Source organism: Hylemonella sp. GW821-FHT10B10 (assembly GCF_059415585.1).
On sequence record NZ_JBWKNN010000003.1, the window covers coordinates 110,676 to 221,355 of the forward strand.

107 protein-coding genes (2 of these 107 only partly in view) are annotated in these 110,680 nt (G+C 64.9%); 43 read left to right on the top strand and 64 right to left on the bottom strand.

Annotation, left to right across the window (positions count from 1 at the left end; genetic code table 11):
- Positions 1-169: the beginning of a CaiB/BaiF CoA transferase family protein gene (locus tag AC07NT_RS14090; protein WP_498599503.1), read on the bottom strand. It extends 1,079 nt beyond the left edge of the window; the window shows 169 of its 1,248 coding nt (coding positions 1-169); the start codon lies at positions 167-169; its stop codon lies off the left edge, out of view.
- A gap of 1 nt (position 170) precedes the next feature.
- On the bottom strand, positions 171-1,367 hold the full coding sequence (locus tag AC07NT_RS14095; protein WP_498599502.1) for an acyl-CoA dehydrogenase: 1,197 nt from the start codon (positions 1,365-1,367) through the stop codon (positions 171-173).
- A 158-nt stretch (positions 1,368-1,525) separates the two neighbouring features.
- On the opposite strand from AC07NT_RS14095, the gene AC07NT_RS14100 reads away from it, so the two are divergent.
- A complete protein-coding gene (locus AC07NT_RS14100; protein ID WP_498599500.1) occupies positions 1,526-2,425 on the top strand; it encodes a LysR substrate-binding domain-containing protein in 900 nt (299 codons plus the stop codon).
- 6 nt (positions 2,426-2,431) lie between these two features.
- Here AC07NT_RS14100 and AC07NT_RS14105 read toward each other — a convergent pair whose 3' ends face one another.
- Both AC07NT_RS14105 and AC07NT_RS14110 read right to left on the bottom strand, forming a co-directional pair.
- Positions 2,432-3,580: a GGDEF domain-containing protein gene (locus tag AC07NT_RS14105; RefSeq protein ID WP_498599498.1), complete on the bottom strand. Its 1,149-nt coding sequence runs from the start codon at positions 3,578-3,580 to the stop codon at positions 2,432-2,434.
- A 53-nt stretch (positions 3,581-3,633) separates the two neighbouring features.
- On the bottom strand, positions 3,634-5,727 hold the full coding sequence (locus AC07NT_RS14110) for an acetoacetate--CoA ligase (RefSeq protein WP_498599497.1): 2,094 nt from the start codon (positions 5,725-5,727) through the stop codon (positions 3,634-3,636).
- Between the two features lie 168 nt (positions 5,728-5,895).
- Here AC07NT_RS14110 and AC07NT_RS14115 point away from each other — a divergent pair, with 168 nt between their 5' ends.
- Positions 5,896-6,471 (top strand): TetR/AcrR family transcriptional regulator, encoded by a 576-nt coding sequence (locus AC07NT_RS14115; RefSeq protein WP_498599495.1) that lies wholly within the window; start codon positions 5,896-5,898, stop codon positions 6,469-6,471.
- A gap of 203 nt (positions 6,472-6,674) precedes the next feature.
- Positions 6,675-7,574, top strand: a complete 900-nt coding sequence (locus tag AC07NT_RS14120; protein WP_498599494.1) for an alpha/beta fold hydrolase — start codon at positions 6,675-6,677, stop codon at positions 7,572-7,574.
- On the opposite strand, the gene AC07NT_RS14125 is transcribed toward AC07NT_RS14120, so the two are convergent.
- The 5 genes from AC07NT_RS14125 to upp form a co-directional block, all read right to left on the bottom strand.
- Positions 7,561-10,296 (bottom strand): putative bifunctional diguanylate cyclase/phosphodiesterase, encoded by a 2,736-nt coding sequence (locus tag AC07NT_RS14125; protein WP_498599493.1) that lies wholly within the window; start codon positions 10,294-10,296, stop codon positions 7,561-7,563. The genes AC07NT_RS14120 and AC07NT_RS14125 overlap by 14 nt on opposite strands.
- Positions 10,297-10,327: 31 nt before the next feature.
- Entirely contained in the window at positions 10,328-11,383 is a 1,056-nt protein-coding gene (locus tag AC07NT_RS14130; RefSeq protein WP_498599492.1) for an ABC transporter substrate-binding protein, read from the bottom strand.
- Positions 11,380-12,405, bottom strand: coding sequence for an ABC transporter substrate-binding protein (locus tag AC07NT_RS14135; RefSeq protein ID WP_498599490.1), 1,026 nt, complete (start codon positions 12,403-12,405; stop codon positions 11,380-11,382). Before AC07NT_RS14135 ends, AC07NT_RS14130 begins: the two co-directional genes overlap by 4 nt.
- A gap of 108 nt (positions 12,406-12,513) precedes the next feature.
- Positions 12,514-12,993 carry an EVE domain-containing protein gene (locus tag AC07NT_RS14140; protein ID WP_498599488.1) on the bottom strand — a complete coding sequence of 160 codons (480 nt, stop codon included), beginning with the start codon at positions 12,991-12,993 and terminating at the stop codon, positions 12,514-12,516.
- Between the two features lie 18 nt (positions 12,994-13,011).
- Positions 13,012-13,665: a uracil phosphoribosyltransferase gene (gene upp, locus AC07NT_RS14145; protein ID WP_498599487.1), complete on the bottom strand. Its 654-nt coding sequence runs from the start codon at positions 13,663-13,665 to the stop codon at positions 13,012-13,014.
- 134 nt (positions 13,666-13,799) lie between these two features.
- Here upp and AC07NT_RS14150 point away from each other — a divergent pair, with 134 nt between their 5' ends.
- Positions 13,800-15,086, top strand: a complete 1,287-nt coding sequence (locus AC07NT_RS14150; protein ID WP_498599486.1) for a solute carrier family 23 protein — start codon at positions 13,800-13,802, stop codon at positions 15,084-15,086.
- A gap of 48 nt (positions 15,087-15,134) precedes the next feature.
- Here AC07NT_RS14150 and AC07NT_RS14155 read toward each other — a convergent pair whose 3' ends face one another.
- Complete coding sequence (locus AC07NT_RS14155) at positions 15,135-15,467, bottom strand: hypothetical protein (RefSeq protein WP_498599484.1); 333 nt, start codon at positions 15,465-15,467, stop codon at positions 15,135-15,137.
- Positions 15,451-16,017: a cob(I)yrinic acid a,c-diamide adenosyltransferase gene (locus tag AC07NT_RS14160; protein ID WP_498599482.1), complete on the bottom strand. Its 567-nt coding sequence runs from the start codon at positions 16,015-16,017 to the stop codon at positions 15,451-15,453. The genes AC07NT_RS14155 and AC07NT_RS14160 overlap by 17 nt, the downstream gene beginning before the upstream one ends.
- A gap of 117 nt (positions 16,018-16,134) precedes the next feature.
- On the opposite strand from AC07NT_RS14160, the gene AC07NT_RS14165 reads away from it, so the two are divergent.
- Both AC07NT_RS14165 and AC07NT_RS14170 read left to right on the top strand, forming a co-directional pair.
- Positions 16,135-17,562: an FAD-binding oxidoreductase gene (locus tag AC07NT_RS14165; RefSeq protein WP_498599481.1), complete on the top strand. Its 1,428-nt coding sequence runs from the start codon at positions 16,135-16,137 to the stop codon at positions 17,560-17,562.
- A 9-nt stretch (positions 17,563-17,571) separates the two neighbouring features.
- Complete coding sequence (locus AC07NT_RS14170) at positions 17,572-20,958, top strand: sensor domain-containing protein (protein WP_498599480.1); 3,387 nt, start codon at positions 17,572-17,574, stop codon at positions 20,956-20,958.
- Between the two features lie 11 nt (positions 20,959-20,969).
- Here the strand turns inward: AC07NT_RS14170 and AC07NT_RS14175 are convergent, their stop codons facing one another.
- The 13 genes from AC07NT_RS14175 to mnmG all read right to left on the bottom strand — a co-directional run bounded on the left by AC07NT_RS14175 (position 20,970) and on the right by mnmG (position 33,005).
- Positions 20,970-21,383 carry a hypothetical protein gene (locus AC07NT_RS14175; protein WP_498599479.1) on the bottom strand — a complete coding sequence of 138 codons (414 nt, stop codon included), beginning with the start codon at positions 21,381-21,383 and terminating at the stop codon, positions 20,970-20,972.
- Positions 21,376-21,903: a GAF domain-containing protein gene (locus AC07NT_RS14180; protein WP_498599478.1), complete on the bottom strand. Its 528-nt coding sequence runs from the start codon at positions 21,901-21,903 to the stop codon at positions 21,376-21,378. The genes AC07NT_RS14175 and AC07NT_RS14180 overlap by 8 nt, the downstream gene beginning before the upstream one ends.
- 57 nt (positions 21,904-21,960) lie before the next feature.
- Positions 21,961-22,362, bottom strand: coding sequence for a hypothetical protein (locus AC07NT_RS14185; RefSeq protein WP_498599477.1), 402 nt, complete (start codon positions 22,360-22,362; stop codon positions 21,961-21,963).
- A 64-nt stretch (positions 22,363-22,426) separates the two neighbouring features.
- On the bottom strand, positions 22,427-23,263 hold the full coding sequence (locus tag AC07NT_RS14190; protein WP_498599476.1) for a DMT family transporter: 837 nt from the start codon (positions 23,261-23,263) through the stop codon (positions 22,427-22,429).
- Positions 23,264-23,340: 77 nt separating this feature from the next.
- On the bottom strand, positions 23,341-24,687 hold the full coding sequence (locus tag AC07NT_RS14195) for an SIR2 family protein (RefSeq protein ID WP_498599475.1): 1,347 nt from the start codon (positions 24,685-24,687) through the stop codon (positions 23,341-23,343).
- Between the two features lie 17 nt (positions 24,688-24,704).
- Positions 24,705-25,448 (bottom strand): class I SAM-dependent methyltransferase, encoded by a 744-nt coding sequence (locus tag AC07NT_RS14200; RefSeq protein ID WP_498599474.1) that lies wholly within the window; start codon positions 25,446-25,448, stop codon positions 24,705-24,707.
- A gap of 16 nt (positions 25,449-25,464) precedes the next feature.
- Complete coding sequence (locus AC07NT_RS14205) at positions 25,465-26,412, bottom strand: ParB/RepB/Spo0J family partition protein (protein WP_498599473.1); 948 nt, start codon at positions 26,410-26,412, stop codon at positions 25,465-25,467.
- Positions 26,413-26,445: 33 nt separating this feature from the next.
- Positions 26,446-27,717: a serine hydrolase domain-containing protein gene (locus tag AC07NT_RS14210; protein ID WP_498599472.1), complete on the bottom strand. Its 1,272-nt coding sequence runs from the start codon at positions 27,715-27,717 to the stop codon at positions 26,446-26,448.
- Positions 27,714-28,274 (bottom strand): RBBP9/YdeN family alpha/beta hydrolase, encoded by a 561-nt coding sequence (locus tag AC07NT_RS14215; RefSeq protein ID WP_498599471.1) that lies wholly within the window; start codon positions 28,272-28,274, stop codon positions 27,714-27,716. The genes AC07NT_RS14210 and AC07NT_RS14215 overlap by 4 nt, the downstream gene beginning before the upstream one ends.
- 38 nt (positions 28,275-28,312) lie before the next feature.
- A complete protein-coding gene (locus AC07NT_RS14220; protein WP_498599470.1) occupies positions 28,313-29,101 on the bottom strand; it encodes a ParA family protein in 789 nt (262 codons plus the stop codon).
- Positions 29,102-29,131: 30 nt separating this feature from the next.
- The gene (locus tag AC07NT_RS14225; RefSeq protein ID WP_498599469.1) at positions 29,132-29,746 is read right to left on the bottom strand and encodes a LysE family translocator; all 615 of its coding nucleotides are present in this window, start codon (positions 29,744-29,746) and stop codon (positions 29,132-29,134) included.
- Positions 29,747-30,375: 629 nt separating this feature from the next.
- The gene (gene rsmG / locus AC07NT_RS14230) at positions 30,376-31,041 is read right to left on the bottom strand and encodes a 16S rRNA (guanine(527)-N(7))-methyltransferase RsmG (protein ID WP_498599468.1); all 666 of its coding nucleotides are present in this window, start codon (positions 31,039-31,041) and stop codon (positions 30,376-30,378) included.
- Positions 31,038-33,005: a tRNA uridine-5-carboxymethylaminomethyl(34) synthesis enzyme MnmG gene (mnmG, locus tag AC07NT_RS14235; protein WP_498599467.1), complete on the bottom strand. Its 1,968-nt coding sequence runs from the start codon at positions 33,003-33,005 to the stop codon at positions 31,038-31,040. Before mnmG ends, rsmG begins: the two co-directional genes overlap by 4 nt.
- A 128-nt stretch (positions 33,006-33,133) precedes the next feature.
- Between mnmG and AC07NT_RS14240 the strand changes: the two genes are divergently transcribed.
- Both AC07NT_RS14240 and AC07NT_RS14245 read left to right on the top strand, forming a co-directional pair.
- The gene (locus AC07NT_RS14240) at positions 33,134-33,712 is read left to right on the top strand and encodes an NADPH-dependent FMN reductase (RefSeq protein WP_498599466.1); all 579 of its coding nucleotides are present in this window, start codon (positions 33,134-33,136) and stop codon (positions 33,710-33,712) included.
- Between the two features lie 22 nt (positions 33,713-33,734).
- Positions 33,735-33,986, top strand: coding sequence for a YkgJ family cysteine cluster protein (locus AC07NT_RS14245; RefSeq protein WP_498599465.1), 252 nt, complete (start codon positions 33,735-33,737; stop codon positions 33,984-33,986).
- Between the two features lie 4 nt (positions 33,987-33,990).
- Here AC07NT_RS14245 and AC07NT_RS14250 read toward each other — a convergent pair whose 3' ends face one another.
- Positions 33,991-34,896 (bottom strand): LysR substrate-binding domain-containing protein, encoded by a 906-nt coding sequence (locus AC07NT_RS14250; protein ID WP_498599464.1) that lies wholly within the window; start codon positions 34,894-34,896, stop codon positions 33,991-33,993.
- Positions 34,897-35,012: 116 nt separating this feature from the next.
- Here AC07NT_RS14250 and AC07NT_RS14255 point away from each other — a divergent pair, with 116 nt between their 5' ends.
- The gene (locus AC07NT_RS14255) at positions 35,013-35,786 is read left to right on the top strand and encodes an SDR family NAD(P)-dependent oxidoreductase (protein ID WP_498599463.1); all 774 of its coding nucleotides are present in this window, start codon (positions 35,013-35,015) and stop codon (positions 35,784-35,786) included.
- An 81-nt stretch (positions 35,787-35,867) separates the two neighbouring features.
- On the opposite strand, the gene AC07NT_RS14260 is transcribed toward AC07NT_RS14255, so the two are convergent.
- The 6 genes from AC07NT_RS14260 to AC07NT_RS14285 all read right to left on the bottom strand — a co-directional run bounded on the left by AC07NT_RS14260 (position 35,868) and on the right by AC07NT_RS14285 (position 42,267).
- Positions 35,868-37,322 (bottom strand): aldehyde dehydrogenase, encoded by a 1,455-nt coding sequence (locus AC07NT_RS14260; RefSeq protein ID WP_498599462.1) that lies wholly within the window; start codon positions 37,320-37,322, stop codon positions 35,868-35,870.
- 27 nt (positions 37,323-37,349) lie between these two features.
- Complete coding sequence (locus tag AC07NT_RS14265; protein WP_498599461.1) at positions 37,350-38,156, bottom strand: ABC transporter ATP-binding protein; 807 nt, start codon at positions 38,154-38,156, stop codon at positions 37,350-37,352.
- Positions 38,153-38,959 (bottom strand): ABC transporter ATP-binding protein, encoded by an 807-nt coding sequence (locus AC07NT_RS14270; protein ID WP_498599460.1) that lies wholly within the window; start codon positions 38,957-38,959, stop codon positions 38,153-38,155. Before AC07NT_RS14270 ends, AC07NT_RS14265 begins: the two co-directional genes overlap by 4 nt.
- A complete protein-coding gene (locus tag AC07NT_RS14275) occupies positions 38,952-39,980 on the bottom strand; it encodes a branched-chain amino acid ABC transporter permease (RefSeq protein WP_498599459.1) in 1,029 nt (342 codons plus the stop codon). Before AC07NT_RS14275 ends, AC07NT_RS14270 begins: the two co-directional genes overlap by 8 nt.
- A gap of 82 nt (positions 39,981-40,062) precedes the next feature.
- Positions 40,063-40,953 (bottom strand): branched-chain amino acid ABC transporter permease, encoded by an 891-nt coding sequence (locus AC07NT_RS14280; protein WP_498599458.1) that lies wholly within the window; start codon positions 40,951-40,953, stop codon positions 40,063-40,065.
- A gap of 123 nt (positions 40,954-41,076) precedes the next feature.
- The gene (locus AC07NT_RS14285; RefSeq protein ID WP_498599457.1) at positions 41,077-42,267 is read right to left on the bottom strand and encodes an amino acid ABC transporter substrate-binding protein; all 1,191 of its coding nucleotides are present in this window, start codon (positions 42,265-42,267) and stop codon (positions 41,077-41,079) included.
- Between the two features lie 174 nt (positions 42,268-42,441).
- On the opposite strand from AC07NT_RS14285, the gene AC07NT_RS14290 reads away from it, so the two are divergent.
- Together AC07NT_RS14290 and AC07NT_RS14295 are read left to right on the top strand one after the other, a co-directional pair.
- Complete coding sequence (locus tag AC07NT_RS14290; protein WP_498599456.1) at positions 42,442-43,395, top strand: AraC-like ligand-binding domain-containing protein; 954 nt, start codon at positions 42,442-42,444, stop codon at positions 43,393-43,395.
- Positions 43,396-43,466: 71 nt separating this feature from the next.
- A complete protein-coding gene (locus tag AC07NT_RS14295) occupies positions 43,467-44,222 on the top strand; it encodes a class II aldolase/adducin family protein (RefSeq protein ID WP_498599455.1) in 756 nt (251 codons plus the stop codon).
- 15 nt (positions 44,223-44,237) lie between these two features.
- Here the strand turns inward: AC07NT_RS14295 and AC07NT_RS14300 are convergent, their stop codons facing one another.
- Entirely contained in the window at positions 44,238-44,657 is a 420-nt protein-coding gene (locus AC07NT_RS14300) for a c-type cytochrome (RefSeq protein WP_498599454.1), read from the bottom strand.
- 28 nt (positions 44,658-44,685) lie between these two features.
- Positions 44,686-45,378, bottom strand: a complete 693-nt coding sequence (locus tag AC07NT_RS14305) for a PA4824 family protein (protein ID WP_498599453.1) — start codon at positions 45,376-45,378, stop codon at positions 44,686-44,688.
- 23 nt (positions 45,379-45,401) lie between these two features.
- Between AC07NT_RS14305 and AC07NT_RS14310 the strand changes: the two genes are divergently transcribed.
- The gene (locus AC07NT_RS14310; protein WP_498599452.1) at positions 45,402-46,145 is read left to right on the top strand and encodes a hypothetical protein; all 744 of its coding nucleotides are present in this window, start codon (positions 45,402-45,404) and stop codon (positions 46,143-46,145) included.
- 7 nt (positions 46,146-46,152) lie between these two features.
- Here AC07NT_RS14310 and AC07NT_RS14315 read toward each other — a convergent pair whose 3' ends face one another.
- Both AC07NT_RS14315 and AC07NT_RS14320 read right to left on the bottom strand, forming a co-directional pair.
- Complete coding sequence (locus tag AC07NT_RS14315; RefSeq protein ID WP_498599451.1) at positions 46,153-47,565, bottom strand: sensor histidine kinase; 1,413 nt, start codon at positions 47,563-47,565, stop codon at positions 46,153-46,155.
- Positions 47,562-48,266: a response regulator transcription factor gene (locus tag AC07NT_RS14320; protein WP_498599450.1), complete on the bottom strand. Its 705-nt coding sequence runs from the start codon at positions 48,264-48,266 to the stop codon at positions 47,562-47,564. Before AC07NT_RS14320 ends, AC07NT_RS14315 begins: the two co-directional genes overlap by 4 nt.
- 108 nt (positions 48,267-48,374) lie before the next feature.
- Between AC07NT_RS14320 and AC07NT_RS14325 the strand changes: the two genes are divergently transcribed.
- From AC07NT_RS14325 to AC07NT_RS14335, 3 genes are read left to right on the top strand one after another with little or no spacing between them, the layout of a single operon-like run.
- Positions 48,375-49,655 (top strand): TolC family protein, encoded by a 1,281-nt coding sequence (locus AC07NT_RS14325; RefSeq protein ID WP_498599449.1) that lies wholly within the window; start codon positions 48,375-48,377, stop codon positions 49,653-49,655.
- 49 nt (positions 49,656-49,704) lie between these two features.
- On the top strand, positions 49,705-50,877 hold the full coding sequence (locus AC07NT_RS14330) for an efflux RND transporter periplasmic adaptor subunit (RefSeq protein ID WP_498599448.1): 1,173 nt from the start codon (positions 49,705-49,707) through the stop codon (positions 50,875-50,877).
- Positions 50,874-53,948 (top strand): efflux RND transporter permease subunit, encoded by a 3,075-nt coding sequence (locus tag AC07NT_RS14335; protein ID WP_498599447.1) that lies wholly within the window; start codon positions 50,874-50,876, stop codon positions 53,946-53,948. Before AC07NT_RS14330 ends, AC07NT_RS14335 begins: the two co-directional genes overlap by 4 nt.
- 9 nt (positions 53,949-53,957) lie before the next feature.
- On the opposite strand, the gene AC07NT_RS14340 is transcribed toward AC07NT_RS14335, so the two are convergent.
- From AC07NT_RS14340 to AC07NT_RS14350, 3 genes are all read right to left on the bottom strand, one after another.
- Positions 53,958-54,542 carry a hemerythrin domain-containing protein gene (locus AC07NT_RS14340; protein WP_498599446.1) on the bottom strand — a complete coding sequence of 195 codons (585 nt, stop codon included), beginning with the start codon at positions 54,540-54,542 and terminating at the stop codon, positions 53,958-53,960.
- Positions 54,543-54,626: 84 nt separating this feature from the next.
- The gene (locus AC07NT_RS14345) at positions 54,627-56,207 is read right to left on the bottom strand and encodes a methyl-accepting chemotaxis protein (RefSeq protein WP_498599445.1); all 1,581 of its coding nucleotides are present in this window, start codon (positions 56,205-56,207) and stop codon (positions 54,627-54,629) included.
- A gap of 134 nt (positions 56,208-56,341) precedes the next feature.
- Positions 56,342-58,567, bottom strand: a complete 2,226-nt coding sequence (locus AC07NT_RS14350; RefSeq protein WP_498599444.1) for a heavy metal translocating P-type ATPase — start codon at positions 58,565-58,567, stop codon at positions 56,342-56,344.
- A gap of 157 nt (positions 58,568-58,724) precedes the next feature.
- Between AC07NT_RS14350 and AC07NT_RS14355 the strand changes: the two genes are divergently transcribed.
- The 7 genes from AC07NT_RS14355 (at position 58,725) to AC07NT_RS14385 (ending at position 62,243) form a co-directional block, all read left to right on the top strand.
- A complete protein-coding gene (locus AC07NT_RS14355) occupies positions 58,725-58,922 on the top strand; it encodes a heavy-metal-associated domain-containing protein (RefSeq protein WP_498599443.1) in 198 nt (65 codons plus the stop codon).
- Positions 58,919-59,365, top strand: a complete 447-nt coding sequence (gene cueR / locus AC07NT_RS14360; RefSeq protein WP_498599442.1) for a Cu(I)-responsive transcriptional regulator — start codon at positions 58,919-58,921, stop codon at positions 59,363-59,365. Before AC07NT_RS14355 ends, cueR begins: the two co-directional genes overlap by 4 nt.
- 52 nt (positions 59,366-59,417) lie before the next feature.
- Positions 59,418-59,627, top strand: a complete 210-nt coding sequence (locus tag AC07NT_RS14365; RefSeq protein ID WP_498599441.1) for a YgaP family membrane protein — start codon at positions 59,418-59,420, stop codon at positions 59,625-59,627.
- Positions 59,628-59,712: 85 nt separating this feature from the next.
- Entirely contained in the window at positions 59,713-60,603 is an 891-nt protein-coding gene (locus tag AC07NT_RS14370; RefSeq protein WP_498599440.1) for a pirin family protein, read from the top strand.
- A 123-nt stretch (positions 60,604-60,726) separates the two neighbouring features.
- Complete coding sequence (locus tag AC07NT_RS14375; protein ID WP_498599439.1) at positions 60,727-61,197, top strand: Spy/CpxP family protein refolding chaperone; 471 nt, start codon at positions 60,727-60,729, stop codon at positions 61,195-61,197.
- 15 nt (positions 61,198-61,212) lie between these two features.
- Complete coding sequence (locus tag AC07NT_RS14380; RefSeq protein WP_498599438.1) at positions 61,213-62,034, top strand: DUF2189 domain-containing protein; 822 nt, start codon at positions 61,213-61,215, stop codon at positions 62,032-62,034.
- Positions 62,034-62,243, top strand: a complete 210-nt coding sequence (locus AC07NT_RS14385; protein ID WP_174253723.1) for a DUF2788 domain-containing protein — start codon at positions 62,034-62,036, stop codon at positions 62,241-62,243. Before AC07NT_RS14380 ends, AC07NT_RS14385 begins: the two co-directional genes overlap by 1 nt.
- A 3-nt stretch (positions 62,244-62,246) precedes the next feature.
- On the opposite strand, the gene AC07NT_RS14390 is transcribed toward AC07NT_RS14385, so the two are convergent.
- From AC07NT_RS14390 to dnaA, 6 genes are all read right to left on the bottom strand, one after another.
- Complete coding sequence (locus AC07NT_RS14390) at positions 62,247-62,825, bottom strand: NnrU family protein (protein WP_498599437.1); 579 nt, start codon at positions 62,823-62,825, stop codon at positions 62,247-62,249.
- A 23-nt stretch (positions 62,826-62,848) separates the two neighbouring features.
- Entirely contained in the window at positions 62,849-64,381 is a 1,533-nt protein-coding gene (locus tag AC07NT_RS14395) for a sensor domain-containing diguanylate cyclase (protein ID WP_498599436.1), read from the bottom strand.
- A gap of 50 nt (positions 64,382-64,431) precedes the next feature.
- Positions 64,432-65,043, bottom strand: coding sequence for a 3'-5' exonuclease (locus AC07NT_RS14400; RefSeq protein WP_498599435.1), 612 nt, complete (start codon positions 65,041-65,043; stop codon positions 64,432-64,434).
- A 16-nt stretch (positions 65,044-65,059) separates the two neighbouring features.
- Complete coding sequence (gyrB, locus tag AC07NT_RS14405; RefSeq protein ID WP_498599434.1) at positions 65,060-67,642, bottom strand: DNA topoisomerase (ATP-hydrolyzing) subunit B; 2,583 nt, start codon at positions 67,640-67,642, stop codon at positions 65,060-65,062.
- Between the two features lie 90 nt (positions 67,643-67,732).
- On the bottom strand, positions 67,733-68,839 hold the full coding sequence (gene dnaN / locus AC07NT_RS14410) for a DNA polymerase III subunit beta (RefSeq protein WP_498599433.1): 1,107 nt from the start codon (positions 68,837-68,839) through the stop codon (positions 67,733-67,735).
- A 259-nt stretch (positions 68,840-69,098) separates the two neighbouring features.
- Positions 69,099-70,511, bottom strand: coding sequence for a chromosomal replication initiator protein DnaA (gene dnaA / locus AC07NT_RS14415; protein ID WP_498599432.1), 1,413 nt, complete (start codon positions 70,509-70,511; stop codon positions 69,099-69,101).
- Between the two features lie 317 nt (positions 70,512-70,828).
- Here dnaA and rpmH point away from each other — a divergent pair, with 317 nt between their 5' ends.
- The 6 genes from rpmH to AC07NT_RS14445 all read left to right on the top strand — a co-directional run bounded on the left by rpmH (position 70,829) and on the right by AC07NT_RS14445 (position 75,783).
- A complete protein-coding gene (gene rpmH / locus AC07NT_RS14420) occupies positions 70,829-70,963 on the top strand; it encodes a 50S ribosomal protein L34 (protein ID WP_006299042.1) in 135 nt (44 codons plus the stop codon).
- 59 nt (positions 70,964-71,022) lie between these two features.
- Complete coding sequence (gene rnpA, locus AC07NT_RS14425; protein WP_498599431.1) at positions 71,023-71,433, top strand: ribonuclease P protein component; 411 nt, start codon at positions 71,023-71,025, stop codon at positions 71,431-71,433.
- Complete coding sequence (gene yidD, locus AC07NT_RS14430) at positions 71,430-71,702, top strand: membrane protein insertion efficiency factor YidD (RefSeq protein WP_498599430.1); 273 nt, start codon at positions 71,430-71,432, stop codon at positions 71,700-71,702. Before rnpA ends, yidD begins: the two co-directional genes overlap by 4 nt.
- On the top strand, positions 71,699-73,399 hold the full coding sequence (gene yidC, locus AC07NT_RS14435; protein WP_498599429.1) for a membrane protein insertase YidC: 1,701 nt from the start codon (positions 71,699-71,701) through the stop codon (positions 73,397-73,399). The genes yidD and yidC overlap by 4 nt, the downstream gene beginning before the upstream one ends.
- A gap of 69 nt (positions 73,400-73,468) precedes the next feature.
- Positions 73,469-74,869, top strand: a complete 1,401-nt coding sequence (gene mnmE / locus AC07NT_RS14440; protein ID WP_498599428.1) for a tRNA uridine-5-carboxymethylaminomethyl(34) synthesis GTPase MnmE — start codon at positions 73,469-73,471, stop codon at positions 74,867-74,869.
- Positions 74,870-75,063: 194 nt separating this feature from the next.
- Positions 75,064-75,783 (top strand): hypothetical protein, encoded by a 720-nt coding sequence (locus AC07NT_RS14445; RefSeq protein WP_498599427.1) that lies wholly within the window; start codon positions 75,064-75,066, stop codon positions 75,781-75,783.
- Positions 75,784-75,805: 22 nt separating this feature from the next.
- Here AC07NT_RS14445 and AC07NT_RS14450 read toward each other — a convergent pair whose 3' ends face one another.
- Positions 75,806-76,360, bottom strand: a complete 555-nt coding sequence (locus AC07NT_RS14450; RefSeq protein WP_498599426.1) for an adenine phosphoribosyltransferase — start codon at positions 76,358-76,360, stop codon at positions 75,806-75,808.
- Between the two features lie 37 nt (positions 76,361-76,397).
- Positions 76,398-78,383, bottom strand: coding sequence for a monovalent cation:proton antiporter family protein (locus AC07NT_RS14455; protein WP_498599425.1), 1,986 nt, complete (start codon positions 78,381-78,383; stop codon positions 76,398-76,400).
- Positions 78,384-78,427: 44 nt separating this feature from the next.
- On the opposite strand from AC07NT_RS14455, the gene AC07NT_RS14460 reads away from it, so the two are divergent.
- From AC07NT_RS14460 to AC07NT_RS14475, 4 genes are read left to right on the top strand one after another with little or no spacing between them, the layout of a single operon-like run.
- Positions 78,428-79,429 (top strand): KpsF/GutQ family sugar-phosphate isomerase, encoded by a 1,002-nt coding sequence (locus AC07NT_RS14460; RefSeq protein WP_498599424.1) that lies wholly within the window; start codon positions 78,428-78,430, stop codon positions 79,427-79,429.
- Positions 79,426-79,980, top strand: coding sequence for a KdsC family phosphatase (locus AC07NT_RS14465; protein ID WP_498599423.1), 555 nt, complete (start codon positions 79,426-79,428; stop codon positions 79,978-79,980). The genes AC07NT_RS14460 and AC07NT_RS14465 overlap by 4 nt, the downstream gene beginning before the upstream one ends.
- Entirely contained in the window at positions 79,977-80,594 is a 618-nt protein-coding gene (gene lptC / locus AC07NT_RS14470; protein ID WP_498599422.1) for an LPS export ABC transporter periplasmic protein LptC, read from the top strand. The genes AC07NT_RS14465 and lptC overlap by 4 nt, the downstream gene beginning before the upstream one ends.
- A gap of 2 nt (positions 80,595-80,596) precedes the next feature.
- The gene (locus AC07NT_RS14475; RefSeq protein ID WP_498599421.1) at positions 80,597-81,388 is read left to right on the top strand and encodes an SDR family oxidoreductase; all 792 of its coding nucleotides are present in this window, start codon (positions 80,597-80,599) and stop codon (positions 81,386-81,388) included.
- 53 nt (positions 81,389-81,441) lie between these two features.
- Here the strand turns inward: AC07NT_RS14475 and rbp (AC07NT_RS14480) are convergent, their stop codons facing one another.
- The 3 genes from rbp (AC07NT_RS14480) to AC07NT_RS14490 form a co-directional block, all read right to left on the bottom strand.
- Positions 81,442-81,858: an RNA-binding regulator gene (gene rbp / locus AC07NT_RS14480; protein WP_498599420.1), complete on the bottom strand. Its 417-nt coding sequence runs from the start codon at positions 81,856-81,858 to the stop codon at positions 81,442-81,444.
- Positions 81,859-82,085: 227 nt separating this feature from the next.
- Positions 82,086-82,490, bottom strand: coding sequence for an RNA-binding regulator (gene rbp, locus AC07NT_RS14485; RefSeq protein WP_498599419.1), 405 nt, complete (start codon positions 82,488-82,490; stop codon positions 82,086-82,088).
- A gap of 284 nt (positions 82,491-82,774) precedes the next feature.
- Positions 82,775-83,977 carry an ammonium transporter gene (locus tag AC07NT_RS14490; RefSeq protein ID WP_498599418.1) on the bottom strand — a complete coding sequence of 401 codons (1,203 nt, stop codon included), beginning with the start codon at positions 83,975-83,977 and terminating at the stop codon, positions 82,775-82,777.
- A 163-nt stretch (positions 83,978-84,140) separates the two neighbouring features.
- Between AC07NT_RS14490 and AC07NT_RS14495 the strand changes: the two genes are divergently transcribed.
- Positions 84,141-84,707 (top strand): TMEM165/GDT1 family protein, encoded by a 567-nt coding sequence (locus AC07NT_RS14495; RefSeq protein ID WP_498599417.1) that lies wholly within the window; start codon positions 84,141-84,143, stop codon positions 84,705-84,707.
- Here the strand turns inward: AC07NT_RS14495 and AC07NT_RS14500 are convergent.
- On the bottom strand, positions 84,704-85,522 hold the full coding sequence (locus tag AC07NT_RS14500; protein WP_498599416.1) for a formate/nitrite transporter family protein: 819 nt from the start codon (positions 85,520-85,522) through the stop codon (positions 84,704-84,706). The two genes, AC07NT_RS14495 and AC07NT_RS14500, sit on opposite strands and share 4 nt — an antisense overlap.
- Before the next feature lie 188 nt (positions 85,523-85,710).
- Here AC07NT_RS14500 and metX point away from each other — a divergent pair, with 188 nt between their 5' ends.
- From metX to AC07NT_RS14515, 3 genes are read left to right on the top strand one after another with little or no spacing between them, the layout of a single operon-like run.
- Positions 85,711-86,856, top strand: coding sequence for a homoserine O-succinyltransferase MetX (metX, locus tag AC07NT_RS14505; RefSeq protein WP_498599415.1), 1,146 nt, complete (start codon positions 85,711-85,713; stop codon positions 86,854-86,856).
- Complete coding sequence (gene metW, locus AC07NT_RS14510) at positions 86,853-87,434, top strand: methionine biosynthesis protein MetW (protein ID WP_498599414.1); 582 nt, start codon at positions 86,853-86,855, stop codon at positions 87,432-87,434. The genes metX and metW overlap by 4 nt, the downstream gene beginning before the upstream one ends.
- 14 nt (positions 87,435-87,448) lie before the next feature.
- Positions 87,449-88,033 carry a hypoxanthine-guanine phosphoribosyltransferase gene (locus AC07NT_RS14515; protein ID WP_498599413.1) on the top strand — a complete coding sequence of 195 codons (585 nt, stop codon included), beginning with the start codon at positions 87,449-87,451 and terminating at the stop codon, positions 88,031-88,033.
- 18 nt (positions 88,034-88,051) lie between these two features.
- Here the strand turns inward: AC07NT_RS14515 and AC07NT_RS14520 are convergent, their stop codons facing one another.
- Genes AC07NT_RS14520 through AC07NT_RS14530 form a run of 3 tightly spaced genes read right to left on the bottom strand, consistent with a single transcriptional unit; the run spans position 88,052 to position 90,849 of the window.
- On the bottom strand, positions 88,052-89,359 hold the full coding sequence (locus AC07NT_RS14520) for a TRAP transporter large permease (RefSeq protein ID WP_498599412.1): 1,308 nt from the start codon (positions 89,357-89,359) through the stop codon (positions 88,052-88,054).
- A complete protein-coding gene (locus AC07NT_RS14525) occupies positions 89,356-89,793 on the bottom strand; it encodes a TRAP transporter small permease (protein WP_498599411.1) in 438 nt (145 codons plus the stop codon). Before AC07NT_RS14525 ends, AC07NT_RS14520 begins: the two co-directional genes overlap by 4 nt.
- 45 nt (positions 89,794-89,838) lie before the next feature.
- Positions 89,839-90,849, bottom strand: a complete 1,011-nt coding sequence (locus AC07NT_RS14530; RefSeq protein ID WP_498599410.1) for a sialic acid TRAP transporter substrate-binding protein SiaP — start codon at positions 90,847-90,849, stop codon at positions 89,839-89,841.
- Positions 90,850-90,957: 108 nt separating this feature from the next.
- Between AC07NT_RS14530 and AC07NT_RS14535 the strand changes: the two genes are divergently transcribed.
- Both AC07NT_RS14535 and AC07NT_RS14540 read left to right on the top strand, forming a co-directional pair.
- The gene (locus AC07NT_RS14535) at positions 90,958-92,433 is read left to right on the top strand and encodes a M20 family metallopeptidase (RefSeq protein WP_498599409.1); all 1,476 of its coding nucleotides are present in this window, start codon (positions 90,958-90,960) and stop codon (positions 92,431-92,433) included.
- A gap of 10 nt (positions 92,434-92,443) precedes the next feature.
- Positions 92,444-93,301: an alpha/beta hydrolase gene (locus AC07NT_RS14540; RefSeq protein ID WP_498599408.1), complete on the top strand. Its 858-nt coding sequence runs from the start codon at positions 92,444-92,446 to the stop codon at positions 93,299-93,301.
- On the opposite strand, the gene AC07NT_RS14545 is transcribed toward AC07NT_RS14540, so the two are convergent.
- The 3 genes from AC07NT_RS14545 to AC07NT_RS14555 all read right to left on the bottom strand — a co-directional run bounded on the left by AC07NT_RS14545 (position 93,298) and on the right by AC07NT_RS14555 (position 96,394).
- Positions 93,298-94,470, bottom strand: a complete 1,173-nt coding sequence (locus AC07NT_RS14545) for an MFS transporter (RefSeq protein ID WP_498599407.1) — start codon at positions 94,468-94,470, stop codon at positions 93,298-93,300. The genes AC07NT_RS14540 and AC07NT_RS14545 overlap by 4 nt on opposite strands.
- Positions 94,467-95,186 (bottom strand): 16S rRNA (uracil(1498)-N(3))-methyltransferase, encoded by a 720-nt coding sequence (locus tag AC07NT_RS14550; protein ID WP_498599406.1) that lies wholly within the window; start codon positions 95,184-95,186, stop codon positions 94,467-94,469. Before AC07NT_RS14550 ends, AC07NT_RS14545 begins: the two co-directional genes overlap by 4 nt.
- Positions 95,187-95,287: 101 nt before the next feature.
- Positions 95,288-96,394 carry an aminoglycoside phosphotransferase family protein gene (locus AC07NT_RS14555; protein ID WP_498599405.1) on the bottom strand — a complete coding sequence of 369 codons (1,107 nt, stop codon included), beginning with the start codon at positions 96,392-96,394 and terminating at the stop codon, positions 95,288-95,290.
- Positions 96,395-96,559: 165 nt separating this feature from the next.
- Between AC07NT_RS14555 and AC07NT_RS14560 the strand changes: the two genes are divergently transcribed.
- The 3 genes from AC07NT_RS14560 to rsmA are packed head-to-tail and all read left to right on the top strand — an operon-like array spanning position 96,560 to position 100,915.
- Positions 96,560-98,797: an LPS-assembly protein LptD gene (locus AC07NT_RS14560; protein ID WP_498599404.1), complete on the top strand. Its 2,238-nt coding sequence runs from the start codon at positions 96,560-96,562 to the stop codon at positions 98,795-98,797.
- A gap of 4 nt (positions 98,798-98,801) precedes the next feature.
- Positions 98,802-100,160, top strand: coding sequence for a peptidylprolyl isomerase (locus AC07NT_RS14565; RefSeq protein WP_498599403.1), 1,359 nt, complete (start codon positions 98,802-98,804; stop codon positions 100,158-100,160).
- Positions 100,157-100,915, top strand: a complete 759-nt coding sequence (gene rsmA / locus AC07NT_RS14570; RefSeq protein ID WP_498599402.1) for a 16S rRNA (adenine(1518)-N(6)/adenine(1519)-N(6))-dimethyltransferase RsmA — start codon at positions 100,157-100,159, stop codon at positions 100,913-100,915. The genes AC07NT_RS14565 and rsmA overlap by 4 nt, the downstream gene beginning before the upstream one ends.
- A 61-nt stretch (positions 100,916-100,976) precedes the next feature.
- On the opposite strand, the gene AC07NT_RS14575 is transcribed toward rsmA, so the two are convergent.
- The 7 genes from AC07NT_RS14575 to AC07NT_RS14605 form a co-directional block, all read right to left on the bottom strand.
- Positions 100,977-101,135, bottom strand: coding sequence for a hypothetical protein (locus tag AC07NT_RS14575; protein ID WP_498599401.1), 159 nt, complete (start codon positions 101,133-101,135; stop codon positions 100,977-100,979).
- A 47-nt stretch (positions 101,136-101,182) separates the two neighbouring features.
- Entirely contained in the window at positions 101,183-101,584 is a 402-nt protein-coding gene (locus AC07NT_RS14580; RefSeq protein ID WP_498599400.1) for a barstar family protein, read from the bottom strand.
- Positions 101,585-101,619: 35 nt separating this feature from the next.
- Entirely contained in the window at positions 101,620-101,952 is a 333-nt protein-coding gene (locus AC07NT_RS14585) for a guanyl-specific ribonuclease (RefSeq protein ID WP_498599669.1), read from the bottom strand.
- Positions 101,953-102,165: 213 nt separating this feature from the next.
- Entirely contained in the window at positions 102,166-104,472 is a 2,307-nt protein-coding gene (locus tag AC07NT_RS14590; RefSeq protein WP_498599399.1) for an NADP-dependent malic enzyme, read from the bottom strand.
- A gap of 161 nt (positions 104,473-104,633) precedes the next feature.
- A complete protein-coding gene (locus AC07NT_RS14595; protein ID WP_498599398.1) occupies positions 104,634-104,909 on the bottom strand; it encodes a DUF2061 domain-containing protein in 276 nt (91 codons plus the stop codon).
- A 100-nt stretch (positions 104,910-105,009) separates the two neighbouring features.
- Complete coding sequence (locus AC07NT_RS14600; RefSeq protein ID WP_498599397.1) at positions 105,010-106,407, bottom strand: aminopeptidase P N-terminal domain-containing protein; 1,398 nt, start codon at positions 106,405-106,407, stop codon at positions 105,010-105,012.
- Positions 106,404-107,138 (bottom strand): nucleotidyltransferase family protein, encoded by a 735-nt coding sequence (locus tag AC07NT_RS14605; RefSeq protein ID WP_498599667.1) that lies wholly within the window; start codon positions 107,136-107,138, stop codon positions 106,404-106,406. The genes AC07NT_RS14600 and AC07NT_RS14605 overlap by 4 nt, the downstream gene beginning before the upstream one ends.
- 141 nt (positions 107,139-107,279) lie before the next feature.
- Between AC07NT_RS14605 and tkt the strand changes: the two genes are divergently transcribed.
- Together tkt and gap are read left to right on the top strand one after the other, a co-directional pair.
- Positions 107,280-109,295, top strand: a complete 2,016-nt coding sequence (tkt, locus tag AC07NT_RS14610) for a transketolase (RefSeq protein ID WP_498599396.1) — start codon at positions 107,280-107,282, stop codon at positions 109,293-109,295.
- A 40-nt stretch (positions 109,296-109,335) separates the two neighbouring features.
- Positions 109,336-110,334, top strand: a complete 999-nt coding sequence (gap, locus tag AC07NT_RS14615; protein ID WP_498599395.1) for a type I glyceraldehyde-3-phosphate dehydrogenase — start codon at positions 109,336-109,338, stop codon at positions 110,332-110,334.
- 61 nt (positions 110,335-110,395) lie between these two features.
- Here the strand turns inward: gap and AC07NT_RS14620 are convergent, their stop codons facing one another.
- Positions 110,396-110,680: the final stretch of a DNA topoisomerase III gene (locus tag AC07NT_RS14620; protein WP_498599394.1), read on the bottom strand. The gene runs 2,634 nt beyond the window's last position; only the last 285 of its 2,919 coding nucleotides appear in the window; its start codon lies off the right edge, out of view; its stop codon occupies positions 110,396-110,398.

Consider the following 110,680-nt stretch of genomic DNA (forward strand, 5'->3'; position numbering starts at 1 on the left):
CCTTCAAAAAGGGCGGCCCCCAGTGACGCGTGTCGTCGCCGCTGCCGGGGCGCTCGATCTTCACCACATCAGCACCCAGGTCCGCGAGGATCTGGGTGCACCAGGGCCCCGCGAGCACGCGGGACAGGTCCAGCACCTTGATGTGCGGCAGCGCGGCGGGTTTGCTCATCTCAGTTCGCGAAGGCCGCAATGCCGGTCTGCGCGCGACCCAGGATCAGCGCGTGGATGTCGTGTGTGCCCTCGTAGGTGTTGACCACCTCCAGGTTCACCAGGTGGCGCGCCACGCCGAACTCGTCGGAAATGCCGTTGCCGCCCATCATGTCGCGCGCCAGGCGGGCGATGTCCAGCGACTTGCCGCAGCTGTTGCGCTTGAGGATGGAGGTGATCTCCACCGCGGCCGTGCCCTCGTCCTTCATGCGCCCCAGGCGCAGGCAGCCCTGCAGGCCCAGCGCAATCTCGGTCTGCATGTCGGCCAGTTTTTTCTGGATCAGCTGGTTGGCCGCCAGCGGGCGGCCGAACTGCTTGCGGTCCAGCACGTACTGGCGGGCACGGAACCAGCAGTCCTCGGCCGCACCCAGCGCCCCCCAGGCAATGCCGTAACGCGCCGAGTTCAGGCAAGTGAAAGGACCTTTGAGACCCTGCACTTCGGGGAAGGCGTTTTCCTCAGGACAGAACACGTTGTCCATCACGATCTCGCCGGTGATGGAAGCGCGCAGGCCCACCTTGCCGTGCACGGCCGGGGCGGACAGGCCTTGCATGCCCTTTTCCAGGATGAAACCGCGTATCGGGCCGACGGCTCCGCTTTCGCTGACCTCCTTGGCCCAGACCACAAAAACGTCGGCGATCGGGCTGTTGGAGATCCACATCTTGGCGCCACTGAGCTTGTAGCCGCCTTTGGTCTTCTGTGCACGCGTGATCATGGAGTTCGGGTCCGACCCGTGGTCGGGCTCGGTCAGGCCAAAACAGCCTATCCACTGGCCGGTAGCGAGCTTGGGCAAGAACTTCTGTCTCTGGGCCTCGCTGCCGAATTCGAAGATCGGCACCATGACCAGGGAAGACTGCACACTCATCATGGAACGGTAGCCGGAATCCACGCGCTCGACCTCGCGCGCAATCAGGCCGTAGGCCACGTAGTTCAGGCCGGGGCCGCCATATTGCTCGGGGATGGTGGGGCCCAGCAGGCCGAGCGCCCCCATCTCCCGGAAGATGCCCGGGTCGGTTTTTTCCTGGCGAAAGGCCTCGGGCATGCGGCTGGCCAGCTGGTCCTGGCAATAGGCGGCCGCAGCGTCGCGCACCATGCGTTCGTCCTCACCGAGTTGCTGGTCGAGGAGAAAGGGGTCGTTCCATTGAAAGGTGGCGTTGGCCATGGGAATGCTCCTGAAGTCTGGCCCCATGGTACGTCCGGGCGCAGGGCGGGGCAAACGAAAAAATCGCACCCAGATATGAGGATTTCGCATCTCTTAACAGAAGCTTCCCAATAGCCGGGCCGGGCCTGACTGCGCCATTTGTGTATATTGAGCACACCATGCGCCGCAAGATCCCTTCGCTGCAAGCCCTGGCCTGCTTCGACGCCGCCGCCCGCCACGAGAGCTACACCCGCGCCGCGCAGGAGCTCGCGCTGACACAAAGCGCGGTATCCCGCCAGGTCGGTGCGCTGGAAGACTATCTGGGCATCGCCCTGTTCCGCCGCACCCGACACGGTGTGGCACTCACACCTGGCGGGGCCGACTACGCGCGCCAGATCGCCCCCCGCCTGCAGGCCCTGGAGCGCGACACGCTGGACGCCATGTCCCGCCAGGGCACGGCCGGCAGCATTGCACTGGCTGCGGTGCCAACCTTCGCTACCCGCTGGCTCATGCCCCGCCTGCCTGCGCTTGCCGCGCAACACCCCGAGCTGGTGGTGCACATCGAGACGCGCACCCGCCCCTTCCTCTTCGCCGACACCAGCTTCGACGCCGCGCTGTATTCGGGCACCGCCGAGCAGGTGGCCAACTGGGCCGGTACACGTGCCAGCGCCTTGATTGAAGAAGAGGTGGTCCCGGTCTGCGCCCCCGCCTTGCTCGGTGGGCGCAAGCGCCTGTTGCCCAAGGACCTCGCTGCGCTGCCTTTGCTGCAGCAGAGCACACGGCCCGAGGCCTGGCGTCAATGGTTCGAAGCCATGGGCGTGGATGCCCCGGCCGCCCTGTCGGGCCCGCGCTACGAGCTTTATTCGATGACGGCCGCCGCTGCCGCGCAGGGCCTGGGCCTGGCCCTGGTACCGCGCCTGCTGATCGAGCCAGAATTGGCCCGTGGCGAACTGGTGGTGGCGTGCCCGCGGCCACTCAAGAGCGGGCGTGCCTACTGGCTGGTTCTGCCAGACCGTGGCGAGCCGCGGCCCGCGTTGGCAGCCTTCGCTGCCTGGCTGCAACTCGTCAGCCGACGCTGAAGCCGCTCAAAGCTGCTCCACGCGGTTACGGCCTTTCTCCTTGGCCAGGTACAGGGCGCGATCGGCCGCGCCCAGCATGTCGTCGCGTTCATTGCCTGAGGACAACTCCAGCGCATGCAGGCCGATGCTGATGGTCAAGGCGATGGGCTGACCGTCAAGGCCGGCAAAACGGGCCTGCTCCGTGGCCGCCCGCAAGGCCTCGGCCAGGGCCAGCGCCCCGGCCTCATCCGTATCGGGCAGGATGGCGATGAATTCCTCGCCGCCCCAGCGGCCCACGATATCCTGTGCGCGCAGGCGCTCTTTCAGACAGATGGCGACGTTGCGCAGGGCCTGGTCACCTGAAAGATGGCCGTGGGTGTCGTTGATCTGCTTGAAGTGATCGATGTCGATGAGCAGCAAGGCCAGGGGCCGGTTGCTGCGCCGCGCCAGCGCGATCTGCTGGGTCAGGACCTGCTGAATGGAGCGCCGGTTGCTCAGACCGGTCAGGTCGTCCTGCATGGCCAGGGTGTGGTTGCGCACGTCGGCCTGCTCCTTGGTCATCAACACCAGACCCATGGCGATGAGTACGATGATCAGCGTGGACATCAGGACACTGAGCGCATGGGCTGGGTTGGAGGCGGTGACCTGGTTCAGATCCACCTGCCCGAACAGAGAGGCCACGAACCTGAGCAACAGTGCCAGCACGGTCAGCATCAGACCCGCCGCCACGAAATACTGCCCACGGCCGGGCGTCTTGTGCCGCCGGCTGATGATCAGCTGCAGCAACACAATGGACTGGAAACTCAGCAGCAGGGTGGCCAGCTGAGGGCGGATCTGCATGTGGTTCATGAGCAGTGTCACCAGCAGCAGCATCGCCACCACCGGCCCCCAGATCAGCCAGCGCCGCGCAGGCCGTTGCTGGAATTCGCACAGGCCCTCGGCAAACAGGGCAAAGGTCGTCACCAGCAGGGTGTTGGCCAGCACCACGGAGAGCCAGTCGCTGATCTCGCCGCGCAGGGCAAACAGCAGATAGGTGAGCGTCTGCGCTCCCATGCCCCAGGCCCACCAGACCAGGCCGTCACGACGCGAGCGGCGGGCCACGACGCCCATGCTGATGCCCAGGACCGCGGAGACGAGGACGTTGACCAGCAGCAGGGTGGGCGTATGCATCTGCATCGGGCCATTATTGCGAAAGTCTTTCCTTCGTGCCTTGACCGGGGCAACGAAGCTCAAGCGCGCGGATGCCGCCGGGCGAAATTCACGTACCAGTCCAGGCAGCCCGGATTGGCCATGGCATCCTTGTTGACGACCTTCTCCAGCGGCTGACCCAGCAGCAGTTTCTTGATCGGCAGCTCCTGCTTCTTGCCCGTCAATGTGCGCGGGATCTCGGCCACTTCCAGGATCTCGTTGGGTACGAAACGCGGCGACAGCGCCGTCTTGATCGCGTCGTTGATCTTCGCCTTCATGGCGCCGTCCAGCGCGTGGCCGGGGCGCAGCACCACGAACAGGGGCATGTAACTCTCACGACCAAGATACTCCAGGTCCACCACCATGGAGTCGAGCACCTCGGGCAGTGCCTCGACCGCGCTGTAAAGTTCGCTGGTGCCCATGCGCAGGCCGTGGCGGTTGATGGTGGCATCCGATCGCCCATAAATGATGCAACTGCCACGCGCTGTGATCTTCAGCCAGTCGCCGTGGCGCCAGACCGGGCCGGCGGCCGCCGCCGCGTCGCCGCCGCCGGGTCGGCGCCCGTGTCCGGCCGGGTACATGTCGAAGTAGCTGGCGAGGTAGCGCCGGTTGCCCTCGTCGTTCCAGAAATACAAAGGCATGCTGGGGATGGGCTGGCTGCAGACCAGCTCACCCACTGCGTCGACCACGGGCTCGCCCTGATCGTTCCAGGCCTCGACCGCACAGCCCAACATGCGGCACTGCATCTCGCCCGGGACCTGGGGCAGTTCGCGGTTGCCCGCGATGAAAGCGCCCGCAAAGTCGGTACCGCCCGAAACATTGCTCCACCAGATGCCTGCATTGCCCACGGCTTTCATCTGCGCATTGGCCCAGCGCTGCACCTCCTCGCTCAGCGGTGAGCCGGTCGAACCCAGCGCGCGCACCTGGCGCAGGGGGCCGCAGGTTTTCAGGTTGATGCCGGCCTTCATGCAGTTGGCGAAGAAGGCCGCACCCGCGCCGAAGAAGGTGGTTTTCGTGTCTGCCGCAAAACGCCACAAGGTGGTCCAGTCCGGGGCCTGCTTGTTGCCGGCCGTGTCCACCGTCGCACCACCCGGGCTGCCGTCGAAGATGCAGACCGTGGTGCCGGTCAGCAGCCCCGCGAGCTGGCAGTTCCACATGACCCAGCCCGTGGAGCTGTACCAGTGGAAACGCTCGCCCCAGCTGTTGGGCGCGTAACTGCAACCGATGTCCGTGTTCAACGTGAAGGCCAGGGCCACGATCAGGATGCCGCCGTGCCCGTGCACGATGGGCTTGGGCAGGCCGGTGGTGCCGCTGGAGTAGACCACCCACAAGGGGTGATCAAACGGCACGCTCAAAGGTTTGAAAGCCGCCGTTCGTGCATCGTCACGCGACACCGTCTGCGCCCAGGGCGTCACGCGCACGTCGGCCCGCACGTCCACTTCCGGCAGACCCCGTCTGGGCAACACGATCAGGTCTTGTACCGTGGGCAGGGTTGCACAAAGCTCGGCCACCACGGTGCGCCGGTCGGTGTCACGACCGCCATAGGTCACCGCCTCGCAGGCGATCAGCACCCTGGGCTCGATCTGCTTGAAGCGGTCGAGCACGGCGGCTGTGCCCATGTCGGGGGCACACAGGCTCCAGACCGCACCGATGCTGGCTGTGGCCAGAAAAGCCACCATGGTCTCGGGAATATTGGGCAGGTAGGCCACCACCCTGTCGCCTTTGCGGACCCCCTGCGCCTGCAGGTACAGGGCCAGGGAGGCCACCTGCCGCTGCAATTCAGGCCAGCTCATCTCGCGGGCGGGTAGGCCGGCGGCCAGGCTTTGCTCGTTGTGGCTGACGATGGCCGGAAGGCCTGCCGCGTGCGCCATCTGGGCATGCCGCAGCACCTGCTGCACATAGTTCACCTGGGCCCCGGGGAACCAGCGTGCGCCAGGCATGCGGTTCTCGGCCAGCACAGCGCTGTAGGGCGTGGGGGAGTAGACGCTGTAGCAATCCCAGATGCTTTGCCAGAAGGCATCGAGGTCGGTGACCGACCAGCGCCACAGGGCGTCGTAGCTGTCAAAAACCAGCCCGCGCCGGTCGCGCAGCCAGTCCTGGTACAGGCGGATTTGGGGTATGTAGGGCGCTTGCATGGTCTCCTGCCGTCGTTCTTATGGCCTTGCCAGGCACTCTAGCACCGGCCTTCGTCCGCAGGATTGCGTACCGCCCGGCGCAGATCGCTCAGTCGGGGCGCTTGACATTTCGCACAGTCGTGCTAAATTTGCGCCATGACGCCTGACGCCAAAACCGTGAAAAGCGAGATGACCCGCACCGCCATCATTGGTGCGGCGCTGGATCTCGCCTGCGAACAGGGTCTGGAGGCGATCTCGCTGCAGGTCGTGGCTGACCGCATCGGCCTGTCCAAGAGCGGCGTGTTCTCGCGGGTCGGCTCGCGCGAGGCGCTGCAGAAGGTCGTGATCGAGGAGTACGGCCGGCAGTTCCTGGCCGAGGTCTTTGTGCCCGCCATGCAGGCGCCCAAAGGCCTGCCGCGGCTCAAGGCGATTGTGGAGCGCTGGCTGGTGCGCATGCGCGAGGTTGAAGTGCAAAAGGGCTGTCTGTACACGGCCGGTGCCTTCGAGCTTGATGACCGCGATGGCGAACTGCGCGACTTCCTGCTGTTGCAGGTTGCTGCCTGGCGCAGCACACTGCGCCGCACCGTGCTGCAGGCGATCGACGCCGGCCATCTGCGGGCTGACACGGACCCCGAGCAGCTGGTCGGCGAACTTTCCAACATGGCCATCGGGTTGTTGCACGACGCCCGGTTCCTGCGTGACCCGCGCGCGGCCGAACGGGCCCAGGCCACCTGGCAGCGCCTGCTCCGAAGCTACCAAGCCTGAGTGAACAAAAGGTGACGTTGATCCGATGTCACGTGTTGTTTGCCCAAATTTCGCACGACCGTGCGAAGAAAGGAGCCATCATGTGGTTCATCCTCACCTGCCTGGGCCTGTACCTGCTGGTTCGCGGCGTCGTGGCCGCCTTCACGTCACTGCGCGGCATCCCGCGCAGCAATCGCGACTGGATCTTTTACTGAACGCCCACCATGTCCACCACCACCCCTGATACCGGTGCCAGCTACTACGGCAACTCGCCCCTCATTCGCCTGTTCCGTTTCGGTCTGTCCATCTCGCAGCATCTGTGGCCGGCGTTGGCCGTGCGTGCGGCCTACCGCCTGTTCGGCACGCCGCTGCCGCCGCGCTGGTTGCGCCGGCCCCGCAGCTGGCCCGCGCACTGGCAGATCGAGCGCTGGCCTTTTGAACGCGCCGGCCTCACCCTGTACCGCGACACGGCCGTGGCCGGCGATGCACCGCTCGTGCTGCTGATCCACGGCTGGGGCGGGCATGCCGGCCAGATGTTGCCGCTGGCCAAGGCCCTGGCCGAGCAGGGCTTGCAGCCTGTGCTGCTGGACTTGCCGGCGCACGGGCGCAGTGCCGGCAGCACCAGCAACCTGCCTCAATTCGCCCGCGCCGTGGAATACGTGGCGGCCCGGCTGCAGGAGCGCGGCCAGGCCTTGCACGCCGTGGTGGCGCACTCCCTGGGCGCCAATGCGGCGGCGCACGCGGCCAGCCGCGGCCTGTCTCTGCAACGCCTGGTGCTGCTGGCGCCGCCAGCCTCCCCTTTTGCGTACACGCAGCTGTTCGCGCGCATGTTCGGGCTGAGCGAGGCCACGCGCAGCGCCATGCAACGACGCATCGAAGCGCGTGAAGGCATCCTCATGCCGCAATTCGAACCGCCGGCCGTGGGTCCGCGCATCCGCGTGCCCACCCTGGTCGTGCATGACCGAGGCGATCGCATCAACCGTTTTGCCGATGGCCAGGCCTATGGCGAAGCCATCACAGGGGCCCGCTTGCACGCCACCGAGGCGCTGGGGCACATGAAGATCCTCAAGGATCCGACGGTGCTGGGCACCGTAGCCGACTTCGTGACGCTCAGGCCGCGCTGAGGTTTTCGCTGAGGTAAAGACCGAAGCTTTCGGCGCTCATGGGCTTGCCGAAGTGATAGCCCTGCAGCAGGGTCACGCCCTGCTGGGACAGCACGTCGGCGATGTCCTCGGTCTCGACACCTTCGGCCACGGTCTGCAAGCCGAAGGCCGAGGCGATCTTGACCACGGCCTGGATCAGCTGACTGCCCTGCTCGGTCCTGGCTCGTCGCACAAAGGAGATGTCGATCTTGATCTTGGAGGCCGGCATGTCGTGCAGCTGCGAGAGCGAGGAAAACCCGGTGCCGAAGTCATCGATGGCGATGCCGAAGCCCGCTTCGGTCAGCTCGGCCAGGCGCTTCTCGGTGTGTTCGGCGTCCTCCATGGCCACGCTCTCGGTGATTTCCAGGTCCACCACCGAAACGGGAATCGCCAGCCGGTCCAGGTCTTCCAGCAGGTCGGCGGTGAAGGTGGGCGTGAACAACTGGCGACGCGAGACGTTGACCGAGATGCGCATGTCCAGCCCCCGCTGGCGCCAGCGGTGCAGGCTCTCAATCGCCTGCCTCCAGACCTGCTGGCCCATCTCGCGGATCAGGCCCAGGTTCTCGGCCATGGGCACGAAGGTGGCCGGCGAGACCCAGCCGTAGGTTTCATCCTGCCAGCGCGCCAGCGCCTCGCAGCTCACCACACGACGGGTCTTCGCGTCCACGATGGGCTGGAACCAGGTCTGGATCTTGCCCTCGCGGATGGCCGTGGCCAGACGGTTCTGGATGTACAGGGCCTTGCGGTCTTCCTCGCGCTGCGCGATCTCGGCGAAGAAACGCACTGTGTTGCGGCCCTGCTGCTTGGCCGCGAACATGGCACGGTCGGCCTGCGAGAGCAGGGTCTCGACCGTCTTCGCATCGGTCGGGAACAGGGCCACGCCCATGCTGAACGTGGCGTTGAATTCCGCCTCGCCCAGGCGGATCGGCGTCTGGCAGACGGCCGCGAGTTTGCTGATGGCCTCCTCGGCATCGGCCTGGCCCCTCAGGTCGGTCAGCAGCACCACGAACTCGTCACCCCCCCAGCGCGCCAGTGTGTCGCCCGAGCGCAGGCAGTGCCGCATGGCCCCGGACAAGGCCACCAGCAGCTCGTCACCGGTCTTGTGGCCGAACTGGTCATTGACGTGCTTGAAATGGTCCAGGTCCAGGAAACCCAGGGCCAGCATCTGCCCGTTGCGCTCGGCGCTGCGCACCGCCATCTTGCAGCGGTCCTCCAGCAGCACGCGGTTGGGCAAGCTGGTCAGCGCGTCGTGCAGGGCCATGTGGGTCACGTGTTTCTCGAGCTGGTAACTCTGCGTGATGTCGCGCAGCACGCCGCGCACGCTGCCGCCGCGGCGTGTGCCGCAGATGAAGCGGTACTCGATCCACAGCTCCTTGGCGTCGGGGCGGCGCAGGCGCAAGCGTCCGCTCAGGCTGCTCTTCTCGGCATCGGCCAGCTGCAGGAACTGCTGCTGCAGGTTCTCCATGTCCTCCACATGGATGTGGTCGAAGATGCGCGCGCCGGGCTGCATCTCGATGCCGGCCAGGCGCACCCAACCCGGGCTGGCGCGCAGGTAACGCCCGTCGGCGGCCAGCTCGACCACCCCTTCTTCCAGCATGTCCAGGGTCTGCAGATGGGCAAAGTGCTCTTCGTCGTGCTGCAGCACGCTTTGCATCAAGGTGCGGCTGGCCTGGGCCACCTCGGCGATTTCGTCGGGGTCGGAACGCGCCTGTTCCAGCGCCAGCTCCACCGGGCGGCCCAGTGCGTGCTCGCGCGCGAACAGGGTGGTCGCCTTGGAAAGGTGGGCAATGCGCACCGCCAGGCCACTGGCCCAGCGACCCAGCACCAGCCAGAGCACGGCCGCCAGCAAGGCCATCAGCATGAAGCTGCCCAGCAGCACCAGCCCCGGGGACAGGACCTGTTGCACGTTCTGCCGCAGCACCAGCCGCGGTGCGCTGTCGTCGTCCAGCATGGGCAGCAGGCGTTGCTCTTGCAGCTGCTCGCCTTCAAGGATGGGGCCGCTGTAGTCACCCGAAATCTGCCGGCCATAGTCCTGCGAACCGCCGGAACTGGCCAGCACCTGCCCCTCATGCACCAGGTACAGCTTGGCGCCCGATGCGCTGAGCTGGCGCAGCACACCATGGTCCATCGGCTGCAGCAGCACCAGCCGGCCGGTGCCCAGGTCGCCTAGCCACAGCGGCACGCTCAGCACCTTGAAGACGGCGCGGTGCTCGGCGCTGTAGAACCAGCGCGGCTGCAGGCGCCCGATGGTGAAATGCCGGCTCAGCACCGCCCCCTCCGGTCCGTACTGGAAAACCGGGCGGCCGGCATCGTTGAGCACGACTCCCGAGGGGAAACGGTCCAGCTTGCCCTCGATCGCCGCGAAATAGGCACGCAGGCGCAGCCAGCCGGCGGCCTGCTGCCCCGGGGTGAACACACGCATGAAATCGATCTGCGCCTTCACCTCATCGGCATTGCGCAACCAGTTGTCCTGCAGCGATGTGTAGCTGCGACTCAGATGTTCCAGCGCCTCGTCGGCCCCACGGCGCTGAGCCTGCTGGGCCAGCATCTGGTAACCCAGCAGGGCCAGCAGGCTGCCGGTCAGCGTGACCAGCAGGAACACCAGGGCAAAACGTGCGACCAGCTGGCGCTGCAGACTGTGCCGTGCCGCATCCTGCCAGGTCGAGGGGCTGGCGGCGGTCGGTTCGAAAGAACTTTGCGGCATGGCTGGAACTGGAACGGGTGGCGCCTGCGGCTCAAGGCATGCGCCCGGCCCAGGTGGTGTTGACCATATCGCGCACGCGGAAGGCCCGGCCCCGCGGCGTGTCCTCGGTGGTCTGCATGAAACGCTCCACCGCATCCAGCTGCTCGTCGGAGAAACGCCCCTCGGGAGAGTAGATGTTCTTGCGCTTCGTGAGCACCTTCAGCAGCGCCACACGCTCGACCTCCGAGGCCGGCGCCATCTGTTCGACGATCTCGCGTGCCGAGTGCTTGTCGATCCAGACCAGCGTCTGGCGCAAGGATTTCACCAGCCGGTCCACCAGAGCCGGGCGGCGCGCCAGCAACTCCTCGCTGCATGCCACCACCCCGTTGAGGAACAGGCCCCCCAGGCGCTTGCGGGTCTCGGCCAGATCGTGGTAATCCTCCAGCACATAGGCCACACGCGACTCCACCAGACGGGAGGCGAAAGGTTCGTCGCTCATCATCGCGTCGACCGTACCGCTGGCCAGGGCCGCGTGCTGGTTCTCGTAGGCCAGGCTGACAGCCACGAAATTTACGCGCCCGGGGTTCACACCGGCCCGACGCAGGACGTATTCGGCCATGAGTTGCGAACTCGCCCGGCCGCCCGGCACATATCCCTTGACCCCGATCACCAGGCCTTTGAGATCGGCCACGGTTTTCACACGGTCGCGCAGGCGCTGACTCGCCACCAGGGTGTAGGCCGGCACATGCGTGATGGGCATCACGGCCACCACGGGCCTGCCCGCCAGTCGCTGGTCCGCCAGCGCCGGCATGCCGGCAGCGCCGAAATCGGCGTTGCCGATCAGCATGTCGCGGTAGGCCATAGGCCCCCCGCCCACGTAGTTGATCTGGAACTTCAGACCCTCCGCCTGGTCCGCGCCTATCCTGGCCGCCAGCGTGACGGGCAGCAGCAGCAGGTGCCCCGGACCGACGACGGAGAGCGTCACCGGCTCGGCCTTGACCGTCTTGACGGTCTGGGCGCGAGCCCCCAGCCCCTGCGCCAGCAGGGGCCAAGCCAAGGCCTGGCCCGCGGCCCGCACGCACAGGGTGCGACGGTCGATGGAGTTCACGGCGCGTTCCCCGCCCAGCGGGCTTCGACCAGGCTGCGCACACGCAGGTCCTTGGCCACAATCTCCGGCTCGGTGGCGCGCAGGAAACGGTCCACCGTGTCCAGCTGTTCACCGGACATGCGCCCGTCGGGTGAGTAGATGTTCTTGCGCAGACGCAGCACATCGAGCAGTGTCCTGCGTTCCTCGGGCTCGCCGGGATTGAGCGCCGCCACCATCTCTTCGGCCTTGTGCGTGGCGATCCAGACCAGGGTGCGCTTGATCGTGCGGACCATCTTCTCCACCAGCTCGGGCCGCTGGGTGATCATGTCCGTGCGCGTGGCAATCATGCCGTTGAGGAACAGGCCCCCCAGCTGTTTGCGTGTGGTGTTCAGGTCATGGTAATCGGCCAGCGCAAAAGCCACTTTCTGGCGTACCAGCCGGGTCACAAAGGGCTCATCGCCCACGATGGCATCGACCGAGCCGGAGCCCAGGGCCGCATGCTGGCTCTCGTAGGACTGCCCGGCCGACACATAGTTGACCTCGTCGGGCTTGAGCCCGGCCTGGGCCAACAGGTATTCGGCGAACAGCTGCGAGGTGGAACGCCCGCCGGGCACATGACCCTTGACCCCTACCACCCGACCCTTGAGGTCGGCCACCTGCCTGACCTTGCCGCGCAGGTCGGCGCGCACCAGCAGGGTATAGGCGGGCACCCGGGTCAGGGGCACGATGCAGGCCACGGGCTGGCCATTGAGCTTCTGCAGGGCCAGGGCCGACAGGCCGGCCGCCGAAAAATCGTTGTTGCGCTCCAGCATGGAGCGGATGGCCTGCGGGCCGCCACCGGTGTAGCGGATGTCCAGTTCCATGCCCTCGGCCAGGTCGGCCCCGATCTTCTGCGCCAGCGGAATGGGCAGGTACAGCAGGTTTCCGGGGCCGGGCACGGCGATGACCGCACGCTCCGGGCTCGCCGCAAGGGCCGGTCCGAACAGACCGCCGGCCAGGGCCAGCTGCCCGCTGCGTGCCAGAAAATGCCTGCGCTCGTTCACGACAACATCCTGCTTGTAGAGGTCCGTCTGCCAGATTACCCCAATTCAGCCCCTCCAGCCCTAGGGACAACGCCATGAGCGGGGTTTCGTGAAAAAAGTCGCCTCCCCTCAGGGGTCCCCAGCCGCCACCCCCAGGCGTTGCAGGATGGTCTGCCAGTGGCGCGGCTCCACCGGCGTGATCGACAGACGGTTGCCTCTCTTGAGCACCAGCAGCTCAGCCAGCTCGGCATCGGCCCGCAACTCGGGCAGGGTGAGGTTGCGCGTCTTGCGCAGCACCTGCACATCCACCAGCAACCAGCGCGGCGCCTCGGGCTTGGAGGCTTGGTCGTAATAGGGCGAGGCGGGGTCGAACTGCGTGGGGTCGGGGTAGGCCGTGGAAGCCACCTGCGCGATGCCCACGATGCCCGGTTCGGCGCAGCTCGAGTGATAGAACAGCACGCCGTCGCCCACGCGCATGGCATCGCGCATGAAGTTGCGCGCCTGGTAATTGCGCACCCCGGTCCAGGGCACCGTGGCGCGGGGCGCCGCCAGCGCATCGTCCACCGAGACTTCGCCGGGTTCGGACTTCATGAGCCAGTAGTGCTTCATGGCGCAACCCGTGGCGGCTTACTGGGTACCGAAGATGCGGTCGCCCGCGTCCCCCAGCCCGGGCAGGATGTAGCCGTGGTCGTTGAGCTCACGGTCGATGGCCGCCGTGTAGACCGGCACATCCGGGTGCTCCTTGTACAGGGTGTTGATGCCCTCGGGGCAGGTCAGCAGGCACAGGAACTTGATGGAGCGCGGCCTGCACTGCTTGAGCCTGGCCACGGCGGCGGCGGCCGAGTTGCCCGTGGCCAGCATGGGGTCGACGATCACCACGTCGCGTTCCTCCATGTGCTTGGGCATCTTGAAGTAGTACTCCACGGCCTGCAGGGTCTTGGGGTCGCGGTACAGGCCCACATGGCCCACGCGCGCGCCGGGCACCACCGAGAGCACGCCGTCCAGGATGCCGTTGCCCGCGCGCAGGATGCTGGCGAACACCAGTTTCTTGCCATCGATGACGCGGCCCGTCATGGTCTCCAGCGGGGTCTCGATCTGCACGTCCTGCAGCGGCATGTCGCGACAGACCTCGTAAATCATCAGACTGGCCAGCTCATTGAGCAGGCGGCGGAAGCTGCTGGTGCTCGCCTCCTTCTTGCGCATCAGGGTCAGCTTGTGCTGCACCAGGGGGTGGTCGATCAGGTGGACGTTGGCGCGGGCGGCGGGGTCGATCGGGATCATGGTCCTGTCATTCCTGCAAGAGATTGAAAAACAACGCGGATATTGCCGCATTTTGCGTCCGCCGCTCCATTTCCTGGGTGTTTTCAGGCAAATGGCCTAGCATCGCAAGCACCTCAACCCCAGGAGTTACAACGATGAGTCTGTTTCAATGGACCGAGAAAAGCGCCAGCGTGCTGCAACAGGGCGGTGTGATCGCCCCCGATGAACGCCTGCCCTGGCCGCAGACCGCCGTGATGGGCGTGCAACACGTGATCGCCATGTTCGGCGCCACCGTGCTGGCCCCCATCCTCATGGGTTTCGACCCCAATATCGCCATCCTCATGAGCGGCATCGGCACCCTGATCTTCTTTTTCATCACCGGTGGCAAGGTGCCCAGCTACCTGGGTTCGAGCTTCGCCTTCATCGGCGTGGTGATCGCGGCCACGGCCTATGCCGGCAAGGGCGCCAACGCCAACATCGGCCTGGCCCTGGGCGGCATCATCGCGTGCGGCGCGGTCTACACACTGATCGGTGTCGTCGTGCAGGCCATCGGCACGGGCTGGATCGAGCGCTTCATGCCCCCGGTGGTCACCGGCGCCGTGGTGGCCGTGATTGGCCTGAATCTGGCCGGCATCCCGGTCAAGAACATGGCGGCCAGCAACTTCGACTCCTGGATGCAGCTGGTCACCTTTGTCAGCGTGGGCCTGGTGGCCGTGCTGACCAAGGGCATGGTGCAGCGCCTGCTGATCCTGGTCGGCCTCATCGTCGCCAGCGTCATCTACGCCCTGCTCACCAACGGCATGGGCCTGGGCAAGCCCATGGACCTGTCGGGCGTGCTGAACGCCGCCTGGTTCGGCCTGCCCAACTTCGCCGCCCCTGTGTTCGAAGCCAACGCCATGCTGCTGATCGCCCCCGTGGCCATCATCCTGGTGGCCGAGAACCTGGGCCACATCAAGGCCGTCACGGCCATGACCGGCAAGAACCTGGACCAGTACATGGGCCGGGCCTTCGTGGGTGACGGCGTGGCCACCATGGTCAGCGGCGCCTCCGGCGGCACGGGTGTGACCACCTACGCAGAGAACATCGGCGTCATGGCCGCCACCAAGATCTACTCGACCGCCATCTTCTTCGTGGCCGCGCTGATCGCCATCCTGCTGGGCTTCAGCCCCAAGTTCGGCGCCGTGATCCAGGCCATTCCGCTGCCGGTGATGGGCGGCGTCTCCATCGTGGTCTTCGGCCTCATTGCGGTCGCCGGTGCCAAGATCTGGGTCGATAACCGGGTGGACTTCAGCGACAACAAGAACCTCATCGTGGCCGCCGTCACCCTGGTGCTGGGCACGGGCGACTTCACGCTGCGCTTCGGCCAGTTCGCCCTGGGCGGCATCGGCACCGCCACCTTCGGCGCCATCCTGCTGTACGCGCTGCTCAACCGCAAGCGCTGAGCGGACGACCCCAGCAAAAAGCCCGCCGGTGCGATTCGGCGGGCTTTTTCATTTCCGCTCGCAGCGTCCCTGGCCCTGGGTCAGGCCGCGAAGATCGCTGCGCCAGCTCAAGGCCCCGGTGTCGAACACGATGCGCTCGTTGTCCACCGCCGTGTGCACCGTGGTGCCGCCGACCGCAAAACGATGGACCGGAACCCCGTCGATGCTCACGGCGCGCAGCTGCCGGCCATCGTGCGTGAGTTCCACCGTACGCACCCAGGTGCTGCGTGCCGGCAGGTAGACCACCTCGCAGCGGTAAGACACTTTTGGGGCCGCCCCGGCCGCGAAGGCCAGCAGCAGGCCCGCGACCAGGACCGGAAGCCGCTCAGTCCGCGGCCTCACCCTGCATCCGTTCGCTTTTCCAGTAGACATCGTCGCCACCGTTCATCCGGTTGAGCACACGCGCCAGCACGAACATCAGGTCGGACAGGCGGTTCAGGTACTGGCGCGGGGCGTCCTTGATGGCTTCCTCCTGCCCCAGCGCCACCAGGGCGCGCTCGGCGCGGCGCGCCACGGTGCGGCAAACATGGGCCAGGGCCGCCGCCCGTGAACCTGCGGGCAGAATGAACTCCTGCAGCCGCGGCAGCTGCTCGTTGTACTTGGCCAACGCTTCGTCCAGGGCAAGCACGGCCTCGGCCTTGAGCAGCTCATAACCGGGAATGGACAGTTCACCGCCCAGGTTGAAGAGCTGGTGCTGGATCTCCACCAGCAAATCGCGCACATCGGTCGGCATCTGCTCGCAAAGCAGCACACCGATGTTCGAGTTGAGTTCGTCCACGTCGCCCATGGCATGCACGCGCAGGCTGTGCTTGGAGACGCGCTGGTTGTCGCCCAGGCCGGTGGTGCCCTGGTCGCCGGTGCGGGTGGCGATTTGCGTGAGACGATTTCCCATGATGGCCGCCTTGGATCAAAATATGGTTTTGCCGCGTTCCTCAGGGTTCGGGGCCGGTATCGTCACATTATTCCCCAGCCCCGCCGCGGGGCCCACCCTCACGGCACGGAGACCACCATGAACGCACCCGCCAACGCCAACCAGTTGCAGCCCGAAGTCCATCTGCGCGAGGTGCCGCCGGCCCTGGTCGAAGCCCTCAAGGCCCGTTTCGGCGAGCGCTGCTCCACCGCCCTGGTCGTGCGCGAACAGCATGGCCGTGACGAATCGGCCTACACCAGCGTGCCCCCGCCCTCGGCCGTGGTCTTTGCCGAAAGTACACAGGACGTGGCCGAGGCCGTGCGCCTGGCCAGCCAGTACGAGGTGCCCGTCATCCCCTTCGGCGTGGGCTCCTCGCTGGAAGGCCACCTGCTGGCCATCCAGGGCGGCATCAGCATCGACGTCAGTCGCATGAACAAGATCCTGTCCGTCAATGCCGAAGACCTCACGGTCACCGTGCAGCCTGGCGTGACGCGCAAGCAGCTCAACGAAGAGATCAAGAGCACCGGCCTGTTCTTCCCCATCGACCCGGGCGCCGACGCCAGCCTGGGCGGCATGTGTGCCACCCGCGCGTCCGGCACCAACGCCGTGCGCTACGGCACCATGCGCGAGAACGTGCTGGCGCTCGAGGTGGTCACCGCCGGCGGCGAAGTCATACGCACCGGTACCCGCGCCAAGAAAAGCAGCGCTGGCTACGACCTCACCCGCCTCATGGTGGGCAGCGAAGGCACGCTGGGCGTGATGACCGAGATCACCCTCAGGATCTACCCCCTGCCCGAAGCCGTCTCGGCCGCGATCTGCTCCTTCCCCAGCATCGAGGCCGCAGTGCGCACCACCATCCAAATCATCCAGATGGGCATCCCGATCGCCCGCGTGGAGCTGATCGACGCCAACACCGTTCGCATGGTCAACGCCTATGCCAAGCTGGGCCTGCGCGAGGAGCCCCTGCTGCTCATGGAGTTCCATGGCTCGCCCGCCAGCGTCAAGGAACAGGCCGAGACCGTGCAGGAGCTGGCCAGCGAACACGGTGGCAATGCCTTCGAATGGGCGGTCACCCCCGAAGAGCGCACCCGCCTGTGGACGGCACGGCACAACGCCTACTTTGCCGCCATCCAGAGCAAGCCCGGCTGCCGCGCCATCAGCACCGACACCTGCGTGCCCATCAGCCGGCTGGCCGACTGCCTGCTGGACAGCGTGGCCGAAGCCGACGCCAGCGGCCTGCCCTATTTCCTGGTCGGCCACGTAGGCGACGGCAACTTCCACTTCGGCTACCTGATCGACCCGGCCAAGCCCGACGAGTACAACACCGCCGAACAGCTCAACCATGCCCTGGTGCACCGTGCGCTCACGCTCGGCGGCACCTGCACCGGCGAACACGGCGTGGGCATGCACAAGATGGACTTCCTGCGCACCGAGGCCGGTGACGGGGCCATCGACATGATGCGCACCATCAAGCGCGCACTGGACCCCAAGAACATCATGAACCCGGGCAAGATCTTCGTCCTCTGACACGCCTGCATGCCCAGCCCTCCCGGCCCTGCCACCACCGTCCTGCGTCGCAGTGCGCTGGCTCCGGCGCTGCTGTATGCCAGTTTCGGAGCGTTGTGGATCCTGCTGTCCGACCGCGTCGTCACCTGGCTGTTCAAGGACCCCGACCTCATCCTGCTGGTCAGCACCTTCAAGGGCTGGTTTTTTGTCGCGGTCACTGCGGCCCTGCTGTACTGGCTGCTGCGTCTGCAGGCGGCGCCGCAACCGGCCCAGGCCCGCTCTGCCCCGCTGCGGCGCCTGCCACTGGCCCTGCTGACGCTGCTGTCGGTCACCATCGCCATCCTGGTCGCGCTGACCGTCTGGCAGGGTCTGCGCGAGGAAAAGGAAAAAGCCTCGGCCCAGCTGCTGGCCATCGCCGAATCCAAGGCCCGCGAAATCTGGACCTGGCACACGGAGCGTCTCAGCGACGCCGCCTGGGCCAGCAAGACGCCCCTGCTGCGCGAGCAATGGCTGCGCTGGCGCACCGGCGGTGATCTGCAGGCCGCGCGCGCCCTGCAGGCCTACCTCAACAGCTATGTCAGCGAGGCCGTCTTCCCGCGCATGGAGTTCGTCGACGCGCAGGGCCGCAAGGTGCTCGACAGCAGCCTGCCCGACCTGCTGCCCGCCCGCATGCAGGACGCTCCCTACGTCGATCCCACGCTGCACCTGGCCGTGCTGCGCTCGCTGACCCTGGGCCAGCCCATGCGCGCCGGCCCCTGGCGCGATGCCGGCGGCACGCTGCGCCTGGCTTTCGTGGCGCCCGTGGCGGGCGACAGCGCCCACCCGGCGGCCCTGGTGCTGCACATCGACCCGCCCGACTACCTGCACCCCGCGCTGACCGACTGGCCCCTGCCGCAGAAAAGCGCCGAAGCCTTCCTGTTCCGCCAGGACGGGGAGCAGATGACCTTCCTGAGCGACCTGCGTCACCGGCGCGATGCCGCGCTGAACTTCCAGCTGCCCCTGGCCGGCGGCGACCTGCTCAGCCTGCAGGCCCTGCGCGGCGACGTGCCCCCCGGCGTACTGATCGAAGGGCTGGACTACCGCAAGGTGCCCTCCTACGGCGTGGCGCAGCGCATCGGCGACACCGAATGGTGGCTGCTGGCCAAGCAGGACCGTGTCGAACTGCTGCACAGCGCCCTGGTGCGCAGCGCCTGGATGGTGCTGGCCGGTGCCCTGGCGCTGCTGGCCCTGGGCGGCGCGCTCTACCTGCACTACGAACGCCAGCGTCTGCTGGATTCGACACGCGAGATCGACGAGCTGCGTCGCATCGAACGCGCGCTCAGCGAAAGCGAGGCCCAGTACCGGCTGCTGGCCGAGAACAGCAGTGACGTGGTCTGGCTCTACGACCTGGAACAGGGCCGTTATCTGTACGCCAGCCCCTCGGTGCAAAAGCTGTTCGGCTACTCGCCGGACGAAGTCGGCGGCCTGACCTTCGCCGACCTGATGCCACCCGACATCGCTGCCGCGGCGCTCGAACGCATCCGTGCCCGGTGCGAGGCTCTGGCGGCGGGTGACGAATCGCTGCGCACCACCATGGTCGAAACGATCAACATCCGCAAGGACGGCAGCCGGGTGCAGGTTGAGGGCATCAGCACGCTGCTCACGGACGAGGACAGCGGCCGCATCACGCGCCTGATGGGTGTCACACGCGACATCACCCAGCGCAAGAAAGCCCAGGCCCAGCTCACGCAGCTATCGCAGGCCATCGAACAGAGCCCGGCCAGCGTCATCATCACCGACACCGAAGCGCGCATCGAATACGTCAACCACGCCTTCGAGCTGATCAGCGGCTACCAGCGCCGCGAGGTGCTGGGCCAGAACCCGCGCATGCTGCGCTCGGACCAGACCCCGCCCGAGGTCTTTGCCTCCATGTGGTTCACGCTGAGCGCCGGTGAGACCTGGTACGGCGAGATGATCAACCGCCACAAGAGCGGGCGCGACTACGTGCAGAGCATGAACGTGGCGCCGGTGCGCGACGCCCAGGGCCAGATCACCCACTACCTGGCCGTGCAGCTGGACGTGACCGCGCAGCGCGACGCCGAGGACAAGGCACACCAGCTGGCCTGGTTCAATCCGCTCACCGGCCTGCCCAACCGCCACCGCCTGCTGATCGACATCCAGGAGGTGCTGCAGGCCCACGCGCGCACCGGTGAGCACTGCGCCCTGCTGCTGCTCAACCTGGACCGCTTCCAGACCGTGAACGACGCGCTGGGCCACGGTGCGGGCGACCAACTGCTCAAGAAAGTCGGTGAACGGCTGGCCGGGCTGCTGCACGCCGACGACAAGCTGGCCCACCTGAGCGCGGACGAATTCGCCATCCTGCTGCACACCGGCGACGCCGACAGCGAGAATGCCAGCGGCCAGGCGCTGCGACTGGCGCAGGCCCTGCAGGAACGGCTGGACCAGCCTTTCGAGATTGACGGCACGGTGGCGCTCAAGGTCAGCTGCTGCGTCGGCATCACCCTGCTGCCCCAGGGCGCGCCGGACAGCCCGGGCGACGTGCTGCGCCGCGCCGACACCGCCCTGCACCGCGCCAAGGACGCCGGTGCCGGCCAGACCGCCTTCTTCGATGTCTCCATGGAAGAGCTCATCAGCCGCCGTTTCCTGATCGAGCGTGATCTGCGCCGCGGTCTGGCCGCCAACGAGCTGCGCCTGTACCTCCAGCCCCAGGTCAACGCCCAGGGCCGTGTGGTCGGCGCCGAGGCGCTGGTGCGCTGGCAGCATCCCGAGCAGGGCCTCATGGCCCCGGGCAACTTCATTCCCATCGCCGAGGAAAGTGAGCTCATCACCGAGCTGGGCAACTGGGTGCTGCAGACCGTCTGCGCCCACCTGGGCGCGCTGCGCCGCGAGGGCCTGCGCCTGCCCATCGCCGTCAACATCAGCCCGCGCCAGTTCCACCAGCCTGGCTTCGTGCACGTGGTACAGGACACCCTGGCAGCCCACGGCGCCGAACCCGACGACCTGGTCATCGAGATCACCGAAAGCATCGTGATGGACCAGATGGAGACCGTGGTCCAGAAGATGTCGCACCTGACCAGTCTGGGCGTGAAGTTCTCGCTGGACGACTTCGGCACCGGCTACTCGTCGCTGGCCTACCTCAAGCGCCTGCCCATCCACGAGCTCAAGATCGACCGCAGCTTCGTGCAGGACGCACCCACCGACCCGAGCGACGCAGCGCTGGTAGAGGCCATCCTCTCGGTGGCGCGCCACCTGCGGCTCAAGGTGGTGGCCGAAGGGGTAGAGACCACCGAGCAGTCCGAATTCCTCAACGCACGCGGGCAGGTCATCCAGCAGGGTTATCTGCACGGCCGCCCCGAACCCGCCGAAAGCCTGCTGACCCGCTGGCGCGCCCGCCAGCAGGCCACGGGCGCCATCTGAGCACAGGCCGCTCAGGCCACCCCGACCCGCGTGTGGGATGAGCGCATGGGCGCCATCGTGGCCAGCGCGCCCAGGATCTGTTTGACCTTGGCGGGTTTGATGATGATGTGTTGCACGCCCAGCACCGTCATGATTTCCGCACGCTTGCGATCGGGCTCGTAGCACATGAGCGCCACCGGGCTGTCATGCGCGGGCAGCAGCTCACCGGCCCGCAGCTTCTGCACCAGGGTCAGGGCCTGGTCGCGCTCGTCATCCACGGCCAGGATCAGGCCGTCGTAACGGTGGCTGCGTGTCAGTGCCTCGGCATTTTCGTAGCGGCTGGTTTCCGTGATGTCCACATCGAACAAGGAGCGCGCCGACGCCACCACGGTGCGGCGCAAGAGGTAATCCGGCTCCAGCAGCAGAATCGAGCGGGACTCAAGCACGGGCGCCCCCCTCAGTTCCCGCACGGTCGCCGCTCTCGCGCGACAGCAGCTCCTCCACGCACAGGTCGCGCAGGGTGCCCAGGATGGCGCGGTCCATCGCGTCGAAGGTGCGCGGCGCGTTGCCATAGACACACAGAGTGCCGGCCACGTGCCCCGAGGGCAGCACCAGCGGTGCCCCCGCATAGAAGACGATGGGGTCTGCTCCGGTCACCCACGGGTTGTCATGAAAGCGCGCATCCTTGCGCGCGTCGTCCACGATCAGGAAGTCATGGCTGGTCACCGCGTGGCCGCAGAACGATGTGGCGCGGTCGGTCTCGCAGACGTCCACACCCACCCGTGCCTTGAACCACTGACGGTCCTTGTCGACCAGCGTGATCGTGCCCCGCGACAGGTCGAACTCGCGTGTGGCGAATTCGACGATGCGGTCAAAGCGTTCTTCCGGCGGCGTGTCCAGGATCAGCAGCTGGCGCAGCGCGGCCAGGCGTTCCTTGTCATTGGCGGGGATGGGTGCGGGGATCATGGTGAAGGATTGTGGGTTAGCGACAGGACTTGTGCAACGAAACGGCGTCAAACCCGCTCAAGGCAAGCGGCCATGCAGGCAGCCCCAGAGCGGCAGGGGGCCAAAGATGCGGTAGGAACCCGCCGTGCCATCGCTGATGTAGAGGTAACCCGTGCGCTCGCGCGCCTGCACGTGCAGCCGGTAGGCCAGACCGTCACGGCGCTGGGTGTTGGGCGCAAACTCCACGGCATACAGCGCCTTGATGCCCAGCTGCGTGTCACCCGGCGTCAGCTCGGATGCCCGCTGGCGCAGCCTGTCCATGCAGGGGTCGGTGAAGAAGGACTGCTGCAGCACCTGCATCTCCTTCTCGATCTGTGCGTCCGTGGCGGGTGGCGGTGGCGGCAGGCGCGTGGCACAACCGGCCAGCAAGGCCACGGCCGCCAGCGCACCGGCGCCGGTTCTGCATGAGTTGGTGAACATCACGAACACTCCCCTGTCTGGGAACCAGACCCCGCTTTATCGCGGAGTGTCCGCGCCCTGTCAATCAGCGCTTCTGGAGGATCACCAGGGCAATGCCACCCAGGATGGCGGCCGAAGCCAGCAGCAGGCGCAGCGTCAGCGGCTCGCCCAGCCAGAGGATGCCCCCCAGCGCCGCGATCACCGGCACGCTGAGCTGCAGTGTGGCCGCACTCGTGGCCTTGAGGTGGGGCAGCGCCGTGTACCAGATGGCGTAACCGATGCCCGAGGTGATGGCGCCGGAAGCGATGGCATAGAGCGCACCGGCCGTGTCCACCTGCGCGCTGTTGAAAAACAGCAGGCTCATGAGAACGGTCACCGGCACAGTGCGCACAAAGTTACCCGCTGTTACGCGCAGCGGGTCCCCTGCCCCCTTGCCGCGCAGGGAGTACACGGCCCAGGACAGGCCGGCGATGACCATCAGCAAGGCCGCACCCAGCGGCGGTGCCGACAGGCCCGGCAGCAACAGGCCCACCAGCCCCACAAGTGCCAGCAACAGGCCGCCCCACTGCAGGGTCGCGAAACGCTCGCCCGTTGCCAGCCCCCAGCCGATCATGCCGGTCTGCACCGAACCGAAAAGCAGCAGCGCGCCGGTGCCAGCGGGTAAAGAGACATAGGCAAAGGAGAAGGCTGCAGCGTAGCCGAACAGCGCGAAAGCGGAGGGCCAGCTGCCGCGGCCGGTGGCTTCACGGCGTGTGAGCTGTACCAGCAGCCACAAGACCAGCGCGCCCGAGATCAGGCGGATGGTGGTGAAGCTGGCGGCATCGATGGGGGTTTGCTGCAGGGCCGCACGGCAGAGCAGGGAGTTGCCGGCAAAGGCGAGGAGGGCCAAGGCCGTCAATACTATTAGGTGAAAGTAGCGCATCCAGATTTGATGTTGGGAGACGACTCACCCGCCTCTCCGCTGGTGGCGCCTTAAGTGACTCTGCTCAAGTTGAGCGGCTAAAGCCATGGGGGATGATGCATTTCTATTGAATCAAGATTCTTTACCTTGGCCAAGAATCTCTTAGCGCGCGTCTTAGATGCTTTGTGCGCGTTCGGATGCTTTTTGAGGAAGACTGCCAATTGTGACAAGTCGACGATTTCCTCCTTTGCTCCAAAAGCAAAATACTTTGGGATCAAATTGCGATCTTCTTTCCCGATCAATAGATACAACAGAGCATTCATATAGCCTTCGATATAGGCAACATCGTCATAGCGATGCTCCTTCCTCTTCACTTTTTGCAGGTCTTCGTATGCGCGCAATCGATCTTGTATGTCACATCTGTGCGTATAGGCGCCACTGCCGCGCATTGATATCGCTCGGCCAAGCGCATGCATCATTCCATCTTGATAGAAAGCCGCATATACCATCTCAGGCTGTGCTATTGGCTTAATACACTTATGTAAAGCACGGTGCTGAACTTGCACCTCAAACATTAGCTCTTCTGCCGCATCAAATATTTCATCTGAAAGCATCACACCTATTGCCGCGGCGTGTTTCTTCACTTGCTGAAGTAGATACGTGCCGTCTGTACAGATCGGGATAAGTCCGATCGATCTGAATTTTTCGGCCTCTTCTTCGAAGGGCGTAACTACATATGCTTGTCGATGAAATTCATGCATCTGCTTCCGTACAAACTTCTGGATTGAGTTGAAGTCTGAATCTGAGAATGAGTAACCAACAAAAAGCATTGTTTCGGTTGCCATCAAGGATTTAAGCAGCCCCCCGATTAGTCCCTTTTCCAATCGCTTCTTACATTTTGTATAGTCGGTTGTCGTTGCAACAATCGATCCTAAATTTGAAACCGATCCGTGGAGCTTTAGAACTCGACGTGGTGCTGCCTGCCAAAATGCGAGGTCGGAATCCTCGACAAATGGCGTAGCCATGCACTCACGCTCGAAATATGCATCCCAATTCGTTGTGATGATGTTCCGAAACTGAAACATCGATCCGAGCTCCCTATGAAAGCTAGTAGCCGACTGGCGTAGCTCTGGGAATGAATCTATCGTCTCAAATCGGCCGACGATTGATCGTATCAACTTAAGTCGACCATTTGTCTGATCGCAATACTTCTGCATCAACTCAGGGAATGACAGATCGCGGCGATCAATGCCGAGCTCAAATGCAACCTCGTCATACAAGGTGACGTTTAGAACTGACGATGACTCGGTACTCACACCGGCCCCGGCGAATAGCGTTACCTTCCCACGCAAAATCTCCGTCAGCAGTTCATCGGGGATTGTGAACCCATGTTGATGACGACAGATTGCGCAATCGCAGTTTGTCGCGGATGGAAAGGTTGCCATAGTTCATTGTGAGCTATTCAAGTATGCGTTGGCAATCCTCGATACACCCACACTGGCTTCCCCTGCGCCCCCTCCAGCTTGGCCACCGGCATTTGCCCCACAGCCTCAAACTCCAGACTCACCAACCAGGCCCCGGGCTTGAGTTCCGCTTTCGCCTTGTTGATCGCGCGCGGCATGCTCTCGGGACGCTGGAAAAGATAGACCATGTCGTAGCCTGACCAGTCCGCCTGCCAGATATCCCCCCGTTCCACTTGCGCCCAAGGGCAACGACGCGCGCAGAGCCAGCGCAAGGGCCAACTCCATTCGATGCCGTGCAATTTGGCCAGGGGATAAGCCTGCCGTAAAGCATCAAGGCCGTGGCCGAGGCCGCAGCCCGCGTCCAGCACCCTGGCCCCTGCCTCCAGCGGTGCGACTGTGGGCAATTCATTGAGTGCATTGACCGGCGTGGGAAACAGCGGGGCATCACGCCAGGCGTTGAGTGGGTAGATCAGTGCGAGCAGGGCCAGCGGCAAGAGCCAGCCCCAGGCCGGGATGCCGGTCCCGCCCACAAGCAACAATGAAAGCGGGAAGCCAAGACCGATCATGGCCCTGCGCCACCAGCTGTCTCCTTGCGTGCTGAATACGACGCTGAGGAACGTGACCACGGCAAGGACCAGCCAGGGGCTCACGCCTGCTCGTCGCAGCTGGATGTACGTCAGCCAGCAAATCGCCCAGCTGAGGAGGGCGGGCAGGGGCCAAGGAAAGCGGGCCTCGAGTTTCATAAGGCCCGCTGCTGTCTCAGTTGCCGTTGCCGCCGCTGCGCCGCAGCCGGTCGATCAGACCATTGAGTTCGTCGAGCGAGCCGAACTGGATGCTGATCTCGCCCAGCTCTTCCACACGGCCGTGGCGCTTGACGCGCTTTTTCACGCGCACTTCCACCTCGGCGGTGAGCAGGTCTGACAGCTCTTCTTCCACACGCTTGAGGTCGCGTGATTTTTCCTTGCCAGGTTTCTGCGGCGTCAGCGAGAACTCGGCGCTGAGTTTCTTGACCAGGTTCTCGGCTTCGCGCACCGACATCTTCTTGGCAGTGATCTGGTTGGCGGCGGTGATCTGCGTGGCGCGGTCCAGTGCGAGCAGCGCACGCGCGTGGCCCATGTCGATGTCACCGGCCATCAGCAGGGTCTGCACGGGTTCAGCCAGGTTCAGCAAACGCAAGAGGTTGGAGGCAGCGCTGCGCGAGCGGCCCACGGCCTGCGCGGCCTGTTCGTGGGTGAGGCCGAATTCGCGAATCAGTCTTTGCAGGCCCTGCGCTTCTTCCAGCGGGTTCAGGTCCTCGCGCTGGATGTTCTCGATGAGGGCCATGGCGGCGGCGGCCTCGTTGGGCACGTCGCGCACGAGCACGGGCACGCTCTCCAGGCCCGCGAGCTTGGCGGCGCGGAAGCGGCGCTCACCGGCGATGATCTCGTGCTTGCCGGCGTTGGGGCCTTCGCTGAGCTTGCGCACCAGGATGGGCTGCATGATGCCCTGGGCCTTGATGGACTCGGCGAGTTCATACAAGGCGCCTTCGTCCATGCGCGTGCGGGGCTGGTACATGCCGGCCACCATGTCTTCGAGCTTGAGGCTGCCCGTGCTCTGGCCTTCGCGTGCCTCGCTCATGGCCGCCACTTCGGCGCGGGTGTCATCGACCTTGGGGCCCAGCAGGGCTTCGAGTCCGCGGCCGAGGCCCTTGGGTTTCTTGGTAACCATAACTATCTGCTCTCTCTCACAAAAGTGTTCGTTTCATTCGCGCACGCTGCCGCCCAGTGAGTTCAGCACGCCGCGCCAGAGCGCGTCGCGTTCTTCACCGGGTTGCGGGTCCTGCCGGCCGCTGGCCTGTTCCCAGGCCGAGGTCATCACCAGCACGATGCCGCTGGCAGGCTGCACAAAAAGGGTCTGGCCGTGGATGCCCTGCATGGCGAAGCTGCGCTCGCGCATGGGAAACAACCAGAACTGGTAGCCGTAGCCGAAATAGGCTGTCGCGCGGCGCGGGCGAAAGGCCGGCGGTTGGCGCGCGGGGTCGGTGGCATCCAGCAGGTAGTCCAGCGGCAGGAGTTGCTGTGCGCCATGCGCGCCCTGCACCTTGCCATCATGGGCCAGCAGCAAGCCCAGGCGGCCCCAGTCACGCAGGCTGGCGTTGAAGGCGCCGTAAGCCTGCTCCTGCCCGTCGGCGCCAATGCGCCAGTAGGCGTTGTGCTCGGCACCCATGGGTTTCCACAGCCACTCGCTGGTGAGTTCGGCCATGTTGCGGCCGGTGGCTGCGACGAGCACACGGCCCAGCACATCGGTCTCGGCGCTGGCGTAGACGAATTTTTCGCCGGCGGGCGAATGGCGGTCCGTGATGGAGCGCAGCACCTCGGTGGGTGTGCCCGCGCTGCGCACGCCGGCCGAGGCGCGCGACAGACGGGCGATGTCGTCCTTGCCGTCGTAGCGTTCGGTGAAGGTCAGGCCCGAGCTCATGCGCAGCAGCTGGCGCACGGTGGTGGCGCCATAGGGGCTGCCGGCCAGGGCCTTGACGTATTTCTCGGCCGGGTCGTCGAGCGAGGTGATGTGCCCGCGCGCCTGGGCCATACCCACCAGGATGGCCGTGACACTCTTGGCCATGGAGAAGGAAATGAAACGCGCACCGTCGCGCCGGCCGTAGCGGTAATGCTCGGCCACGATCTCGCCGTTTTTCAGCACCAGCAAGGATGTGGCACGCTGGCGCTCCAGGTAGTCGGCCAGGGTGTAGCCCGTGTTGCGGTAGCGGTAGTGGATGGCCGGGGGCTGCGCCGCATGCGGCAGGGGCGAAACAAAAGCAGGGTCACGCGCGACCAGCCGGGTCTGCACACCGGGGATCTGGTCCAGCGCCGACCAGGAGCCCACGCGGTAGGGGTTGCTGTACCAGGTGTTGGCATTGCCTCGCGGATAGCCCTGGTTCTTGCCCAGCAACTCTTCGTCCGGCTCGGCGTGCAGGGCCGGCGCCAGCAGGGCCAGCCCCAGCGACACAATGGCCAGGCGTGCGATGCGCTTCATGCGGCCACTCCGTTTGCGGGCAGCGCAAGCAGGCGCTGCAGCAGGGCCTGGCCCTGGGGCCAGTCGCCCAGCTTCGAGTCGGCGTTGATGTGGCCGGCGTGGCCGGCGTCCACGAGCTCGGCACCCCAGTCCTGCGCCAGACCGGCCGCCATCTCGTAACTGCAGCGCGGGTCGTTGCGGCTGGCGGCCAGGATGCTCTTGAACGGCAGGGACTTGCGCTCGATGGGCCACCAGCTGGGCAGCAGGGCGCGCACCTCGTCACGTGCCACGTCACCGGGGGCCACCAACAGCGCGCCCTTGACGCGGTGCACATTGCGCGAGTGCGCGGCCCAGGCCGCGACCAGGATGACGCCCAGGCTGTGCGCGACCAGCACAGCCGGCTCCTGGCACAGGAGCACGGCCTCTTCGAGCTGCATCTGCCAGTCGCCACGCAGGGGGCGCTCCCAGTCATGCTGCTGCACACGGGTGTAGCCCTGCGCGGCCTCCCACCGGCTCTGCCAGTGCTCCGGGCCGGAGTTGTACCAGCCCGGCAGGATAAGGACACTTGCGGGGTGCATGCTATGTTTTTCGTAGCTTACGAGACCGGCCGGTCGGCTTATTTCATCTTCTCGAGACGGCTCACCATCTCTTCGGCAAAGGCGATGAAGGACTGCGCGCCCTTGGAGCCCGGGTCGAACACCACACCGGGCAGGCCGTAGCTCGGCGCTTCGGCCAGACGCACATTGCGGGGGATCACGGCGTCGAACACCTTGTCGCCGAAGTGGGCCTTGAGCTGGTCGCTCACCTGGGCCTGCAGGGTGACACGCGGGTCGAACATGACACGCAGCAGGCCGATGATCTCCAGATCGGGGTTGAGGTTGGCGTGCACCTGCTTGATGGTGTTGACCAGATCGGTCAGGCCTTCGAGCGCGAAGTACTCGCACTGCATGGGCACGATGACACCGTGCGCGCTGCACAGGCCGTTGAGGGTGAGCATGGACAGACTGGGCGGGCAGTCGATGAGCACGAAGTCGTACTCGGCATCCACCTTGGCCAGGGCTTCCTTGAGCCGCTTCTCGCGGCGCTCCACATCGACCAGTTCCACCTCGGCGCCCGCGAGTTCGCGGTTGGCGCCCAGGATGTCGTAGCTGCAACCGCCTTCGATGAGCTTGTCACTCTTCACACGCGCTTCGGCGATGGTGGCCGACTCCAACAACACGTCATAGAGCGTGTACTGGAGCTGGCGCTTGTCCACGCCCGAACCCATGGTGGCATTGCCCTGGGGATCGAGGTCCACCATGAGCACACGCTGTCCCACCTTGGCCAGACCGGCGGCGAGGTTGACGGTGGTGGTGGTCTTGCCGACGCCGCCCTTCTGATTGGCAACGCAGAAAATCTTGGCCATCTGGTGGTCTTCCCTTTTGTTATCTAAAGATCAGCGGGTGAAAGCAAGACGCAAGCCGAAGCCGATCAGGCAGAGGCCAGCGATTTTCTCGAGCACACGACCAAACAGCGGGTTGGCGCGCAGACGGTCGGCCAGAAAGTGCGTGAGCAGGGTCATGCCCAGACCGTAGAGAAAAGTCAGAAAAGCGATCGTCACGGCCATGAAGCCGAAGGTGAACAGGCCCTGGTGCTGGGACGGGTCGACGAAAAGTGGGAAGAAGGCCAGGTAGAACATGATGGCCTTGGGGTTCAGCAGGGTGATGACCATGGCCTGGCGTAGGTAGTGACCGGCCTTGATGTTGAGCACGGGCGCCGCACCGGGCTCGGCCGCCAACATCCGGATCCCGAGGAAAGCAAGGTACACCGCGCCACACCACTGCAGCAGTTCGAAGGCCGTGGGGTAGGTGATCAACAATGCGGCCACACCGGCCACCGCGGCCCACATCAGAACCTGGTCCCCGAGGATGACCCCCAGGGTGGCAGCCAACCCGCCACGCACCCCGCCCTTGCTGGTGGAGGTGATCAGCGCCAGATTGCCGGGGCCCGGGATCAGCAGAAAAATGATGACTGTGACGACAAAAGCGCCGTAATCGGCAACGCCAAACATGGGGGAATGCAGTCCTGAACGGGGGCTCGATGGAAGGGTTGAGTGTACGGCAGCTTTTCTGGGGTTCTGGCTTGGAGGCGTGCTGGTTTGCCCGGGTTTTTGTTTCACGTGGAACAAGATGCCCGTTTTTCGCCTGGATTTTTCCCTACGGGAGACTTTTGTTTCCCCCCACTCTCCCCCCCCGCCCTCTCCCGCCCCACCGGGCGGGAGAGGGGGCCTGGATTTGGTGCTCGGCCATCCGGCCACACTTCTACGAAGCGGGGCGTCGCCGCGGCCTTTGGTTTACCTGGATTTATGGGCTGTGGTCGAAGTCAACGGTTCGAAAGTAGTTAGCCACTAACGGTGGTTGGCTACGCCGGCCTACCGTTTCCGAGTCCTGAAGACCAACCGCCTCGCTGTTTTCTCGTCGCTGGCGCGCAGCTGCCAGCCAGTGCCGCAGCGGCTCAACACCATTTACTACGACCGCCTCCGAAGAATGTGGGCGCCCAATCCATGGCGGCGACATCACCCCGTAGAAGCGTAGCAGGCAAACCAAATGTCAAATTGGGCTCCCCCTTCCCGCCCCGGCGGGGGTGAGAAGGGGGCCGGGGGGATAGGGAGGGGAAGAAAAGGTGCCGGCAGGCAGAGACTCAGGCCGAAGCCAAGCGCATCCAAACAATGCACCGCTCCGCCCCCAAACCAGGAACCGAAAGCTGTTCCACGTGAAACACCGAAACATCCGCAGGCAAAACCGCCAGCTCGTCCGCCGGATGTTTGCCCTTCATCGCCATCCAGACCCCGGTCGACGCCAGGGCCGAGCGGGACCAGTTGGTGAAGTCCAGCAGGGAAGCGAAGGCCCGGGAGCTGACCACGTCGTAGCGGTCCTCCAGGCTTTCTACCCGGGCGTGCAGGCCTTTGAGGTTGGAAAGCTTCAAAGTCAGGGCCGCCTGCTGGATGAACGTGGCTTTTTTGGCCACCGTGTCCACGCAGCTCACGGCAATGTCCGGACAGCAGATGGCGATGACCACCCCAGGCAGGCCGGCGCCGGACCCGACGTCCAGCAGGCGGAAGCCCCGACCATCTACCGGCTGGCGACCAGTGAGTTGCTGTCTTAGCGGACGGATGACAGCCAGGCTGTCCAGCAAATGGTGGGTCAGCATCTCGGCCGGGTCGCGCACGGCCGTCAGGTTGTAGACCTTGGTCCACTTCTGGATCAGGGCCAGGTAGTCCAGAAGCTGCCCGATCTGGGCCTCGGACAGGTCCAGGCCGAGCTCGGCCACCCCGTTTTTCAGGGTCGTCTGCAGGTCGAGGCTCATGCCGCCTCGGCCACTTCGGTCTTGGCGAAGCCGCGGAAGCCACCCTTTTTCAGGTGGATCAGCAGCAGGGAGATGCTGGCGGGCGTGATGCCGGAGATGCGGGAAGCCTGGCCCAGGGTTTCCGGACGGTGCTTTTGCAACTTCTGCCGGGCTTCGATGGACAGGGCTGTGACCTGCAGATAGTCCAGATCAACCGGAAGTTTGAGGTTTTCGTAATGGGCAGCCCGCTCCACTTCATCCTTCTGGCGGTCGATGTAGCCCGAATACTTGGCCGCGATTTCCAGCTGCTCGACCACGGTGTCGGTCAGCTCGCCCAGGGTTTCACGTGAAACATCGGGGTTGGAATACTTGCCGCCGTCCAGGGACATGAGGCCGGCGTAGCTCACATCGGGTCGGCGCAACAGGTCGAACAGGTGGTATTCGTGCTCGATGGTCGTACCCAGCACCCGCTCGGCTTCGGCCGCGGACAGGATGCGGGGGTTGATCCAGGTGGCCTTGAGGCGTTCGGTTTCACGTGAAACAGCATCACGCTTGCGGCAGAAAGCATCCCAGCGGGCGTCATCCACCAGACCCAGCTGGCGGCCGGTTTCGGTCAGACGCAGGTCGGCATTGTCTTCGCGCAGCTGCAGGCGGAACTCGGCCCGGCTGGTGAACATGCGGTAAGGCTCGGTCACACCCTGGGTGGTGAGGTCGTCAACCAGCACGCCCAGATAGGCTTCGTCACGGCGCGGCTGCCAAGCTTCGGCGCCCCGGCATTGGAGTGCGGCATTGATGCCGGCGAACAGCCCCTGGGCCGCCGCCTCTTCATAACCGGTCGTGCCATTGATCTGGCCGGCAAAGAACAATCCCTGTATTTGCTTGGTCTCGAAGTTGCCCTTGAGGGAGCGCGGGTCGAAATAGTCGTACTCGATGGCGTAACCCGGGCGCAGGATATGGGCGTTCTCCAGCCCCTTCATGGAGCGGACCAGGTCGTACTGAATATCAAAGGGCAGGCTGGTCGAGATACCGTTGGGGTAGTACTCGTTGGTTGTCAGGCCTTCGGGTTCCAGGAAGATCTGGTGGCTGTCCTTGTCGGCAAACCGGTTGATCTTGTCTTCCACGCTGGGGCAATAGCGCGGGCCCACGCCCTCGATCTTGCCTGTGAACATGGGGCTGCGGTCGAAGCCGGAGCGGATGATCTCGTGCGTACGTTCGTTGGTGTGGGTGATCCAGCAGGGCATCTGCTCCGGGTGCATGGAGGCCTTGCCCATGAAGCTGAACACCGGCACGCCCTGCCCTTCGTTCAAACCACCCGGCACACCGTCGCCCGGCTGCTCGGTACATTGCGAGAAATCGATGGAACGGCCGTCGATGCGCGGCGGGGTGCCGGTCTTGAGGCGGGCCTGCGGCAGCTTGAGCTCCTTGAGCCGGGCCGAGAGGCTGACGGCCGGCGGATCGCCCGCGCGGCCGGCCGAATAGTTGTTCAGACCGACGTGGATCTTGCCATCCAGGAAAGTACCGGCGGTCAGCACCACCGTGCGGCTTCGGAACTTGATGCCCACCTGGGTCACGGCGCCGACCACGCGGTCGCCCTCCACCATCAGGTCGTCCACGGCCTGCTGGAACAGACAGAGGTTGGGCTGGTTTTCCAGGCGGCGGCGGATGGCCGCCTTATAAAGTATGCGGTCGGCCTGGGCTCGGGTGGCGCGCACGGCCGGGCCCTTGGAACTGTTGAGGATGCGGAACTGGATGCCGCCCTCGTCCGTGGCAATCGCCATGGCCCCGCCCAGCGCATCGACCTCCTTGACCAGGTGGCCCTTGCCGATGCCGCCGATGGACGGGTTGCAGCTCATCTGACCCAGGGTCTCGATGTTGTGCGTGAGCAGCAGAGTCTTGGCGCCCATGCGCGCAGCGGCGAGCGCGGCTTCCGTGCCGGCATGGCCGCCGCCGACGACGATGACATCGAATTCTTGTGGGTAGAGCATGGGAGACCAGGAGCGCCTGCGGGCGCATAGGGGCCGTGTGGCCCGGGAGGATGAGATTTTACCGGGCTGCCTCATTTTTCGCCAGCGACGCAAAGCAGGCCCCAGGGGACTATGGTCCAATCCAGCCCATGAAACTCCTCGTCTTCGCCGGCAGCACCCGCCAACAGTCCTTCAACCGCAAACTCGCCCGCGCCACCGTTGAGCTGGCCCGGGCCGGTGGTGTCGAGGTAACCCACCTCGAACTCGGCGACTTCGACATACCCATGTACAACGGCGATCTCGAGGAGCGCGGCACGCCCCCCGATGTGGTCAAGCTCAAGCAGATCATGTTCGAGCACCCGGCCTGGATCATCTGCACGCCCGAATACAACGCGAGTTACCCCGCCCTGGTCAAGAACACCATCGACTGGCTCTCGCGCTCCGTCCCAGGCAACGCTGACTGGGTCGACGGCTACAAACCCTTCCGCGGCAAGGTGGTGGGTGTGCTCAGCGCCTCGCCCGGCGCCCTGGGCGGCCTGCGCTCGCAAAGCCATCTGGTGCCCCTGCTCATGAACCTGAAGTGCTGGGTCGCGCCCGAGAATTTCGCGCTGGGCCGCGCCGCCGAGGCCTTCGACCCGCAGGGCGGGCTCGTCAGCGAATCCCACCGCAAATCGGTGCAGACCGTGATCACGCAGGTGACGTCGGCAGCGCAGAAGCTGAACAGCTAGGCGCTATCAATTCTGTAGCGTCATGGATTGCCGCCCCGGCTGCGCTGCCTGCTGCATCGCGCCGTCAATCTCCAGCCCCATCCCCGGCATGCCGCAAGGCAAGCCGGCGGGGGTCCGTTGCGTGCAGCTGGACGCGGACGGACGCTGCCTGATCTTCGGCCGGCCTGAACGGCCCGCGGTCTGCGCCAGCCTGGCGCCTTCGCCCGCCATGTGCGGCGAGAGCACGGAGCAGGCGCTGCATTACCTGCATTGGCTGGAGCGGGCCACAGCCTGAGCTTCTACGTTGCCTCGAGTTCAGGCGCCAGCAAGGCGGCCAACCAGTTCATGAAGACCTGCACCCGCCGAGGCAGGTGGCGGCGATGGGCGTAGAGCAGGGACATGGACATGGACGGGGCTCGCCACTCGGGCAACACTTCCACCAGCTGCCCCTGCTCGATCAAGGGCCGCATGCCAATGGCCGGCGCCTGGATCAGCCCGATACCGGCCACACAAGCCGCCGCATAAGCACCTGTGTCGTTGACCGCGAGCGCGCCGGCCATGGGCAGGCGCAGGGTCTGGCCGTCCACCACGTACTCCCAGCCCACGGGCTTGGCGCCCAGCGTGGGCACGTAGTGCACGAGCTTGTGTTGCGCCAGATCCTCCAGTGTGCGCGGCGTGCCGTGGGCCGCGAGATAGCCGGGGCTGGCGCAGTTGAGCTGCACCAGCCTGCCCAGAGGCCGTGCGACCAGGGCAGAGTCCTCGAGCTGGCCCACGCGCAGCACGCAGTCGAAGCCTTCGCGCACCAGGTCCACGCGCCGGTCTGTGCTGCTGAGTTCCAGGTCCAGTAACGGGTGCAAGGCGAGGAATTCACCCAGGTGCGGCAGCACCTGTTGGCGGGCGACACCGCTGGGCATGTCCACGCGCAGGCGGCCGCGTAACGCCTGCGCACCCTGCTGGAACATGGACTGGAGTTCGTCCACATCCGCCAACACATCCTTGCAGCGCTCATAGAACAACTGGCCATCAGGCGTGGTCTGCACCCGGCGCGTGGTCCGCAGGAGCAGACGCGTGCCCAGGGTGGCTTCGAGTTGTTGCACCGCCTGCGAAACGCTGGCTTTGGGCAGGCCCAGGCTGTCGGCCGCCTGGGTGAAGCTGGCCAGTTCGGCCACGCGGGCATAGATCTGCAAGAGCTCAGGACGCAGCATGGACGGCTCCTATTGTTCAGAACATCCGAACAATGTAGTCATTGATTATCCATTTATCTAATCCAACAAGATCAATACAGTCCCTCCATCGACTCACCACTCTGAAAGAGGACCCCATGGAAGCCAAACAGACCCCCACCCCCATCGCCCTGATCACCGGCGGCAGCCGCGGCCTGGGCCGTAACGCCGCCCTGGCCCTTGCCGCCCAGGGCACGGACGTGATCGTGACCTACCGCAGCAATCTGGCCGAGGCCGAAAGCGTGGTCGCCCAGATCCGTGCCTTGGGCCGGCGTGCCGCCACCCTGGAACTGGACACCAGCAACACGCCGGGTTTTGAAAACTTCGCCAGCCGCCTGCGTGCCGTGCTCGCCGATGAATGGCAGCGTGAACGCTTCGACTTTCTCGTCAACAACGCCGGCACCGGCGTGCACGCGAGTTTTGCCGAGACCACGGAGGCGCAGTTCGACACGCTGATGAACATCCACCTCAAAGGTGTGTTCTTCCTCACACAGAAGCTGTTGCCGCAGATCAACGACGGCGGGCGCATCCTCAACGTATCGTCAGGGCTAGCACGTTTTGCGCTGCCGGGCTACGCGGCCTATGGCGCCATGAAGGGCGGCGTCGAGGTGCTCACGCGCTACCTGGCCAAGGAGCTGGGCCCGCGCGGCATCGCGGTCAACGTGATCGCCCCGGGCGCCATCGAGACCGACTTCGGCGGTGGCGCCGTGCGCGACAACGCGCAGCTCAATGCCTTCGTCGCTTCGCAGACGGCGCTGGGCCGCGTGGGCCTGCCCGACGACATCGGCGGCGCCATCGCCGCCCTGCTCTCACCCGGTGGCCGCTGGATCAATGCGCAACGCATCGAAGCGTCGGGCGGCATGTTCCTCTAAAAAGAAACCGCGCCCGCCGGGCAGGCCGGTGAGCGCGGTGGAGTCGAAGAAGCTTCTTGTTGTTCTTCGGTCTTGTTCTTCTTAGAAGGGGTAGTGCCGCGGCGTAGTCTGCATGGTGATCCAGCGCAGCTCGGTGAACTCGTTGATGCCGGCCTTGCCGCCGAAGCGGCCGATACCTGAACCCTTGACCCCACCGAAGGGCATCTGGGCCTCGTCATGCACCGTGGGACCGTTGACGTGGCAGATGCCCGAGTCGATGCGGCGCGCCACATTAAAGGCCCGCGCAATGTCGCCACCGAACACGGCCGAGGACAGGCCGTACTCGTTGTCGTTGGCGCAGGCCACGGCCTCCTCCACACCATTGACGCGCACGATGGGTTTGACCGGGCCAAAGCTTTCCTCATGGTAGATCTTCATGGCCGGGGTGACATGGTCCAGCACCGTGGCGGGCATCAGCGTGGTGGTGGCCTTACCGCCGCACAACAGCTTGGCGCCCTTGGCCAGTGCGTCATCGATCAGCGCGTTGCAATGCTCGACGGTGCTCATGCCGATCACCGAGCCCAGCACCACCGGTTCGGGCTTGCGCGGATCACCCAGCGGCAGCGCCTTGGCCTTCTCGACGAACTTCTTGACGAAGGCGTCAGCAATCTTCTGGTCCACGATGATGCGTTCGGTGCTCATGCAGATCTGGCCGCTGTTGGCGAAGCAGCCAAAGGCCGCGCCGTTGACGGCGTCATCGATGTCGGCGTCGTCCAGGATGACCATGGGGGCTTTGCCACCGAGTTCGAGCACCACGGGCTTGAGGTACTTGGCGCAGGTCATCGCAATGATCTTGCCCACGCGGGTGGAGCCGGTGAAGTTCACACGGCGCACGGCCGGGTGGGCCACCATGGCTTCCACCACCACGCCGGCATCGGCCGGGGCGTTGGTGATGTAGTTCACCACACCGGGCGGGAAACCCGCTTCCTGGAAGGCCTCGATGATGAGCTGGTGGGTGCGCGGACAGTTCTCCGAACCCTTCATCACCACGGTGTTGCCGCAAGCCAGGGGCACGCAGATGGCACGTGTACCCAGGATGACGGGCGCGTTCCAGGGGGCAATGCCCAGCACCACACCGGCGGGCTGGCGCACGGCCATGGAAAGGGAGCCCGGCACGTCAGAGGGGATCACCTCGCCGGCCACCTGGGTGGTCAGTGCGGCAGCCTCGCGGATCATGCCGGCAGCCAGGAAGACGTTGAAGCCGGCCCACTGGCCCGAGGCGCCGGTCTCCGCAGCCACGGCCTCGATGAACTGCGGGGTCTTGGCCTCCAGCGCATCGGCGGCCTTGAGCAAGAGCATGCGCCGTTCGCTGGGGCCGGTCAGGCTCCAGGACTTGAAGGCCTCGGCTGCAGCCTCGACGGCCATCACGGCATCGGCAGGCGAAGCGGCGGGCGCACGGGAGGCCACGCTGCCGTCCAGCGGGTTGCGACGCTCGAAAGTGGCGCCGCGCTCAGCCGTCACTTTGAGGCCATTGATGAGCATGGACATGTCGGACATGGTTTTCTCCTTGACTAGATCGGTTCGTTAAACAGTGGTGGTCTTGCGGCGACGCTGCACGGCATCCGCGGCGGTGGTGTGATCAGCCGCGTCGGCACCGAGGTAGGCCTCGCGCACGACGTTGGAGCGTTGAAGCAGCTTGGCCGGGCCGCTGGCCACCAGCGTGCCGCGCTCCAGGACATAGCCGCGGTCCGCCACGGCCAGCGCCTTCTTGACGTTCTGCTCCACCATGAGCACGGTGGTGCCCGCGTCCGCGATGCGCCGCGCGATGGCCAGCAGCTCGTCGACCATGCGGGGCGCCAGGCCTAGCGAGGGTTCGTCCAGCATGAGCAGGCGCGGCGCACTCATCATGGCGCGCGCCACGGCCACCATCTGCTGCTCGCCACCGCTCATGGTGCCGGCCAGCTGCTGGGCCCGCTCGCGCAGCTTGGGAAAGTTCACCAGGACCTGCTCCAGGCGACGCGCGCGTTCGGCCCGGGCCACGAGCCAGCCGCCCAGCTCCAGGTTCTCCAGCACCGTCATCTGCGGGAAAAGCTGGCGGCCCTCGGCCACCAGGGTCACGCCGCTGCGTACGATCTCATGGGTTTTCTCGGGCAGATCCTCGCCATCGAGCAGTACCATGCCGCGGCGCGGGATCAGGCCCATCAAGGCCTTGAGCAGCGTGGTCTTGCCGGCGCCGTTGGGACCGAGGATCACGGTGAGGCCGGGCTTGACCTCCAGGCGCAGATCACGCAGCACGAGGAAGGCGCCGTAGCCGGCGCTCAGGCCGCGCACCTGCAGCTGTGCGTGTTTCTGGTCCCCCAGCACGAAGGGGGCGTCGCGGTACCACATCATGCGGCCACCTCCTCGTCTTCGCTGGCAGGCTCGGCCATCTCGTCGCCCAGATAGGCTTCGATGACCTCGGGGTTGCGCACCACGTTGGCGGGCGTGTCGTCGGCAATCTTGCGGCCCTGGTGCAGCACGATGACGCGCTCCACATGGCGCAGCAACGTAGTGACGGCATGCTCGATCCAGATCACGGTCAGGTCCAGCTCGTCACGCAGGCGGCGGATCAGCCGGGCCATCTCCTCGATCTCGGACTCGGTCAGGCCGGCGGCCACCTCGTCGAGCAACAAGAGCTTGGGCCGGGTGGCCAGGGCCATGCCGATCTCCAGCAGGCGTTGCTGCGAAGGCGTGATGGCCGCGGCCGGCAGCTCAGCCTGGGCCGAAAGCCCGATGAGCTGCAGGATGCTCATGGCGTCCCGCAGGGCCCAGGGCACACCGAGCTCGTCGCCCCAGAACACATACTTGCGACGGCGACGGCCGGCGAACTTGAGGCCGAACTCGATATTGGCTGTCACGCTCATGTCGGAAAACACGCGCGGGGTCTGGAAGGTGCGCGCCACGCCGTGGGCTGCATAGCGGTGCGGGCCGCGACCGGTCAGGTTGCGCCCATGAGAAACGAGACGGCCCGAGGTGGGCGCCTGCACCCCCGAGATGGCGTTGAAGAAAGTGGTCTTGCCGGCACCGTTGGGGCCAATGATGCCCACCAGTTCACCAGGCGCAAAACTGGCGCTGACGGCGTCCACGGCCACCAGGCCACCGAAACGCACCGTCACGTTGTGCGCCTCCAGCAGAGGAAGGGCTTGTTCAGACAAAGTGGCTCTCCTTCTCGCGGCGCCTCGTGCGCTGCTTCTCACGTTCCTTCTCGCCACTCAACTCACTCTTGAGGTCCCTGGCCCAGTCACGGCTGTCGTTCCACCAGCCCGTGAAAGTCGCCCAGCGCAGGGAGGCCAGACCGCCCGGCAGATAGAGCACACACAGGATCAGCAGCAGGCCCAGGTACATCAGGTAGATCTGTGGGAACTGCAGGCGCAAGGACTCGGCCAGCACGCTGAAGATGATGGCAGCCAACAGGGGGCCCCAGAGCGTTAGCACGCCACCGATCAGTGTGATCAGCACGGTCTGGAAACCGATGAAGGGGTTGAACACCGTGTGCGGATCGATATAGGTCCAGCGCACAGCCATGGCCGCGCCCACGGCGCCGGCAAAGGCCGCGGTGAGCGCAAAACCCGCTATCTTGACCAGACGCGTGTTCACGCCCAGGGTCTGGGCCCGCTGCTCGTCCGCACCGATGCCCATCAAGGCCAAGCCGAAACGCGTGCGCCGCACCCAGATGGAGGTGGCCACCGCCAGCAAAGCCAGGGCCAGCATGGTGAGGTAGATGGTGTCGCGCTCGGGCACCACGGTGAGTACGCGCCCCACGGTGCCGGTGACGGTCTTCTCGAAATAGGTCACCGCGTGCAGGATCAGCTCGGTCATGCCGAAGGTCAGCACCGCGAAGTAGGTACCGCGCAGATGCAGCACGGCCGCGCCCATGACGATGGCGACGAGCACGGCAATGCCCGCGCCGATGGCAATGGTCTCGACCCAGCTGAACTGGCCCAGCAGGATGGCCGAGGTGTAGGCGCCGATGCCGAAGAAGGCCGAGGTGGCCAGGGAGAGGTAGCGCGTGCTGCCACAGAACAGGCCCCAGCTGGAAGACAGGGCCACGTACATCAGGCAGGTCAGCGCCATGGAGACGACGAACTCGCTGGCGTAGAACGGCAGGGCCAGGCACCAACCGGCAAAAGCCAGTAGCACCAGCAGGTCGCGGATGAGGAATTGACGCGAATTCATCGAGCCACCACGCTTGTCATTTCATGTACTGCGCTGCCCCCCAAAGGGGTCTTCGCATCTTGGAGCGGTCCGGCGATGCTCATCATGCTTTCCTGCTTTTGCGGGTAAAGAGGCCTTCAGGACGCAGCAGCAGCACGGCGATGAACACCACGTAGGACAGCAGGGCCTTGAGCGAGGGGTTGGTGAAGTGCATGCCGAACGCCTCGATCACGCCCAGGAAAAGGCCGCCGATCAGCGCACCACCCATGCTGCCGAAACCGCCCAGGGTGATGACGATGAGCGCAGTCACGGTGTAGGGCTGGCCCATGTAAGGGGTGATGGTGTAGGCCATGGACAGGAGCGCGCCGGCAACGCCGGAGAGTCCCAGGCCGATGCCGAACATCAGCGGGTGCAGGCGCTTGGTATCGATGCCCATGAGCTGCGCGCCGATGGCCGACTGCATGAGGGCGCGTACGCCCTTGCCCAGCAGGGTCAGGCGCAGGAGCACGATGAGCGCACCCGCGAACAGCAGGGCCAGGAAAAAGACCAGCAGCTTGTTGGCCGCGAACTGCACTTCGCCGAACTTCACGGGCTCGGTCAGGTAGTCGTAACCGCGCAGGTCCCCGCCCCACAACCAGGACACGAAGTTCTGCACCAGGAACATGAGGCCGAAGGCGACCATCAGACCGCGCGCCTCGAAGACGTCGAGGTTGGGCGAGGTGGCGGTCAGCCGGCGGAAACACAGGAAGTGCAGCACCACACCCAGCAGCAGCAACACGAGGAAGGCCACGGGCACCATGAGCAAGGGCGAGATGCCGAACTGCGTCTGAACCAGCCAGGTCAGGTAGGCCCCCACCATGAGGAACTCACCGTGGGCGATGTTGAGGATGCGCATCAGGCCGTACTGGAGGTTGAGCCCCAGGGCAACCAGCGCATAGATGCCCCCGGTGATGAGACCGGAGGCAATCAGTTCGAGCCAGGCAGTGAGTGACATGCAGAGACGATGAAGGGAGGCAAGGGGGAGTTATCGAGCAGCCACCGCGGAACCGGCTTTGCCGGTCCGCTGGTGGCGTCCCCCACAGGGGGAAGGCGGCCTCAAGGCCGACTCAGGGGGGCTTTACCAAGCCGGCTTGGGGGCGAGCTTGGCGGTGGCGACCTTGGCCGGCCACACCACTTCGAACTCGCCCTTTTGCCACTGGCCCACGGTGCCCGGGGTGCCCACGTTCTCGCTGCCCTCGAACCGGATGTCCCCGAGGATGGTCTTGTGGGTGGTGCCGGCCACGTAGTCACGGATAGCCTTGCGGTCCAGGCCGTGCTTGGCCACGGCATTGGTGAGGATCTCCAGCGAGGCCCAGCAGGCGCCGCTGGCCCAGCGATCGGGTTCCTTACCGCCAAACTTCTTGGTGTGCGCGTCGAAATAGGCCTTGGCGCCGGGGCTGGTCTTGCTGTTCCACGAGCCCATGCCCAGCACGCCCTCGGCGCCGGCCGGCGTCATGACGTTACGGTAGAGCTGGAAAGCGGTGCCGACCGAGGCGTAGAAGTACTTGGGGTTGAAACCGATCTCCTTGGCCTGCTTGCTGGCCAGGATGGTGTCGGGCGGGTAGGTGAAGCCGATGAAGGCGTCGGGGTTCTTGTCCTTCATGGAGCGCAGCACGGGCGACAGGTCCTTCACGCCACCCGGGTAGCTCTTGTCCTCCACCATCTGGATGCCGGAGCCTTGCAGGGCCACGCGCAGCGCAGCGTAGTTCTCCAGGCCGAACAGATCGTCCACATAGATGACGGCCACGCTCTTCACGCCATTGGCCTTGAGCATGTCCACCAGGGCCTGGGTCATGGGCGCCGGCTGCTGCAGCATCAGGAAGAAGTAGGGCAGCTTCATGGCGATGAGCTGCTTGGACAGGGCCGTGGGCGCCAGAAAGGGGTAGCCGAAGCGATTGGCCAGCGGGGCGACCGCGAAGTTGGCGTTGGAGCCCCAGGGCGGCAGCACCAGATCTACCTTGTCCGAGCCCATGAGTTTTTCATAGGAGCGCACGCAGGTCTCGATGTCGCTGCGGTCGTCGGAGCTGATGAGCTCGATCGGGCGCTTCTCGCCCTTGACGTTCAGGCCGCCCGCGGCGTTCTGCTGCTCGGCCCACAACAGGTAGTTGGGTTCCTGGCTGACCTGGGCGCCGCCGGTCCAGGGGCCGGTGCGGGCCATGGCATAGCCCACCCGTACCGGGGCGGCAGCCAGCAGATGCGGGGCAAAGGTGGCGGCGCCGACAGCGGCGGCAGTGCCTTTGAGCAGGGTGCGTTTTGTTTGTTGAACCATGGTTGTCTCCGGTGGATGTACTTTTCGGAATCGCACAGCAATACTAGAAAGCCCGGTGGCTTGTGGCTTTGCTGAACGTGCACAAAGTAGTTGACGGTTCATGCAAGAGCTCTAGGGTTAACCCTAGGCTTCGGGTTTGTCCCGGCACAGTGATACGCCGATAATCCGGCCACCATGACCCATGCCACGGCCGTCACCACCGACGATTACGCACCTGCCGACCGCGCGCCGGTCTGGCGCGACTGGGTGTGGAAGCAGTTCGGCGGCCTGGAGTCCGACCTCTACGGCGACACCGACTTCGATGGCCACATGGCTTCGGCCCGCGCGGGCGACCTCATCCTCACCAAGCTCGAAGCCAACCGCCACCGCGTGGTGCGCACGCAGGGCATGGTGCGCGCCAGCGAAGAGGGTTACCTCAAGATCGTCGCACCCATGAAGGGCCGCGCCGGCGTGGAGCAGATGGGCCGCCAGGCTTGGGTGGCCCCGGGCGCCTGGACCATCTACGACACCACGGGCAGCTACTCGGTGGCCAACCCCGAACGCGTGGAGCATCTCATCGTCATGCTGCCCAAGGCACAGATGATCGAGCGCGGCCTGCGCCTGGAAAACCTGATGGCTCGGCCCGTGGGCGGTGCCAGTGGTATCGCACGCGTTGCACTGTCCACCATGCGCAGCACCTTCCAGGAGCTGCCCCACATGAGCGCAGACGCGGCACGCGGCGCGGGCGAACTGATAGCACAGCTGGTGCGCCTCTCACTGATCGAACTCTCGGGCCAGGAAACGCAGCTGACGCAGCGCGCGGCGCTGAAAGACCGCATCCGCGGTTATGTGGCCCTGCACCTGCGCGACCCCGATCTCAGCGTGGCGCAGATTGCCGTGGCCCTGAACTGCAGCAAGCGCCACCTCTACAACGCCTTCGGAGACGAAGAGCAGACCCTGGCCAGCTACATCCAGACCCTGCGTGTGGAGGCCTGCGTGCGCGAGCTGCAGCACCCCATGGCGCAGACGCGGCCCATCACCGAGATCGCCCTGTCCTGGGGTTTCAACAACCTCTCGCACTTCAGCCGCGTGTTCCGCGAACACACGGGACTCAGCCCCAGCGAATTCCGCGCCGCGTCGCCCACGTGACCCCCAGGCGTTGATCCTGGCGCCGGCATGGTGGACAGTGCGACAAGCGCACCCACAAGCAAGGAGACACCATGCACATCCCCTCCCTCAAGGAAGTCGTCAGCGAACAGGAATGGCAGCTGCGCTGCGACCTCGCCGCGGCCTACCGCCTGGTGGCCGCCTACGGCTGGAGCGACCTGGTCTTCACCCACATCAGCGCACGCATCCCCGGGCCCGAGCACCACTTCCTGATCAACCCCTACGGTCTGATGTTCGACGAGATCACGGCCTCCAGCCTGGTGCGCGTGGACCAGGACTGCAAGAAGCTCAGCGATTCGCCCTTCCCCGTGAACCCGGCCGGTTTTGTGATCCACAGCGCCATCCACGCCGTGCGAGAAGACGCAGGCTGCGTACTGCACACCCACTCGCGTGCCGGCGTGGCGGTCAGCGCGCAGAAAAACGGGGTGCTGCCGATCAGCCAGCAATCCACCTTCGTGCTGGGTTCGCTGGCGTACCACGAATACGAGGGCGTGGCCCTGCGAGATGAAGAGAAGCCGCGTCTGCAGGCCGATCTGGGCACGGCCAACTACCTGATGCTGCGCAACCACGGCCTGCTGACCGTGGGAAAGACCATCGCCGACGCCTTCCTCAATATGTACATCTTCGAAAACACCTGTCGCATCCAGATCGACGCGCAGGCCGGTGGCGAGCTGGTCATGGTGGGCCCGAAGATCCTGCAGGGCATTGCCGGGGTGATGAAAACCGCCACGGCCGGCCAGGGTGCCAACCTGGCCTGGCCAGCATTGCTGCGCAAGGCCGAGCGCCTGGACCCGTCCTACAAGACCTGAACGGCCGCGCCAGCGTCAGCCCTTGGCGGGCTGTTTCTTCAGCTGTTCGATGCGCTTGCTTTCCTCGGCACGGATGCGCTCCAGCATGCGTGCGTCCGGGTCCTGCCAGTGGCCGCCTGCCTCGCGCGCCATCCAGGCGGCGGCGCGGGCAAACTCCTCCAGGCTCAGGTCGTTGCGGCCACCCTTGGGCGGCATGGCGCGCACGCCGACCCAGGCGTGCGCCGTCAGCACGTGCTGCCCCTCGGCGATCAGCTTGCCCCAGGCCTGCTTGTCGCCCACACGCGGCGCATTGGCCAGACCCGGGCCGTGACAGGCCATGCAGGTCTCGCGGTAGACCTGTTCCCCGGTCTTGAGCTTTGGCGCGGTCTGCGCCTGACCCGCCGTCGGCAGGGCCGAACACAACAGCAAAACGAGGCTTGAATAAAGGTATTTCATCGTGGGGCACTCCTGGAGAAATCGGACCTCAGAATAGACGATCGGGCGTCCAGCGCAAGCCGAAGGACAACCAGCGACTGGCGCTGTCGCCCCCGGCCTGCTGCCCCGTCGTGGCGTCGAGCTGGAAGAGATTGGGGATCACCGAATACCGCAGGCCGGTCTGCCAATAGGGCCGGCCCTTGTCGTCGCCGAAAGACTCGGCGATCACGGCCAGGCGTGGATAGGGGTAGTACTCGCCGCCCAGGCCCCAGGTGCTGCGCTCCTGGTTGCTGGCCTTGTCACGCAGCCAGCCCGCATTGGCGTGCAGGACAAAACGGTCTTCGGCAAAAGACAGCGAGAGGGGCAGGTAGACATAGGTGTTGCCCAGCTGGTTGGGGCCGGGCGCGATCTCCGGGTGCTCGACCCGTCCAGCCGCAATGCCCAGGCCCCAGCCATTGGTGGTCAAAGGTTTGAACAGGGTCTTGAACTGCAGGACGTAGTCGTCGCTCGTGCTGGCCCCGCTGTAGCTGGCGCGGCCGCCCCCCAGCGTGATCTCCAGATTGCCCGTCGGGTTGCAGGCCGGCAGGGCCCAGAATTCGCTGCTGCCTTCGTACAGGCGCGTCCAGCTCTCCAGCTGGCAGCTGCCCGCCGTGGTGAGGCGGGCGTCGTCCGTCACAAAAGGACGGGCGGCCCAGGCCGGCGCAGCCAACAGGAGGCCGGCGAGGATGGTGGCAAACTTCATGCAGGCATTCTAGGAGAGCCGTTTTGCAACTTCATTTCATCCGCATCTCGACCGCCGCCTGTCTGGGCCTGGCCCTGCATGCCGCCTGGGCACAGGACGGCGAAAAGGCAGCCGCCCCAGCCTTCAAGCTGACGGCGGGCCTGTACCAGTCCAGCGGCGGCGGCGAAGCCAGCAGCGATTCGACCGACCTCAACCTGCGCCACAGCTCCGCGCTGGGCAATGTCTGGATCGGCCGTTATGTGGCCCCGGCGCGCGAGCTGGTCCAGGACCGCGTAGGCTGGGATCGCAACTGGACGGTGGGGGCGGTGCGCATCCAGCCCTCGGCGCAGCTGGCCACGGGCGGCGCGCTCAACGGCAGCGTGGGTGTGGAAACCGGCGAGGACTGGTACGTCGGTGCCGGTTTCGGGCGCACCAACCAGCGCGAGACCGTCAACCTGAACTTCGACCCCAACGACGCCTACAGCCTCAGCGGCGGCTACCGCTGGGCCGAGGGCCCCTCGCTGGGTCTGGTGTACGTACGTGACGACCGCCTGAACCCCGACCAGCAGCACCTGCACCTGGTCTACCGGACACCGCTGCCCGAGGGTCATCGCCTGACCGTCGACCTGCTCTACAAACGCGGACTGGTGGAAGACGAGATGATCGAGCGCACCGGCCTGTCCGTGGCCTATGACTGGCCCCGCTGGTTTCTGCGCCTGAGCTACGACCCCAAGGTCAACTTCACACCACAGGACATGTGGCGCCTGGCCTTCGGCACGCGTTTCTAGGGCCTGTTCAGCCCGGCGGCCGCTGGAAATTCACACTGGCGCACAGGCCTGGGCCGGCCGGTGCATTGCTCAATTCGAAATGGGCATCCATCAGCTCGGCAAACTTGGCCACGATGGCCAGGCCCAGGCCGGCGCCCTGGCCCAGGCTTTCGGCATGCAGGCCGCGCACGCCACGCTGCATCAGATGGCGACGCTCGCTCAGGCTCAGGCCGGGACCGTTGTCGATCACCGAAAGCCGCACGCCTTCGCCCTCGCGCGCCAGCTCCACGGTCAGCGTACTGGCCTGGCCGGCCGGGGCGCGGCCGTAGCGCAGGGCGTTGTCCAGCAGATTGCCGAGGATGCCCTCGATCAGCGCCACATTACCGGCCACGTGCACGGGCTGTTCCAGACCCTGCACGCCCAGGTCCACGCCCATGGCGTCGGCACGCGGCAGGTAGCGCAACACGGTCTCACGCACCACCTCGTCCAGCGCGACCGGCTCGTTCTGCACGCCGGCATCGGCCTCGTCGGCCAGGGCCAGGGCCAGCAGCTGTTCGACCAGGCGGCTGGCGCGGGCCTCGCTGGACCCGATGCGCTGCAGCTGTTCGCGCCAGACCGCCGGCTCGGCCTGCGCCAGACCGTACTCGGCCAGCGCGCGGATGCCGGCCAGCGGGGTGCGCAACTCATGCGCCACATTGCCGGAGAACTCGCGCTGCGCCTGCATGCTCTGGCTCACCCGCCCCAGCAGCGCATTGATGGCCGTGCCCAGGTGCTCGATGTCGCGCGAACTGGCCGAGACCGGCACCGGCGTCAGATCCAGCGCGTCGCGCTGCTCCACCGAATGTTGCAAGGCGTTCAAGGGCCGCAGTTCCTGGCCAATGATGCCGCGCAACCATGCTGCCAGCAGGACCAGGAGCGCGATCTGCGGCACCACCGAATAGGTCAACACGTCACGCAGCAGGGTGCGCCGGCTGCGTGTGGTCTGTCCCACCATGACGGTGAAATTGTCGGGCTCGTCCTGCACTACCGTCACCGTGCGCAGGGGCTGGCCTTCGTAGATGGCCTCAGAAAACAGGATGGTGTCCGGGCTGCGCGGCATGGGCGCGCGCAGCCCGGGGTGGCCGGCCATGACGGAGCCGTCGGCACGACGCACCACGAAATAGATGCTCTCGCTCTGGTCGAATAGCACCGTGCTCATCTCGCGGCTGGACAGCTCCAGCGCCAGGCCCTGGGGCAGGAAACGCACGCGTGAAGCCAGGGCGTAGGCGTCGTCGAGCAGGGCGCGGTCAAAGGCCTTCTGTGCAAAGTGGTAGGCCACGGCCACGGTGACAGCCGAGCCGAGCAGCCAGGTCAGCGCCAGGGGCAGCAACACATGGCGCACCAAGCGCGCGCGCAAGGAGGGCTTGTCGAGCGTTGCGGCCGGCAGCGGCGCAGTGCTCAAGCCTCGCCTCCCCCGTCACCGCGCTCCAGCGCATAACCCAGGCCGCGCAGGGTGCGGATGCGCGCGCCGCTGCCGCCGAGTTTCTTGCGCAGCCGCGAGATGAAGGCCTCCAGCGCGTTATCGCCCAGGGCCTCGCTGAAGTCGGAGAGCTTGTCCGACAGGCTGCGCTTGCTGACCACCCGCCCGGGCGGGGTCATGAGTTCCCACAACACCTCGAACTCCCGCGCCGGCAGTTCCAGCAACAGGCCATCGATGGTGAAGCGCCGCGCCTTGCGGTCCAGGCTCAGGCGACCGATCTCGAACAGGTCATCGGTGCCCGCGGTGCGGCGCACCAGGGCACGCAGGCGCGCCTCGACTTCGGCCAGTTCAAAAGGTTTGCCCAGGTAGTCGTCGGCCCCGGCGTCCAGGCCGGCGATGCGCTCATCGGTGCGGTTGCGGGCGGTGAGGACCAGCACGGGTGTGCGGTCGCCTCGCGCGCGCGCCTCGCGCAGCAGCGTCAGGCCGTTGGCCAGGGGACTGTTCTGCGCATCGCTTTGTGGCAGGTTCAGGTCCAGCAGGACCGCGTCGAATGGCTGCACGCGCCAGAAATGCGCGGCCTGCTCCAGGGTGCCGGCCTCGTCCACGCGGTGCCCGGCATCACGCAGGCTCAGGCGCATGACTTCGCGCAGCACGGGATCGTCTTCGACCAGCAGGATTCTCATGGTGAAAGGGCTCGTTACTGGGACTTTGTACGCATTTTCACCAAGGGGGCAGTCAGTCGGCGGTCAGGCGTGGCCGGAGACACTCAATCCCCCCGAGTGGATCGATCCATGAGCATACGTCAGTTATTGTTGTTGAGCAGCCTGCTGCTGTCGGTGGCCGCCCAGGCCCAGACACCGGCCGCTGCGCCCCTGCCCGTCTCCCTGCAGCAGGCCCTGCAGGCCGCCCAGGACAATCTGGACGTCGTGCTGGCGCGGCGTACCCTGGCCGGCGCCCAGGCCGACATCACCAGCGCCGACCGCGCGCCCTTTCCCGTGCTTTCGGCCAGCGTCAGCCAGATCGACCTGCAGAACGGCAACGGCAACGGCAATGCCTGGACCGAACAGCGTTACGACAAGTCGATCGGCCTGGACTGGACCTGGGAGCGCGGCAACAAGCGCGAATTGCGCACCTTGACCGCCCAGCGCGCCGCCGACGCGGCCCGCGCTGAACTGCAGGAGACCGGCATGCAGCAGCGCCTGGCGGCCCTGTCCGGTTTTTATGACCTGCTGGCGGCCCAGGAGCGCGTGGCCGAGATCGCCCAGATCGAACGCAACGCCGACGAACTGGCCCGCATCGCCGGGCGGCGCCTGCAGGCCGGTGACGTGTCGGCCCAGGAAACGGCGCGCACCGAGATCGAGGCCCAGCGTGCACGCGCGGACCTGCACCAGGCCGAGCTGGAACAGCGCCGCGCCGCCCTCGTGCTGTGGCAACTGACCGTGCTGGCCCCGGCGCCCGAACAGCTGCAGGCCCGCGCCGACTGGCCCCTGCTGCCGGCCACGCCATCCACCACCGTCGGGCTGGACGAACTGGTCGAGGCCCGCGCCGATGTGGGCGCCGCGCGTGCCCGGGTACAGGCGGCCCAGGCGGCCCTGGACAGCAGCAGCGCACAGAAAAAGTCGGACATCACGGTGGGTGTGTCCTATGACCATTACCCCGGCACCTCCTCGGCCCTGGTCGCGCTGCGCATGTCCATGCCGCTGCAATGGGGCTATGGCTACGAAGGCGAGATTGGCCGCGCCAGCGCCCAGCTCGCGCAGGCCGAGGCCGCGCTGGAGAAGATCCGGCGCCAGACGCGCCTGGAACTACAACGCCTGCAACATGAGTTGCAGAGCGCGGCCGTGCGCGCCAACGCCTATGATGCCGAAATCCTGCCACGCGCACGTCGCGTGGCCGAGGGCGCCGAACTGGCCTACCGCAAGGGTGCCCTCTCGCTGACCGACCTGCTGGACGCGCGCCGTACCCTGCGCACCACTGTGCTGGACGCCGTGGCCGCACGCAGCGAACATGCCAAGGCCCTGGGGGCCTGGCAGCTGCGCAGCGGCCAGGCAGTGGCTGCCGCCCAGCCCTGAGCCCTCTCGCCACTGCCCCTCCACTTTTGTACCGAAGCGTTGCCTAACCATGCTGAACCGCTCCCTCCCTCTGTCGCTTTGCGTCCTGCTGCTGGTCGCCTGCGGTGAGGCCCCGGCCCCGCAGGCCGAGGCACCCGCCCCCATCGTCCAGGGCCAGCAGCTGCGCTTTACCGCGGGCCACCCACAACTGCAACTGCTGCCGGTCGCCGCCGCCGCTGCCGCCCAGCCCATCACGGTGGAATTGCCCGCCAAGCTGGTCTGGAACGAGGAACGCACGCAGCGCATCTACCCCTCCTTCGCCGGCCGCGTCACGGCCATCAAGGTCGATGTCGGCCAGCACGTATCGGCCGGCGCCCCGCTGGCCGTGCTGGCTTCGCCGGACTTCGGTCAGGCGCAAAGCGACACCGCGCGCGCCGAGGCCGACGCCCGCCTGGCCGCCAAGGCCCTGCAGCGCCAACGCGAGTTGTTCGATGCCGGCATCATCGCGCGCAAGGAACTGGAACAGGCCGAAGCCGACCAGGAACGCGCTCGCGCCGAGGTGGACCGTGCCCAGGCCCGCACCCGCCTGTACGGTGGCAGCGGCAGCATCAACCAGCAGCTGGTGCTCAGTGCCAGCCTCGCCGGCATGGTGGTCGAGCGCAACGTCAACCCGGGCCAGGAACTGCGGCCCGAGCTCAGCGGCCCGGGTGTGCCAGCGCTGTTCGTGGTGACCGATCCGGCCTCGCTGTGGCTGCAGATCGACGCGCGCGAGACCGAGATCGGCGTGGTGCGACCAGGCCAGCGTTTCAAGCTGCGCGTGCCGGCGCTGGCAGGCCAGGAGTTCGAGGGCCGCATCGTGACCAGCTCCGACTTCATCGACCCGCTGACCCGCACGATCAAGGTCCGCGCCAGCGTGGCCAACCCGAAACGCCTGCTCAAGGCCGAGATGCTGGCCACGGCCCTCTTCGAGCGCCGCTTCGAACGCGGCCTGGTGGTGCCAGCCTCGGCCGTGCTGCTGCATGGCTCCCAGCACCGTGTGTTCGTGCAGACCCAGCCAGGTACTTTCGAGCCGCGCCGGGTGGAACTGAGCTATGAGGGCAGCCGCGAGGTCGTGATCTCCAGCGGCCTGCAGTCCGGTGAACAGGTGGTGACGGACAATGTGCTGCTGCTGGCACGCCAGTTCCGCCTGGCCGAGAGCGAGAGCAAACCGGCCGCCGCAGAAGCCGGGGCGCCGCGTCCATGAAACGCCTCATCCAGTATGCGGTGCACCAGCCGCTGTTCATCGTGCTGGGCACCCTGCTCTTCGTGATGGCAGGGGTCATCGCCTTCAAGAACCTCTCGGTCGAAGCCTTCCCCGACGTCACCGACACGCAGGTCACGGTGATTGCGCTCTTCCCGGGCCGCGCCGCCGAAGAGGTGGAAAAGCAGGTCACGCTGCCCATCGAGATGGCGCTCGCCGGCCTGCCCAATTCCATCCGCGTCTTCTCTCACACCCAGTTCGGCCTGTCCTTCACCGTCGTGACGTATGACGACGCGGCCAAGGTGCTGGAGGTGCGCCAGCAGGTCAATGAACGCCTGCGCAGCGTGGACCTGCCGGCCGGGGTGGAAGCCAACATCGCGCCCAACGCCACGCCGGTGGGCGAAGTCATGCGTTACCGCCTGCGTGGCGACGGCAAGTCCACCACCGAGCTGCGCACCCTGCAGGACTGGGTGGTCGAGCGTTCGCTGCGCCAGGTGTCCGGTGTGGCCGACGTGGTCGCCATGGGCGGCTTCATCAAGCAGTACGAAGTGCAGCCCGACCTGGACAAGCTGCGCGCCTACAAGCTGACCTTCCAGAACCTGCTCGATGCGCTGGAGCGGGGCAATTCCAACGCCGGCGGCAGTTACGTGGCCCAGGGCGTGCAGCAGTACGCCATCCGCGGCATCGGCCTGCTGCGCTCGGCCGACGACATCGGCCGCATCGTGGTGGCTTCCCGCAACGGCACGCCCATCCTGATCCGCGACATCGCACGCGTACAGATCGGCGCCGTGCCGCGCCTGGGCACCGTGGGACAGGACATGGACGACGACGTCATCACCGGCATCGTGGTGATGCGCAAGGGCGAGAACCCCAGCGAGGTGCTCAAGGGCGTGAAGGAGAAGGTAGCCGAGCTCAACGAACGGGGCCTGCCACCCGGCGTGCAGATCGTGCCCTTCTACGACCGCTCCTGGCTCATGGGCAAGACCCTGTCCACGGTGTTCCGCAACCTGGTCGAGGGCGCGCTGCTGGTCTCCCTGGTGCTCTACATCTTCCTGTCCAACCTACGCGCCAGTCTGGCCGTGGTGGTGGTGATCCCGCTGGCGCTGCTGGCGACGTTCATGGGCCTGAAGATCATGGGCGTGCCGGCCAACCTGCTGTCGCTGGGCGCCATGGACTTCGGAATCATCGTCGACGGTGCGGTGATCGTGATCGAGAACATCATGCACCGGCTCGAGAAGGACAGCGAGAACATGTCCGACAGCGAACGGCGCCAGACCATCATCGACGCGGCCAACGAGGTGGGGCGGCCCACGCTGTTCTCCATGCTCATCATCATCGCCGCGCACATCCCGATCTTTGCGCTGCAGCGCCACGAAGGCCGGATCTTCCAGCCCATGGCGCTGTCCGTCACCACCGCCCTGGTCGGCTCGCTGATCTTCTCGCTCACGCTGGTGCCCCTGCTGGCCTACTGGATGTTGCGCAAGAAGCTGCCGCACGGTGACAACCGCGTGATCGCCGCCGCCAAACGCGTCTACGCGCCGGTCCTGGACTGGGCACTGACCCGCCGCCGCAAGGTGGTGATCATCGCCCTGTCCGCCTTCGTGCTGGGCATGGGCGCCGCGGCGCGCCTGGGCTCAGAATTCCTGCCCGAACTCAACGAAGGCACGCTCTGGGTCAACCTGCGCCTGCCCGCCAGCGTCTCCAATGACGAGGCGGCCCGCATGCTGCACCAGGCCCGCCAGGCCCTGCTGACCGTGCCCGAGGTACGCACCACGGTCTCCAAGGCCGGCCAACCCGAAGACGGTACCGACCCCAAGACCATCAGCATGGCCGAGGTCTTTGTCGACATCAAGCCGCAGGAGCAGTGGCGCAAGGGCCTGACGCGGGAGGATCTGATCAACGAGATGGAGCATGCCGTCGTCGCCATCCCGGGTCTGGTGCCGATCTTCTCGCAGCCCATCCGCGACAACGTGCTGGAATCGATCTCGCAGATCGACGGCCAGATCGTGATCAAGGTGGCCGGTGACGACCTGATCGAGCTGCGCCAGACGGCCGAGGCCATCGAGCGCGAGATCCGCCAGGTGGCGGGTGTCTACCGCGCCGAGATCGACCGCCTGGGTGAACTGCCTCAGCTGCTGATCAATATCGACCGAGAGCGTGCGGCCCGCTACGGTCTCAATGTGAGCGACATCCAGGACGTGATCGAGGCCGCCTTGGCTGGCAAGGCCAGCACCAGCCTGTGGGAAGGCGAACGGCGCTTCGCCGTGGCCGTGCGCCTGCCCGCCGAGCGGCGCAGCATCGCCACGCTGGGCGCCACCCCCATCCCCACCCCCGACGGCGGCTACACCACGCTCGGGAACGTGGCCGAGATCCGCGAAACCAGCGGCGCGATGAACATCGCGCGCGAGGCGGGCCGGCGCACCATGGCCATCGGCATCTTCATTCGCGACCGCGACATGGGTTCGGTTGTGAAGGACATGAAGGCCAGGGTGGCGGCCAACGTCAAGGTGCCGGCCAACTACGTCGTCAACTGGTCGGGTGAGTTCGAGAACCAGGAGCGCGCCATGCAGCGCCTGTCCGTGGTGGTGCCGATCTCCCTGCTGCTGATCTTCGTGCTGCTGTTCGACGCCTTCAGCTCCTTCAAGAAGGCCGCATTGATCCTGATCAACGTGCCGCTGGCGCTGATCGGCGGCTTCATCGCCCTGTGGGTGTTCGACATCCCGCTGTCGGTGTCGGCGGCCATCGGCTTCATCGCCTTGTCGGGCCAGGCCGTGCTCAATGGCGTGGTGATGCTCTCCGTGTTCCAGCAGCTGCGCAACTCGGGTTACAGCGTGATCGAAGCGGCGCGCACCGGCTCCATGCAGCGCCTGCGCACGGTGCTCATGACGGCCATGCTGGCCGCGCTGGGCCTGCTGCCCATGGCCCTGTCGCATGACATCGGCTCCGAGACCCAGCGCCCGCTGGCCATCGTGGTGATCGGCGGCCTGGTCACGGCCACCCTGCTCACCCTGGTGGTGCTGCCCGTGCTCTACGTGGCCTGGTTCTCGGGCAAGAAGACAAGCGAAGAGCTCTAGAACGTAGGCTCAGCCTGCGCCAACGCCGATCGGCGCAGGTGCGCGCATCACGATGCGCGTGAACAGGCGGTCATAGATGGGGTCGCGCGGGTATTTGCCGGTCAGGGGATCGCAGTTGCTGGCAAAGGCAGCGTCCAGCGAGGCCCAGTCCTGCGGGGTGAGCACCTGCCGGGCTTCGGGAAGCACGACGGTTTCCTCCAGCTTCATGTGCTCGACGTAGAAATCCAGGTAGCGCAAGACCGACACCTCGAAGACGCTGCGGCGTGACTCACCGAGCAACTCCCAAGCCAGCAGCAGGTGCTGCAGTTCGCGCACGGTGGCTTCGCCGCGGGCATGGTCGCGCTCCAGCCTGTCCATGGTCTCCTTGAGATGCGGTGCGCGCTCCAGCACGCGCGGGAACAGCAGCTGGCTTTCCTTGGTATGGTGCAGGCGCTCGGGAAATTCGTCGATGTAGAAGAGCATGGCGCGCAGCACATCGAAAAACGCCCCGGGGGCATCTCCCGGGCCGCGCTGGACCATCATGCGCAGCGATTGCAGCATGGCCGACAGGGCGGCGTGCTCCTCGTGGATGATGCGGATGCTTTCGTGAGCCATGGCAAACCTCCTGACCGGATCAGATGACGGTTTGCAGGATGGCACGGGCGCCCTCGGCCCGGCTTGACGAGCGTCAAGCTTTGGTCAGTTCAGCCGTAGCTGGCCGGCCCGGCCCTGGCTTTCCAGGCGGAACTGGCGCACGATGCCGGCCAGACGCTCGGCCTGCTCGCGCATGGACTCGGCGGCAGCGGCCGACTGCTCAACCAGAGCGGCGTTCTGCTGGGTCATGCGATCGATCTCCTGCACCGACTGGTTGACTTCGCCGATGCCTGTGGACTGGCTGCTGGCGGCCACGGAGATCTCGCCGATGATGTCGCGCACGCGCTGCACACCGGCCACAATTTCCTGCATCACACCCCCAGCCTCCTCGACCTGGCGCACGCCGCCGTCCACGGCTGTCACGCTGGCGCCGATCAGGGCCTTGATCTCCTTGGCAGCCTCGGCGCTGCGGCCCGCAAGCGAGCGCACCTCGCTGGCCACCACGGCAAAACCGCGGCCCTGCTCGCCGGCGCGGGCCGCTTCCACAGCCGCGTTCAGCGCCAGGATGTTGGTCTGGAAGGCGATGCCGTCGATCACGCCGATGATGTCGTTGATCTTGCGGCTGGACTGCGAGATGCTGTGCATGCTGGTCACCGCCTGCGTCACCACCGAGCCGCCGCGCTGTGCGGCCTGCGAGGCCGTGGCCACCAGCTGGTTGGCCGTCTGCGCCGAGCTGGCGGTTTGCTGCACGTTGCTGCTGAGCGCGCCGATGGCGCTCACGGTGTGTTGCACATTGCCTGCCGTCTGCTCGGTGCGGTTGGAGAGGTCCTGGTTGCCGGTGGCGATCTCGCTGCTGGCGGTGGAGATGCTTTCCCCGGCCTCGCGCAGCTGGCCGACCATGCCCGCCAGCCCGCTGCGCATCTGCTCCAGCGCACGCAGCAGATCGGCCGCCTCGTCGCGACCCTCCACCTGCAGACCTTGCGACAGATCGCCGCTAGCGATGGCCTGGGCCAGCTGGCGAGCCTGTTCTACGGGGCGGCAGATGGCCTGCATATTGAGCAGGGTCAGCGGCACCACCACGGCCAGGCTCAGCACCACCAGGCCGGCAAAGATCATCAGGGTCTGGTCCAGCACGGCGTTGCGGCTGGCATTGGAGGCGGCCGCTTCGGCGCGCAGGCTTTCGTCGATCTGGGTGAGCAGCTTGTCGGCCTCTTCGAACTCGGCCACGGCGCGCCCGCTCATGCGGTTGGCGATGGTGGCGGTCTCGTAGGCGCTGTCTTCGAGCTGGCGGGTGATACCGCCGAACATGCTGCGATAGCTCTTGAGGTGATCTGCCGCCTTCTGCAGCTGCGGCCGGCGCGCCTCTGTCAGACTGGCCGAGAGGGCTTCCACGGCCTTCTCGATCTGCTGCATGTCGGCTTCCCAGCGTGTACGGATCTGGCGGATCTGCTCCGGCTTCTCGTACTGGATGATCATGTCCTTCTCGTGCCGGCGCACCCGGGCCATGTCGAAACGCAGACTGGCCACGCGGTCCACCACCGCCAGGGATTCGTCGATCACCTCGGCGCTGAGCTGGTGGATGCGGAACATGCCGTACACACCCGCGCCGCCGACCAGCAGCAAGAGGGCAAGCACCACACCGATCGCTCCGAGCATGCGGAACCGGATCGTGAATTGGCGCATCATGACAAAAATGCTGCTGACCATAGGGTTACTCCCCTCCTTGGATTGATCCGGGCATTCTAGAGGGCTGCCTTCCTATGACCTGCCGGTAATAGCACGTATTTGTCAGGCTATTCAGGTCTTGACGACGATGGCACTCATTTGACCCGGGCTCCGGGCCGCCAGCGGCGCAGCAACAGGGCGTTGCTCATCACGCTGACCGAGCTCATGGCCATGGCCGCGCCGGCAATCACCGGGTTCAGGTAGCCCAATGCGGCCAGGGGTATGCCGGCCACGTTGTAGATGAAGGCCCAGAACAGGTTCTGCCGGATCTTGGCCACCGTGCGATCCGAAACATCGAGGGCCGCCGCCACCAGCAGGGGATCGCCCCGCATGAGGGTGATGCCGGCTGCGTGCATGGCCACGTCGGTGCCATTGCCCATGGCCATGCCGACGTCGGCCGCGGCCAGGGCCGGGGCGTCATTGACGCCGTCGCCCACCATGGCAACGGTATGCCCGCCGGCTTTGAGTTCGGCCACCTTGGCCGCCTTGTCGCCCGGCAGAACCTCGGCCAGCACCTCCCCTTCCTCAGGGCGCAGGCCCAGGCGACGCGCCATGGCCTCGGCCGCGCCGCGGTTGTCGCCGGAAATCATCACGGTGCGGATGCCGCGCGCGCGCAGCGCGGCCAGGGCCTCCTTTGCTCCGGGCTTGGGTTCGTCCCCAAAGGCCAGCAGGGCCCGCAAGGTGAGCCCCTGCGTGGTGCGCTCGACCATGGCCGAAACCGTGGCACCCTGTTGTTGCAACTCAGCAGCACGTGCGGCCAGGGAGCCCAGCGGCACCCCCAGCTCGTCCATCCAGCGCAGGCTGCCAATCAGGTAGCTGTACACGCCGACCTCGCCCTCGCTGCCTCGGCCAGGTACCGCGCGCACGTTGTCGGGCGCTTCGACCGCCACCTGGCGGGCCTGCGCCGCCTGCACCACGGCACGGGCCAGCGGGTGTTCGCTGCCGCTTTGCAGACTGGCTGCGGCCGCCAACAGGCGCATCTCGTCATTGTCCGGAGCCACGTCAAAAGCCAGCAGGCGCGGCTGGCCCACGGTCAAGGTACCCGTCTTGTCAAAAGCCACCGTGTCCACCTTGTGCGCCAGCTCCAGAGCCTGCGCATCCTTGATCAGGATGCCGTGTTTGGCGGCGACACCGGTGCCGGCCATGATGGCCGCCGGCGTGGCCAGGCCCAGGGCGCAGGGGCAGGCGATCACCAGCACGGCCACGGCGTGGATGATGGCCGATTCGCCGGAAGCGCCCAGCCACAACCAGCCCAACAGGGTGGCCAGTGCCACCACCAGCACCACCGGTACAAACACGGCCGAAACCTGGTCCACCAGGCGCTGGATCGGCGCCTTGGCCGCCTGGGCGTCCTCCACCAGGCGGATGATGTGGGCCAGCACGGTCTCGCTGCCCACGGCCACCACCTGCACCACCACACGACCCTCACCGTTGATGGAGCCGCCGGTCAGTCTGGCGCCGGCGTCCTTGGCCACGGGCAGGGGTTCGCCGGTCAGCATGGATTCGTCGACCTGGGTGTGGCCTTCGAGCAAGACCCCATCTATCGGGAAACGCTCCCCCGGACGCACCACCAGCCGGTCCCCGACCAGCACCTCGGCCACCGGTACGTCGACCTCGCCGTCCACACCGATCAGGTGCGCCCGCTCGGGCCGCAGCGCATGCAGGGCGCGGATCGCGGCCGTGGTCTGGCGCTTGGCCCTGGCCTCCAGCCACTTGCCCAGCAGCACCAGGGTGACCACCACGGCCGAGGCCTCGAAATACAGATGCGCCATCTCGCCATGTTCGGCCGACAGCCAGAGCCAGACCGATAGCGCCCATCCGGCCGTGGTGCCGATGGCCACGAGCAGGTCCATATTGCCGGTCAGGGCCTTGAGTGCGGACCATCCGGCCTTGTAGAAGCGCGCCCCCAGGATGAACTGCACCGGTGTTGCCAACGCAAACTGCAGCCAGGCCGGCAGCATCCAGTGCAGGCCCACCAGATCGCCCAGCATGGGCACGACCAGGGGTAGCGAGAGGACCAGGCCGATGGCCACTGGCGCAAAGCCGGCCCAGGGCGAGACATCCTGCGCCTGTTCGAGTGCGTCGGCAGCACGCGGCTCGTAGCCGGCGTCTCGCACGGCCCGGCGCAGACGCGCCTCGATCTGTTCCGAGGGCGCGTAACTCACGCGCGCCGACTCGGTGGCCAGGTTGACCGTTGCGCCGGTCACACCCGGCACCTTCTGCAGGGCTTTTTCCACGCGGGTGACACAGGAGGCACAGGTCATGCCCGCGATGCCGAGATCCAGCGTGGCCAGGGAAGAGGGGGTGTTGGAAGTAGTCATGGCTGGGATACTGAACCTTGCCATGATGGCAGGGTCAAGTCTTGCGCTGGATCAACCTTGCCGCAAAAAAGGTTGTTGGCAGGCATGGTTGACCTTCCCATGGTGGCAGGGTTCAGCATATGCTTTCCAGCAACCCCTGCTTTTCAGGAGAACGACCATGAATCAGACCTTTACCGTCAGCGGCATGACCTGCGGCCATTGCGAAAAAACCGTCACCCGCGCCATCAAGCAGGTAGACCCCCAGGCCGAGGTCAGGATCGACCGCAGCCAGAATCGGGTCGAGGTGCAGTCGCAACAGCCGCGCGAAGCGCTGGCCCAGGCCATCGCCGAAGAAGGCTACGCCGTCGCGCCATGAGCGCCCTGACCAACGCCCACTGGCCAGTCAACATCGGCAGCGCTGCCGAGCTCTCTGGCATCTCGGCCAAGATGGTGCGGCACTATGAGTCGCTGGGCCTGCTGGCGCGCGTGGCCCGGACCGACAGCGGCTACCGTCAGTACAGCGAAGCCGATGTGCACACCCTGCGCTTCATCAAGCGCTCGCGCGACCTGGGCTTTTCCATGGCCGAGATCGGCGAACTGGTCACGCTGTGGCAGAACCGCCGGCGCACCAGCGCCAGCGTCAAGCGCATCGCGCAAAAGCACGTGGACGAATTGGCCGCGCGCATCGAAGCCATGTTGTCCATGCAGCGCACCCTGCACCAGCTGCTGCACCACTGCCATGGCGACGAGCGCCCGGAATGCCCCATCCTCGACGACCTGGCCCAACCACCACAAGACACGCGCCAGGCCGCGGGTTGACGTCACCCCCCCTGCGTCCAATAATGGACCATAACCTTACCGGAGTACCTCCATGAAATTCCAGATCAATATCGGCGGTATCGAACGCATCGTCCGCATCGTGGCGGGCCTCGTGCTGGTCGCGCTGGCCGCCACCGGCACCGTGGGCTGGTGGGGCTGGCTGGGCCTGGTCCCGCTGGCTACCGGCCTGACGGGCTGGTGCCCGCCTTACGCCATGCTGGGCATCAGCACCTGCCGCGTGAAGGACAGCGGCCAGGCCTGAGCCTCGGGCCGACCGGCCTGGGGCGCGAGCCAGGCCCTAGACCTTGACGACGACGCTGACACCGGCTTTGCGGTGTAATTCGAGCATGCAAGCAGCAACCTTCACCACCCCCCGCCGCGTCGAGCGCATCATCACCGGCCAGCCCACCACGGACGGTGCCGGCGTCAAGCTCACACGCGTGCTCACGCACGATCTGCAACGCCGGCTCGACCCCTTCCTCATGCTGGACAACTTTGCCAGCGACGACCCGAAGGACTACGGCGCCGGTTTTCCCGACCACCCGCACCGCGGCTTCGAGACGGTGACCTACATGATCGCCGGGCGCATGCGCCACCGCGACAGCGCGGGCAATGAAGGCCTGCTGCAGAACGGTGGCGTGCAATGGATGACCGCCGGCCGTGGCCTGGTCCACAGCGAGATGCCCGAGCAGGAAGCCGGTGTGATGGAAGGCTTCCAGCTCTGGCTCAACCTGCCGGGCCGCGACAAGATGGGTCCTCCCGGCTACCGGGACATCCAGAGTGCGGAGATCCCCGAGTTCACCACCCCCGAGGGTGTGACGGTGCGCGTGATCTCGGGCCGCAGCCACGGCGTCACCGGGGCCATGGCGCGCCCGGCCGATGCCTTCCCCACCGACCCGCTCTACCTGGACCTGCATTTCCCCGCCGGTGGCGCCCTGTTCAACCAGCCCTTGCCGGCCGAGTACAACGCCTTCCTCTACACCTACCGCGGCACGGCCCATGTGCTGGATGCCGGTGAGCAGGCCACCCCGGTGCCGCTGCATCGCATGGCCATCCTGGACAACAGCGGCGACGGCGTGCGCCTGCAGGCCGATGCCGGCGGTACGCCGACACGCGCCCTGCTGATTGCCGGCCGGCCCCTGAAAGAACCTATTGCCCAGTACGGCCCTTTCGTCATGAACACGCGCGAAGAGCTGATGACCGCGGTGGAAGACTTCCAGAATGGGCGCCTGGCCTGACATCACCAACGCGCCACATTCTTTACACAGGCGATGCACACCCTCATTCCCGCGATACACAAGCCGCGCAGACTGCAGTCACCCTGTTACTTCACAACAGGTTTGATCTGAAAGGATGAGGATATGAAAGTCAACGTCAAACCCGTCGTGCTGGCCGCCGTGCTGGCCACTTCCGCTCTGATGGCCCTGGCCCAGCCGGGCCCAGGTGCAGGTCCCGGCATGCACCAGCCCGACCCCGAGCGCCGCGCCCAGATGCAGGATCGCATGAAGGAGCACATGGCCCAACGTGCGGCTGAGCTCAAAGCCAAACTCAAGCTGAGCGCCGAGCAGGAAGGCAGCTGGAACACCTACCTGGCGGCCATGAAGCCTGCGGCCCACCCGCCCGGCCCGAAGCGCGAAGACATCGCGAAGCTGAGCACACCCGAGCGCCTGGACAAGATGCGTGACTTGCGCAAGCAGCGCGACGCCGAGTTCGACAAGCGCGACGACGCCACCCGCAGCTTCTACAGCAGCCTGAGCGCTGAACAGAAGAAGGTCTTTGACGACAACACCGCCCGGCCCTTCGACGAAGGCCGCCGACGCGGTCCGCGCTAAGGCCCCAGCCACCCGATGACACCCACCGCCGCACCTGCCATACGCACCATCACCCTGCAACAGCCCCTGCGATGGCTGGTACTGGGTTGGCGCGACATTGCAAGCTGCGGTTGGGTCAGTTTCGCCCACGGCCTGGTGCTGACGCTCGTCGGTCTGGGCCTGCTGGCCCTGGCCCACCATCAGTTCTGGTGGCTGGCCGGCGCCTTCTCGGGTCTGCTGGTGGTCGGGCCCGTGCTGGCCACCGGCCTGTACGCCCTGAGCCGCGCGGTCGAGCGCGGCGAGCCCGTTTCATGGCGGCTGGTGTTGCGGACGTGGCTGAGCTGGCGCCGGCACGGCAACAGCGCTGACGGCAAGGACTGGCGCCTGGTGCAGTTCGGTCTCCTGCTGGGTCTGGCCGGCACCGGCTGGGTGCTGACCTCGGCCGCCTTGATCACCTTGATGTCGCCCCTGCCCATCGAGCAGCCGCTCGATTTTCTGCGCCATGTGGTCCTGGCCCGCGACAACTGGCTGTTCGAAGTCTGGCTGGCGCTGGGTGGCCTGCTGGCCGCACCGATCTTCGCTTCTAGCGCCATTGCCATCCCCCTGCTGCTGGACCGCCGCGTCAGCGTGCTGCAGGCGGTGGTCACCAGCTGGGATGCGGTGCTGAGCAACCCCATGCCCATGGCCTGGTGGGCTGCGCTCATCATGGGCTTCACCCTGCTGGGCCTGCTGTCGGCCTTGCTCGGGCTGATCGCCGTCATGCCCATGCTGGGCCATGCCAGCTGGCATGCCTACCGGGATCTGGTCGATGCCTCGGCCTGGCCTGAGCGCACGGCCGGTGCCGTGGAGCCACGTTGATGTTCGGCTACACCGAGGAGCAGATTGCGGCCTTTGGCCTGAGCTTTGGCGTGGGCGCCTTCATGCTCTACATGCTGTTCATCATCGCCCATCTGGCCTGGGAATCGAAGGCGGGTCGCTTCGGCACCTTCGTGCTTTTCCTCGGGCTGGCTTTTGGCATGGTGGGCTTTGCCGCCAAGTTCGTCATCCAGTGGGTCCTCGAAAAATAGGCTTCAGCCAAATGGCTTGATGCCGATCAGCAGGCCGTGCAGGCCGTAGGCAAAAGCAGCCCAGGCGGCCACGCCCAACACCACCGTGATCACCGTGGCCGACATGCGTCCGGCGGGGTAGCTCACGCCATCGCGCCGGTCACGCCGGCGCGAGACGCTGAAATTGGCCACGGCCCAAAGCAGGAAAGCGCCGAACAGGAGCTGCTGTGCCAGCATGCCGCTCACCAGCACATGTGCCAGGGCCCAGGTCTTCACGCCCAACACCATAGGGTGGTGTACCTGCGCCTTGATGGCATTGCCCGGCACATAGGCTGCCGCCAGCAGCACGAACGCCAGCAGGGTCAGCAGTGAAGTGGCATGACGCAGACCCGCTGGCGGTGTCCACAGCAGCAGGGGATGTTCACGGGCCTGGTCAAAGCCGTAGACGATGAGGACCAGCCCGGCCAAGGAGACCAGCGAATACAAGCCTTTCCAGGCCCCCTCCCCCAGTCGTGCGCGCATGCGAGTGCGCCAATCCTCGGCCAGCATGCGCACCGAGTGCACCCCCAGGAAGATCACGAGTCCGGCGATCAACATCTCCATGGCGATACTCCTGTTGTGGTGCCTCAGGCCCCGATGACCCGGTTCTTGCCGGCACGCTTGGCCAGGTACATGGCCTGGTCGGCACGCTTGATGGCGTCGGCGCCGGTCTCGCCCGCGGCCAGCTGCGCCACTCCCGCGCTGAAGGTGATCAGGATCTTCTCACTGCCAGCCAGAAAGAAGCGCCGGGTCAGCTCGCGTTGCAGGCGCGTCATGGCCTCCACGCCCTTGTCCAGCGGCGTGTCGGGCAGGAGCACGACAAATTCTTCACCACCATAGCGCGCCAGGGTGTCCTGCGGGCGCATGCACTCGCGCGCCACCGTGGCCAGGTGCTTGAGGGCGGCGTCGCCGGTCTCATGGCCCTTGCCGTCGTTGAGCTTCTTGAAGTTGTCGATGTCCAGGAGCGCGACGGACAACGCTGTGTCCTTGCGACGCACGCTGGAGACCTCGCGGTTCATGGCCTCGTCCAGGCCCTGGCGGTTCAGCGCACCGGTCAGGGTGTCGTGGCGGGCCTGGCTACTGACACGGTCGAGCTCACGGTGCAGCTTGACCAGTTCGGCTTCGGTGGCCTGCGTCTTCTCACGCATATTGCGCAATTCGTCCCGCACATTCGTGGACTCGGTGTTCATGTGGCGCGTCGCGCTGATCACCTCCTTGAGCACGGGTGCGATGTCCTCGATCTTCTTGGCCTGCTCGAGCTGCTTGACGCTCTCTTCCATCTTGCCTTGGTAGGCGCTGCTCGTCTCGCTCATCTGCGACAGGCGCGTAATGAAGGTCGCCAGCATCTGGCGCAACTCTTCCTGCGCTTCCAGCGCCCGGCCCTTGGCGTCCTTCTGCTTGAAGATCACGTCCTTGAGGCGGCGCTCCACGTCGTCCAGGCGACGCAGGGTCAGCGGCGGCTGCGCCGCATCCCTCAGCGCATCGGTCTGGCCCTTGAGCCAGCTGTCGTCCAGGCTGAGCTCACCGATGTTCTCGATGATGAGCTGCAGCAACTTGAGCAGGGTCAGATGGATCTCAGCCTGGTCCTCCGCGGCGAAGGACAGGCGGTGGCCGAAATCCGCCAGCAGGGCCTTGACTTTGTAGGCTTCGGCGGCCGGATCACGCAGGGCCTGAATGACCTGCTGCATCTGCTCCTGGAAACGGGCGTCGTCTGTGCCCAGGGCCGGTTGTGCGTACTCGATCAGGCGCGCGATCTGTTCGAAAAACTCCGGGGTCAGGGCCGGCGCAGCAGGCGCGGCCGCCAGCGGCGCAGGGGCCGAGTCGGGCCCCCCGGGCATAGCAAACCCGTTGTAGGCCACCAGCGCGTTCTGCACGCCCAGCCAGTTGCGTTGGCCTATGGCGTACTCCAGCAGGCTGCGCTGCTTTTCCTGCCCCGGGTTGCGCGTCGGCAGGGCCTGGGCGATCTGCCGCAGAGGTTCTTCCGGGAAGGGTTGCACATTCGGCAACCCGGCGATCTCGTTGTAGATCGCCTGGTAATTGACCGGTGTGGGCGCCAGCTGGCGCGCCGTGATCTGTTTCAGCGCCTCGCGCGCGATCTCAAAAGGTTTTTTGTCGCTCATGGAATGAACCGTTCGGCAGGCATCTTTTGATTATGCGACCAAGCCCGCACCTAGGTCCGGGCGTGCCGCGACAGCAGCGCGGACACCCCCTGTCGCTGGCATTGCTGCAGGGCCATCAGCAGACCGTGATTGACGTCCTGAACCTCATGGCGCCTCCGCAGGTCCTGCCGGATCCGGACCAGCAGCTCGGCGGCCATCTCGGCATCGGCCAGCGCCCGGTGTGCAGCCCCGGTACGCGGCAGGTGGTGGTAATCCACCAGCGTGCCCAGCTTGTGGTTGGGTGCCTGGGGATAGAGCCGGCGCGACAGCAGCATGGTGCAGGCAAAAGGCTGTGCTGCGACCACGCCCAGACGGGACAACTCGCCGACCCAGAACTTGCGGTCAAACGAGGCGTTGTGCGCCACCATGGGGGTGTCCCCCACGAAACGACTGGCCTCACGCATCACCTCACTCGCATCGGGGGCCGCTCGCACCATGGCGTTGCTGATGCCAGTCAGCTCCGTGATGAACGCCGGGACGTAGGCTCCGGCATTCATCAGGCTCTGGAAACGGTCGACGATCTGGTCGCCTTCGACCAGCACGATAGCCACCTCTGTGGCACGGGCGCCCTGCTCGGGGGAAATGCCCGTGGTCTCGAAGTCGATGACGGCGACGGCCTTCATACCGCCCAGGAAGGCATCAGACGTCGATGTTGCCGGCGCGCAGCGCGTTGGTCTCGATGAAGTCGCGTCGCGGCTCGACCTCGTCGCCCATGAGCATGGTGAACACACGGTCGGCCTCGATGGCATCGTCGATCTGCACGCGCAGCAGGCGACGCACGGTCGGGTCCATCGTGGTTTCCCACAGCTGTTCCGGGTTCATTTCGCCCAGGCCCTTGTAACGCTGACGTGCGGTCGCGTTCTCGGCCTGTCCGATCAGCCAGGCCATGGCCTGCCGGAAGTCGCTCACCTTCTCTTCCTTCTGCTTCTCGCCCTCGCCGCGGATGACGCGCGCGCCCTCGGCCAGCAGGCCGCGGAAGGTATTGGCCGCCTCGGCCAGGGCGGCGTAATCGGCCCCGTGCACGAAATCCTGGGTGATGACGCTGCTTTTGACGTTGCCATGGTGACGGCGGCTGATGCGCAGGATGGGCTTGTCGGTACGGGCATCAAACTCGCCAGCCACTTCGGCGCCAGCCAGCTTGGCCTGCAGGGCCACGGCGGAAGCCTCGGCTTCTGCAACGGTATCCAGCTTGAGCACCACACCATCGGCAATGGAACGCAGCGCCTCGGCATCCATGAAGTTGTGCAGGCGGGCGATCACGCGCTCGGCCAGCTGATGCTTGCGCGCCAGCTCGGCCAGGGTGTCGCCCGTGATCACGGTGCCGTTGGGGCCGCCGGTGTGGATGGAAGCACTGATCAGGGCAATGCGCAACAGATAGGTATCCAGCGCAGAGGCATCCTTGAGGTAGAGCTCTTCCTTGCCAGACTTGACCTTGTACAGCGGCGGCTGGGCGATGTAGATGTGACCACGCTCGACCAGCTCGGGCATCTGGCGATAGAAGAAGGTCAGCAGCAGCGTACGGATGTGGGCACCGTCCACGTCGGCGTCGGTCATGATGATGATGCGGTGGTAACGCAGCTTGTCGATGTTGAAATCATCGACGCCCGACTTGCCACTTTCCACGGCCGCCTTGCCGATGCCGGTGCCCAGCGCCGTGATCAGCACCACGATTTCATTGCTGGTGAGCAACTTCTCGTAACGTGCTTTCTCCACGTTCAGGATCTTGCCGCGCAAGGGCAGGATGGCCTGGAATTTCCGGTCGCGGCCCTGCTTGGCCGAGCCACCGGCGGAGTCGCCCTCGACGATGTAGATCTCGCACAGCGCCGGGTCCTTCTCCTGGCAGTCCGCGAGCTTGCCGGGCAGGCCCATGCCGTCGAGCACGCCCTTGCGGCGTGTCATCTCGCGCGCCTTGCGGGCAGCCTCGCGGGCCCTGGCCGCTTCGATGATCTTGCCGCAGATGATCTTGGCGTCATTCGGCCGCTCTTCCAGGAAATCGTTCAGGGACTTGGCCACGATGTCTTCCACCGGGGCGCGCACCTCTGAACTGACCAGCTTATCCTTGGTCTGGCTGCTGAACTTGGGTTCGGGTACCTTGACCGACAACACGCAACACAGGCCTTCGCGCATGTCGTCCCCCGAAATCTCGACCTTGGCCTTCTTGGCCAGTTCATTGCTCTCGATGTACTTGCTGATCACGCGGGTCATGGCTGCGCGCAGACCCGTCAGGTGGGTGCCGCCGTCACGCTGCGGAATGTTGTTGGTGAAGCAGAGTACAGACTCGTTGTAGCCGTCGTTCCACTGCATGGCGACTTCAACGCCGATGTTGGTGCCCGGGATACCACCATAAGTTTCTGCAGGACGCTCGCCGTTGGCATGGAAGGCATTGGGATGCAACACCTTCTTGTTGGCATTGATGAAGTCGACAAAACCCTTGACGCCACCCGCGCCAGAAAAGTCGTCTTCCTTGTTGCTGCGCTCATCCTTGAGACGGATACGAACACCGTTGTTCAGGAAACTGAGTTCACGCAGGCGCTTGGCCAGAATGTCGTAATGGAACTCATGGTTCTGCTGGAAGATCTCAAGATCGGGCAGGAAATGCACCTCGGTCCCACGCTTCTCTGTGGCGTCGATGACCTTCATGGGCGACACGTCCACACCACCCACTTGCTCGATGATGCGGTTCTGCACGAAGCCACGCGCAAACTCCAGCTGGTGTACCTTGCCTTCGCGACGTACGGTCAGGCGCAGCCATTTGGATAGCGCGTTCACACAGGACACGCCCACGCCGTGCAGACCGCCTGAGACCTTGTAACTGTTCTGATTGAACTTGCCGCCGGCATGGAGCTCGGTCAGGGCAATCTCCGAAGCACTGCGCTTGGGCTCGTGCTTGTCGTCCATCTTGACGCCGGTCGGAATGCCACGACCGTTGTCCACCACGCTGATCGAGTTGTCCAAGTGGATGGTCACGACGATATCGTCGCAATGTCCGGCCAAGGCTTCGTCGATCGAGTTATCGACTACTTCGAACACCAAGTGATGCAGACCGGTGCCATCGGACGTGTCCCCGATGTACATGCCGGGGCGCTTGCGCACCGCTTCCAGACCTTCCAGGATCTGAATTGACGACTCGCCATAACCTTCTGATGCACCAACCTGATGGGCATCAATGCGAGGTTGGGCGCTGAAATTCTCGGCAGCGCTGGGCTTGTTTTCTTCGGTCATGTCTTGCTTTTCAACTCTACTCAAACTCTTGAATGAACAGACCCGCCATGAACCTGACGTTCATCGCGGGTCATGAACCTTCGCTCAGGATCAGATGCGCATGGGCATCACGACGTACTTGAAGCTGTGGTTGTCGGGAATGGTGACCAAGGCCGAACTGTTTGAATCCGACAGTTCGACCTTGACCATGTCCTGTTCCATATTCGTCAGCACATCGATCAGATAGGTCACGTTGAAACCGATCTCGATGCTGTCACCGCTGTAATCGATGTCCAGCTCATCCACGGCCTCTTCCTGCTCGGCATTGTTGGAAGCCACGCGCAGGGTGCCGGGATCGATGTTCAGGCGCACGCCCTTGAACTTGTCGCTGGTCAGGATGGCCGTGCGCTGCAGACTGGCCAGCAGGGGTTGGCGACCCAGGGTGATGGCGTTCTTGTGGTTCTTCGGAATCACGCGGTTGTAGTCCGGGAACTTGCCCTCGACCAGCTTGGTCACGAATTCCATGCCACCAAAGCTGAATTTAGCCTGGTTGCTGGCGAATTGCATCTCGATTGCACCTTCGGTGTCGCTCAAGAGCCGCTGCATTTCCAGCACGGTCTTGCGCGGCAGGATGACCTCCTGCTTGGGCACTTCCACGTCCAGCGTGGCTGATGCGAAGGCCAGGCGGTGACCATCGGTGGCCACCAGGCTCAGCTGCTTGCCTTCGGCCACGAACAGGATGCCGTTGAGGTAGTAGCGGATGTCATGCACAGCCATCGAGAACGAAACCTGGCTCAGCAATTCCTTGAGTGTCTTCTGCGGCACGCTGAAAGCCGGACCGAAATTGGCCGCCTCCTGCACCAGGGGGAAATCCTCGGCTGGCAGTGTCTGCAGCGTGAACTTGCTCTTGCCACCCTTGAGGATGAGCTTGTTCTGGCTCGATTCCAGCGACACCGTCTGGTCCGCCGGCATGGTACGCAGGATGTCGATCAGCTTGCGCGCACCTACGGTGGTCGTGAAGTTGCCGGCATCACCATCGAGCTCAGCCGTGGTGCGAATTTGGATTTCCAGATCGCTGGTTGTGAACTGCAGAGCGCTGCCAGTCTTGCGAATCATCACATTGGCCAGAATGGGCAGAGTGTGACGACGCTCCACGATGCCCGAAACGGACTGGAATACGGAAAGGACTTTGTCTTGCGTTGCTTTCAGGACGATCATGTTGCCAACCTCTTCTTTATTTTCTCTATTTCAAATTAGTAGTAGTAGTAGAGCGCACCGTTTTCTGTGGACAGGCCCATTTTCCCCTTTTTTATCAAGCACTTGACTGCTCTCCAACCCTGTGATGTGTTGCCCGGTTGTGGGCTCACAGACTTGCATAACTTGTCATTTTTGACTTAGCTTGTGGATAAGTGCTGACTTGTGCCAGAACTATCCCCAGGGTTTGGACTTGGGTGTCGAAAGTCGGTAGTGCTCCTTTTTATCCCTTGAGGGTCTGCTCCAGCACATGCAGCTGCTGATTCAGTTCGGTCAATTGCTGGCGTTCGCCCGAAATCTTGCGCACGGCGTGCAATACGGTCGTATGGTCGCGTCCACCAAACAGCTCACCGATCTCGGGCAGACTCTTCTGGGTCAGTTCCTTGGCCAGGTACATGGCAATCTGGCGGGGACGGGCGATGCTGGCCGGCCGCTTCTTGGAATACATGTCCGCAACCTTGATCTTGTAATAGTCGGCCACGGTCTTCTGGATGTTTTCCACCGAGATCTGCCGGTTTTGGATGGACAGCAGATCCCGCAGGGCCTCACGGGCCAGTTGGATGGAGATTTCCTTCTGGTTGAAACGTGAATAGGCCAGTATCTTGCGCAGCGCGCCTTCCAGTTCGCGCACGTTGGAGCGGACGTTCTTGGCCACGAAGAAGGCAACTTCCTCGGGCATCTCGGTGCCTTCGCTGATGGACTTGTTGATCAGGATGGCCACCCGCATTTCCAGCTCGGGCGGCTCGATGGCCACGGTCAGACCGGAATCGAAACGGGAGACCAGGCGTTCGTGGATGTCCAGCAGGCCCTTGGGATAGGTATCGCTGGTCATCACGATGTGTGACTTCTTGGCCAGAAGGGCTTCGAAGGCATTAAAAAACTCTTCCTGGGTACGGTCCTTGTTGGCGAAGAACTGCACGTCGTCGATCAGCAGCAGGTCCAGCGAGTGGTACTTGTCCTTGAATTCGTCAAAAGTCTTGCGCTGGTAGGCCTTAACCACATCCGAAACGAATTGCTCCGCATGGATGTAGAGAACCTTGGCGTTGGGCCGTTCGGCCAGCAAGCGATTGCCTACGGCGTGCATCAGGTGGGTTTTGCCCAGGCCGACCCCACCATAGATGAACAGGGGGTTGTACAGCTGTCCCGGTGAGCTGGCCACATGCATGGCGGCGGCACGGGCCATGCGATTGGCCGTCCCTTCGACCAGGGTTTCAAAAGTCAGCGCCGTGTTGAGGCGGGTCCGGTTGGTTGGCGGGTTCCGCTCGACACCCGCTGCGTAGGACTCCTCGGCCGGCAAAACATCAGCCTCAACCAGACTTTCCTTCGGCCGGGACTGATTTTCCCTGGGGGTGAGTGCCAACTCAAGATGCATGGGCTGGCCATACACTTTTTCCAGCAAGGCAGCAATGCGGTTGCTGTATTGGGCCCGGACCCAGTCCAGCTTGAAGCGATTGACAACAAACAGCGTGACACGGGAAAAATCTTCGGCGACCTGGGCGGTCAGAGGCTTGATCCAGGTGTTGAACTGCTGCTCGGGCAGCTCCTGAGCCAATTGATCGACGCAGGCCTGCCACAGCCCCTGCCCGCTTTCCTGGCCGATACCGATCGGCTGCCCGTTGATTTGTCCCTCGCTCATGCCTGTTGATTATTGTGGATAGTTATGCTGACCAGAAGGTCGAATTGTAAATTATCAAGAATTTATCCACAAGCTGGAAAATCATCCCCGGGCTTCATGTGCAACACGCATTCAAACAGCCAAGGCATTGCCAGCATTGGAAAATTTTGCGATAATTCGCGGTTTCCCCGAGGCCTGTGACGCGCCCGGAATGTGCCGCTAGGCGCAGACCGAGGTGACGGACATGCGGCGGGACATGACATGGGATGTGTGCCAGCACTGTGGTGGCCCCATCCGCATGGCAGAAAAACTCCACCGCTTATCACTAGGATTTCGAGATGAAACGTACTTACCAGCCTTCCAAGATCCGTCGTGCGCGTACCCATGGCTTTCTGGTCCGCATGAAGACCCGTGGTGGCCGTGCCGTGATCAATGCACGTCGCGCCAAGGGCCGCAAGCGCCTGGCTGTCTAAGCCCCACGGTCCAGCCTGAGCCCAGTACGGCTGATGCGCAGTGCTTTAGACGGCGCAGCATGCTGGCGCGACGGCTGAAAACCCGGGAACAGTTCCAGGCCGTGCTGGCATGCGCCTCATTTGCCCGGACGGAGCATTTCGTCATGCATCGCATGGTCCGGGAGGGTTCCAGCGCGCCAGCTTCGCCGTCGCCTTTTCCTGCCGTTGACGAGCTCTGGTTCGGCGCGATGGTTCCCAAGCGCTGGGCACGTCGTGCCGTGACGCGCAACCTCATCAAGCGACAGATTTACAGTATCGCCGCGCGGCACGAGGCGGCGTTGCCGGCCGCTGTCTATCTGGTGCGCCTGCGGAGTGGTTTCGAACGTCAGCAGTTCCGCAGCGCCGCCTCGGACGCCTTGCGTGCCTCGGTCCACGCCGAGGTCGAACAGCTGTTCAGCAAGGCTGCCCAGTCGCACAAGGTGGCCGCATGATCGCCAAACTGCTCATCGGCCTGGTCAAGGGCTACCGGTTCTTGCTGAGCCCCTGGCTGGGTTCGGCCTGCCGCTTCGAGCCCACTTGTTCCCTTTATGCGCTGGATGCCTTGCGCCAGCATGGCGCGCTGGCTGGCAGCTACCTGACGACGGCTCGCCTACTGCGCTGCCACCCTTGGTGCCAAGGTGGGCATGATCCCGTGCCGGCACACAAACCGCGATTCCTGAGCGGCCTGATTACTTCCCCCTCTGAAAAGAAGACTTCATGAACGATATTCGCCGCACCATCCTGTGGGTGATTTTTGGTTTTTCCCTGGTCCTGCTCTGGGACCAGTGGCAGATCCATAATGGCCGACCCGCCACCTTCTTCCCGGGCCCGCCGGCCAAGACCGCTACGGTGGCGCCGCAAGCTGCGGCTTCTGCACCTGTGGCGGCGGTCCCCGCCGCCGTGCCGCCCGCAGGCAACAGCAGCGATCGCATCGCCAAAACCGACGCACCAGCGCCGGTAGCCCGCGAGCGGGTGGAGTTGAGCACCGATGTGCTGAAGCTGAGCTTCGACACAGAGGGTGGCTCCCTGGTCCATTCCGAATTTCTGAAACACCACGACCAGAAGCATCCCGAGACCAGTGTCGTGCTGTTCGATGAAAGCAAGGACCGCGTCTACCTGTCCCAGACCGGCCTGATCGCTGGCGCGGCGGGCGGCAATCTGCCGACCCACAAGACGGTCATGAAGCTCGTGCCGGGCGTACGCGAACTCAAGGATGGCGCGGACGAGCTACAACTGAAGTTCGAGTCCCCCGAAGTCGGCGGCGTTAAGCTGGTCAAAACTTACACCATCAAGCGCGGCAGCTATGTCCTGGACGTGAAACACGAAGTGCAGAACCAGAGTGGCGCGCCGGTCACGCCGCAGCTGTACCTGCAACTGGTGCGCGATGGCAACAAACTAGCCGGAGAGTCTTCTTTCTACTCGACCTTCACAGGCCCGGCTATCTACACCGAAGCCAAGAAGTACCACAAGGTCGAGTTCAGCGATATCGAAAAAGGCAAGGCCGAATTCGACAAGCAATCGGCCAATGGTTATGTGGCCATGGTGCAGCATTACTTTGCCAGCGCCTGGCTGCTGGGTGAGGGCTTGCAGCGTGACATCTTCGCGCGCAAGGTCGACACCAACCTGTACGCCGTCGGCATGATCACCCCGCTGGAAGCCATTGCTCCTGGGACAAGCCGTTCCGTGGAGGCGCGCCTCTTCATCGGGCCGCAGGAAGAGAAGAAACTTGAAGCCATCGCTCCTGGCCTGGAACTGGTCAAGGACTATGGCTGGTTGACTATCCTGGCCAAGCCCCTGTATTGGCTGCTTGACAAGCTCGAGCATCTGATTGGCAACTGGGGGTGGTCCATCGTGGCGCTGGTGGTGCTGCTGAAGATTGCCTTCTACTGGCTCAATGCCAAGGCCTACGCCAGCATGGCCAAGATGAAGTCCATCACGCCGCGCATCACCGAACTGCGCGAGCGTCTCAAGGACAAGCCGCAGCAGATGCAGCAGGAGATGATGCGCGTCTACCGCGAGGAAAAGGTCAATCCCATGGGCGGCTGCCTGCCCATCATGATCCAGATCCCGGTCTTCATTGCCCTGTATTGGGTGTTGCTGTCCAGCGTCGAAATGCGCAACGCACCTTGGATCCTGTGGATCAAGGATCTGTCGGTCAACGACCCCTATTACATCCTGCCCCTGCTCATGACGGCGACCACCATGTTGCAGACGGCACTGAACCCGGCACCGCCGGACCCGCTGCAGGCCAAGATGATGTGGTTCATGCCGCTGATCTTCAGCGTGATGTTCTTCTTCTTCCCGGCTGGCCTGGTGCTGTACTGGTTGACCAACAACATCTTGTCGATTGCACAGCAGTGGATCATCAACACCCGCATGGGCGTTCCGCCGCAGTTCAACTTGCCGAAGTTCAAGTAAGCAGACAAACAGGGGCCGCGCAAGCGGCCCTTTCACTTGCAGCTGCCGCCGCTGCAAAATAGGCACACCATGCTGGCCCGTCATCAGGAACCCGTCATTGCCGTTGCCACCGCGCCGGGCCGCGGTGCCGTGGGCATCGTGCGCATCAGCGGACGGGGCCTGGACACCTTTGCCCAAGCACTTTGCGGTCGCCCGCTGCAGCCGCGCCACGCAACCTATCTGCCTCTGCGCGATGCAGCCGGCGAGCCGCTTGACCATGGCCTGGTCATCCATTTTCCTGCGCCCCACTCCTACACCGGCGAAGACGTCCTGGAATTGCAGGTGCACGGCGGCCCGGTGGTGATGCAACTCCTGCTCGCCCGCTGCCTTGAGGTGGCGGCGCTGGGGGATGCGGCCAGCGGACGCGCCACCCTGCCCGGCCTGCGCCTGGCACAGCCCGGTGAATTCACCGAGCGAGCTTTCCTCAACGACAAGATCGATCTGGCGCAGGCCGAGGCCATTGCTGACCTGATCGATGCCAGTACCGAGGCGGCAGCGCGCAGCGCGAGCCGCTCGCTGGACGGTGCGTTCTCAAGGGAAATTGGCGTGTTGCGTGAGGCGCTGATTCAGTTGCGCATGCTGGTGGAGGCCACACTGGACTTCCCCGAAGAAGAAATCGATTTTCTGAAAAAGGCCGACGCCAGCGGCCAGCTGGACCGCTTGCAAGCCCAACTGGCGGCCGTCTTGCAGCACGCCCGCCAGGGCAGCCTGCTGCGTGAAGGCATCAAGGTGGTCATCGCCGGACAACCCAATGCTGGCAAGAGCTCCTTGCTCAACGCTCTGGCCGGGGCCGAACTGGCCATCGTGACCGCCATTCCTGGCACCACGCGCGACAAAGTGCAGCAGACCATCCAGATCGAAGGCGTGCCGCTGCACGTGATCGACACGGCGGGTCTGCGCGAAAGCAGCGACGAGGTGGAGCGCATCGGTATTGCGCGCGCCTGGGCTGAGATCGATGCGGCCGATGCGGTGCTTTTCCTGCACGACCTCACGCGCCAAACCCGGCCCGACTATCGCCAGGCGGATGAGGAGATCGCGCGTACCCTGGCGCAACGCCTGCCGGCGCGTGTGCCGGTGCTCGATGTCTGGAACAAGGCGGACGCAGCAGCAGCGCCCGCACAAGGCCTGAGCCTCTCGGCCAAGACCGGTGCCGGTCTGGAGTTGCTGCGCCGCCGTCTGCTGGAGACCGTGGGCTGGCAGGCCGCGCCGGAAGGTGTCTACATTGCACGCGAGCGTCATGTGCAGGCCCTGCGGCGCGTGCAGGCGCATCTGGAGATGGCCGCAGCGCACCTGGCGGCCCAGGCCCACGCGCTGGACCTGCTGGCCGAGGAGCTGCGCCTGGCGCAGAACGCGCTCAATGAGATCACGGGCGAGTTCACATCGGACGATCTGCTGGGTGTCATTTTTTCCCGTTTCTGCATCGGCAAATAGTGGCGGCTGCGGGTGCAGCATCCACGTTGTCAATGGGCTGAAATGGGCGTACCGTTCGCAAGGCCGGGGCCAGAAACAATTTCTTACGCCGGCTGCACCAGCGGGCAAGCACGCTCAGGCATTTAGGAAGAAAATATGGGGCACAGACAGACCGTCTGCCCTGTGTTGTGCAAGCAGCGACATTGGAATGAAAAATGGGACGACTGGACAACCTCTTCTCGAAAAAATCGACGGCCAAGGTCAACCCCGTGCCGGACGCGGGCCCGACGAATCTTCCGCCGGATGAAGAACAGGCCATGGACCGCAAGTCCATGCGGCTGGAACGTCGCGAGCTGCTGTACGCCGTGGTGCGCGAATCCATGGCGCGTGTGGGCATGCTCTCGTCGAGCTACAAGTACAAGGTGCTCTCCCTCGACTCACGCGGCAGCCAGTACCTGATCATGATGGATCTGCCCAAGGAGATGGCCGATCACATCGGTCAACTGGCAGAGATCGAGGAAGTGGTCACCCAGAATGCGCGCATGCGTCACAAGATCGACGTGAGCGCGGTGTACTGGCGCATCAATGAGCTAACCAAGACCGCCACTTCCGTGTTGCGCAAGCCGCGTCCCGAAAGCGAATTGGGCGTGGCGCTCTCGGCACCGACGGTCAGCGACATGTTTCCCGAAGCGCCGGCCCCTTCTGCGCCGGGTCAGTCCAAGCGCCGGTTTGAACCCATTCGTCCTGACGAGGTCCATGCTTTCAAGCAGGCCCTGGCGACAGGCAGCAAGGACCGCCTGGTCACGCCGGGCAAGCCCCAGTCCTCAGACTTCGCTCCCACCGAGTTTCCCCCGACCGAGTTCGAGGAAACCCGGATGGAGGAAGAGGTGGAGCGTCTGCCGCTGAGCCGGACCCAGTACGGCGATCTGATCTGATCGGTGGGCGCGGCAGCGCGCCTCAATTCCCGGCGAAATCAAGCAGCGTGAACAGTGGCAGGCCGGCTTCGCGCAGACGGGCTGAGCCCTTGAGTTCCGGCAGGTCGACGATGGCTGCGCCCTCCATCACCCGGGCCCCCAGCTTTTCCAGCAACTTCTTGCCGGCCATCATGGTGCCGCCGGTGGCGATCAGGTCATCTACCAGCAGGACGCGGTCGCCCGGCTTGACGGCATCGGTGTGCAGTTCCACCGTGGCGCTGCCATATTCAAGTTCATAGGTTTCCTCTACCGTGGTGAAGGGCAGCTTGCCCTTTTTGCGGATGGGCACGAAGCCCACGGCCAGTTCGTAGGCGATCACCGAACCCAGAATGAAGCCCCGCGCATCCAGTCCCGCCACCACGTCTGGGCGCAGGTCAGGGTCCATGTAGCGGTGGACAAAGGCGTCGATCAGGACCCGAAACACCTTGGGGTTCTGCAGCAGGGGTGTGATGTCGCGGAACTGCACACCCGGCGAGGGCCAGTCTGGCACGGTGCGGATGTGGCTGCGGAGGTATTCGTGGATGTTCCAGTCCTGCATGATGATCCTGAGTAGGGTCGCGGTGTAGCTGCGGGGCTCAGCCCCGCAGCAATTGTTCCTCGGCCAGCGCCAGCGCCTCGGCGGATCCGCTGAGTACCAGCGTGTCGCCATCTTCTAGGGTCAGGGCGGCTTCGGGAGAGAGGCTTTTGCCATTGCGCCGGCGCAAATTGAGTATGCGGATCTCGGCCAGTCGCGGCACGAGCGCACCCAGGTTCTGGCCCAGAGCGTGCGCACCCGCAGGGAGGGTCAGACTGTGCAGGCGTTCCTGCCCGCCCTCGTCAATGGCGTTGTCGTCGGCACCGTGAAAATAGCCGCGCAGGAGGTTGTAGCGGGCATCACGCTGGTCCTGTACCAGGCGGATCACGCGCCGCATGGGCACACCGACCAGTGCCAGGGCGTGGCTGGCCAGCATCAGTGAGCCTTCGATGGCTTCAGGCACCACCTCGGTGGCACCGGCAGCACGTAGCCGGTCCAGCGCAAAGTCATCCTGGGTGCGCACGATCACCGGGATGTGCGGCGCGTGCTCGCGCACATTGGCGAGCACCTTGAGGGCACCCTGCACGTCCAGATAGGTGATGACGACCGCGCTGGCGCGGCTCAGGCCGGCCGCTATCAGGGCCTGGCGGCGAGCGGCGTCGCCGTAGGCGACGGCATTGCCGGCGGCCGTGGCCTGGCGCACGCGGTCGGGGTCCAGGTCCAGGGCCATGTAGGGGATCTTTTCGCCCTCCAGCATGCGGGCCAGGTTCTGACCGCACCGGCCATAGCCACAGATGATGACGTGGCCGCTGGTGCTGATGGCTTGACGTGCAATGCTGGTCATCTGCAGCGATTGCTGCAGCCACTCGCTGGACACCAGGCGCATGACCAAGCGGTTGCTGTACATGATGATGAAGGGCGTGGCCAGCATAGAGAGCACCATCGACGCCAGGATGGGGTTGAGCATGGCGGCTTCGATCAGTCCCTTTTCATGCGTCAGCGTCAGCAGCACGAAGCCGAATTCGCCGGCCTGCGTCAGGTAGAGGCCGGTGCGCAGGGCCACGCCCATGGTGGCGCCCAGGGCACGCGTAAGGGCGGTGATCAGCACCAGCTTGAGCAGCAGGGACGACACCATGAGCATCAGCACCAGGGGCCAGCGCTGCCAGACAATGCTCCAGTCCAGCATCATGCCGATGGTGATGAAGAAAAGACCCAGCAGCACGTCGTGGAAGGGGCGAATGTCGGTCTCCACCTGGTGCTTGAACTCGGTCTCGGCGATCAGCATGCCAGCCACGAATGCGCCCAACGCCAGGCTCAGACCGGCCAACTCGGTCAACCAGGCCAGGCCCAGGGTGATCAGCAGCAGGTTGAGCATGAAGAGTTCGTTGCTCTTGTGGCGCGCCACAGCGGTCAGCCAGCGCCGCATCAGGCGCTGGCCGCCCAGCAGCAGCAGGGACAGCAGCACCACGGCCTTGAGCAACGCGTAACCCAGCGCGCCCAGCAGCTCATTGGCCGGGCTGCCCAGAGCGGGAATCAGCACCAGCAGGGGCACCACGGCCAGATCCTGAAACAGCAGGATGCCCATGACGCGCTTGCCGTGTTCGGACTCCAGCTCCAGTCGGTCGGCCATGAGCTTGACCACGATGGCCGTGCTGCTCATGGCCATGACCCCCGAGAGCGCCAGGGCAGTCTGCCAGCTGATGGACCACTGGTCGGGCAGCAGCAGGGTCAGCCCATAGGCGCCGGCCATGGTGCACAGCATGGTGAACAGCACCTGCAACAGGCCCAGTCCGAAAACGTGGCGCCGCATGGCGCGCAGGCGCGGCAGATTGAACTCCAGGCCGATCGCGAACATCAGGAACACCACGCCGAATTCGGCCAGATGGGCGATGCCTTCGGAGTTCTGCGCCAGTGCCAGTGCATTGGGCCCGATCAGCACGCCCACGACCAGGTAACCGAGCATGGGTGGGAGCTTGAGACTGCGGAAAACGACCACCCCCAGTACGGCAGCCAGCAGATAGATCAAAGTCAGTTCAAGCCCGGTCATACCCGGATACTAGCAAGACAGTACGCGCCCGATAGAATCGCTCCATGAGCGAAAGCAAGCAGGCATATCCGCCTCTGGATGCGAACCGGGCCATCCGGCTCGCGCATGAAACCCTCGAGATCGAAGCCGCGGCCGTCCTCGGCTTGCGCCAGCGTATCGGGGCACCCTTTGCCCAGGCCGTGGCCCTGATCCTCAAGGTGCCGGGACGCGTGGTGGTCATGGGCATGGGCAAGAGCGGACACATCGGGCGCAAAGTGGCGGCTACCCTGGCTTCCACAGGCACGCCAGCCATGTTCGTGCACCCGGCCGAGGCCAGCCACGGCGACCTGGGCATGATCACGGCCGCCGATCTTTTACTGGGTATCTCCTACAGCGGCGAGTCCGAAGAGCTCACGGCCATCCTTCCGGTGCTCAAGCGCCAGGGCGTGCCCCTGATCGCCATGACCGGCAATCCCCAATCCACCCTGGGCCTGCATGCCGATCTGGTGCTGGATACCGGGGTCGAGAAAGAAGCCTGCCCCCTGAACCTGGCGCCAACGGCCAGCACCACGGCCCAGTTGGCTCTGGGTGATGCCCTGGCCGTGGCCCTGCTCGATGCCCGCGGTTTCAAGGCCGAGGACTTTGCCCGCTCCCACCCGGGGGGCTCGCTGGGGCGCAAGCTGCTCACCCATGTGAGTGACGTGATGCGCCAGGGTGAGGCCGTGCCCAAGGTAAGTGCCGAAGCCGGTTTCAGCGTCATCATGCGTGAGATGAGCGCGAAGGGCCTCGGTGCCACGGCGATCGTTGATGGGATGGACCGGGTGCTGGGCATCTTCACCGATGGCGATCTGCGGCGTCTGTTGGAACAGGGTGTGGATGTGCGCGTAGGCAGCGCACAGCAATTCATGCACCCCAATCCGGTGACCATCGCGCACGATGCGTTGGCGGTGGAGGCCGCCGAAATGATGGAGCAGCGCCGCATCACCAGCGTGCTGGTGGTCGATGGCGAGGGCCGCCTGTGCGGAGCTTTGAACAGCAACGATCTGATGCGCGCCAAGGTCATATGAACGCCCGACAACCAGCGCTGGCCATTGCTCCCGAGCTGCTGCTGCTGGCGCAGGGCATGCGTGTTGCGTTTTTTGACGTCGATGGTGTGCTCACCGACGGCGGTCTTTATATCGGTGAAACGGGTGAGAGCCTCAAGCGCTTCCATACCCTGGACGGTCATGGACTCAAGCTGTTGCAGCGTGCCGGCATCACGCCGGCCGTGATCACCGGGCGGGACAGCCCGGCGCTGCGCGCGCGTCTTAAAGCCCTGGGCATCAGCCATGTGCACTATGGCACCGAGGACAAGCGGCCGGCCGCCGAGCAGACGCTGCAAGCTTTGGGGCTGGACTGGGCGCAGGCGGCCGCTATCGGCGACGACTGGCCGGACCTGCCGGTGCTGCAACGTTGTGCTTTTGCCTGCGCACCGCCCAACGCCCATGTCGAAGTGCTGGCGCGTGCGCATCATGTGACGAAAACAGCCGGCGGCAGCGGCGCCGCGCGCGAGTTCTGCGACCTGCTGCTGGTAGCCAGTGGTCGTTACGCCGGTTTGCTGCAGGAGTACACGCAGTGATCCGTATCGTGCGCCTGGCCTGGGACCGGCTGTCGATCTACCTGCCCCTCATGCTCATGGGCCTGCTGGCACTGGGCACCTATTGGCTGGTGCGCAGCACGCCCTTGCTGGAGCCCGGGGCGACGGAGCAGCCCCTGCGCAAGGACCCGGACTACATGATGGAGCGCTTCTCCATCAAGACCTTCGATGCCGACGGGCGACTCAAGAGCGAGGTCTATGGCGAGCAGGCGCGGCACTATCCGCACACCGATCTGCTGGAGATCGACCAGGTGCGTATCCGCAGCTTCAACAGCCGCGGCCATCTGACCGTGGCCACCGCCAAACGCGCACTGGCCAACAACGACGCCAGCGAAGTGCAGCTCATGGGTGATGCGCAGGTAGTGCGCGAGGCCACGGTGGACCGGGCGGGCGTTACGTTGCCGCGCGTGAGCTTCAACGGTGAATTCCTGCATGCCTTTCTGGAAGAGGAGCGCATCAAGTCACACAAGCCGGTGGCACTGACGCGGGGCAACGACCACATCACCGCCGAAAGCATGGACTACAGCAATTTCGACCAGGTGGTGGAATTGAAGGGGCGGGTGCGCGGCACGCTGCAGGCGCCGCAGGACCGCTGAACATGGCGGAAGCTGTGGTGCGCAGACTTGTCTTCATCACAGGGGCATCCAGCGGCATCGGCCAGGCCCTGGCCTGGCAGTGCTATCAGGCCGGGTATGACCTGGCCCTGGTGGCGCGCCGTGTGCACGAGATGCAGCAGTGGGCGGATACCCATCAGCTCGATGGTGCACGCTATTGCCTGTATGCCGCCGACGTGGCGGATGTCCAGAGCATCGTGGCAACCGGGCAGGCCTGCCTGGCCCAGCAGGGCCTGCCAGATATGGTGGTGGCCAATGCCGGCATCAGCGTGGGCATGGACTCCGCTCAGAGACAGGACCTGGACGTCATGGCGCGGACCTTTGCCGTCAACAACGTGGGCCTGGCGGCCACGTTCCATCCTTTCATCGTGCCCATGCAGCAGCGTGGTTCGGGGCGCCTGGTGGGCATCGCCAGCGTGGCGGGCATCCGTGGCTTGCCTGGCCATGGCGCCTACTGCGCCAGCAAGGCCGGTGTCATCAGCTATTGCGAGAGCCTGCGAGGTGAGTTGCGTGGCAGCGGCGTGCGCGTGGTCACGCTCTGCCCGGGTTATATCGACACCCCGCTGACGCGGCAGAACCGCTATGCCATGCCCTTTCTCATGTCGCCCCCGGCCTTTGCCGAGCGTGCCCTTCGGGCGATCGAGGCTGGCGTGAGCTACCGGGTCATTCCCTGGCAGATGGGCGTGGCCGCCAAATTGCTGCGTATCCTGCCCAATGCCTTGTTCGACCGCCTGTTGGCAGGCCGGCCGCGCAAGCATCGCGCCCCGGCGTCCTAGCCAGGCTCAATAAAAAGGCCCCTGACGGGGCCTTTGAAGATATCCGGACAGGATCAGTAACCGCGGCGTCCGCCGCCCCCGCCTCCGCGCGGGTTGCCGTAGGGGCTGCGGAAACCGCCCTCACCACCTCCGCCTCCGTCCCCGCCGCCTTCACGACGGCCACCACCGTAACCCCCCCCTCCGCCACCGCCACCATAACCACCGCTGCGCGGGGGGCGTGGTTCCATCGGGCGGGCTTCGTTGACGACGATGCTGCGGCCGCTCAGGGGTTGGCCATTCATGCCGTTGATGGCGGCCTGCGCCTCGGCATCACTGCCCATTTCGACAAAGCCGAAGCCTTTGGAGCGGCCGGTGTCGCGTTCCATCATGACCTTGGCGCTGCTCACGCTGCCAAACTGGCTGAAAGCCTGTTCCAGGTCGTTGTCGCGGATGGAATAGGCGAGATTGCCGACGTAAAGTTTATTGCCCATGCAGGGACTCCTCAAAAGCCGAAAACAAGCGATGGAGTCCCAGAAACGCAATCAATTCGTGTATCGACGATGCGAATTCGGCAGGTCACCGCAATCCTGTGACAAGCCTCCCAGCCGCCACGTTTTAATTATTGACACAGAAATCCTGTTCAGACAAGGTGCCCTGGCCTAGGAAAAACCATGAAAAAAGGACCCGCATGGGGTCCTTTTTGGGGGGAAATCAGAGCTTAGTAGCTGCTGCGGCCACCGCCGTAACCGCCGCCACCGCCTTCGCGACGGCCACCGCCGCCGCCGCCGTAACCGCCGCCGCCGCCATAACCACCACCACCGCCGCCGCCGCCGCCATAACCACCACCGCCGCCGCCGCTACGGGGCGGGCGGGCTTCCATCGGACGGGCCTCGTTCACCACCAAGGCGCGACCGCCCTGCTGTTGGCCGTGCAGGGCGCTGATGGCGGCCTGCGCCTCGGCATCGCTGCCCATTTCGACAAAGCCGAAACCTTTGGAGCGGCCGGTGTCGCGTTCCATCATGACCTTGGCGCTGCTCACGCTGCCGTGCGCGGAAAAGGCGCGTTGCAGGTCTTCATCACGGAAGGAATAGGGCAGGTTGCCCACGTAAAGTTTGTTGCCCATGAAGGGACTCCTCAAAAAGACTCAGTTAAGGCGATGGAGTCCGATAGCCGCGAGCAACAAAGCACTGAAGACTTGAAGAAGACGCAAAACCGACGAATCACCGCAATTTAATACCACCGATTTACAGCAGTACGTAACTATTATGCGTGATCCCGTTGAAATATCCAGCAAGTGGATACCCGCAGACCCCGGATTTGCAGGAAAGCGGGGCCTGGATGCGACAAACCGGTCGTATCCAGGCCGCCCTGATTGCGTATCGCTGCTGCCAAGGCGAGCCGCTGGCCCTACCAGTTGACCTCGCGGTCCGGTGTGGCGCCGATCTTGTGGATGGACAGGTCAGCACCGTCGAACTCTTCCTCCTGGCTCAGGCGCAGACCCATACAGAGCTTGAGCACACCGTAGACCAGGAAACCCCCGGCCGTGGCCCAGAGCACACCCAGCCCGGTGCCGATGAGTTGCCCCGCCAGGCTCACGCCGCCCAGGCCGCCGAAGGCCTTGCTGCCGAAGATGCCGGCGGCGATGCCGCCCCAGGTGCCGCACAGGCCGTGCAGGGGCCAAACCCCCAGCACGTCGTCGATCTTCCACTTGTTCTGCGTCAGCGTGAACATGAAAACGAAGATGGCGCCGGCCACGCCGCCCACCACCAGCGCACCCAGCGGGTGCATCAGGTCCGAGCCGGCACACACGGCCACCAGGCCGGCCAACGGTCCGTTGTGCACGAAGCCCGGGTCGTTCCTGCCCAGTAGCAGGGCGGCCAGCGTGCCGCCGGCCATGGCCATGAGCGAATTCACGGCCACCAGGCCCGAGATCTTGTCCAGGGTCTGGGCGCTCATGACGTTGAAACCGAACCAGCCCACGGTCAGGATCCAGGCGCCCAGTGCGAGGAAGGGAATGCTGGAGGGCGGGTGGGCCGAGATGCCTCCATCCTTGCGGTAGCGGTTGTAGCGCGCGCCCAGCAACAGCACGGCGGGCAGGGCGATCCAGCCGCCCACGGCGTGCACGACGACACTGCCGGCGAAGTCGTGGAACTCCGCGCCGCTTACGGATTGGATCCAGGCCTGGATGCCGAACTTCTGGTTCCAGGCGATGCCTTCGAACAAGGGATAGACCAGGCCCACGATGGCGGCGGTGGCGATCAGTTGCGGCCAGAACTTGGCCCGCTCGGCGATGCCGCCCGAGATGATGGCCGGAATGGCCGCAGCAAAGGTCAGCAGGAAGAAGAACTTCACCAGTTCATAGCCGTTTTTAGCGACCAGCTCGTCGGCGCCAATCAGGAAACCGGTGCCATAAGCCACGGTGTAGCCCACCAGGAAATAGACCACGGTGGAGACCGAGAAGTCGACCAGGATTTTGATCAAGGCATTGACCTGGTTCTTGCGCCGGACCGTGCCCAGCTCCAGGAAAGCAAAACCGGCGTGCATGGCCAGAACCATGATGGCGCCGAGCAGGATGAACAGGGCGTCGGCGCCCTGCTTTAGTGCGTCCATAAGGAGATCTCCGAAGAAAATGCTTTTTTCTGGTGCGAAAACCAGGGTTTTTAGGAAATGCACCAATGACAAGCAAAATTCAGGCCAAACCGCTCCAGGAAGGTGCAATGCGCGCACCAAGGAAGGTAAAAGGGGCATGAAACCCGACAGATAGAATCAGCGGGTGGAAGCTTTTCTGATTTCGACCGGCCTGGTCGCGCTGGCCGAAATGGGCGACAAGACGCAGCTGCTCGCCCTCATCCTGGCGGTCCGTTTTCGCAAGCCCTGGCCTATCGTGGCGGGCATTCTGGTCGCCACCCTTTTTAACCATGCCTTGGCTGGCGCCGTGGGCGCCTGGGTGACCACGGTGCTGGGCCCGGTTTGGCTGCGCTGGATCCTGGGCCTGTCCTTTCTGGCCATGGCGGCCTGGATGCTGATACCCGACAAGATGGACGACGACGACGTCTCGCGGGTGCCGCGCTGGGGTGTGTTCGGCACCACCCTGGTCGCCTTCTTTCTTGCCGAGATGGGCGACAAGACCCAGATCGCCACCGTGATGCTGGCCGCGCAATACCAGGCTTGGGCCTGGGTTGTGGCCGGCACCACGCTGGGCATGATGCTGGCCAATGCCCCGGTGGTCTGGCTGGGCGAGCGCATGACACGCCGTATTCCGATCCGCCTGGTGCACCTGGTCTCAGCGGGGATCTTCCTTGTGCTGGGCCTGGCGGTGCTGTTCGGCTGGGGTGCCTAGTTTCCTGGCTTGCGCCGATAGATCACGTGGTAGGCCAGTCCCACCAGCACGCTGCCACCGATCAGGTTGCCCGCGATCACCGGTAGCAGATTGCCCAACATGCCGCCCCAGGTGACCGGGGTCGTGGCGCCCAGTGGACCGAAGTGTTGCAAGAGCATGGCCAGCGGCATCAGGTACATATTGGCAATGCTGTGCTCAAAGCCGGCGGCGACAAAGGCCATGATGGGCGGTACCACTGCCACGGCCTTGTCCACCACACTGCGACCGGCCATGGCCATCCACACGGCCATGCAGACCAGCACATTGCACAGCACGCCGCGAAAGAATGCCTGCAGAGGCGACAGATCCTGCTTGGTCAGGGCGATCTTCACGACCTGTTGCCCGATAGCACCGCCATTCAGATCGGTGTGCCCGCTGGCAAACACCAATACAGCCAGGCCGGCCGCTCCGATGAAGTTGGCCCCGCACACGAGCACCCAGTTGCGCAGCACTTCCGCACTGCTGATGCGGCCATCGGCCCAGGCCATGGCCAGCAGGTTGTTGCCAGTGAAGAGCTCGGCGCCCGCCACGACCACCAGCAACAGGCCCAGCGAGAACACCAGGCCGCCGCCCATGGCCGCTGCGGCAAAGCCCAGTGTGGCATCGGACTTTACCAGCACGGACAGCATCGCCCCCAGGCCAATGAAGGCGCCGGCCAGAACGCCCAGCATGAGCAGGGGCAGTGTGGCCAGCCTGGCTTTGGTCACGCCCACCGATTCGATGCGCTGGGCGATTTCGCTCGGGGCGTAGGCGTCAGATCCATACAGCTCGGACATGGGCAACTCCGGTATCGATAGATGAAGACTTGGACTTATACTAATCCTCAGCGCCGATTTGAACCCGATTGCGGGCGCCGGAACCCTGGAGTTCCGAAGTTCAGCTAAACAGGCAAGTGTTTCGATTCCCTGAGACCCGGCCGAGCTGAACGCTATGCCGGGTTTTGTTTTTTGAGATCCAGACCGCGATGCTGATCGCCCAGCCCCAGGCCATGACCTTTGATGCCGCCTTGCCTTTGCAAAGCGGCGCGAGCATCCGCGGCTACACGCTGGCCTACGAGACCTACGGCAGGCTCAACGCCGACAAGTCCAACGCCGTGCTGATCTGCCACGCGCTCAATGCCTCGCACCACGTGGCCGGCGTCTACGAGGGCCAAGCCAAAAGCGAGGGCTGGTGGGACAACATGATCGGCCCGGGCAAGCCGGTGGACACGGACAAATTCTTTGTCATCGGCGTCAACAACCTCGGCTCCTGTTTCGGTTCCACCGGACCCATGCACGTCAATCCGGACACGGGCAAGGTCTATGGCGCCGACTTCCCCGTGGTCACGGTGGAAGACTGGGTCAACGCGCAGGCGCGCCTGCTCGATGTCCTGGGTATCCAGACCCTGGCGGCTGTGATGGGCGGTAGTCTTGGCGGCATGCAGGCCTTGTCGTGGACCCTGCAGTACCCCGGGCGTGTGCGCCACGCCGTGGTGGTGGCCAGCGCGCCCAACCTCAATGCCGAGAACATCGCCTTCAATGAGGTGGCACGGCGCGCCATCGTGACCGACCCCGATTTCCATGGGGGTCATTTCTACGAGCGGGGCGTGATCCCAAAGCGTGGCCTGCGCATTGCCCGCATGATCGGTCACATCACCTACCTGAGCGACGACGTCATGAACGAAAAGTTCGGGCGCGAACTCAGGACAGCCGTGGACGGCGTCGCACGCGAAGGCTATCAGTACACGACGCAGGACATCGAGTTCCAGATCGAAAGTTATCTGCGTTACCAGGGTGACAAGTTCAGCGAGTACTTCGATGCCAACACCTACCTGCTGATCACCCGCGCACTGGACTATTTCGACCCGGCACGCCGGCACGACGGCGACTTGACCCGCGCACTGGCGGCGGCGCGCTGCAAGTTCCTGCTGGTGAGTTTCAGCACCGACTGGCGTTTCTCGCCCAAGCGCAGCCGCGAGATGGTCAAGGCCCTGCTCGACAACCGCCGCGAACTGAGCTACGCCGAGATCGACGCCCCGCATGGCCACGATGCCTTCCTGCTGGACGACGCGCGTTACATGAAGCTGGTGCGCTCCTACTTCCAGGGCGTTGCGCAGGAGGTGGCAGCATGAGCGATCGCCTGACCCTGGAAACCATCGCCAGCCTGGTGCCGCAGGGTGCCCGCGTGCTGGACCTGGGCTGCGGCGATGGCGCCCTGCTGGCCCATCTGCAGGCCACGCGTGGCTGCAGCGGCTACGGCATCGAGATCGCGGACGCCAACGTGCTGGCCTGTGTCCAGCGTGGTGTCAACGTTATCCAGCTGAACCTGGACGAGGGGCTGGCCCTGTTCGAAGACCAGAGTTTTGACGTGGTGCTGCAGATCGACACCCTGCAGCACCTGCGCAACGCCGAGACCGTGCTGCGCGAGACGGCGCGCGTGGGCCGCGTGGGCATTGTGGCCTTCCCCAATTTCGCGCATTGGCCCAACCGGCTCAGTGTGCTGGGTGGCCGCATGCCCGTGACGCGTCGCCTGCCCTACCAGTGGTACGACACGCCCAATATCCGTGTAGGCACGCACGCCGACCTGGAAGTGCTGGCGCAGCGCAACGGCCTGCAGATACTCGACAGCTTCGGCCTGCACAATGGCCGCCTGCGCCGTTTCATGCCCAATCTGCTGGCCAGTACGGCGGTGCTGAAGTTTTCGCGCTGAAAGCCCGTCCAGCCATGCCAACCGATCCAGCGCTCAGCTCCCATGCCCATGCCGAGCGGGCCCGTGCCCTGTTGGCCAAGGCCACGGAGGTGTTTGATGCCGCCGCCGTCCAGGCTGCGATGGACCGCGTGGCTGGCGAGATCAACGCCCGTTTTGCCCGGACCGACAGCCCCGCTTTTCCGCTGGTGCTGGGCGTGATGGGCGGCGCCGTCGTCTTTGCTGGCCAGATCCTCACGCGTTTCAAGTTCCCGCTCGAATTCGACTACATCCATGTCACCCGTTATGGCGCCAAGGACCAGGGTGGCCGCATCGAATGGAAGGTGGAGCCACATGCCGAGGTGCGCGGGCGCACGGTGATCGTTCTCGACGACATCCTGGACGAGGGCGAGACCCTGGCGCACGTGAAGGAGCGGCTGCTCGAAATGGGCGCCGCCGAGGTGCTGCTGGTTGTGTTCGCTGACAAGGACATCGGCAAATCCAAGCCGGCCAGGCCAGACTATGTGGGCCTGGTCTTGCCCAACAAGTTCGTGGTCGGCGTCGGCATGGACGCCTACGGCTACTGGCGCAACCTGCCCGGCATCTGGGCGCTCGACATCTAGCGCACGACGGCTGGCGTCTCAGGTGCCCGCTGCGCTGCCGTAGCCCATGGTCCGGGGCAGCCAGAGCACGATCTCGGGGAACAGGGTCATGGCCACCAGCAGACTCAACAGCATCACCAGGAAGAGCCAGCCTTCACGCATCATTTCCCCGATCGGTATGCCCGTCAGCGCCTTGGTGACGAAGAGCAGCATGCCGAAAGGCGGATGGATCAGGCCGATCATCATGTTGAGCACCACCAGCACGCCGAAGTGCACCAGGTCCACGCCCAGCATTTTGGCCGCGGGCAGCAGCATGGGCACGAAGACCAGCAGCAGGACCGAGACGTCGAGGAAACAGCCCAGGACCAGGAACAGGGCGTTCACCATGAACAGGAACTGCAGGCGGCTCAGGTGCAGGCCGTCAACCCAGGCCGCCATGGCCTGGGGTACGCCCTCGGCCGTAAAGGCGTAGTTCAGCATGAAGGATCCGGCCAGGATGATGGTGATCACGGCGCTGGAGCGTGTGGACTCGAGCACCACGCCCCAGAACGAACGCCAGCTCAGGGCGCGAAACACCACGGCGGCCAGGATCAGCGCGTGCAGCGCTGCAACGGCTGCTGCTTCGGTCGGCGTGAAGGCACCGGAATAGATGCCACCCAGCAACACGATGGGCATGGACAGGGGCAGGGCGCCGCGAAACACGATGCCTGGCCATTCCTTGAGTGGCACCGGGGCCTCGCGCGGCATCTGGCGCTTGTGGGCGATGTACTGCACCACTCCCATCATGAGCACCGTCATGCATACCCCCGGCACGACACCACCCAGGAACAGCGCCCCGACCGAGGCGCCCGACACCAGCGCATAGATCACCATGGGGATCGAAGGCGGGATGATGGGCCCCAAGGTCGCGCTGGCCACCACCACAGCCCCGGCAAAACCCCGGCTGTACTCGGGCTTCTTGAGCATCTGCTTGATCGTGACCAGGCCCGGCCCGGCCGCGTCGGCGATGGCGCTGCCGCTCATGCCCGAGAAAATCACGCTGACGAGGATGTCCACCTGCGCCAGGCCACCGCGCATGCGGCCGACCAGGATGCGACAGAAGTCGAAGATGCGCTCGCTGACCGTCCCCGCGTTCATGATGTTGGCGGCGAAGACAAACAGCGGCACCGCCAGCAGCACGTAGCTGTTGTACAGGCCGTTGCTGACCTGCTCGGCCACCAGGCCCAGGTCCTGGCCCTTGACCAGCAGGTAGGCCACCCCGGCCATCAGCATGGAAAAACCGATGGGCATGCGCAGCAGCATGCCGGCCAGCACCACGCCCACCAGGGTCCACAAAGCCAGGCTCATGATCTGTGCTCCAGGTCCTCGAGATCCTGACCCCGGCAAGTCTGCCAGAGGCCATGGAGGCTGCGCCACACCAGGGCCAGCAGCAGGAGCACAAAAGGCAGGAAGACCCACTCAAAGGACAGGTCCAGCACGGGTGTGCCCTCGCGCCGCATGAAATGCACATAGTCCCAGCTGGCCGGGATAGCCACCGCGGCGAGGCCACCGATCATCAGGTGACCGGCGACGCGCATTCCGCGGCGCACGCGCCGGCTGGCGCTGTTCCACAGCAGGTCGAACACCACGTGCTCCCGCTCGGGCACCATGAAAGCTGCGGCCCAGAGGATGGCCCACAGGTAGAGCACCACCGCCAGTTCATCGGTCCAGGGCAGTGGCCGGTTGAAGCCGAAACGGGCCGTGATCTGCACGAGGAAGACCCCGAACAGACCGAGAAACATCAGTCCGCCGAGGGTGTGAGCGGCTTTACGCAACAAGCCCATGGATCAGCGGGTGGCGTTGATGCGCTCGAGCAGCCCGGCCGGCCAGACTTTGGCGTAGTCCGAGCGGGCATAGCTGTCCTGGACTGACTTTCGGAAAGCTTCGACATTGGGCGTGCTGACCTGCAAGCCCTGCTGCTTGAAGAAGTCCACCAGTTGGCCCTCTTCCTTGATCCGGTTCTCGTTGTTGAACTGCGCGGCGGCACGCGCGGCGGTCGTCACGCTCTGCTTCTGTGTCGGCGTGAGGGCGTTCCAGCTCTTGTTGGAGATGGTGATGAACAGACTGTCCACCAGATGCTGGGTCAGCACCAGTTGCTTGGTCACCTCGTAGAACTTGGCGGCGCGTGCCGTGGGCAAGGGGTTGTCCTGGCCATCGACGGTGCCGGTCTTCAGACCCAGGTAGACCTCGCCGAAGGCCAGTGGCGTGGCGGTGGCGCCCAGCGCCTCGCCCAGGAACAGCCATTCCTTGGTGCCGGGCATGCGCAGTTTGACGCCCTTGAGGTCCGCTGGCGTCTGCACCTTGCGAACCTCGCGCAGATTGAGCTGGCGCGTGCCGTAGTAGAGGGGAGCCAGCACCGTCAAATCCATCTTTTCCGAGACGGCCTTGAACATCTCCATGCCGATGGGGCCATTGAACACCTTCTGCTGGTGTTGCGGATCGCGGATGACGTAGCCCGCCGTGAAGATCGAGAACTCCGGCACCAGCTTGGCGATGTCGAAGGCCGAAATCGAAGCCAGCTCCAGATTGCCGCGGGCCATGGCGGCAGGCTCGGTGCCCTGTTTGAAGAGGGAGGCGTTGAGGTTGATCTGCACGTCGAATTGATTCGGTGCCGATTTCTCCAGCGACTCCTTGAATACCGTCCACATCTTGGCGTGCCAGTCGTCGGGCACGGCGGGGCTGGAAATACGCAGGGGGATTTTGGTCTGCGCCAGAGCGGTATGGGCCAGGCCGCAGAGGGTCAGGGCCGAGACGCAGGCTATCAGCAGGCTGCGGCGCAGGGGGGCGAAGGTATTCAAGGGGTGTCTCCTGGAATTCTTGGGTGAGTGCAGAGTGTAAGCACCCGTGCAGGGGACTTCGGGGGGTGAATATACTGGTAGCGGCCCAGCCTTTCGACAAGGATGCGTATGAACACCCGTGCTCCCCAGACCGTACTCGATACCGCGCAGGCGCTGGAGGAGATCAGCCGTGCCTGGGACGGCGACATCGTGCGCCAGCTCAGCGACTACATCACCATCCCGGCCAAGTCGCCCATGTTCGATCCGCAGTGGGCCCGGCATGGCTATATCGATACCGTGGTGCGCCAGGCCGCGGCGTGGGTGGAGGCGCAGAAGATCGAGGGCCTGAAACTGGAAGTGATCCGGCTCGAGGGACGCACCCCCGTGATCTTCTTCGAGCTGCCGGCCAGCCGTGGCCAGCGCGATGCCCCGGTGTCTGCTCAAACCGTGCTCATGTATGGCCACCTGGACAAACAGCCCGAGTTCAACGGCTGGCGCCAGGACCTGGGGCCGTGGACTCCGAAGTACGAGGATGGCAAGCTCTACGGCCGTGGCGGCGCCGACGATGGCTATGCCGTCTACGCCAGCATCGCCGCCATCGCGGCGCTCAAGAGCCAGAAGCTCGCACATCCGCGCATCGTCGGCCTGATCGAGACATGCGAGGAAAGTGGCTCCTACGATCTTTTGCCCTATGTGGACGCCCTGCGCACGCGGCTGGGCGATGTGGGTCTGGTGGTCTGCCTGGATTCGGGCGCCGGTAACTACGAGCAGCTCTGGCTCACTACCAGTCTGCGTGGCATGGCCAGCGGCGTGCTCAAGGTGGAGATCCTGACGGAAGGGGTGCACTCGGGTGATGCCAGCGGTGTCGTGCCCTCGAGTTTTCGCATCCTGCGCCAGGTGCTGGACCGCCTGGAAGACAGCAAGACGGGGCGCTTGCTGCCGCAGAGTTTCCATTGTGAGGTGCCTGTTGAGCGCCTGAACCAAGCGCGCGCCACGGCCGCCATCCTGGGCGAGGAGCTCTACAAACGTTTCCCCTGGGTGCATTACGACTGCGAGGGCGACAGCCGCGTGACCCTGCCGATGACCAGCGACCCGCTGCAGGCCCTGCTCAACCGGACCTGGGTGCCGACACTCAGCGTGACGGGCGCCGAGGGCCTGCCGGACCTGCAGAACGCCGGCAATGTGCTGCGCCCCTACACCGCTTTCAAGCTTTCCTTGCGCCTGCCTCCCCTGGTGGAGGCGGCCACGGCTGTGCAGGAGCTCAAGGCCCTGTTGGAGGACAACGCGCCCTACCAGGCGCGCGTGACCTTCGAGGGCTTGAGCTCGGCCACCGGCTGGAATGCGCCGGTGGCGGCCCCCTGGTTCGCACAGGCGCTGGACGAGGCCTCGCGCAACTTCTATGGCGCACCCTGCGGTTACATCGGCCAGGGTGGCACCATCCCGCTCATGAACATGCTCTCGCGGGGTTTCCCGAAAGCCCAGATGATGGTCTGTGGCGTGCTCGGCCCCAAGAGCAATGCCCACGGCCCCAATGAATTCCTGCACGTGCCCTATGCCCGCAAGCTGACGGCGGCGGTGGCGCAGGTCATCGCACAGATGGCCTGAGGACACGCCGATGCCGGAATCCACACTGACCACCTTTGTTGCCTCCGACGGCGACAACCTGGCCATCCAGGACTGGCCGCTCGATCCGGCCGTGCCGCTGCGCGGCGTGCCGCTGCGCGGCGTGGTGCTGCTGGTGCACGGCCTGGGCGAGCACGCAGGTCGTTACCAGGAACTGGCGTTGCGCCTCAACAGCTGGGGTTTTGCGGTGCGTGGCTACGACCACTATGGCCATGGCGAATCCGGTGGCGTGCGCGGTGGCCTGCCCTCGGACAACCGCCTGGTCGAGGACCTGGCGGACGTGCTGAGCAGCACGCGCAAGCGCATGCATGCCGGCACACCCCTGATCCTGCTGGGGCACAGCATGGGCGGCCTGGTGGCAGCGCGCCTGGTGGCGCTGGGACTGGCGCGGGTCGAAGGCCTGGTGCTGTCCTCGCCGGCTCTGGACCCGGGGCTCAATGCCCTCCAGAAGTTGCTGCTGGCCGTGTTGCCGGCGATTGCGCCCGACTTGCGTGTGGGCAATGGCCTGAACCCGAAATGGATTTCACACGATCCGCAGGTGGTGCAGGCCTACCAGCAGGACAGGCTGGTTCACGACCGCATCTCGGGGCGTCTGGCGCGATTCATCGCCGAAGGCGGCGCGGCCACACTGGCGGCGGCCCCGCAATGGCAGGTGCCCACGCTGCTGATGTACGCGGGTCGGGACAAGCTGGTCAGTCCGCGCGGCAGCGCGGCCTTTGCCCGGGCTGCGCCGCCTCGGGTGCTGACGGCACACTGCTTCGAAGACCTCTACCACGAGATCTTCAACGAGCTGGAGCGAGAGCCGGTGTACGCCCAGCTGCAACAGTGGCTGGACCGCTGGTTTGCCTAGGACTTGACGGCGGCCTGGCGCCGCAGCGCCAGCCACAGCAGGGCGAAGCCCGTCAGCGCTACGGGAACCAGCGAGCCGATATTGAGCCACTGCCAGCCCTGGGTGGTGACCAAGGCACCCGAAGCAAAAGAGGTCAGCGTCATCATGGCAAACACCGCGAAGTTGATGGCGGCCTGGGCTCGGTCCTTTTCTTCGGGGCGGTAGGCCTGCAGCGCCAGTGTGGTGCTGCCCGTGAAGAGGAAATTCCAGCCCACACCCAGCGCGAACAAGGCGATGAGGAACTGGTGCAGGTCCACGCCTGTGAGGGCAATGGCGATGCACAGGGCATTGAGCAGCACGCCCACACCCATGATGGTCAGTGTGCCGAAACGCTTGATCAGATGACCTGTGAAGAAGCCAGGCGCGAACATCCCGATCACGTGCCACTCCAGCACCAGGGCCGTGTCGTCGAATGAGAAGCCGCAGACCTGCATGGCCAGAGGCGTGGCGGACATCAGCAAGCTCATGACGCCGAATCCCAGGGCAGCGCCCACGGCGGCCACCAGGAACAGGGGCTGACGCACGATCTCGCGCATCGGTCGGCCCGTCGGTGCTCCTGCGGCCGCAGGGGGCACGGCCGGGAATTTCACGAAAGCCATGACCAGCAGGCCCAGCAGGGCGACACCGGCCAGGGCCAGGTAGGCACCCGCGAAGGGCGTGGCCAGCCAATTGCGGGTGAATTTGGCGAGGTTGGGGCCGGCTATGGCGCCGATCAGGCCACCGGCCATCACCAGGGAGACCGCTTTCTCGCGGTAGTCCACGGTGCTCAGCTCAGCGGCTGCAAAACGGTAGAGCGAGCCATTGGCGCTGTAATAACCGGCCACCACGGTGGCGGCCACGAGCAGCCAGAAATTGTGGGTCCAGACCGCATAGGCGCAGACCAGGGCCGAGACCAGGGCCACGAGCAGGCCGAGCTGGAAGGAGACCTGACGGCCCCAGCGCGTCTGTGAGCGAGCGACCAGGCCGGTGCTCAGGGCGCCGCCCACGACATAACCCATGACCGGCAGGGTGGCCATCCAGCCCAGCGGTGCGAGGCTCAAACCGACCAGGCCGTTGATGGCAATGAAAACGACATTGTTGGTGAAGAACAGTCCCTGGCAGAGTGCCAACAGCAGCAGGCGTGTATTCATGTGCCCAGTGTAAGCGCGGCGAGGGCGGCGAGCGGCGCGGTCTCGGCGCGCAACGTGCGGGCGCCCAGGCTGACCGGCACAAAACCGTGGTTGCGTGCAGCCTGCTCTTCCGCCACACTCAGGCCGCCTTCGGGCCCGGAGAGGAAGTACACCGGCCCGGCATCCAGGGTGGCGACGTGCTGCGCCAAGGGCACGCTGTCGGGCTGCAGGGACAGCAAGAGACGATGACCTGCGGGGGCTGCCGATAGCCAGGCTGGCAGTGTCTGGATGGGGTGCACGAGTGGCACACGGTTGCGCCCGCATTGTTCGCAGGCGGCGATGGCCACACCTTGCCAGTGACTGCGCTTTTTCTCGGCCCGCTCACCGGCCAGCCGCAGCACGCTGCGCTCGGCCTGCAGTGGTTGCAGGCTGGTCGCGCCCATCTCGGTGGCTTTTTCCACCAGCCAGTCCATGCGCTCGTTGGCTGGCATGCCCAGGGCCAGGTGCACCGTGCGCGGCGCTTCGCGCTCGATGGCCTGATGCGAGACCACCTGCACTTCCACGTCGCTGCGGCCCATGCGGGTGACGGTGGCCACGCATTCGCCTCCCCCGCCGTTGAAGAGGGTGATCTCGTTGCCTGGCTGCAGGCGTAGCACCTGAACATGGCGCGCGGCGCTATCGGGCAGTTCCAGCGTGGCGCCGGCCGGTAGCGGCGTGGGGCAGAAAAAGCGCGGCATATGAATCGATGGCTCAGTCGCCGCCGCGCAGGCCCAAAGCGACTGCGGCCCCCGCGGGAGGCAGCACAGTACACGAAGTGACAAGCGAGGGAGCCATATTCCTAGACGCGGCCGAAGGCGTAACCGCCGGCGTCGCTGATGCCCTCGACCTCGTCGATCAGGCGCAGCAGGGGCTTGAGTTCGATGTAGCGGGAGCAGGTGGCACGGATGTAGGCGATGAAACGCGGCGCATCGGCCAGGTACTGCGGCTTGCCGTCGCGCAGGGTCAGACGCGCGAAGATGCCGGCGACCTTGAGGTGGCGTTGCAGGCCCATCCACTCGACTCCGCGGTAGAACTCGCCAAAATCCTCCCCCACGGGCAGGCCGGCCTTGCGCGCCTTTTGCCAGTAACGGATGGTGATGTCGAGCACGAAATCCTCCTCCCAGCTCAGGAAGGCGTCGCGCATCAGGCTGGCGATATCGTAGGTGACGGGGCCGTAAACGGCGTCCTGAAAATCTAGCACACCCAGGCGCTGCTCAGCGGCGTCACCGGGGATCATCAGGTTGCGCGGCATGAAGTCGCGGTGCACGTAGACGCTGGGCCAGGCCAGGTTGCGCTCGATGATGAGGGTGAACATCCTGTCCAGCGTTTCGCGCCGCTTGCCCTCGACCGCGACGCCGCGATGACGTGCCAGATACCACTCGGGGAAAAGCTCCAGCTCGCGCCGCAACAGGGCGGTGTCGTACGCTGGCAGCACCTCCGGGCGCGACGCTTTCTGCCATTCGACCAGGGCATCCACCGCCTTGAGGTACAGCGGCAGGTTGGCATTGGCGTTCTGCGCCTCGATGACCTGCATCATCGTCTGGCCGCCGAGGTCGGACAGGAGCATGAAACCCTGCGGCTCATCCCAGGCCAGGATCTGTGGAACGTGCAGCCCGGCTTGCGCCATGAGGTCGGCGACCTGGACAAAAGGGCGGCAGTTTTCCTTGTCCGGTGGGGCGTCCATGATGATGCGGCTGCCCAGGCCGCTATCGATGCGCAGGTAGCGCCGAAAGCTGGCATCGGCCGAGGCCGGGCGCAGGCTGGCGGTCTGGAGTTGCTGGGGACCTGCCAGTTCGCCCAGCCAGAGCTCAAACGCGGCGGCGCGTTCCGGATCGGGCCAGGAGACAAAAGACGAGGAAGGCCCCGTGCCCGAGGGGATGAGAGGGCTGGAAGTGGGTAGGCTCATGGATAATCCATTCTACAAACCCTGCTTCCCCTGGGCCTTTCTGTTTTGTCCATTCCTTTGCGTCCCGTGCTGAAACCACTGGCACTGCTGGCCTGTGTGCTGTGGCAGGGCAGCGCAGCGCATGCTCAGCAGTCGTCGGCGGCCCCGACGCCTTTGCAGTTACGCATGAGTCCGCAGCTGCAGGAACGCATCGGACAGGAGCAACGCAATACGGCCCCCACCTTCCTGTCCGGCCAGCGTCTTTCGGCGGAAACGGACAGCGAAGTGGCGCTCGAGGGCCAGGTCGAGTTGCGCCGGACCGATCTGGTGATCCGCGCAGAGCACATCGACTATGACCAGGCCCGCGATCTGGCGCGAGCCCGCGGCCATGTGCGCATCAACCAGGCGGGCAATATTTTCGAAGGACCGGCGCTGGAACTCAAGGTGGATGCTTTCGAGGGCTATTTCGAACAACCAAGCTACCAGTTGCTGGCCAACGACGCCCATGGCGAGGCCGAGCGCATCGATTTCCTGGATGACAAGCGGGCCGTGGTGCGCAATGCGACATTCACGACCTGCCAGCGCCAACCCGGGCCGGACTGGATGCCGGACTGGATTCTGCGTGCCGCCACGTTGCGTTTCGACAGCGAAGAGGAGACCGCACAGGCGGAAGACGCAACCCTCACCTTCCAGAATGTGCGCCTGGTCGGTGTGTCTTCGGTGAGCTTCCCTCTGACGGACAAACGTAAGTCGGGTCTGCTGGCGCCCACCTTCGGGGTGGACAGCATCAGCGGGACCGAGGTGACGGTGCCGTACTACTGGAACATTGCGCCCAACCGGGATGCGACTTTCTATCCGACGGTCATGAGCAAGCGTGGCGTCAATTACGGTGGCGAGTTCCGTTATCTGGAGGACGCTTACCAGGGGCGCCTGCGTGCCGACTACATGCCTGGCGACCTGCTACGCGATCGCGACCGTTGGGGCGGCTCCTACCAGCACACGGGTGTGATCGATACCGGTAGCAGCAGCATCGGCGGCCTGGGCCTCAACCTGAACCTCAACCGGGTCAGCGACGACGACTATTGGCGCGATTTTCCGCGTGCCACCACCTCGCTGACATCGCGCCTGCTGGCCAATGACGCCTCACTGAACTGGAACAAGAGCTTCTATTCAGCCTCGCTGCGCACGCTCAAGTGGCAGACGCTGCAGGATCCGTTGGCGCCCATCGTCCCCCCTTACGACCGCATGCCGCAGATCGTGGGGCGCTACATGCAGCCCGATGCCGGTGGTTTCGAGGTGGGGCTGGAGGCCGACTACACAGACTTCCAGGCCGACCGCCGCCTGACAGGCCAGCCCAATACCCAGCGCAGCGTGATGCGCAGCCAGCTGAGTTATCCCCTGCTGGGTGCGGCTGGCTTCATCGTGCCCAAGGTGCAGCTGCATTCAGCCACCTATAACTTCGACGCTCCGCTGGCGAATGGCCAGTGGCAGGCCACACGCAGTGTGCCGACCTACAGCCTGGACAGCGGTCTGATCTTCGAGCGAGATGCTGCTTATTTTGGCAACCGCTTTCGCCAGACCCTGGAGCCGCGTCTTTTCTACGTTAATACGCCTTATGTCGATCAGAACTATCTGCCCAACTACGATTCAGGCGCCACGGACTTCAGCTTTGCCAGCATCTATACAGAAAACGCCTTTGTCGGCAATGACCGCATAGCCGACAACAACTTGTTGACAACCGGCCTGTCCAGCCGTCTGCTGGACCCCGACAGCGGTGCCGAAATCGTGCGCCTGGGCATCGCCCAGCGCTTCCGCCTGGAGGATCAGCGCGTGACCCTGCCCGGCGGCACCCCTGCCGCCAAGGGCATCAGCGATATCCTGGTGGGCGCCGGCCTGACACTCGATCCGCGCTGGTACCTGGACAGCACGGTGCAGTACAACCCGACGACGGAAAAATCGGTCCGCTCCACGGTCTCGGCCCGTTACAACCCGGGGAACTACCGGGTTCTCAACATGGCCTACCGCTTCCAGCGCGACCTCAGCGAGCTGGTGGACATAGGCTGGCAATGGCCGATCAACGACCTGTGGGGTGACCGTGGGGAGGATCTGGGACCGGGGCGTGGCCAGGGAGCCGGACGCTGGTACAGCGTGGGGCGTTTGAACTACAGCCTGCAGGACAGCAAGCTGGTCGACTCCATCATCGGGTTTGAGTACGATGCGGGTTGCTGGCTGGGCCGTGTCGTGCTGGAGCGTCTGCAGACGGGTCTGGTGTCGACCAACCAGCGCATCATGTTCCAGCTCGAGCTCGTCGGCTTCTCCCGGCTGGGTATAGACCCCCTGCAGACGCTCAAGAGCAATATCCCGCGTTACCAGTACCTGCGTGAACAGGTGACTGCGCCCAGCAGATTCAGCAATTACGATTGACCCCATGACGAGCTACCGATATTCGACCCTGATCCTGGCGGTTCTGGCCTGCCTGCCTGCCTGGTCCCAGGGGCTGCGTGCGCCCGCGAACCCGACGTCGGCCCCAGCAGCGGCGCAGGTGCCGGGCGCGCAGGCTGGTGACTACATCGTCGCCGTGGTCAACGCCGAGCCCATCACCAATCAGCAGGTCCGTGCCGAGGTCGAACGCATACGGCGCCAGCTCTCGGCCCAGCGCCGTCCCTTGCCGGACGCGCGGGAGATCGCGAAGCAGGTGCTGGACCAGATGATCGGCGAGCGTGTGCAACTGCAGCTGGCGCGTGAGCAGGGTATCAAGGTCGATGAGCCTTCGATCGACCAGGCCGAGCAGTCCGTGGCCAGCCAGAACCAGCTGTCCGTCACGCAGCTGCGTCAGCAGCTGCAACGGGAAGGCGTCGATCTCCAGCGCTTTCGCGAGCAATTGCGTGACCAGCTGCTGCTGACCCGGTTGCGTGAGCGGGAGGTCGAGGGGCGGGTGCGTGTCAGTGATGCCGAGGTGGAGCAGTACCTGACCGAACAGCAGGAACGCAGTGCGGACCCGTCCAACCAGCAGATCAATATGGCGCACCTGCTGGTCGCCGTGCCTGAGGGGGCCGGTGAGCAGCAAGTGGCCGAACTGGAGGCCAAGGCCCAGCGCGCGCTGCAGCGTGCGCGCGCCGGCGAAGACTTTGCTGCGCTGGTGCGTGAATTTTCCGATGCCGCCGATCGTGTCAATGGCGGCCAGCTAGGCCTGCGCACGGCAGATCGCTATCCCCCCCTGTTCCTGGAGGCCGCACGCGCGCTCGCGCCTGGTGGGGTGACGGGGCCTGTGCGGTCCGGGGCTGGTTTCCACGTCATCAAGCTGCTGGAGCGGCGCCTGAGCGGTCTGCCACCTGCGACCGTGACGCAGAGCCATGCGCGCCACATCCTGCTTGTGCCCAGCACCCAGCTGAACGAGGCGCAGGCCCGCGACAAGCTCAACGATTTCCGTCGACGCATCGTGGCCGGCGAGACCGACTTTGCAACACTGGCACGCCAGCAATCTCAGGATGGCAGTGCCGCCCAAGGCGGCGATCTGGGCTGGGCCAATCCCGGACAATTCGTGCCTGAATTCGAACGGGTCATGGACCAGCTGGCACCTGGCGAGATCAGCCAGCCCCTGATCTCGCGTTTTGGCGTGCACCTGATCCAGCTGCTGGAACGTCGCAACGCCGCGATCAGCGCACGCGACCAGCGCGAGCTGGTGCGCAATATGTTGCGCAACAATAAATACGAAGAGACGTATGCCAACTGGGCGCGTGATGCGCGCGCGCGCGCCTATGTGGAGTTGCGCGAAGCGCCGCAATGAAGCATATCCCGCGCAAACGTTTCGGCCAGCATTTCCTGGCTGATGACGGCATCATCGATGGCATCGTGCGCGCCATCGATCCGCACCCGGAGCAGGTCATGGTCGAGATCGGCCCGGGCCTGGCGGCGCTTACCCAGCCTCTCGTTGAACGCCTGGGGCGGCTGATCGTCATCGAACTGGACCGCGATCTGGCGGCACGTCTGCGTTCGCACGCCCAGCTGGAGGTGGTGGAGTCCGACGTGCTCAAGGTCGATTTCACGCAGCTGGCTCAGGCGCAAAAGACGCAGAAGCTGCGGGTGGTCGGCAATCTGCCCTACAACATCTCCACGCCCATCCTGTTCCATCTGCTTGAGCACGTGGCGGTGGTCGAAGACCAGCACTTCATGCTGCAGAAAGAAGTGATTGACCGGATGGTGGCCGCACCCGCGACGGCTGACTATGGCCGCCTGAGCGTGATGTTGCAGTGGCGTTATGCCATGGAGAACGTACTTTTTGTGCCGCCCGAGAGTTTCGACCCGCCGCCGCGCGTGGACAGCGCCGTGGTACGCATGGTGCCCCATGCCCAGCCAGCCGCGGTGGATGTGAAGCGCCTGGAGGGGCTCGTGCAGGTGGCTTTCAGCCAACGGCGCAAGATCTTGCGCCACACCCTCGGGCGCTGGCTCGAGGAGCAAGGTGTCTCTGGCGATTTCGACTTGCAACGCCGTGCCGAGGAGGTGCCGGTGGCGGAATATGTGGCCCTGGCGCAGCGCCGCTGAACGCGGCCACGGAAAAGAAAAAGGCCCGTCAACGACGGGCCTTTTTCATGGGAAGAGCGGGTCAGGCCGCAGCAAGCCAGTAGCCTGCATTGAAGGGGCTGCTCATGCGCAGCGCCAGCGGCGACACGTCGAGCAGCTTGTCGGTTGGCATCTTTTCGCCGCCTTCTTCGCTGAGTTCAATTCCTGTTGCGGGAGCGGTCTCGGCGATGACGCCTTCCACCTTAGCCTCGTTCGCCCGTTCTGCTTGGCTGGTTTGTGCAGAACGGGCTACAGAAAAGAATAGAAACACCGGAAGGGGACCTTGCGGTCGCTCCAGTAGTCCGCCGCGTCGCGGAAGATGTCGAGCAGTTGCTCGCGGGCTTCCTTGTCGAACTTGGCATTGGCCGGGATGTGTTCCAGCACGGCGATGAAACCCGGCTGCGGGCCCGACTTGTGCAGCGGGTCGGTCATGCAGTCGTAGAGGGCGTCGAAGTTCTTGCCCACGTTGGCCGGCAGCATGAACTGCTGCGCGATCAGGTCCAACACGTCCTGCCGCGACTGGGCCTGGGCCAGGTTGGCATACAGGAAGTGATGACCCAGGCCCTGGGCAGCCTCCTGCAGATCCGATACCCGGAAGGCACGGATCGACTGAACGATATTGGTTCTTACAGTACGAAGTGGTGTATCCATCCCCGCGTCACTTTCTTACTAAACACTGATTCGAGTCAGGGCACGATCCGGCGAAAGCTCGCATAGTGATCGGCCGTGTAATAACAGGCATCTGGCGTCGTCGGCGGGCCACCACACACAATCCGGTGCGTACCCCGGTTGCGTACGCCAGGCAGGGCCACGGTGTATTCACGGTAGTAACCGCGTTTCTGGACCGGGAGCAAGCGCTCACGGTTGCCAAACACCGAGCCATCCTTCTCGTACGCAAACGGCCCGCCCTGGAAAATCAGGCGATAGGTGTGCGCACCCTGGCGTGGCAGTTCTGCCACCGACACCGTCATGGACGCGTCTACTGGTGTTGGGCCTTTGGCCTCCACACCGGTGGACATACAGGCTAGCGATAGCAAAAAGCCAGTGAGTACCAACTTGATGCCAAAGCTGCGCGCCATGAGTCAAACTTGTTATTACTCCCCGGGTAAACCCCAGGGATTCAAGCCCACAAGTGTCGCCGATCTGGCCTAAAAAAGCAAGGGCCTGCCCAATTATTGGGCAGGCCCTTGCGGCAGGGAGAGCGTTAAGTTGGCGCTCGCTGTCGTCCGATTTCAGCGTGAGGCGTTAGCGTCGGCCACGGTCAGCGCTGTCATGTTGACGATGCGGCGCACCGTGGTGCTGGCGGTCAGGATGTGCACGGGCTGGGCGGCCCCCAGCAGAACCGGGCCAATGGCAATGTTGCCGCCGGCAGCTGTCTTGAGCAGGTTGTAGGCAATATTGGCCGCGTCGATATTGGGCATGACCAGCAGGTTGGCGGGGCCGTTGAGCGTGCTGTTAGGCATGATGGCGCGGCGGGCCACGGCGTCCAGGGCCACGTCGCCATGCATCTCGCCGTCGACTTCCAGCCAGGGCGCCTGAACGCGCAGCAGGTCCAGGGTCTGGCGCATTTTGATCGCGCTGGGCTGGTTGCTGCTGCCGAAGTTGGAATGGCTCAGCAGGGCAGCCTTGGGGCGCAGGCCGAAGCGCATCATTTCCTCGGCCGCCATGATGGTGATCTCGGCCAGCTGCTCGGCGCTGGGGTCGTAGTTGACGTGGGTGTCGAGGATGAAAAGCTGGCGATCCGGCAGCAACAGGCCGTTCATGCAGGCATAAGTATTGACGCCCGCGCGCTTGCCGATGACCTGGTCGATGTACTGCAGGTGCATGGGGTTGGTGCCCCAGGTGCCACAGATCAGGCCGTCCACATGGCCCTTGTGCAGCAGCATGGCGCCGATCAGTGAGAGGCGGCGGCGCAGTTCAATCTTCGCTATGGCCACAGTCACGCCCTTGCGCTCGGTCATGCGGTGGTAGGTCTGCCAGAAGTCGCGGTAGCGCTCGTCGTGCTCGACGTTGACCACGTCGTAGTCCTGGCCTTCCTTGAGGCGCAGGCCGAACTTCTCAATGCGCTGCGCAATGATGGCTGGGCGGCCGATCAGCGTGGGGCGGGCAATGCCCTCGTCCACGACGATTTGCGCGGCACGCAGCACGCGTTCTTCTTCGCCTTCGGCATAGGCCACGCGTTTCTTGGCGGCCTTCTTGGCCGCCTGGAAGATGGGCTTCATCGTCGTGCCCGAGGCGTAGACGAAGGCCTGCAGTTTTTCGCGGTAGGCCTCCATGTCGGTGATCGGGTTCTGGGCCACACCGCTGTCCATGGCCGCCTGGGCCACAGCCGGTGCGATCTTGATCATCAGGCGCGGATCGAAGGGCTTGGGGATCAGGTAATTGGGGCCGAAGGACAGCTGCTCCCCGGCGTAGGCGGCCGCCACCACTTCACTCTGCTCGGCCTGGGCCAGCTCGGCCATGGCGCGCACTGCGGCGATCTCCATCTCGTCGGTGATGGTGGAAGCCCGTGCGTCCAGGGCGCCGCGGAAGATGTAGGGGAAACACAGAACGTTGTTGATCTGGTTCGGGTAGTCCGTGCGGCCCGTGGCCATGATCACGTCGTCGCGCACGGCCTTGGCTTCGGCGGGGTCGATTTCCGGATTCGGATTGGCCAGCGCGAAGATGATGGGCTTGGGCGCCATGCGCTTGACCATGTCGGCCTTGAGCACACCGCCGGCCGAGAGGCCCAGGAAGATGTCCGCGTCGGCGATGACATCGCCCAGCTTGCGGGCATCGGTCTTCTGCGCGTACTGGCGCTTGTCATCGTCCATCAGTTCGGTTCGGCCTTCGTAGACCACGCCGGCCAAGTCGGTTACCCAGATGTTCTTGCGCGGCATGCCCATTTTGAGCAGCAGGCCCAGGCAGGCCAGCGCGGCGGCGCCAGCGCCCGAGGTGACGAGCTTGACGTTCTTGATGTCCTTGCCGGCGACCTTCAGGCCGTTGATCAGGCCGGCGGCCACCACGATGGCGGTGCCGTGCTGGTCGTCATGGAAGACCGGGATCTTCATGCGTTCGCGCAGCTTGCGCTCGACGTAGAAGCAATCCGGCGCCTTGATGTCTTCAAGGTTGATGCCGCCGAAAGTGGGTTCCAGTGCGGCAATGATGTCGACCAGCTTGTCCAAGTCCTTCTTCTCGTCGATCTCGATGTCGAAGACGTCGATGCCGGCGAACTTCTTGAACAGCACGCCCTTGCCTTCCATGACCGGCTTGGAGGCCAGCGGGCCGATGTCGCCCAGGCCCAGCACGGCGGTGCCGTTGGTGATCACGCCCACCAGGTTGCCGCGGCTGGTGTACTTGAAAGCGTTGTTGGGGTTCTTGACGATCTCTTCGCACGGGGCGGCTACACCGGGGGTGTAGGCGAGAGACAGATCGTGCTGGTTGACCAGCTGCTTGGTGGCAGCGATGGCGATCTTGCCGGGGGTGGGGAACTCGTGGTATTCGAGAGCGGCGCTACGCAGTTGCTCGCGCTTGTCGTTGGACGACGGGGTGCTGGACATCAATCAACTCCTGCTGCAGGCCTGATTTGTGATGGGGCCGAGCCGTGCGGTGATCCGTACGCCCCGTCCCAACGGTCTGCTTCTATGGGGAATCGGATTGTAGACCTCGAAAGCGTGTATTTCGGTCCGTGAATCCAGGAAAAGAAGCCCTCGGTTTCTACTTATGCGCAAAGGCCGGGCTCAGGTGTTGGCGGTTCGATGGGTGCAGATGCCTGCACAACGGGCCTTTGCGCCGCGCGTTCCCAGAGTTTTTCATGAAAGAAAAAAGCAAAGGCCTGCACTGTAGTCTCGAGCAGACTGAGTGTGAATGACATGAGCAGATCGCCCGTGACCGCGTAGGCCATGCCGGCCGCCACCGTGATGTGGAGCAGGTAGTAGCTGGCGGTTTTCTTGAGTGCGGACAGGTTGGCGCGGGCGAAATTGGCCGTGACGAACACCTTTTGATGAACAATGGATGGCCCATCAACGGTAGTTTTTTGCTATGAATCTGGCCAATTGGATCTCACAACAGCCGTCATAGACGGTCTGCGCGACGCGTCAGTCGCGCATGACGGCTTCAATTTCGTCGGGATGGACGGGGACGCCGCGCGTGATCAGCTCGCAGCCATCGGCGGTGACGAAGGCGTCGTCCTCGATGCGGATGCCGATGTTCCAGTACTCGCGCGGCACATCTTCGGCCGGGCGTACATAGAGGCCGGGTTCGATGGTCAGGCACATGCCGGGTTGCAGGATGCGGCTGGGCCGGTCCTTGATGATTTCGCCCGAGAGCGGGTCCTTGCGCTCACTGATCTTGCCCAGTTCACTGGGCTCCACATAACTGCCGCAGTCGTGCACGTCCATGCCTAGCCAGTGGCCGGTGCGGTGCATGTAGTAGCGGAAATAGGCCCGGCTGGCAATCACGTCGTCCACCGTGCCGACCTTGTGGCGGTCCAGCAGACCCAGGTCCAGCAGGCCTTGCGCAAGCACCCGCACCGTGGCCTCGTGCGGCTCCACAAAGCGAGCGCCGGCATGGGTAGCCTCGACGGCCGCGTCCTGCGCGGCCAGTACCAGTTCGTACAGCGTGCGTTGCGGGCCGGTGAACTTGCCATTGGCCGGGAAGGTGCGGGTGATGTCGCTGGCGTAGCCGTCCAGCTCGCAGCCTGCATCGATCAGCACCAGCTCGCCGTCTCGGATGGGCGCGTTGTCGGCGCGATAGTGCAGCACGCAGGCGTTGGCGCCAGCGGCGACGATGGAGCCGTAGGCCGGGTACTGTGAGCCGTGGCGGCGGAATTCGTGCAGCAGCTCGGCGTCCAGGTGATATTCGCGCACGTCCTGGCCAGCGCGCAGCATGCGCGCAGCGAGCTGCATGGCGCGCACATGGGCGCCGGCACTGATCTGCGAAGCGCGGCGCATCACGTTCTGCTCATGTCCATCCTTGAACAGCCGCATTTCGTCCAGCAGGGCGCAGAGATCGCGCTGGGATTCTGGGCACAGCGCGCCGTAGCGCACGCGGGTACGCACGGCCTTGAGCCAGCCATCGATCCGGCCTTCCAGGCCTGCGTGGGTGGCAAACGGGTACCAGACGGTGGCCTTGTTCTCGAGCAACTTGGGCAGGCGTTGCTCCAGTTCGGTGACGGGGAAGGCTGCGTCAACCCCAAGCGTCGCAGGTGCCGCCTCGGGGCCCATGCGGATGCCGTCCCAGATCTCGCGTTCGAGGTCCTTGGGCTGGCAGAACAGCGTGGTGTGTCCGGAGCTGGTGATCACCAGCCAGGCATGGGGCTCGCCAAAGCCGCTGAGATAGTGGAAGTAGCTGTCGAAGCGGAAGAGGAACTCGCTGTCGCGGTTGCGCAGGTGCTCGGGTGCCGTGGGCACGATGGCCACGGCGTCAGGGCCGAGCTGGGCGGCCAGGCGTGCGCGGCGTTGGGCGTAGAGGGCGGTGTTGGGGGCAGTGCTCATGTACGGACGGTCTCGTTGAGTTGCGCCAGGCGCTCGGGCGTGCCCACGTCGGTCCAGGGCCCGGTGTAGAGCTCGGCGCTGATGCGCTGATTGTCCATGGCCTGGCGCAACATGGGGGCCAAGGGGGCTTTCACGCCTTGTGAATTGCCGGCCGGGATCTCGCACCAGGGCCGGGTGAAAAACTCGCGCCGGTACAGGCCGATGGTGCTGTAGGTGTACTTGAGCGCGGCCTGATTCAGGGCCAGCTGGCGTCCGGGCGCCGTGCGGTCGTTGCCCAGGCCAAAGTCCCCCTGCGGGTTGTGCGGTGGGTTGGGCACGAGCCAGAGATGGGCCAGCTTGTCGCTGCGCGCGAAACGCTGCACGGCCTGCAGTGAAAAAGGGAACCCCGGGGCGTAGACGTCACCGGCCACGATCCAGAAAATATCGCTCAGCAGGGGCAGCGCGCGAACGATGCCGCCGGCCGTCTCCAGCGCACCGCCGAAGTCCAGCCCTTCCCAGGAGTAGCGAATGGTCAGGGGTCGTCCCTCACTGCTGCGGGGCTCTGGTCCGAAGTACGCGGGGATCTGTTCACCGAGCCAGGCGGTGTTGATCACGAAGTCGTCGAAACCCGCTCCGGCCAGCGCATCGACATGCCATTGCAGCAACGGTTTGCCCTGTACGCCTAGCAAAGGCTTGGGCGTGGCGTCGGTCAGCGGGCGCATGCGCTCGCCGCGACCGGCGGCCAGCAGCATGGCAGTGATGGAATTGGAGGCTTGCACAGCCTGCACTGTAGACCATGCGCTCGGGTATCAGCCGGCGTTGCAGAAGCCATAAGGCGGCCCCGGTAAAATGCCGGGTTTACCCCTGACACCCCCCTACCGGAGCGGCCTTACATGGCAAATACCCGACAGATGGCCAACGCAATCCGCGCGCTGGCAATGGACGCAGTGCAACAAGCCAATTCCGGACACCCCGGTGCGCCCATGGGCATGGCTGACATGGCCGTCGCGCTTTGGGGTGAACACCTCAAGCACAACCCGACCAACCCGCAGTGGGCCGACCGCGACCGCTTCGTGCTGTCCAACGGCCATGCCTCCATGCTGCTGTACGCGCTGTTGCACCTGACGGGTTACGACCTGCCGATGAAGGAGCTGAAGAACTTCCGCCAGCTCGGCAGCAAGACCGCCGGCCACCCCGAGACTGGCCATACGCCCGGCGTGGAAACCACCACCGGCCCCCTGGGCCAGGGCCTGACCAACGCCGTGGGCATGGCCCTGGCCGAGAAGCTGCTGGCCAGGGAATTCAACCGCGACAAGCACACCATCGTCGACCACCATACTTATGTTTTCTTGGGTGACGGCTGCATGATGGAAGGCATCAGCCACGAGGCCGCCTCACTGGCCGGCGCCTGGAAACTCAACAAGCTGATCGCCCTGTACGACGACAACGGCATCTCCATCGACGGTCAGGTGGCGCCTTGGTATGGCGACAACGCTGCACTGCGTTTCGTGTCCTATGGCTGGAACGTCATAGGCCCGATCAACGGCCATGACACGGCGGCCATGTCCGAGGCCCTGGCCCGGGCCAAGAAGACCGAAGACAAGCCGACGTTGATCATCTGCAAGACCGCCATTGGCCACGGCTCGCCCAACCGTGCCAACACGGCCAAGGCCCACGGCGAGCCCTTGGGTGCCGAGGAAATCCAGCTTACGCGTGCAGCGCTGGGCTGGGAACACGCACCCTTCGAGATCCCGGCCACGGTCTATGCCGACTGGGACGCCAAGGCGCGCGGGCAGCAAAGCGAACAGAACTGGAACCAGAAATTTGCGGCCTACGCGGCGGCCTATCCCGAACTCGCCGCCGAGTTCAAGCGCCGCATGGCGGGTGACCTGCCCAAGGCTTTCGCCCAAGTGGCGGTGGATGCTGCTGTCGCAGCCCACACCAAGGCCGAGACCGTGGCCACGCGCAAAGCCAGCCAGATTGCGCTGGAAGCCTTCACGGCCGCCCTGCCCGAGCTGCTGGGCGGTTCGGCCGACCTGACCGGCTCCAACCTGACCAACACCAGCCACACGCCCAGCCTACGTTTTGACGTGCAAGGCCAAGGCAACGGCGGCCGTCATATCAACTACGGCGTGCGCGAGTTCGGCATGGCCGCCATCATGAACGGCATCGGCCTGCATGGGGGCTACATCCCCTATGGCGGCACCTTCCTGACCTTCAGCGATTACTCGCGCAACGCCATCCGCATGGCTGCGCTGATGAAACAGCGTGTGGTGCATGTGTTCACGCACGACTCGATTGGCCTGGGCGAGGATGGCCCCACCCACCAGTCGGTCGAACACGCAGCGAGCCTGCGCCTGATTCCCAATCTGGACGTTTGGCGTCCGGCCGACACGGCCGAGACCGCCGTGGCCTGGGCGGTGGCTCTGCAGAACAAGCGCAAGCCCACCGCCCTGCTGCTGAGCCGCCAGAACGTACCCTATGCCGCCAAGAAAGACCTGGGCGACATTAGCCGCGGTGCCTATGTGCTGTCCGAACCGGCCGACCTGGGGCTGAAGAAAAAGGCCCAGGCCGTGATCATTGCCACCGGTTCCGAAGTACAGCTGGCCTTGAAGGCTCAGGAACTGCTCGCGGCGAAGAAAATTTCGGTGCGCGTGGTCTCCATGCCCAGCACCACCACCTTCGACCAGCAGAAGCCTGCCTACAAGCAGGCCGTGTTGCCGGCCGGCCTGCCTCGCGTGGCGGTGGAGATGGGTGTGAGCGACGGCTGGTGGAAATACGGCTGCGCCGCCGTGGTGGGCATCGACACCTACGGTGAGTCGGCCCCGGCCCCGGTGCTGTTCAAGCACTTCGGCTTCACCGCAGAGAATGTGGCGCAGACGGTGCAGGCCGCTCTGGCCAAGGGCTGATCCGGATTCCAGTTTTTCAACTTTTCACAGAGGGTTCATCATGACGATCAAGGTAGGCATCAACGGTTTCGGGCGTATCGGCCGCAACGTGCTGCGTTCGGCGGTACAGAATTTCAAGGACGTCGAAATCGTTGGCATCAACGACTTGCTCGAGCCCGACTACCTGGCCTATATGCTCAAGTACGACAGCGTGCACGGCCGCTTCAAGGGCGAAGTCTCGGTCGAGGGCAGCAACCTGATCGTCAACGGCAAGAAGATTCGCCTCACGCAGGAGCGTGATCCGGCCAACCTCAAGTGGAACGAAGTCGGTGCCAACGTCGTCATCGAATCCACCGGCCTGTTCCTGGACAAGGCCGGCGCCGAGAAGCACCTGGCCGCAGGGGCCAAGAAGGTCATCATCTCCGCTCCCTCCAAGGACGACACGCCCATGTTCGTCTATGGCGTGAACGACAAGACCTACGCCGGCCAGGCCATCATCTCCAACGCCTCTTGCACTACCAACTGCCTGGCTCCCGTGGCCAAGGTACTCAATGACAAGTGGGGTATCAAGCGCGGCCTGATGACCACCGTGCACGCTGCCACCGCCACGCAGAAGACGGTGGACGGTCCTTCGAACAAGGACTGGCGCGGCGGCCGCGGCATCCTGGAGAACATCATTCCCTCCTCCACCGGTGCTGCCAAGGCCGTGGGCGTCGTGATCCCCGAACTCAACAAGAAGCTCACGGGCATGTCCTTTCGCGTGCCGACCAGTGACGTCTCCGTGGTCGACCTGACCGTCGAGCTCAACAAGGAAGCCGATTACAAGGAGATCTGCGCCGAGATGAAGGCCCAGAGTCTGGGCGCGCTCAAGGGCATCCTGGGCTACACCGAAGACAAGGTGGTCGCCACCGACTTCCGCGGCGAGACCTGCACCTCTGTGTTCGATGCCGACGCCGGCATCGCCCTGGACAAGACCTTCATCAAGGTTGTGGCCTGGTACGACAACGAGTGGGGCTACTCCAACAAATGCCTGGAGATGGCGCGCGTGGTCGCCAAGTAAGACCATCGGTCTTGGCCAAGAAAAAAGGCGGTGCACTGCACCGCCTTTTTTATGTTCGCGATCAGCTCAGGTGTTTGCCGATCAGGCCCGCGATTTCGAACATCGTCACCTTGTCCTTGCCAAAGACCGGTTTGAGCTTGGCGTCGGCCTTGATGGTGCGTTTGTCCTTGGCGTCTTGCAGGCCTTGGGCCTTGATGTAGTCCCACAGCTTCTTGACCACCGCCGTGCGTGCCACCGGCTCGTTACCGATCACGGCGGCCAGTTCGGCGCTGGGAGTCAGGCCGGCGGAGGCCTTGCGCGGGGCCTTGGTCGCCGCGGCTCTTTTGGCGGGGGCCTTTTTCGCCGC

What these genes read in the sequence shown, in the direction of transcription:
- AC07NT_RS14100 (WP_498599500.1), top strand. Translation starts at nt 1,526, where the DNA reads ATGCGCCGCAAGATCCCTTCGCTGCAAGCCCTGGCCTGCTTCGACGCC.
- AC07NT_RS14445 (WP_498599427.1), top strand. Translation starts at nt 75,064, where the DNA reads ATGGGACGACTGGACAACCTCTTCTCGAAAAAATCGACGGCCAAGGTC.
- AC07NT_RS14180 (WP_498599478.1), bottom strand. Translation starts at nt 21,903, where the DNA reads ATGATCCCCGCACCCATCCCCGCCAATGACAAGGAACGCCTGGCCGCG.
- AC07NT_RS14140 (WP_498599488.1), bottom strand. Translation starts at nt 12,993, where the DNA reads ATGAAGCACTACTGGCTCATGAAGTCCGAACCCGGCGAAGTCTCGGTG.
- AC07NT_RS14550 (WP_498599406.1), bottom strand. Translation starts at nt 95,186, where the DNA reads ATGCCGCGCTTTTTCTGCCCCACGCCGCTACCGGCCGGCGCCACGCTG.
- AC07NT_RS14185 (WP_498599477.1), bottom strand. Translation starts at nt 22,362, where the DNA reads ATGTTCACCAACTCATGCAGAACCGGCGCCGGTGCGCTGGCGGCCGTG.
- AC07NT_RS14330 (WP_498599448.1), top strand. Translation starts at nt 49,705, where the DNA reads ATGCTGAACCGCTCCCTCCCTCTGTCGCTTTGCGTCCTGCTGCTGGTC.
- AC07NT_RS14120 (WP_498599494.1), top strand. Translation starts at nt 6,675, where the DNA reads ATGTCCACCACCACCCCTGATACCGGTGCCAGCTACTACGGCAACTCG.
- AC07NT_RS14585 (WP_498599669.1), bottom strand. Translation starts at nt 101,952, where the DNA reads ATGTCCACCGGTGTGGAGGCCAAAGGCCCAACACCAGTAGACGCGTCC.
- AC07NT_RS14170 (WP_498599480.1), top strand. Translation starts at nt 17,572, where the DNA reads ATGCCCAGCCCTCCCGGCCCTGCCACCACCGTCCTGCGTCGCAGTGCG.
- AC07NT_RS14125 (WP_498599493.1), bottom strand. Translation starts at nt 10,296, where the DNA reads ATGCCGCAAAGTTCTTTCGAACCGACCGCCGCCAGCCCCTCGACCTGG.
- AC07NT_RS14540 (WP_498599408.1), top strand. Translation starts at nt 92,444, where the DNA reads ATGCCGGAATCCACACTGACCACCTTTGTTGCCTCCGACGGCGACAAC.
- metW (WP_498599414.1), top strand. Translation starts at nt 86,853, where the DNA reads ATGAGCGATCGCCTGACCCTGGAAACCATCGCCAGCCTGGTGCCGCAG.
- AC07NT_RS14385 (WP_174253723.1), top strand. Translation starts at nt 62,034, where the DNA reads ATGTTCGGCTACACCGAGGAGCAGATTGCGGCCTTTGGCCTGAGCTTT.
- mnmG (WP_498599467.1), bottom strand. Translation starts at nt 33,005, where the DNA reads ATGCTCTACCCACAAGAATTCGATGTCATCGTCGTCGGCGGCGGCCAT.
- AC07NT_RS14165 (WP_498599481.1), top strand. Translation starts at nt 16,135, where the DNA reads ATGAACGCACCCGCCAACGCCAACCAGTTGCAGCCCGAAGTCCATCTG.
- AC07NT_RS14525 (WP_498599411.1), bottom strand. Translation starts at nt 89,793, where the DNA reads ATGTTTCTCGGTCTGTTCGGGGTCTTCCTCGTGCAGATCACGGCCCGT.
- AC07NT_RS14380 (WP_498599438.1), top strand. Translation starts at nt 61,213, where the DNA reads ATGACACCCACCGCCGCACCTGCCATACGCACCATCACCCTGCAACAG.
- AC07NT_RS14320 (WP_498599450.1), bottom strand. Translation starts at nt 48,266, where the DNA reads ATGAGAATCCTGCTGGTCGAAGACGATCCCGTGCTGCGCGAAGTCATG.
- AC07NT_RS14580 (WP_498599400.1), bottom strand. Translation starts at nt 101,584, where the DNA reads ATGGATACACCACTTCGTACTGTAAGAACCAATATCGTTCAGTCGATC.
- AC07NT_RS14105 (WP_498599498.1), bottom strand. Translation starts at nt 3,580, where the DNA reads ATGCAGATGCATACGCCCACCCTGCTGCTGGTCAACGTCCTCGTCTCC.
- AC07NT_RS14240 (WP_498599466.1), top strand. Translation starts at nt 33,134, where the DNA reads ATGAAACTCCTCGTCTTCGCCGGCAGCACCCGCCAACAGTCCTTCAAC.
- AC07NT_RS14565 (WP_498599403.1), top strand. Translation starts at nt 98,802, where the DNA reads ATGACGAGCTACCGATATTCGACCCTGATCCTGGCGGTTCTGGCCTGC.
- rsmA (WP_498599402.1), top strand. Translation starts at nt 100,157, where the DNA reads ATGAAGCATATCCCGCGCAAACGTTTCGGCCAGCATTTCCTGGCTGAT.
- AC07NT_RS14365 (WP_498599441.1), top strand. Translation starts at nt 59,418, where the DNA reads ATGAAATTCCAGATCAATATCGGCGGTATCGAACGCATCGTCCGCATC.
- AC07NT_RS14395 (WP_498599436.1), bottom strand. Translation starts at nt 64,381, where the DNA reads ATGAGCGACAAAAAACCTTTTGAGATCGCGCGCGAGGCGCTGAAACAG.
- tkt (WP_498599396.1), top strand. Translation starts at nt 107,280, where the DNA reads ATGGCAAATACCCGACAGATGGCCAACGCAATCCGCGCGCTGGCAATG.
- AC07NT_RS14290 (WP_498599456.1), top strand. Translation starts at nt 42,442, where the DNA reads ATGACCCATGCCACGGCCGTCACCACCGACGATTACGCACCTGCCGAC.
- AC07NT_RS14245 (WP_498599465.1), top strand. Translation starts at nt 33,735, where the DNA reads ATGGATTGCCGCCCCGGCTGCGCTGCCTGCTGCATCGCGCCGTCAATC.
- AC07NT_RS14340 (WP_498599446.1), bottom strand. Translation starts at nt 54,542, where the DNA reads ATGGCTCACGAAAGCATCCGCATCATCCACGAGGAGCACGCCGCCCTG.
- AC07NT_RS14150 (WP_498599486.1), top strand. Translation starts at nt 13,800, where the DNA reads ATGAGTCTGTTTCAATGGACCGAGAAAAGCGCCAGCGTGCTGCAACAG.
- AC07NT_RS14280 (WP_498599458.1), bottom strand. Translation starts at nt 40,953, where the DNA reads ATGTCACTCACTGCCTGGCTCGAACTGATTGCCTCCGGTCTCATCACC.
- AC07NT_RS14490 (WP_498599418.1), bottom strand. Translation starts at nt 83,977, where the DNA reads ATGGACGCACTAAAGCAGGGCGCCGACGCCCTGTTCATCCTGCTCGGC.
- AC07NT_RS14535 (WP_498599409.1), top strand. Translation starts at nt 90,958, where the DNA reads ATGAACACCCGTGCTCCCCAGACCGTACTCGATACCGCGCAGGCGCTG.
- AC07NT_RS14305 (WP_498599453.1), bottom strand. Translation starts at nt 45,378, where the DNA reads ATGAAGTTTGCCACCATCCTCGCCGGCCTCCTGTTGGCTGCGCCGGCC.
- AC07NT_RS14325 (WP_498599449.1), top strand. Translation starts at nt 48,375, where the DNA reads ATGAGCATACGTCAGTTATTGTTGTTGAGCAGCCTGCTGCTGTCGGTG.
- gyrB (WP_498599434.1), bottom strand. Translation starts at nt 67,642, where the DNA reads ATGACCGAAGAAAACAAGCCCAGCGCTGCCGAGAATTTCAGCGCCCAA.
- dnaN (WP_498599433.1), bottom strand. Translation starts at nt 68,839, where the DNA reads ATGATCGTCCTGAAAGCAACGCAAGACAAAGTCCTTTCCGTATTCCAG.
- AC07NT_RS14455 (WP_498599425.1), bottom strand. Translation starts at nt 78,383, where the DNA reads ATGACCGGGCTTGAACTGACTTTGATCTATCTGCTGGCTGCCGTACTG.
- AC07NT_RS14265 (WP_498599461.1), bottom strand. Translation starts at nt 38,156, where the DNA reads ATGATGTGGTACCGCGACGCCCCCTTCGTGCTGGGGGACCAGAAACAC.
- AC07NT_RS14545 (WP_498599407.1), bottom strand. Translation starts at nt 94,470, where the DNA reads ATGAATACACGCCTGCTGCTGTTGGCACTCTGCCAGGGACTGTTCTTC.
- AC07NT_RS14205 (WP_498599473.1), bottom strand. Translation starts at nt 26,412, where the DNA reads ATGGTTACCAAGAAACCCAAGGGCCTCGGCCGCGGACTCGAAGCCCTG.
- AC07NT_RS14590 (WP_498599399.1), bottom strand. Translation starts at nt 104,472, where the DNA reads ATGTCCAGCACCCCGTCGTCCAACGACAAGCGCGAGCAACTGCGTAGC.
- upp (WP_498599487.1), bottom strand. Translation starts at nt 13,665, where the DNA reads ATGATCCCGATCGACCCCGCCGCCCGCGCCAACGTCCACCTGATCGAC.
- AC07NT_RS14255 (WP_498599463.1), top strand. Translation starts at nt 35,013, where the DNA reads ATGGAAGCCAAACAGACCCCCACCCCCATCGCCCTGATCACCGGCGGC.
- AC07NT_RS14345 (WP_498599445.1), bottom strand. Translation starts at nt 56,207, where the DNA reads ATGATGCGCCAATTCACGATCCGGTTCCGCATGCTCGGAGCGATCGGT.
- rsmG (WP_498599468.1), bottom strand. Translation starts at nt 31,041, where the DNA reads ATGAGCCTCGACCTGCAGACGACCCTGAAAAACGGGGTGGCCGAGCTC.
- rbp (WP_498599420.1), bottom strand. Translation starts at nt 81,858, where the DNA reads ATGGGCAATAAACTTTACGTCGGCAATCTCGCCTATTCCATCCGCGAC.
- mnmE (WP_498599428.1), top strand. Translation starts at nt 73,469, where the DNA reads ATGCTGGCCCGTCATCAGGAACCCGTCATTGCCGTTGCCACCGCGCCG.
- yidD (WP_498599430.1), top strand. Translation starts at nt 71,430, where the DNA reads ATGATCGCCAAACTGCTCATCGGCCTGGTCAAGGGCTACCGGTTCTTG.
- AC07NT_RS14260 (WP_498599462.1), bottom strand. Translation starts at nt 37,322, where the DNA reads ATGTCCGACATGTCCATGCTCATCAATGGCCTCAAAGTGACGGCTGAG.
- AC07NT_RS14450 (WP_498599426.1), bottom strand. Translation starts at nt 76,360, where the DNA reads ATGCAGGACTGGAACATCCACGAATACCTCCGCAGCCACATCCGCACC.
- gap (WP_498599395.1), top strand. Translation starts at nt 109,336, where the DNA reads ATGACGATCAAGGTAGGCATCAACGGTTTCGGGCGTATCGGCCGCAAC.
- AC07NT_RS14285 (WP_498599457.1), bottom strand. Translation starts at nt 42,267, where the DNA reads ATGGTTCAACAAACAAAACGCACCCTGCTCAAAGGCACTGCCGCCGCT.
- AC07NT_RS14110 (WP_498599497.1), bottom strand. Translation starts at nt 5,727, where the DNA reads ATGCAAGCGCCCTACATACCCCAAATCCGCCTGTACCAGGACTGGCTG.
- AC07NT_RS14555 (WP_498599405.1), bottom strand. Translation starts at nt 96,394, where the DNA reads ATGAGCCTACCCACTTCCAGCCCTCTCATCCCCTCGGGCACGGGGCCT.
- AC07NT_RS14370 (WP_498599440.1), top strand. Translation starts at nt 59,713, where the DNA reads ATGCAAGCAGCAACCTTCACCACCCCCCGCCGCGTCGAGCGCATCATC.
- AC07NT_RS14400 (WP_498599435.1), bottom strand. Translation starts at nt 65,043, where the DNA reads ATGAAGGCCGTCGCCGTCATCGACTTCGAGACCACGGGCATTTCCCCC.
- AC07NT_RS14115 (WP_498599495.1), top strand. Translation starts at nt 5,896, where the DNA reads ATGACCCGCACCGCCATCATTGGTGCGGCGCTGGATCTCGCCTGCGAA.
- AC07NT_RS14210 (WP_498599472.1), bottom strand. Translation starts at nt 27,717, where the DNA reads ATGAAGCGCATCGCACGCCTGGCCATTGTGTCGCTGGGGCTGGCCCTG.
- dnaA (WP_498599432.1), bottom strand. Translation starts at nt 70,511, where the DNA reads ATGAGCGAGGGACAAATCAACGGGCAGCCGATCGGTATCGGCCAGGAA.
- AC07NT_RS14605 (WP_498599667.1), bottom strand. Translation starts at nt 107,138, where the DNA reads ATGCTGCTGGCCGCCGGTCGCGGCGAGCGCATGCGCCCGCTGACCGAC.
- AC07NT_RS14295 (WP_498599455.1), top strand. Translation starts at nt 43,467, where the DNA reads ATGCACATCCCCTCCCTCAAGGAAGTCGTCAGCGAACAGGAATGGCAG.
- AC07NT_RS14300 (WP_498599454.1), bottom strand. Translation starts at nt 44,657, where the DNA reads ATGAAATACCTTTATTCAAGCCTCGTTTTGCTGTTGTGTTCGGCCCTG.
- AC07NT_RS14200 (WP_498599474.1), bottom strand. Translation starts at nt 25,448, where the DNA reads ATGAAACTCGAGGCCCGCTTTCCTTGGCCCCTGCCCGCCCTCCTCAGC.
- metX (WP_498599415.1), top strand. Translation starts at nt 85,711, where the DNA reads ATGCTGATCGCCCAGCCCCAGGCCATGACCTTTGATGCCGCCTTGCCT.
- rpmH (WP_006299042.1), top strand. Translation starts at nt 70,829, where the DNA reads ATGAAACGTACTTACCAGCCTTCCAAGATCCGTCGTGCGCGTACCCAT.
- rbp (WP_498599419.1), bottom strand. Translation starts at nt 82,490, where the DNA reads ATGGGCAACAAACTTTACGTGGGCAACCTGCCCTATTCCTTCCGTGAT.
- AC07NT_RS14215 (WP_498599471.1), bottom strand. Translation starts at nt 28,274, where the DNA reads ATGCACCCCGCAAGTGTCCTTATCCTGCCGGGCTGGTACAACTCCGGC.
- AC07NT_RS14600 (WP_498599397.1), bottom strand. Translation starts at nt 106,407, where the DNA reads ATGAGCACTGCCCCCAACACCGCCCTCTACGCCCAACGCCGCGCACGC.
- rnpA (WP_498599431.1), top strand. Translation starts at nt 71,023, where the DNA reads ATGCTGGCGCGACGGCTGAAAACCCGGGAACAGTTCCAGGCCGTGCTG.
- AC07NT_RS14350 (WP_498599444.1), bottom strand. Translation starts at nt 58,567, where the DNA reads ATGACTACTTCCAACACCCCCTCTTCCCTGGCCACGCTGGATCTCGGC.
- AC07NT_RS14220 (WP_498599470.1), bottom strand. Translation starts at nt 29,101, where the DNA reads ATGGCCAAGATTTTCTGCGTTGCCAATCAGAAGGGCGGCGTCGGCAAG.
- AC07NT_RS14460 (WP_498599424.1), top strand. Translation starts at nt 78,428, where the DNA reads ATGAGCGAAAGCAAGCAGGCATATCCGCCTCTGGATGCGAACCGGGCC.
- AC07NT_RS14520 (WP_498599412.1), bottom strand. Translation starts at nt 89,359, where the DNA reads ATGAGCCTGGCTTTGTGGACCCTGGTGGGCGTGGTGCTGGCCGGCATG.
- AC07NT_RS14475 (WP_498599421.1), top strand. Translation starts at nt 80,597, where the DNA reads ATGGCGGAAGCTGTGGTGCGCAGACTTGTCTTCATCACAGGGGCATCC.
- AC07NT_RS14355 (WP_498599443.1), top strand. Translation starts at nt 58,725, where the DNA reads ATGAATCAGACCTTTACCGTCAGCGGCATGACCTGCGGCCATTGCGAA.
- AC07NT_RS14225 (WP_498599469.1), bottom strand. Translation starts at nt 29,746, where the DNA reads ATGTTTGGCGTTGCCGATTACGGCGCTTTTGTCGTCACAGTCATCATT.
- AC07NT_RS14560 (WP_498599404.1), top strand. Translation starts at nt 96,560, where the DNA reads ATGAGTCCGCAGCTGCAGGAACGCATCGGACAGGAGCAACGCAATACG.
- AC07NT_RS14515 (WP_498599413.1), top strand. Translation starts at nt 87,449, where the DNA reads ATGCCAACCGATCCAGCGCTCAGCTCCCATGCCCATGCCGAGCGGGCC.
- AC07NT_RS14375 (WP_498599439.1), top strand. Translation starts at nt 60,727, where the DNA reads ATGAAAGTCAACGTCAAACCCGTCGTGCTGGCCGCCGTGCTGGCCACT.
- yidC (WP_498599429.1), top strand. Translation starts at nt 71,699, where the DNA reads ATGAACGATATTCGCCGCACCATCCTGTGGGTGATTTTTGGTTTTTCC.
- AC07NT_RS14190 (WP_498599476.1), bottom strand. Translation starts at nt 23,263, where the DNA reads ATGCGCTACTTTCACCTAATAGTATTGACGGCCTTGGCCCTCCTCGCC.
- AC07NT_RS14160 (WP_498599482.1), bottom strand. Translation starts at nt 16,017, where the DNA reads ATGGGAAATCGTCTCACGCAAATCGCCACCCGCACCGGCGACCAGGGC.
- AC07NT_RS14390 (WP_498599437.1), bottom strand. Translation starts at nt 62,825, where the DNA reads ATGGAGATGTTGATCGCCGGACTCGTGATCTTCCTGGGGGTGCACTCG.
- AC07NT_RS14250 (WP_498599464.1), bottom strand. Translation starts at nt 34,896, where the DNA reads ATGCTGCGTCCTGAGCTCTTGCAGATCTATGCCCGCGTGGCCGAACTG.
- AC07NT_RS14195 (WP_498599475.1), bottom strand. Translation starts at nt 24,687, where the DNA reads ATGGCAACCTTTCCATCCGCGACAAACTGCGATTGCGCAATCTGTCGT.
- AC07NT_RS14335 (WP_498599447.1), top strand. Translation starts at nt 50,874, where the DNA reads ATGAAACGCCTCATCCAGTATGCGGTGCACCAGCCGCTGTTCATCGTG.
- AC07NT_RS14095 (WP_498599502.1), bottom strand. Translation starts at nt 1,367, where the DNA reads ATGGCCAACGCCACCTTTCAATGGAACGACCCCTTTCTCCTCGACCAG.
- AC07NT_RS14500 (WP_498599416.1), bottom strand. Translation starts at nt 85,522, where the DNA reads ATGTCCGAGCTGTATGGATCTGACGCCTACGCCCCGAGCGAAATCGCC.
- AC07NT_RS14465 (WP_498599423.1), top strand. Translation starts at nt 79,426, where the DNA reads ATGAACGCCCGACAACCAGCGCTGGCCATTGCTCCCGAGCTGCTGCTG.
- cueR (WP_498599442.1), top strand. Translation starts at nt 58,919, where the DNA reads ATGAGCGCCCTGACCAACGCCCACTGGCCAGTCAACATCGGCAGCGCT.
- AC07NT_RS14275 (WP_498599459.1), bottom strand. Translation starts at nt 39,980, where the DNA reads ATGAATTCGCGTCAATTCCTCATCCGCGACCTGCTGGTGCTACTGGCT.